The following is a 115343-nucleotide window of genomic DNA, read 5'->3' as shown; positions in this document are numbered from 1 at the left end:
GCGGATGTGGTCGTCATGGACATTCGTATGCCTGTGATGGACGGTATCGAGGCCACACGGCAGATCGTGCAAGGCGTGCCGTCCAGAGGTGCGGTTCGCGCATCCGCTCCGAAAGTCCTGGTGCTGACCACTTTCCGCGAAGAAAACCTGGTGCTCGACGCTTTAGAAGCTGGGGCGGCAGGCTTTTTGCTCAAAGACTCCAATCCCCGCGAGCTGCTTTCGGCCATTATGCGCATCCACCGTGGTGAAGGAGTCATCGATCCGAAGGTGACACCGATGGTGTTGCGGCATGTTTCACCGCGTGCATCTCACTCTGAACAGCCAGCGAGGGAGTCCTCGGCCAGTGGCTCTAGCTCAGATACCACCCACGCAGCGCCCCAGTTCACACCCCGCGAACAGGAGATTTTGAACCTCGTCTGCCAAGGGCTTTCCAATGACGAAATCGCTCGCAGGTTGGTTGTCGCTACAACGACAGTGAAAACCCATGTGAAAGCCCTGTTGACCAAAACGGGCTCACGCAGTCGTGTGGATCTTGTCATTTGGGCTGCGAAAAACGGGCTGCTGTAGCTTCTCCTCGCGGTGCCGTCACCCTCGCTATTGCCTCCTCCCTAGGGAGGATATTTCCGCCACCTCATCCTCAGGGAGGGCGCGAACCGTGCCAAACACTCCTATTACTTAAGGCATGAACGCACCAACCCCCACTTCAGGCCCTTCCGCAGATGCCGCCGCTTCCCTCCTTCAGCTGCGCGGCATCACTGTCTCCTACGGCAAGAACGAACCTGTCCTAAACGGCCTCGATATGAGCGTCCGTGCCGGCGAGGTCTACGGACTATTGGGACTCAACGGCGCAGGTAAATCCACGTTGATGAGCACGGTGCTTGGGCTAATTCCCTACTCCGGTGAAATCAGCATCGCGGGACACCCGTGGTCCGTTGTCGACCTGGACCGCATCGGCGCCTCCATCAATGGCCCGGCGTTCTACCCACAGCTCTCAGCCACCGACAACCTCAAGGTTCACGCGCACCTGACCGGCACGGACAAGAGCCGTATCGCCGAAGTCCTCGACATGGTGGGGCTGCACTCGGGCAACAAGCGTGCCCGCGCTTTCTCAACGGGCATGAAGGTTCGTCTCTCGCTGGCGATGGCGCTGCTCACCGACCCCGACATTGTGCTTCTCGACGAGCCCACCAACGGCCTCGACCCCGAAGCTATCGTGGGCCTGCGCACCTTGTTGCGAAATCTTGCCGCTAGTGGCAAGGCCGTCGTGGTGTCCTCCCATCAACTCGGAGAAGTCGAAAAGAGCGTTGACCACCTTGGTGTCCTCGCCGGTGGCCGACTGGTCTACGAAGGCCCGCTGACTGACTTTGCGGCCTCTGGTCAATCCCTCGAGCAAGCTTTCTTCACCGCAGTAGGTGTTGCCCGATGAGCACTCAACCGCACACGCGCACTCTTAACACACGCACCGTTCCTACTCGCCGCTACTTCCGCGCCGAGCTACTGCGGGCGAAGTGGTCACTCACCATGTTTCTTCCCATCATCATGGTGGCAATCGCTCTGGTCAGCATGGTCTTTTCTAGAGGCGTTGACGCCACCGCCATGGCGAGCGCCCACATCTACTCGCTTATCCTGCTTCCTCCCCTGGCTGCTATTACGTCCGTCATCGGCCAAAACCGTGAAGAAAAACTCCGCCAAGGCGGCCTAATCTGGCGCAATATCTCGGGCACTCGAGTGCTCCTTGCCCGCGCAGCCACTGTCATTGCCTCCGCGGCCCTCGGTCACGCATTGATGGCTGCACTCCTTGCCCGGAGCGTGAGCACCGCATCGCAATTCACGCTCTTTAGCACGTTGTCATTCTTCGTCTTCTGGGCATTCGGCCTTGCCCTATGGCGCCTTGTGCCACGCGCAGCTCTCTTCCTCGCTCCGCTCGCTTCCATCGCTTGGGCCATCGCAGGAACACTGGACGCCATGAGCCCAAACTGGAAAGTTCTCCCGTGGACCTGGGCAATCCGCCCAACGTTACCTATCCACGGAGTGCAGGCTAATTCCATCTCGGCTCCCGCCGACAGCGAGATCTGGAACATCGCCATCCTGCCGCCCGCGTTGCTGCATTTACTCCTCGGGCTAGGTTTATTTGCCATCGCATTGCTTGCGCACGGAAAATCTCTCAGCTTGCCGACGGGCCGGGAACGCAGCACTTCGTCGTTAAGCCATGGTATGAGCGCGACCCTTCCGTGGCGCGCCTGGTGGAGTCTCGCAGCGCTGATGCTTGCCGGACTTGCGGTCGTGCGTGTGGTGTGGAACCCGGAGTATGCGCTGGGGCTGCTGAGTTTCGTCTGCGTGCCGACGGCTGCAACCGTGGTCGCCATCATGACCTGGACCTCGCAAGCTGATGCCTGGCCAGCGCTGATGTATCGGCGTGCGCGACGGAGCATCACACTCCGACTGTTTGCTTTGGATATGGCGTTTCTCGTGCCGGTGCTCGTGGTTGCGGTGATTATCAGTGGCGCGGGCGGCCAGACCAATAGCCAGACGGGCATTAACCCCTGGCCGTACCAGGCGGTCATCGCGTCTCTTGTGGCCGCGATGATAGTGGCCGTGACCGGCTTAATTGCGCGTCGAAGTGTGGCGGCCGCAATCTTTGTCTCGGTCGCGCTCGGCGGTTGGGCGGTGATGGTTGGCGGTGATGTCCTCAGCGCCTCACCGCTGTGGTGGACCTCGGAATGGGGATGGACCTGGGTAGTACGTGATTACCCCCAGCGGTGGCCGTCGATGGTTCTCGTATCCGCCATTGTGATCGTGGCTTTCGTGGCTTGGGCTCGGGCGACATCGCTAAAGGCCATCCGATCCCAAGATTGACAGCGGTGCCGCGAGCACCCCACCTACTCCTCGATAGCCTCGCGAACCTCTTCGACACTGAGGTTGGAGTCTTCAATCTCCTCGCGGGCCTCCTTGTTCCGGCCACGGCGGACCAGGCGGAAGATGCGCTTGCGGCGGGAAGTCTCTTCACTGATGCGCTCGCGGCCGCGCAACCAGGCAACAAGCATGACAGTAATGAGCAGCAGACCGATGTAGCCCAGGATTGGGTAGACCCAACCGATTAGGTTCTGGAAGCCCATGAAGCTCAAGGCGAAACCGAGCAAGACCAGCGCGACGTAGACAATCTTGAATTTTTCCGGGTGATTTGCGGTGACGCGACGCCCCAGTGCGTAGAACATGCCAAGTGCCGTGTTGAAGATCATGCCAAGGATTACCACGGCCATGGCCTGGCCTAGCCACGGGTGCAGTCGATTAATGACGGTGAGCATTGGCACGGCATCGGTGGCGACGGTACCAACAGTGTGGAACAACGTGATGGTGGTGATCAGCAGCATCGCGGAGTAGATCAAACCACCGGTAAACCCACCGGCTCCAGCGGCGCGGGGATTGAACAGGCTACCGCCAATAACAATCGCCATGGAAACCGCAACCATCAGGTTAAAACCGACATAGTTCACTGCGGCGACAACCCAGTTCGGCAGAGTGGTCGGGACTTCCGCAACGGCAGCTGCCTGCTCCGCGGCTGGGGTGGCATCGGTGAACGCCAGCGTATAAACACTGGCCAGCAGAATAAAGCCGACGATAAACGGCGTGATGGAACCGATCACTGTGGTCACTCGGTCAACATCGAGGAAACCGGCTGCAATGGTAACCAGCACCATGATTACGGCACCGATCCACACGGGGATGCCCCACTGCTGCTCCATGTTGGCACCGGCACCGGCGAACATGACGAACCCTGTGGCGAAGAGCGTGATAATCACGCCAATGTCCAGTACTCGCGAGAAGATGGGGTGCGATACGCGTCGGAAAACTTCGCCGTGCTCGCTGGCCTGAAAGTAGCTTCCCAGCTGCAAAATGATCATCGCCATCAGGCTCATGATCACCGCTGAGAGAACGGCACCCCAGACACCATTGATACCAAAGGCGACGAAGTATTGCATGATTTCCTGACCCGTCGCAAAGCCCGCGCCGACGACCACGCCGACGAAGGCAAATGCAACGCGCAGTACTTGCTTCACCACAAGGGTTCACTCCTATTCGACTATCTGATTGATATAACCACCTTACTTTTCTCAGTGAGTTTTACTAATCGCGACTGACCGTTCTAAAAAGCTTCGCCTTTAAATTCCGCAGGCCACGCCGGTCGAATGCACTGGGCAGTAGCCGTTCGGATTCTTAAACAAGTACTGCTGATGCTCATCCTCGGCTCGGTAGTACTCCCCTGCCGGAGTCTCCGCGAGTGGCTTAATCTCCGTGGTGATGGCCCCCAGGCCAGCGTCGGCAAGCTTCGGCGCGTAGGCATCGGCGATCTCCTGTGCCCGGCGCGCTTGCTCGGGCGTCGTCGTGTAGATCGCGGAACGGTACTGCGTGCCGACATCATTACCCTGGCGGTAGCCCTGCGTGGGATCGTGGGCTTCGAAGGCCTTGGCGATCAGCTGGTCGAAGCTAATCTGCTCCGGGTCGTAGACGACCTCCACAATCTCGGTGTGGTTGGTGCGTCCGGTGCAGGACTCGCGGTAGGTGGGATTTGGCGTCACGCCACCGGCGAACCCGACCGATGTGCTGAGCACGCCCGGTGTTTCCCAAAACAGCTTCTCAGCGCCCCAGTAACAGCCAATCCCGATGTAGACGACCTCCTGGCCTTCCTCCCATGGGCCGGTGATCGGCGTGCCGAGCACCGCATGCGGCTTCGGATTTTCCAACACCGGGTGCGAGCCGCCCTTGAGCGCCTCATCTTCCGGCACCAGCTCTGCGGACCTGCCAAAAATCCAACCCATCTTCTACGCCTTTCTATCTATGACTGTCTTTGGTCTGCGCAACGCGCCCGAGGCCACGATTGTTCCGACCTCGCCACCAGAAACTACGGCACAACACGGGCTATGGTTTGGGTTGTGCGTACGCTCAGCCTGCTTTCCGTCAATCCCCACGACCCGACCGCCATCCTGCCCGACCTCCGCGCCGCGCTGGACGGTGAGGTCTCTCTTCTTCCCGTTCCGCTTCACGACGGCACGCGCGCCTCAATCTTGCGGAACTCGCAACGCGCAGGTGAGCCGATTGATGAGTCCATCGCGCTTGTTGTCGGCACTTCCGGTTCCACCGGCACACCGAAGGGTGCACAGCTGACGGTGGATAACTTGGTCTCCTCTGCTACCGCTACACATCAGTGGCTCGGCGGTGAAGGACAGTGGATGCTGGCGATGCCGGCCTACCATATCGCTGGCCTGCAGGTTCTCATTCGTTCGCTGCTCGCTGGCACGGATCCGGTGTGTGTGGATGTGACCGACGGTTTTGATGTTGCCGCATTCGCCGACGGCGCCGAGGCCCTCACCAGCGACCGTGCCTACACCTCGCTGGCTCCGATGCAGCTGGCCAAGGCCATGGAAGAACCCTTTGGCGCGGCAGCCCTGCGCCTGTTTGATGCTGTCCTTGTCGGCGGCGCAGCCTTGAACCCGCAGGTGGCAGCGCGCGCCGAAGAACTCGGCATCAACGTCGTGACCACCTATGGTTCCTCCGAGACAGCCGGCGGCTGCGTCTATGACGGACAGCCCATCGAAGGTGCACAGGTCGCCATCGAAAATGGTCGCGTTTGGCTGGGCGGACCGATGATTGCACACGGTTACCGCAACGCGCCCAGTCACGAGGCTTTCCATAAACCAGGTTGGTTCGCCACCTCCGATGCGGGCGAGATCCACGATGGCCGACTAGTCATTACGGGACGCCTGGACACCATCATCGACTCCGGCGGGTTGAAGCTGCACCCCGAAGTCCTCGAACGTGAACTGCTCGCCATCGATGGAGTTACGGGAGCCTGCGTGGTCGGTGTGCCACACCCAAGGCTCGGCCACGCTATCGTCGCAGCGTATGAAGGCATCGCTGAGCTCGGCGATGTCATGGACGGGCTCGGCGATGCTGAAGACGCCGGGCGAATCAATCACTGGATGATTCCCAAGGACCTGCGTCGCGTGGAGGTCCTGCCACTGATTGGTCCGGGCAAGGTCGACCGGAAGAAAGTCGCGGCGCTCTTTTAGCTCATTCAGACACGCATTAGTTCAAGGCATTTGGTGTCACGTCCTATTATTAATTCATGTCTGAAGCACCAAAGAGTCCTGCAACGGCGTCGTTAAGCGATTGGCTGGAAGGCGCGCGCCCCCATACCTGGGCGAATGCGTTTGCGCCGGTCATCGTCGGTGTCGGAGCGGCATCGACGCACGCGCCGATTATCTGGGGACGTGCGGTGCTCGCGCTGGTTGTCGCGTGGGCGTTGATTGTGGGCGTGAACTTCGCCAACGACTACTCCGATGGCATCCGCGGCACTGACGATGACCGCTCGGGCCCGCTGCGCCTGACGGGTTCTGGTCTGGTCGAGCCGAAGGTTGTGAAGTACGCGGCGTTCGGTTCCTTTGGTGTCGCCGGTCTTGCCGGTGTGGCGCTGTCCCTGATGAGCGCGTGGTGGCTCATTCTGGTCGGTGCACTGTGCATCGCGGCTGCGTGGTTCTACACCGGCGGTAAAAATCCCTACGGTTATCGCGGACTTGGCGAGGTCTCGGTCTTCGTCTTTTTCGGTCTCGTCGCGGTGCTCGGCACGGAATTCACCCAGACGGGCTCGCTGTCTTGGGTCGGCCTGGCCTGCGCAATTGGTATTGGTTCGGTGTCTTCTGCCGTGAACCTGGCGAACAACTTGCGCGACATCCCCACCGACGCCGCTACCGGCAAGATCACCTTGGCAGTTCGCCTGGGCGACTTCCGCACCCGCATCGTCTGGCAGATTCTCTCCCTCATGCCCGCGCTGGCCAGCAGCTTTATCGCTTTCTGGCGCCCATGGGCGCTGGTGGGTCTGCTCATCGTGCCGCTGTGGGTGAAGGCCTCCGAGCCAATTCGCATGCATAAGAAGGGCAAGGAGCTCATCCCGGTACTGGGGCTTACCGGCAAGATGATGCTTGCCTGGTCCGTCATTACGGCACTCGCACTCGCGCTCAGCTAGGGGGTACCGATGGACTTCCGCACACTGACGCACAAGGCGCTTGACGACGTCCAGGAGGCCGCAACCCGAGTTGGCGACACAGCAGCCAAGGCTCCAGCTTTCGCCCGCAGCGCTGCTCTGCGTTTGACCAAATCGGGACGCCGCCGACTGGCGCTGGAGCACGGTGCGCTGCATTCGCAGACCCGTGAACCGGGACTCACCGATCTCACGTCAACCGGCGTGGTGCATATCAAGACCGCACCGGTCACGGCCGAGATTGCGGCCAAGGACGACGAGCGGAAGGCCAGCGACAAGCCGGATGCTGTCACCACCGATATTCCGGTGCACTGGTACGAGGTTGAACCTAGCGAACCCGCCAAAGAACCCGTGACCATCGTCTTCGTCCACGGCTTCACCCTGGCTGGTGAGTCCTGGTACCGGCAGTTCAACGCGCTGCGCAAGTCGCACCCGGAAGCACGCCTGTTGACTATGGATCTGCGCGGCCACGGCCTGACCGGAGCGGTTCCGGCTTCACTCTGCACGGTCGAAGGGGCTGCGGCCGATGCGCTGGCCGTGATCGCCGAGCGTGCCGCGACCGGAAAACTCATCGTGGTTGGGCATTCGCTAGGCGGTTTGATTGCACTGCACATGGTGCGGGCTGCCGAGGAAAGCATTCGCCGTCGGATAGCAGGCGTAGTGTTGATTTCCACGTCTATCGACAAGCTGGCCGCCCAGGGTGTGCCGCAGATTCTGGCGTCCCCGGTGGCGGATGCGGCGCGCAATGCAATTGAGTCCTCGCCGAAGGAGATTCGCAAGTTCCGCGAGGCAATCGCGTCACTGATGGCGCCGTCGTTGGCGGTGGCGGTGTTCGCCCGGCGCACGGACTACGAGATCATCGAGTTCCACGCGGCCATGATTAATGAAACACCGCTGGAAACTTTCGTGGGATATCTCGACGACCTGCAGGATCACGACGAGTTCGCATCCGGGCCTTACTTGGAGGGCTTGCCAGGAGCGGTACTGGTGGGCACGAAGGACGATGTCACTCCGCGCAAGCAAGCAGACCTAATTATGGAAAAGTGGCCGGACGCCGAACTGGTTGAAGTCGACGGGGCCGGCCACATGTTGCCGCTCGAGGCTCCGGAAGCGGTGAACCGGGCTATCGAGCGGGCCCTGGAGAAGGTGCGCTAGTTTTCCTCGCGGTCCTTAATCTGCTGCGCAATGTATTCCTTGTGCGCGCGGCGGTTCTCCGACCACACTGCAACAGACTCATTGGCCTGGACGCGCAGCTTCGGGAACACAAAAACCGACAGCGGCATCGCAATAATCAGTGCGAACACAGCCGTAATTGCAGCCGGAATCTGCACATTAACGAGGTAGATAATCACGAGCAGAATGAAGAACAGCACTAGGAATAGCAGCAGACGAGCAAGGCCGTACCAGAACAGCCCCTTCATGGCATTGCCGCGACCAGCATTCTTGGTCACCGGAGCTGCTGGCATCTGAGCCTCAGAAGCCAACTTGTCCTGCTCTGCTGGATTGGTCATTAAACCCTCACCTCTACGTGTTACGCCTGTGCTGTGCCCGGGCGTTGCTAGCGTCCATGGCTGTTCGTGTCCAACGTTCCTTTGTACCCTAACGAACTCTGTACGCCGTACCGCATGCAGTGCGATACCCCTCGTGGGCACTACGGGACTCGTTGCGTATTCTAGTCGGTAAATCCAGGAGGTTAGCTATTACATGGGTCGGCTCATTCTGCTGCTGTTCATCATCCTTGTCGTAGTCATGCTGTGGAAGGCATTTGGCCCCGGCAGTCGCGGCAACGGCATGCGACGTATTTCCGCTCCGCAACCGGAACCCCGTCCGCTCGCTCCCGACGATGATCCGGAGTTTCTCTGGAAGCTCAAGAAGGCCGAATTCGATCGCCGTAAACGTGAGCAGGAGCTGCAGGAGCGGCGCGAACGGGAGCAGGACGACAACCCCGATAATCCCGGCGAAACTGACTAAACGTCCTTGCCACGCAGCAACAACTGCTGTAGATATTCCCCGTAGCCACTGGCGCTGAGGGCGTCGGCACGCGCGCTAAGCGCAGCATCGTCAATGAATCCCATGCGCCACGCCACCTCTTCCGGCGAGCCAATCTTTAGCCCCTGCCGCTGCTCAATCGTGCGCACGAAATCACCCGCGGCCATCAGATTGTCCACCGTGCCCGTGTCCAGCCATGCCGTGCCGCGCGGCAGCACCTCTACCTGCAGTTTCCCGCGCTCCAAGTAGGCGCGGTTAACATCCGTGATTTCCAATTCGCCGCGTGACGACGGTTGCAGCGAGCGAGCTATCTCAACAACCTCGGCATCATAGAAGTACAAACCAGGCACCGCGAAATGGCTGCGTGGTTTCTTCGGTTTCTCCTGGATCGCCACGGCTTTGCCGCTTTGGTCGAAGTCCACGACTCCATAGGCTGTGGGATCTGCGACCCAGTAGGCGAAGATCGCTCCGCCATCGACGTTATGGAAGCGGCGCAGCTGCGTGCCCAAGCCAGCACCGTAAAAGATGTTGTCGCCGAGGATGAGGGCAACGGAGTCATCGCCGATGTGGTCCGCACCGATGATGAACGCTTCAGCGAGACCACGGGGCTCGTCTTGGGTGGCAAAGGTGAGGGTGAGGCCCCACTGCGAGCCGTCGCCAAGCAAGCGTTCAAACTGCGGGGCATCATGTGGCGTGGTGATGACGAGGATGTCCCTGATTCCCGCTAGCATCAGCGTGCTCAGCGGGTAGTAGATCATCGGCTTGTCATAGACGGGAACCAGCTGCTTGCTTACGCCAAGTGTGATGGGAAACAGCCGAGAGCCCGTACCACCTGCGAGGATGATGCCCTTCATAGTGCTCGCGCCTTTCTGCCTTACTGCCCGGCCGCTTCGTTGGCGATTGCCCACTCGTCGCGAGCCATGTTCTCAAGATCCTTGCAGTCAAACTCACTGGGGAGCTTATTGCCCTCGGCCTCGAACTGCTCGATAGTCGGAGCCTTCTGATCGCGCTCGGAGAGAATCATGTCCGCGTCGGTGAGACCACCCTTGGCCAGCAGCGCAGCCAGGTCAATTCCGAGAGTCGGGTCCTGGATGCTAACAGCACGCTCTGCCTCCGGGTTGTAACCGGTGGAAGTGAGGTAAGTGAGCACAGAGTCGTCGGCAAGCGAGACGAAGCCATGTCCGATGCCGTTGGGCAGATAGACCACTCGGCGGGTCTTGCTGTCGAGCTCGAAAACCTCGACCTTGCCGAAGGTATCGGAGCCGCGACGCAGGTCAACCGCAATGTCGAGGATGTGGCCCGCGGGACAAGTAACCAGCTTCGCCTGGCCGGGGTGGCCATCTGGCGCGGTGCTGACGTCAGCGAAGTGCAGGCCACGGACAACGCCTGCGGCGGAGACACTCATGTTGGCCTGCTCCGGGAAGAACGGGTAGCCCGTGGCCTCGGCGAATGCGTCGAGGCGATACCACTCGTGGAAACTACCGCGGCTGTCGCCGTGGATGACCGGTTCGAAGGTGAAAACGCCGTCGATAGAAGTGGGCTGGAATGTGCTCTTAGGGCTCATGGGTAACAAGTGTAGACGGGGCGCCCGGGCTGAGGCTGTGGCACGCGTTGAGTGTGCACTGAGTGTGCGTTGAGGGTTCGCTAGGCATGCCCCAGCAGCGAACTACAACTCCTGCTCGCGCTCCGCGTAGCCAGCCTCAGCGGCATCGTAGGCCGCCGCCCACCAGGACTCGTTGGCGCGATACCAGTCGATGGTCTCGGCGAGCCCCGCGGAAAAGTCTTGGTAGCGCGGCTGCCAGCCAAGGCTGCGGATGGATGCGGGGTCAATCGCATAACGACGGTCATGCCCCGGGCGGTCAGTGACATGGACAAAGTCGGACCGCTCACGACCGAAGCCCTCCAGGATGTCTCCGACCACGTCGAGGTTGGAACGCTCGCCATCGGCACCAATCAGGTAGGTCTCCCCCACCTCGCCAGAATCCAAGATTGCCCAGACCGCGTCGTTGTGGTCATCGACGTGAATCCAGTCCCGAACATTCTCGCCAGTGCCGTACACGCGAGGGCTACGACCGCGCAACAGACCACAGATCTGGCGGGGAATCAGCTTCTCCGGATGCTGCCTCGGCCCGTAGTTGTTCGAGCAGTTACTAATCGTCGCAACCAACCCGAAGCTGCGCACCCACGCCCGGACAAAGTGATCCGCTGAAGCCTTGGAGGCCGAGTAGGGGCTGGAGGGTTTGTACGCGGTGGCCGTCGTAAAGCGTGCTGGATCGTCGAGAGCGAGATCGCCGAAGACCTCGTCGGTGGAGATGTGGTGAAGGCGGACGTCGTGGGTGGCGCAAGCCTTGGCCAGATTCACGGTGCCCATGACATTAGTGGTGACGAAGGGATCGGCATCCACCAGCGAATTGTCGTTATGGCTCTCTGCGGCGAAGTGGACGACCACGTCGAAGCGGGGCACGAGGCGATCGATCAGCTCCGCGTCACGAACATCGCCGCGGATGATTTCACAGTCCGCGCCATCCAAGCTCGCAGGGTTCGCGGCATAGGTGAAAGCGTCCAGCACCGTGACATTCACATCGGGCCGTGTAGCCAGAGTGCGGAGAACGAAGTTGGAACCAATAAAGCCGGCACCACCGGTGACGAGAACGCGCATGGAAGCGATTCTAGTTCACCCGGCGATGCCGGCTTTGTACAAGTGTGAAGACTTAGTTCAGACCAGCGTAGGAGTGCAGGCCCGAAACCACCTGGTTGATGAAGAAGAGGTTGAACACCATGGTGGCAAAACCGAAGATGTTGATCCACGCGGCCTTGGTATTACGCCAACCCGAAGTCGCGCGAGCGTGCAGGTACAGGGCGTAGATAATCCAGGTAATCAGCGCCGTGGTCTCCTTCGGGTCCCAGCCCCAGTAACGACCCCATGCGGACTCGGCCCAGATAGCGCCCAGCACAATGCCCAGACCGAACAGTGGGAAGGACCAAATAGCGGTGCGGTAAGCAATCGCATCCAGCTTTTGAGCATCCGGCAGCGGCGCGACCAGTTTGCCCAGGAAGCCCTTTTCCTTGCCCTCGCGGTTGTACATCCGCAGCATGTAGAGAATCGAGGCAACACCGGAAATCAGTGCGATACTGCACCCGATAGAAATAATCGAGACGTGAACCGGAATCCAAATCGACTGCAGTGCCGGCACCACCGGAGCAGCCTCAACATATAGGTTCTTACCACCGTAAAACATCAGCGCCAGAATCGGAGCCAACAGCCACGGCCAGAACACACGCATGGTTTCACGATGCAGTACGCCAGCTGCAATTGCCATAGCAAAGAGGATTGAAACTGATACGTACTCGTAGAGGTTGCCCCACGGGAAACGCTGCACGGCCAGGCCACGCAGCAGCACCGATGCAAAGTGCACGGCCACCCCGACGTAAATCAGCATTTCCGTCACAACGCCGAGTCGGTTCGTCAGCACCTGGTTCTTAGGCTCGCTTGCCGACGACTTCGTCGCCGACTCCCCAGAGTCAGCAACACTAGCGGTGGTAGCTCCCTCACCCGCACCGGCGGCTACCAGCTCGCGTTCCGCAACCTGGCTTTTCGCTTCAGCGGCCGCGATACGACGACTGTAGTAGGCAATGGAAATAACAAAGGCCACAAGATAAAAGGCGAAGGCCGTGAAGTACGACCAGTCCGAAAACTGCGCCAGTGTCTTATTGACGAGCATGTACTTGGCTCCAAAGTGTGGAATTAGCGGAATACTTCTTCAAACCCTAGTACTAAAGCAGGACTAAGCAAAAGGGGACCGGGGACACGGGGGACGCAAAAATGCGCGGAGGCGCAATTCTCGCCCCCGCGCATTCACCCTGCAGTAAAGATGGACCAGACTTAGTGGTCAGTTAGCTTTTGTCCTTGTCGTCCGCGCTCTCGTCGGTCGCAGCATTGTTGTCAGCAGCATCCTCGTCATCACTGTCACGTTCCAGGATGTCATCTACGATGTACTGGAACTCCTCGCCCCAACCTGCCTTGTCGGTGCGGGCAAGGCCACCGAACTCAACGCGAGTGCGGCCATCTTCCAGCGGGAACATGCGCACCCAAACACGTCGGCGCTTAATGCCCAACGAAAGAACCATGCCCGCCAGTGCGGCCACAGTTGCCACCAGCACCCAGAACTGCGTGGGATCGTGCGAAACCTGCAAGTTGACGAATTCCTTCGCACCGAGGAATTCAATCTTGGTGCCGTCGGCAAGCTCGGTGGATTCGCCCTGCTTGAGGTTGACGCGGGCTTCCTTAGCCAGCTGACCCGAGTGCATCAGATCGCGGTCGAGGGAAAACAGCCCCTGCGAACGACCGGTGTCCAAGCCCGCGTCGCCGCGGTAGATGTCGACAGCCACGGCCGGGTCTTGCATCGCCGGGTAAGAGGACTGCAGCAGAGCACCCTTTTCACCAGTAAACTCCGCGGTCGGAGCGAACAGTCCCTCGATTGCAATCTGGTTCTGGCGGCGCTCGAACAAGTCCGGGTACATGCCTGCTGGTGGGTCGAAGCGCAGCGCACCAGAGGACAGGAAGAAGGTCGGATCATCCGGACGGAACTGGACAATCGACGTACGCGACTCGCCATTCGGCCAGGTCACCTTAAAGGCCGGGGCAAAGCCGTGCCCCTGCAGGTACACACGGTCACCGGCGACGCGCAGCGGATGGTTGACCTGCAGCGTGGTCTTTTCCCACTCATCGACCGGCTTGCGCATATCCTCTTCTTCTGCGAATCGGATATGAGAGGTAAACATCTTGGCCTGACCGTTCGGCAGGTAATCGGCGAAGAAGTCATCGACCTGAATACAGAACGGGTTCAGAGTTGTACCGTCGAAGGTGTTGCCAGCACGCAGCGAGTCATAGTTCGCAGCAGCGGTGTTACAGAACGGAACGCCCACCGCGCTATTGACGTTGTCGTCAGAAATCTCGGTGCCGGTGTTGGTCAGCAAAATGACCTGACCCTCGTAATAGATCATGCGGCCCAAGCCGACGATGATAATCAGCAGCGCAATGCCCAGGTGGAACACCAGGTTGCCAAACTCACGCAGGTATCCCTTCTCCGCGGAAAAGGATCGTGCCCCAGCGCGATCTTCATCTGCTGGAGTCTCGGTCAACGCCCACTTGTTCAGGCGCTCACGCACCCGCTTAGAAACTTCATCCGCAGAGGCATCGACCACGGCTTCGTCGTGAAGCGGAAGACGCGCCAACCGTTTCGGCGCCTTGGCCGGTGGCGTCTTCATGGCCTTGTAGTGGTCGATGGTGCGCGGAATAATGCAGCCAACCAGGGAAATCAGCAGCAATGCCACGATGGCGACGAACCAGACGGACGAGAAGACATCGAAAAGCTGCAGCTTATCCATGATCTCGGCGGTCTTGCCGTTGGCGGCTAGATACTGGTCGACCTTGTCCTTATTCAGCGAGCGCTGTGGCAACAGGGCGCCCGGAACCGCTGCGAAAGCGAGGATGAACAGCAGAATCAGCGCTGTGCGCATGCTGGTCAACCAGTTCCAGACCTGCTGGAAGGGCTGTCGTACCTTATTCCAATTCACCGACATCGAAAAATCTTTCACTAAATTGGCGTTACCGTATCAGTAATAAAAGCGGCCTGAACCCAGGCAACAAAAACATCCCACAGTCCCGTGACCAGGGCAATTCCGACCAGCACCAGCGCCACACCACCGATGAGCTGAATAGTTCGCGAGTGCTTACGCAGGAAGTCCACTCCACGCATCGCGCGTGCCGACCCCAGCGCCACCAAAATGAACGGCAGCCCCAGCCCCAGGCAGTAAGCGATAATCAGCGCCACTCCCCTGGCCGCGGTCATACCCTGCGTGCCCGCGGACACCGAAATAATTGCAGTCAGCGTCGGGCCCAGACACGGCGTCCACCCCAGCGCGAACACCGCGCCAAGCAGTGGCGCTCCCAGCCACGTGGTCCAGCGCTTCGGCGCCATGCGGGTGTCCTTCTGCAGCGCCGGCACCATGCCCATGAAGGCGAGTCCCATCACGATGGTCACCACGCCACCGACAATCGTCAGCGTGCGCGCCTGCAGACGCAGCGTGGACACGAGCCCGAAAATTGAGGCCGACCCCAGCACGAAAATGACAGTGAAGCCCAGCACGAACAGCAACGCAGCCAGGCCGACGCGGGCAGTTGCGGAACGCTTGCCACGCCCTCCATCGCCGTCACGCTTATCGACGGCGGTTGCGTCCGCAGTGCCCGTCGTCAAGCCCTGGCCCTGCGCCCCCGATGCTCCGGAAATACCGGTGAGATACGAGACGTAACCGGGCACGAGCGGAATGACGCACGGGCTGGCAAACGAGACGAGACCAGCCAGCGCAGCAGCGAGCAGGCCTAATAGGATGGGACCGCCGGTGGCGGCGTCGGCGAACTGCTGGCCGATGCCATCGGCAAGATAAATCGTGTCCATGGCAAGAGTTCCCATGCTGGGGCCTAGCCCTCCGCCTTCACTTCATTAACAGCCTTCATCAGCATGGTGTGATCGACCTCGCGGAGGAAGACCTTGGCCGGGCGGTGCTGCTTGTCCAGAATGATGGTTGTCGGAATCACCGAAGCCGGGATGCCGCCGAGTGCGCTGGCGTTGACGAAGGCCGGGTCATAGATGGACGGGTAGGTGATGCCGTTGTCCTTCACAAAGTCGATGGGAGCCTGGCGGACATTGTCGCGGACGTTGATGCCGAGAACGGTGCCGATACCTTGCTCTTCCATCTGTTCCTGGACATACTGCAGGTCATCCGATTCGGATCGGCACGGTGCGCACCACTGCCCCCAGGCGTTTAGGACCACAATCTGGTCCTTGAAGTCATCGAGGGAGATTTTCTTGTCGTCGTCCTCTAGAGAAGGACCGAACACCTTGCCGACCGGTTTGCGCTCCTCGGGTGCGTAGTCAATGATCTGCTGACCCCCTGGAGAAACAAACTCGAACTGACCGCCGACGGCAACGGCATCGTGTCCCACTGAATCTCCGGGGTTACATGCTGCGAGCGACAGAGACAGAGTTGCTGCCGCTAGCGTTGCTGCAATTCGGGACGATGAGACCTTGGCCACTTGGGGTGCCACCTTCCGGGGGTCAGTGAAACTTCAACAAAACTATTTATTCACCTTACAGGTGACCGGCCGGTTCACTGTAGCGCACGTCGACAATGGTGTCGCCGACGAAGACCAAGGAGGTCACGCTGGCCAGATCGCACTGCCTAGTTGCCGGGTTGTGGGCGAGCTTCAAGTACCGCGCACGACGCTGAGCTGCAATGATGCACAGCTGGTGTGTCACCAGCACCGCTTCCGCTCCCTCGGCGGCCTCGCGGGCTCGCTCGATGGCGTGGAACATACGGTCCGCGATCTCCTCGTAGGGCTCGCCCCAGCTGGGCACGCTCGGACGACGCAGTCGTGGCCAGTACTTCGGATTCCACAGTGCGGAGTCAATGCCCTTGATGTGCAAACCCTCAAAGGAGTTGCCAGCCTCCAGCAAATCTTCATCCAGGGTCGGCTTCATGCCGATTACCTCGGTGAAGGGCCGTGAGGTTTCCTGCGTGCGCTGCAGCGGAGAGCAGGCGAAGTAGCGGATGTCGTGGCCTTCGAAGGACGCGGCCGTGGCCGCTGCCTGACGCTGACCGCGCTCAGACAGGTGCCAGCCGGGCAGGCGACCGTAGAGAATCTTATCCGGGTTATAAACCTCGCCGTGGCGGACGAGATGTACGACCGTGGTCTTGGCGTGCTTTGTTGCACGCTTAGACGCCTGGTTTTCCGGCGGTGTCGGCTGCGATTCCTGCTGTGCTGCCTGCTGCTCGGCCTGCGAATTGGTCTTGTTCGACACGTGTCACCTACTCCGGCTTGGCGGCTGCCGCCGCCTCGGCCGCGCGGGCTGCTGCACGCTCGATGATTTCGAAGTCGGCGTCGGTCAGCGCAGCGGAGACGAACCAGGTCTCGTAGCAAGAAGCCGGCGGGTAGACACCATTGGCCAGTAGGGCGTGGAAGAAAGCCGGGTAGCGGAAAGTATCCGCTGCCTGCATCTGCTCAAAGTTATGGCCCTCGCCCTCAGCGAAGCGTGGCGAGAGCATCGTGCCCGCACGCTGAATGTGGTGGGCCACGCCCTGCTTGGTCAGGGCGTCGGACAGAATCGTGGCCAGGCGATCTGCGTTGGCTGCGACGGTGTCATAGACATCCTTCGTGGCATTTTCCAGGTTGGCCAGTCCAGCTGCCATAGCGACCGGGTTACCGGAGAGTGTGCCTGCCTGGTACACCGGACCGTTCGGAGCCAAGTACTCCATGACGTCGCGGCGACCACCGAAGGCAGCTGCCGGCAGACCACCGGAGACGACCTTGCCGAAGGTGGTCAGGTCACCGGCCACACCATCAATGCCGTACCAGCCGTTGTAGGAAGCGCGGAAGCCAGTCATGACCTCATCGAGAATCAGCAGTGCGCCGTCTGCGTGGCAGACTTCCTTCAACTTCGCGTTGAAGTTGTCCTGCGGTGCGACGGTACCCATGTTGCCCGCTGCCGCCTCAGTGATGACACAGGCAATCTCGCCCGGGTTCTCAGCGAATGCGGCCTTGACGGCCTCAATGTCGTTATAAGGAACAACAATGGTGTCGGCAGCCGATGCACCGGTGACACCCGGCGAATCCGGCAGACCAAAAGTAGCGACACCGGAACCGGCCGATGCCAGCAGCGCGTCCACGTGACCGTGGTAGCAGCCGGCGAACTTGATGATCTTGGAACGGCCAGTGAAACCGCGAGCCAGGCGTACTGCGGACATAGTGGCCTCAGTGCCGGAGTTGACCAGACGCACCTCATCTACCGACGTGCGCTCAACGATGTGACGAGCCAGGTCGGTCTCAGCCGTCGTCGGAGCGCCGAAAGACAAACCGCGAGTGGCGGCGCTCTGAACGGCCTCCACCACTGCCGGGTGCGCGTGGCCCAGAATCATTGGACCCCACGAGCAGACCAAGTCCACATATTCGTTGCCATCAACATCCACGAGACGAGAGCCCGCGGCGTGGTCAATGAAACGTGGGGTGCCACCGACGGAACCGAAGGCGCGGACCGGCGAGTTCACGCCACCCGGCGTCACTGCCTGAGCCTGCGTAAAGAACTCTGCCGAACGATCGGTGAGCTCAACGTTTTCTGGGACATGAGGAGCATTAATGTCTTGAGTCACGGTGACCATCGTAGACGGCCACTCGGATGAAGGGCTACCCTGCCCTACCAACGTCCCAGCTTCACCCTGAATAGATGCTTGCGGCGAGAGGACACTCGACGGGATCGCCAGTCGATCCACAAGCTGGAGAAAATCATCAAAAGCGATGCCAGCAGCGGGTGAATCATACCGGTCATACCCAGCAGGATGACCGCAACGTTGTAGAACCACGCAAAGTAGATGTTGGAGTCCATCATCCGCACCACAGCACGTGCGATTTCAATGGCCTCCGGAATCGACAACACGTTGTTACGCAGTGCCACGACATCGGCGTAATCAACATCAAGATTCTGATTGCCTTCGGTGTTGTCCATCAAAACACCCACGTCAGCGGCACGCAGAGAGTCCCGGATGTCCTTGTCGCCAACCATCACGACAGTCTCGCCGTCACTGTGGACCGAACGCACCGCAATGGCCTTGCGGGAGGCAATGATGCCCGCGAATACTCGTGAGATATTCAGCCGGTCAGCAAAACGACGGGCTACTGGATACGGATCTCGCGTGATCATCATGGTGTCCACGCCCATATCCTCAAGCTGGTCAATGCTCTCGACCGCATCGGGCTTAATGTCCTCACCAATGGTGATGACACCACGGACCTTGCCACGCCACGACACCACCATCGGAGTACCGCCACTGAGCGCAGCCACGGCCATTTTCTCGCTGAGTGCAGTGAGATCACGCGGACGCCAAACACGCCCCTCAACAAAGCGCATCTCCAACTTGTCGTCCGAGTCCTTCACCGGGATCTCTACCTGGCCAACGAACGCACCGTCTTCCGCAATTGCGACGTGTACAGTCTCAATCCAGTGCGGCACCTCGCCACCGCCGGAACCGGCGTCGCGGGATACACGGCACGCGCGCACGATTGCCGCTGATGCCGGGTGGTTGCTCTCCATCATGAGAGCGCCCGCCACACGCAGAACCAGATCCGGATTTTCATTGCGCTCAGCGGCGACACCGAGCACGTGGGTGTCACCCTCGGTCAGCGTTCCAACTCGGTTAAAAATCACCACATCGGCAGCGGCCAGCTTTCGGAAAGTCTCATTGCCACGAATCAAGATTCCGTTACTAGCACCGGCCAGAATCCCGATGCGCTGCACGGTCGACGTAGACATTGCCAATGCCACCGGCGCGATGCCCGAGAGCATAGCCAGCGCCACCGCGAGGGCACCGCTCATCGTGCCAGTCGCCAGCCACCAGCCGCAAAAAGCCACGCCCGCCAACGACAGCGTCCATGGCACCAGCTCTGATGCCGAGTGCACTGCGGTCTGGTGCATCACCGTTTCTTCTCGAACCGCTTGACGAAGCCAGCGCGCTATCGATGACGCCCGGGTCTTGAAACCGGTGCGTTCCACGCGCACCTTGAGCTCCGAATCCAGGTTGATTGCACCGGCCCAAACCTTGGAATTGACCTTGACCTTCTGCGGTTCAACGCCGATACCGAGTAGCTGCGCATCCATCGTGGACGCACCACCGATGACTGAGCCATCAACCGGAATCACCGAGTGCGGTGGAACCACGATGTCATCACCGATATTGAGCTCCGCGACCGTCACCTCCACCCGTTTCGGCTCCGCGGATTTAGCGCTCTTGCGCACGACTGTCACGTTTCGCTCAGCTGGAATGCGCAGGTTGCGCAAGATTTGTCCAGTACGCACCTTGTTGTAGCGCGTAAACATGCGACCTGTTAGCAACAGCACAGTCAGGCCGCACGCAACGTCGAAAAACACCTCTGCCGAGGCGCTTTCCCGGTAGTTGAAAGCAAACCAAGTGGGCGCAGTGGTATATCCAATCTGTCCCGCGGGACCAAAGATAAGCTGCGCTAGCGACCACAGCCACGCCAGCAGGATGGCAATGGAGCTCGCCCCATCCAGCGCCGACATCCGCCGACGCAGGGACGCCGCCATTGCCCGGTGGAACGGCCAACCACCCCACCACACCACAATCGTGGTCAGCACAAGACACATCCACTGCCAACCCGGGAACTGCCAGTTGACGTTCAACGACGTCACCAGCACCGGAATCGATAGGAACAGGCTTCCCCAAAAGCGTTGCTTGGTCACCAGTTCACGCGCCGTGAACAGTACTTCCGCGCCACCGCCGCTTCGGCGCAAGGCCGCTTCACGACGGCGAATGCGCTCCTCCTCATTCTGTTGAGCGGCAGCCGGAACAGCGGGACGGCGATGTTGTGACACATCCAGCCGAGTTGCACGACGCCGAAGCGTGCTGCGCGTGAGGTACGACTCGACCCCAATTTCGCGGAGAGCTTCGATGAACTGATTCGGATCGATGGTATCGGGCGCGGTAATCCACGCGCGTCCGGGCTTGTAGACCACAGAGGCGGTCACATCTGGAAAGGATTCCAAAACATGCTCAGCACGCTCAGCGCTCTCGGCGTTTTCCAAGTTTTCCAGGATGAGTGCGAAAGCTGTGTTGGACTGGCCTCTGCGGTGTGCAAGCCGCTGATGGGCACTTTCTTCGTCGATGTCCTGACGGCTTCGTGGCAATGCCTTACGAGCAGCGACCTTGGCATCCACAATCGCTTGTTCAACGCGATTGTCCAGAGAGAAATCAAACTCACCGGTGTCACTCATGGCCTTTGAAACTTTCCGTCTAATCCTGTGGCTGGTTGGCGCGCGTGAGCGCTAATTCACGATAGAGCAACAGTAGTCCACACGCCATCGCCAGGCTGGGCGCGATAACCCATACAGTCAGCGCTCCAGCCATAATGGCAAAGAACATGGCGAGAGCCGTGATAATCACCATGATGAGCAGGCAGTTCCGGGAGAGTTTGAACTCAGTGGCCGTCGGCAAGCAGCCGCTACCAATAAGCGAGCAGACCAGCGTCACACCGGCGACGATGTAGATATCGCGGCCAACGGCGGCGGGAGCCTGCGAATAGTCGCCGGTGACCAGTATCAAGCTCAGGACAATCTGGGCGATGAGCGCGACGAAGAGCACCCACTGCCAGGGCCGACTCGGCAGGGACATCATCGCTTGGACTCCTCAGGCTGCTTGGATTGCTTGGGCTGTGACTGGCCCAGCTGCTGTTGCCGCTTTGGATCAGCGCCATGCTTCGACGCTCTCGGCAGATGCGATTCCGGAGCGGACGGGGTCCACGGTTTCGACGGGCGCTGATGATCGAAGTAGTCCTTGGATTCCTTCGAAGCGGCGAGCACTAGACCCGCTACCGCGGCAGTGGCCGAGGCGATTCGCACAATTCCGCTGATAAGAACGAGGGATGCCGGCACTCCCGATTCTGAAGCCGTAGAAGAGAAGAAGGACATCAGCGCCGACAGTGCCAGGTAAAGCGAGCCGATAACCAGCACGGTGCGAGCACCTTCGCTCCCCTTGCGCATTCGCTCGATAATGGCGAAGAACGCGATGCAAAGCCCCACTGCGAAAAAGAACGCGATAACGATAGTCGCCTTCATGGCAGCATCAATCTGGCCCTCGCTGAAACCCGGGAAATTCTCCTTAGCGGTTGAGGGGCTCATCAGCATTTCCGGATGCAGCCAGTAGGTCACCGTAGCTACCGCAGCGACGAGCAGCTGCAACACGGCCGTAACCCGCCACGCCTGCCTAGCTCCCTCGACCTGCTCGGGAATTGCGGGCTTCTTCTCTTCTTTAGTCATCCGTCCACTTCTCGATATTTATTACTGCACGTTCACCCGAGCGAATTAGAACTGGGCGCGCAGCTTCTTCGCCAAGTCCACCGCTGCGTACGTCAAAATCTGCTCCGCACCGGCACGGCGAATGCTCAGCACTGCTTCCATCATCGCAGCATCCAGGTCAATCCACCCGTTGGCGGCAGCGGCGTGAATCATCGCGTACTCACCAGAGACCTGGTAGGCGGCAACCGGCACCGGCGACATATCCGCGACCTCGCGCAGAATATCCAGGTAGCTCATGGCCGGCTTGACCATCACCATGTCCGCACCTTCGTCAACGTCGAGCTGCACTTCAAGCAGGGACTCACGACGGTTTGCAGGATCCTGCTGGTAGGTACGGCGATCACCCTGTAGCGAGCTGCCCACAGCTTCACGGAATGGACCGTAGAAGGCGGAGGCGTACTTTGCCGAGTACGCCATGATGGAGACATCCTCATGGCCAGCGGCATCCAGGCCCTCGCGAATTGCGGCAATCTGGCCGTCCATCATGCCCGAAGGGGACACGATATGGGCACCGGCGTCGGCCTGCGCAACGGCCATCTTGATGTAGTTAATCAGCGTGCGGTCATTCTCAACGACCGTGTTGCCGAAGCGATCCGTGCCCAGCACACCACAGTGGCCGTGGTCAGTGAACTCATCCAGGCAGGTGTCGGCCATGATCAAAATGTCATTCCCGAACTCGTCGCGGAGACGACGCAGGGCACGGTTGAGTACGCCCTCCGGATTCCAGGACTCAGAGCCCTCGCCGTCCTTGTCCGCATCCAGCGGGACACCGAAGAGGTCAACTGCCGAGATACCTGCCTCAACAGCCTCGCGCACAGCTTCTACCAGGGAGTCCTCGGTATGCTGCACTACCCCGGGCAGGGAGCTGATGGGCTTCGGCTCATCAATACCATCTGCAACAAACATGGGCAGGATGAGATTTTTCGGAGTCAGTGTCGTCTCCGCCGTCATCGCACGCATCACCGGGTTGGTGCGCAGCCTGCGTGGGCGACGAATCGGGAGAGGAAATCCAAACTGTTCGAGATCGATTTCGCGGGATGATTCAGAAGCTCCAGATGTAGTCATAAAGACAACCTTAATCAAAACGCGAACTCGCTCCGGTACGCCCCTGCTCAGTCCTTGGTTTTACGCGAACGACGACGCTTCTTGCGCGGTGGTGGCAGCTGCCCTGCCGCCCGCAGTTGCGCAACATGCTCTGCCAGCGCATCCACCAGCTCCGGGATGCTTGCGCGCTCCGGCACGACATCTACCCGCAGGCCGTACTCGCGAGCCGTGGCTGCGGCCATCGGCCCGATGCAGGCAATGATGGTGCGAGCATGCGGCTTACCCGCGATACCGACCAGGTTCTTCACCGTCGACCCCGAGGTAAAGCACACTGCGTCGAAGCCACCGGACTTAATCATGTCGCGGATATCCGCACTCGGTGGCGCTGCCCGCACGGTACGGTAAGCGACCACATCATCAACTTCCCAGCCCAGATCAATCAGACCGTCGACAAGCACGTCAGTGCCGATATCGGCGCGCGGCAGCAGCACGCGGTTGACCGGATCGAGATCCTCGATGTACTCCGGGAACACGTCGACAATGCCCGCGGCATTTTGACGAGTGTCATCCGGAAGCAGCTCCGGAGTGATGCCGAGATCGCGGATGGCAGCGGCAGTGCGATGGCCGACGGCTGCGATGCGGACCCCAGCGAAGGAGCGCGCGTCCAAGCCGAATTCCTGGAACTTCTCCCACACTGCGGTGACGGCGTTGACGGAAGTGAAGACAACCCACTGGTAACGGCCGTCGACAAGCCCCTTGATGGCGCGTTCCATCTGCGCCGGGCTGCGCGGTGGCTCGATTGAGATGGTCGGGACCTCAATCGGGATGGCGCCGTGCGCAACGAGACGGGCACTCATCGGGCCTGCCTGCGCCTTGGCACGTGGGACCAGCACCTTCCATCCGTAGAGAGCGCGGTTTTCCCACCATGAGTACTTCGAACGATTGTCCACACCCTTGCCAAGCGTGACCACCAGCGGACCGGTCAGGTCACCCGAGAGCTGCGCCAAGGTGCCCAGCGTGACGTCGTAGGTGCGCTGCAGACGAGTCGTACCGTTGACAGTCACCGACACCGGCAACGACGACGGCAGGCCGCGTTCGCCGAGCTCAGTTGCAATGGCGGACAGGTCGTCCTGCACGGCCTGCAGTACCAGCGGCTGCGGTGCCTGGGCCAGCTCGTCCCAGTCCACATCGGCGCGACCGAGATCGGTCTCCGTGTACGTCGAGCCCAACGCGATACCGGCAAATGCCGGGACGGTGGAGGGCACGGACATGCCAGGGACAATCTGGAACTCAACATCGGCGTGCGAGACGTCGTTGATTTCGGCCAGCAGCGAATCGTTGGTCAGCGGATTGCCTGCCACCAAACGCACCACGTCATTGCCTTTAGCGGCTTCTTCGACGAGCAGGTTGGCCATCTTCTTGGGATCGTCGATAGGCGTGCGCAAATCTGCGGCGGTCGGTGGTGCCGGACGCGGCGGCTTACGACGAGACCCCTTGGCCTTGGCTGCGGCGCACATGCGCTCATACTCTTCCTCGGCTTCCTTCAGCAGCTCGGGAGGAACAGGCACATCGGTTGCGACGAGCTCTCGAACCCCCGGCATGACATCGGCGTCGACGTAGGCGATAGCGGTGTCTGCGAGAATCTCACGGGCGCGAAGCGTCAGCAGGTCGGGATTTCCAGGACCAGCGCCGACGAACAGGATGCGTCCCGTTGCTGAGGGGAGGGAGGTGTTCATCGTTGCGGAGTGATTTCTTTTCTATTGGTTGTTCACTTTTCGTGCCGATGAGTCTCTAAGGAAGAAAGCGGACATGCGCCAACGCATGTGAGGGGCAGGTGGACACCTGAATCTCACATGCGAGCACACGAAGGAAACCCTTATCCCAACGGCATGCATACAGGCCTATTAGCATAAAGGGTTTGAGCCAAATTAACTAACCGGCTACTTTTGAGATTCCCGCAGGGTATCGCCCATTACCTCATGAGCACCCCGTTCGAGCAGGGCCGCCGCAACCTTCCGGCCAAGCTCATCGGCCTTATCCACGTTTGCGGTAGCGGTCTCGAGCAACTGACGCGAACCGTCGAGTGCGAACACCCCCGCCTGCAGGGTGAGTTCACCACTGTCGCTCACGGTTGAGTAGGCCGCGACCGGAGCGGTACAGCCCGCTTCCAGCTCATTGAGTACCGCGCGCTCAGCGACAGCGCGGGCATGGGACACCGGGTGGTCAATCTTGCGCAGAATATCCACAATTTCGCGGTCAGCAGTGCGGCACTCCAGCGCCAGGGCGCCCTGAGCCGGGGCCGGTATGAGGACGTCCACGTCCAGGGATTCCGCAATCTCTCCGAGGCGACCCGTGCGCTCCAGCCCAGCGCGAGCCAGAATGACAGCGTCCAAGTCCTCAGAGACGCGCCCCATGCGGGTTTCGATGTTTCCACGCAGTGGTACAAGTTCCAGGTCGGAGCGCAGCGCACGCAACTGAGAGACACGACGCGGCGCGGAGGTACCCACACGAGCCCCCTCAGGCAGGTCCATCAGCGGCGTGGCATCGCGGGAAATCAGCGCTTCTCGCGGATCGACGCGCTCCGGCACGGCTGCGACCATCATGTCGTCTTCCGGCAGGGTCGGCAGGTCCTTAAACGAGTGCACGATAATGTCGCACACCCCCTCGCGGAGTGCATGACGCAGCGCCTGGGTGAAGACACCGATGCCAATCTTTTCCACCGGGTCGTGGCGGTTATGGTCACCGGCGGTCTTTACAATCACCAGCTCTGCAGGCTGTCCCAGCTCAATCAGTGCATCACGGACGTGACCGGCCTGTGTCGTGGCCAGTTCCGAGCCCCTGGTACCGATACGAATAGTCGCTGGGTCAGGCATGTTTCCCTCCGGGTGTTAATTTTTGGTGGTTTCAGCAACGCCTTCAATGATGGCACTACTGTCAAGACCATACTGCTCAAATCCCTGCATCCGCCCAATTCGGCCCTCTACCATGAGATCTGCGGGGATATCGGTGTCAGCATACAGGCCAGAGGGGGTGGATAGGGGCAGGTCGAAGAGCTTCTGCAGGGCAAGCGCGTAGTTGCCACCACCCTGCTGGCTAGAAAGCTTCTTGACCTGAACCGTTGGCGCGTGCAAGAGCTTATCGACGACGCGGCGAACCGTGGACTCGACCTCGCGACGTTCCTTTTGAGTAAGACCCGGTGTCTTCGCCTCCAGGCGAGCGAGCTCAGCCGCCGCCACATCCGCCGCGCGCTCACGCAGAGCGCGAACAGTCGGTGCTACCTCGCTTGCGCGCTGCGCCGTGAGGTAGGACTCCAACTCTTCGGCCACAATGTCGCGCGCTGCAGCCTCATCATCACGACCCGGAACCTCCGTGCGAGTCATCTGCAGCAATTCGATGTTGAAGAGTGCGATCCCCTCAAGCCCGGAGACATCCTCCGCGACGTCGCGAGGCATAGACAAATCGACGATGGCGAGCGGGCCGTGGTCGACAACATCTGCAGCTGAGACCACTGGAGTCATGGCTCCGGTGGCACTGACGAGAATGTCCACATCATCGAGGACATCAGCGAAATCATGCAACGCAATAGCAGTAGCGGGGATGCCCGCTTCGATCGAGTGGTTAGCCAGGTTCTGCGCCCGGTCAACGGTGCGGTTGGCAATAATCAGACGATCAATGCCGCAGCGCCCCAGGTAACTGGCGGCCAGCGAACTCATCGCACCGGCGCCGAGGATAAGGGCCGAACGTCCGGCCAGAATATCGGTACCCTCAGCGACGTCAACACCAGAGTTGAACCCAGGATGCAGCGCAGCAATCGCCTCGTCGATGGCCACGGAGACCATCGATGCGCCCGCATTATCAATCAGTGTTTCGCTGTGGACTCGCTTGCCTGTGTGCAGCGCCTTCTGCGCCAAGTCATGCAGCATGCGACCGACGGTGCCGGCTTCGTCCGCTTCCTGGTAAGCATTGCGAAGCTGACCGATAATCTGCTGTTCCCCCAGCACCATCGAGTCAAGACCAGCACACACCGAGAAGGCATGCTCCGCTGCGGCCTGTGCGTACCGCACATAGAGGTGCGGTGTCAGTTCATCGAGTTCGAGCCCAGTACGACCGACAATTTCACGGACCACGGCCGATAGGCCAGAGTGGAAGCCGTTGGCCACCACGTAGTACTCAACGCGGTTACAGGTCGACAACAGCATCGCTTCGCTGATCGCTTCATCCGCGACCAGCCGAGCCAAAATGGCCTCTCGCTCAGTTTCACCGACGGAGACCTTTTCAAGAAGGGTCACCGGTGCAGACCGGTACGACATTCCGACGAGAAGCACACTCACCGCTCAATCACCGCTCTATTGCTCCTTCACAGGCCCCGCTACGGGCTTTTTCACACAGCTATGACTGTTAACGCTAGACAACTCTGCCATCTCGTCACAACAAAGGCATACTTTACTTAGTCTCTACCTCGATGTTCGCAGCACTCCCCTACTTCTTTGCCGCTACTCCACATTCTGCCATGTCTCCGCAGCTCCTAGCAGTTCGGCAGAGTTGTCTCCCGAACTTATTCGGCCTCCGCTATCGCTTCCAGGAGTTCATCATCATCGATTTCCCAGCAAGCGATTTCCTCATCATTGACCAAAATCACCGGCACGCGATCGCCAAATTCCATGGCCAAGTTCGGATCGGTATCGACGTCTTCCACCTGGAACTGCGCATTTTGGTCCCGAACTAGCGGCTCAATCTGCGCAATCACTCGGGCGCACGAACCGCACGTCTTCCTACTCATCACCGTCACAGTCACCATAACGGCCAGTCTAAAGGTCGACTGTTTCGCTTTACGACGTCCCCCTCCCCACACTTCCCCTGCAAAAGTGACTCTTCTTATCCTTGCCCCATCCGCTCCTTGAATCTCAGCGCGCAGCTTTGCCTAAAGACCGGATACTATTCAACAAGAGCTTCCGATAACGGATGTCGGTTGCATACACCGTGGAAAGAGATTTTCGTGCCGTGAGTGAGTTCAGTGCCGACAACCGCTCCCCCTTCCCCATCGACATGCTGGGTGACCTTGCGTCCTCGCAGGGTAACGTCCGCAACTTCCTCGAGCAGGTAGTTCTCGCTCCGCTCAATGACGAAGCACAGGAGGAAGCTGGTGCTGCAGCGGCTGCCAATGCACTGGAAGCTCTCGGCGAAGTCTACGACGTCGGCGGCGAAGAACTGGCTACGGGATTTCGCAGTGTAGCTGGTGCCGAAGATGCCGCTGGCGGTGCCCGTGTGCTCTCGCAGCCCATTCCAGGTGTCGAACGCGATCAGGGCGCAGCCGCTTTCTTCGATGTGGACAACACGCTTGTCCAAGGCGCATCAATCTTCCTCTTTGCCATGGGTTTGGTCGAGCGCGGCTTCATCAAGAAGCGTGATTTGGCCGGCATGATTTGGAAGCAGCTGAAATTCCGAATCTCAGGCGCGGAAAACGCTGCCGACGTAGCTAAGGCCCGTGAACAGGCATTGGAGTTTTTCGCCGGCCACGATGTGAATGAAATGGTCAAACTCGGCGAAGAAATCTTTGAAGAAAAGATCAGCGACCGCGTTTACCAGGGCACCCGCGATCTGGCGGAACTACATATCCAGGCTGGCCAAGAGGTCTGGCTGGTCACCGCCACCCCGGTGCAGCTGGCCCAGGTTATCGCTAAGCACATCGGACTGACCGGCGCCCTTGGCACGGTCGCCGAGGTCAAAGATGGCAAGTTCACTGGCCGCCTGGTAGGCGATATTCTCCACGGCCCGGGTAAGAAGCACGCGGTGGCAGCTCTGGCAGCCTCTTCCGGGTTGGACATGTCTCGCTGCACGGCATACTCAGATTCCGCCAACGACATTCCCATGCTGTCCATGGTGGGCACCGCCGTGGCCATCAACCCGGACCGCAAGTTGCGGAATTACGCCCAGAAGATGGGGTGGACTATCTACGACTATCGCCACTTTCGCTCCGCAACCTTCGCCACGATGCGGTGGCTCTCGATCGGAGCACTGCTGGCAGGAGCTGTCGGGGGCGCGGGACTCGTCGGCAAGCGACTGTGGGACGCGAACAAGGAAAGTTAAACGCTGCTAGGCGCACTCGAGAGTTAGTGACTGCGTTTATGACAAAAATGGCTCGAAAAATGGCATGAAAGTGTCATAAACTCCTACAGTTTCACATTTGCAGCCCGTAATCGGCAGCCCGTGATTAGCCCCCAACGACAAAACCCGCCCTATCTCAACGAGACCGGGCGGGTTCTGCTTTTAAAACGTGTACGCGACGCAGCACGCGCGCTCCTGCGATAACGGCAGGAATGCTGGCTTACTTGCCGAGCTTACGACGCTGCACGCGGGTACGGCGAAGCATCTTGCGGTGCTTCTTCTTCGACATGCGCTTGCGACGCTTCTTAATGACGGAACCCATCGGCTCGACCTCGCTATTCGTTGACGGAAATTTCTTTTCTTGCACAATGGCGGCGTACTCAATGCGGCCTTACAACCGCCGAGATGTCACGCCCTTTTTCCTTCCGCCTTCACAGCTAGATACTTCATGACTTGAAGACGATAGGAAACAGGGGCGCAGCACAGCACCATGTACTAATCGGATTAATCATAGCGGGGACATATGCGTTCAGGTCAAACAGCCCCGCTTAAAGGCAGAAAAAATTAACCCGCGTTGTAGAAGGAGGAGTCCAGGTATTCCTTGACTGCGGACTCATGGACGCGGAAAGAACGGCCAACGCGCACTGCCGGCAGCTCGCCAGCGTGAACCAGGCGGTAGACGGTCATCTTGGATACGCGCATGATGTCAGCAACTTCTGCAACGGTCAGAAAGGTGCCTTTATCTGCATTCTGCATTAGTAAATATTCCCTTCAGCGCACGCGACGCGCTGCAGGCTTCCCCTCCTGCAGAAAATCGTGACACGCACGTGCTTTTCATATCCTACCGGTAGGCAAGGTGCCGGTGCGATTTTTGATAAAAAATAGGGGCATTGGCGAATGGTGTGACAGTTGTGACTAACCCATCGTCCCTGCGTATCGGATTAGCTACTGCCGCTGACCATTTCCAATGCCCCAAATATTGGGGTTACTTGTACACCCGCCTCTACTCGGCGAAATGCTTATTTACCCATCTCGTTGGCCTTGTCATAGCAAGCCTGCAGCGCACGATGCACCGCGCGACGAATGCCTTCTTCCTCGAAAACTCGGGTGGCCGCAGCGGTTGTACCGCCCGGAGAGGTGACATCGGCACGCAACGCAGTCGGGTCCGCGCCTTCCTGCATCATCATCTCGGCTGCACCAGCAGCCGTAGCCGACGCCAGACGCTTAGCCTGATCACGCTTGAGGCCCAGATTCACACCCGCGTCGGTCATCGCCTCGACGAACTGGAAGAAGTAAGCCGGACCGGAGCCCGAGACTGCAGTGACTGCAGACATCAGCGACTCATCGACAACCTCAACGCTGCCGACCTTCTTCAACAGTTCGACAACCTCGTCGGTCTGGCTCTCCGTGACAAAGCGGCCCGGCGCGACTGCACAGACCCCCTTGCCCACCAGCATCGGGGTATTCGGCATGACGCGGATCACCGGAGTACCGACAGCACAGACGCTTTCCATCTTGTCCAGCGTGATGCCAGCCGCCATCGACACCACAATGGTGTCGACCTCAGAGTCATCGAGCACGTCGGCAATCTGCTCGAGCATGTCGATAATCAAGTACGGTTTTACGCACAAGAACACCACGTCGGCACCGTCGACGGCCCCTACTGGGTCGTCGGCATCGACAATGCCGTAGGTCTCCTTCAGACCGGCCAGGCTCTCCTTGGTGCGCCCCACCACATAAATCGAGGAGGGCGAGACACCACCGTCGATGAGACCACCGACGAGTGCGCTACCAATCTTTCCGCCACCAATTACAGCAATTCTTGTCATGGACGCTAAGTGTGCCAAAACTGGCCCACACATGCGAATGCAGGGACCGGAAAACTACGCTTCCGACCCCTGCATCAGGTGATGATTATTCTGTTGACCCCACTACAACTGGAAGAGAATCCAGGGGCCAAATGTCAGCGCCAAACCGACAAGTCCTGCGAGAATCGGTGTCAGTTTGTCCTTCTCACGGCGCAGGTAGTTCGCCATTCCCGCGAAGCCACCAGCGACCACGAGAGCCATGATGACAACCACAATCTTTGGCAGCGACGACCAGGCCATGGTGAAGCCCAGGAACACCAATGCACCAGCAATCAGACCCACGAAGACCTGGATTAGCAGCAACGGCACCGAGAGGGAATTGTCCTCGGCGTAGCCATCGCGCGCGACGGCCTTGCCCTTGGAGCTCTTGGATTCTTCACGCTTAACGACGTCCCGGGGCTCCGCCTGCTTCTCGTCAGCTGCGGCCTGGGTCGGTGTGGTCTCGACCTGTGCAGCCTCAGTGGGGGCGTCCTCGGCCTGCTCGATATCGGCCTGTGCGTCTTCTGCCTGTGCAACTTCAGGAGCGACAGCGGCTGCCACTGCCGCCTTGGAAGCGGCACCGGTATCGGCGTCAGCGTCGGCAGCCTCGAAGGTAGCGGTTTCCTGAGCAGCTTCAGCCTCAGCAAATTGTTCACCGTCGACGTCATCCGATTCAGCGGATGCCTCGGACTCTTCGTCGACATTGTCCTGGACAACCGGAATGGAGGCAGTCGGACGGTCGTCGTAAGCGTTGGAACCGGTGAGTACCGCACGAGCGACTGGCCCCGGCTCCCCAAGCTGCTGCGACTCGTCTGCCATGTCACGCAGTTCGGTGAAGGTGTAGGTAATCTCCGAACGCTCGGAGTTGACCATGACCGGACGGGGTTCCATCGGAATTGCCAATGGCACCGCAGGGGCTGCTGGCTGCGCAGTTGGTGTGCTCTGCGCGGCTTGCTCCTGCTGCGGAGCTGCCGGTGCAACCGGTGCAACCGGTTCTTCAGCAACTTCGGCAACCTCGTCAGCTTCGGCCTCAGCGACCTCGGCGTCAGCTACTTCGGCGTCAGCCTCAGCTAATTCCGACTCCTCTTCTTCCTGATCAGCAGCTTCAGCCTCGGCCTCAGCTTGAACCTCATGCTCCGACGAATCCGCCCCTTCAGCAACTACCACTGGCTCAGCGACAGCCTCCGAGTGCTCCGGAGCTTCTACCTCCGGTTCGGTTGCCTGCGCTTCTTCGGCGGCGTTGGCCGCAGCTTCGTCGGCAAGCAAATCACTCGTAGTCGTCTGATCGTCGTCTGCGTTGGAAAGAGCGTGAGCACCACGTCGCGGTTCGTCGGCCTTTACACGAGGGATTGAGCCGGTGAGCTCCTGAACAGACACACCGCCTTCTTCAAGGCTGCGTCGACGGCGGCGCCGCGGTGGTTCAGAGGGGGCTCCCTCCTTCTGCCGCCGCGCCAGCAGTTCGGCAACGGTGAGCTTTTCCTCGCTCATCTCAACCCTTTCCGTATAGGTCACTGTCCAGTCGTCGGAAGATAATGCCCTCACGCAGCGCCCAAGGACAAATCTCGACCTTCTCTAATCCCAATGCTCGCATACTAGCCTCTGCAACGAGAGCACCTGCGACAATTTGGTGAGAACGATTCGCACTAACACCCTCAAGTTCAGCACGGTCAGCCGCCGTCATGCGGGAAATAAACGCAATCAACTGGCGCAAACCAGCGGCAGTCAGAGTGCGCTTAACCCGGGGACCAGCAGCGGAAGGCGCCGCACCGGTCAGGCGAGCGAGAGTGCGGAAAGTCTTCGAGGTGGCGACAGCCAAGTCCGGCTCACCAAGCGTACGCAGATGACGAGCTGGCTCAGCGAGCTCAGCATCAATGTAATCGCGCAGCAGGTCAATCTTCTTGCGCTCCGGCGGATCGGTCTCGAACCACTCGTGGGTCAACCGTCCCGCACCGAGCAGCAGCGAGTACGCGGCCTCCGGATCTTCATCAGTACCCGACGTCAGCTCAAGAGAACCGCCACCGATATCCAGGTTGATTAGACGACCAGCAGACCAGCCGTACCAGCGCCGTACTGCCAAAAAGGTCAGACGAGCCTCATCCTCACCGGAGAGAATCTGCAGCTTAATGCCAGTTTCTTTCTCAACGTGGGCGAGAACCTCGTCCGCATTCGTGGCATCGCGAACAGCTGAAGTGGCGAAGCTAATCATCTCTTCGCACTTCATCTGCTCAACCAATTCCTTGGATTCAGCGACGTAGCCCGTCAGCTTGTCAATGCCCTTCTTGGACAGGTTGTTGTCCTTATCCAGGTACTCGACCAGCTTCATCGTCGACTTGGAATCGCTCATCGGAGTCGGATGTCCGCCCCGGCGGGCGTCCACCATCACCAAGTGGACGGTATTACTACCTACATCTAATACACCTAATCTCACTCTTAGTAGGTTAGACGGTCTACGGTGTATTGGTGTGAATCAACCCCACCCCCGCCCCGGTCGTGGACCGCAACCGTCTCCCGCTGAAGTCGCCTATGACTTTCCCCGCGAGTGGTTCGAGTTCGCCCACCCGGAGGACCCAGAACATATCATCACCTGCGACCTAACCTGGTTGATGAGCTCCTATCAATGCGCTTTCGGCACCTCCGCTTGCCAGGGCATCGACTCCGCGAACGCGGATGTCGGATGCTGTGGCCATGGCGCCTTTATCACCGACGAAGAAGACCGCGAGAGGGTTATTGACGTCGTAAAGCGAATGGAAGGCGACTCCGCAGAGCCCCAGTGGTGGCAGAACCGCCCCGAACAAACTCTGAAGTGGCTTGAAACCTACGAAACCGACCCCTCCGAACCGTTGGAACCGTGGTTAGTGTGGGACGAGCTTGACGACGAAAACGGAGAGCCTGAGCCTGCTCTGAAAACGAAGGTCGTGAAGAATGCCTGCATTTTTGCCAACCGTGACGGATGGCGCAATGGTGCGGGCTGTGCCATCCACCAATGGGCGATGGCCAACGACATTGACCCCGTAAAGGTCAAGCCGGATGTGTGTTGGCAGGTGCCGCTGCGCCGACTGGAGGACTGGGAGGAACGCCCGGACGGCCAGGAGATTCTGCGCACGACCATTACCGAATACGATCGTCGTGCCTGGGGCGATGGCGGCGAGGACTTTGAATGGTTCTGCACGGGCGCGCCGGCCACACATACCGGTGGCGAGCCGGTGTGGCGCACGCACAAGTCCGAGCTAATAGAGCTCATCGGCGAAGAGTGCTACGAAATTCTGGCGGAGCACTGCCGTGCCCGAGAAATAGCGGGCGCGGCCAAGGCTTTCGGGCCGAGTGGCTACCCACTGCTGGCGATTCACCCGGCCACACGCGCAGCGGCCGAGGGGCTGGCGCCGGACGAGGTTTAAGTCGGGGTTTCTCAGACCGACGGCGGAGATTGTCGGCAGCAGTCTGCTGAGCTAGTCCTCGAACTTGTAACCCAAGCCGCGAACGGTGACCAGGAACTCCGGCGAGGAAGGATTGCGCTCGATCTTGGAGCGCAGGCGCTTGATGTGTACGTCCAGCGTCTTGGTGTCGCCGACGTAGTCGGAGCCCCAGACGCGGTCGATGAGCTGGCCACGGGTTAGCACACGACCACGGTTGCGCAGCAAGTACTCCAGCAGGTCGAATTCCTTGAGCGGCATTGCGACATCATCGCCGTCAACGGTGACTACATGGCGCTCGACGTCCAGCACGACCGGGCCGCCGCGCAAGACCTCCTCGTAGATATCCTCGACATCGTCGGAGTCGTCGTGGCGACCGCGGCGCAGCACAGCCCGGATACGGGCAATAAGTTCCCGAGAGGAATACGGCTTGGTCACATAGTCATCCGCACCAATTTCGAGGCCGACGACCTTGTCAATCTCAGTGTCACGGGCGGTCACCATAATCACTGGGACAGAGGACTTTAAGCGGATGTTTTTGCAGACCTCGGTGCCACTCATACCTGGCAGCATGAGGTCCAGCAGCACAATGTCCGGTTCTGCCTTGGAGAATTCTGCAAGTGCTTCCTGGCCGTCAGCGGCCATCCGCACCTCGAATCCTTCGCGCTGCAGCAGAAACGCAAGCGGCTCCGCCAAAGCCGTCTCGTCTTCGACAATAAGTACCTCAGTCACGGATTACTTCATTCCTTCCTTGGAATCCTTGTTCTGGGAATCCTTATCCTTGCCACGGGTTTTGCCCGTACCGCGCTGCGCGTTTTTCTTAGCCGCAATTTTACCCGCAGGCTGGGTGTGGCCGATTGGCAAACGTGCAGATACATCGCCATCATTCGACGCGGAACCGTTCTTTTCCATCAGCGGGAGCTCAATGGTGAAGGTCGATCCTGTGCCCAGCCGACTCCACAGCTTCACGGTTCCCTTGTGATTCGCTGCGACGTGCTTAACAATTGCCAAGCCCAGACCGGTACCGCCTGTCGCCCGCGAGCGTGCCTTATCCGCACGGAAGAAGCGCTCGAAGATACGCTTCTGATTCGCCTGGGAAATGCCGATACCGCGGTCAGTGACGCGGATAGCGACGGTGTCGTTATCCTCCTTGACCGCAGTCACAGATACAGGCGTGGCCTCTGGCGAGTAGTTGATCGCATTTGAAATCAGGTTGGACACCGCGGTGATCAGCAGGCTGCGTTCACCTTCAACCACCAAATCCGGCTCACAGTCAACGGTGATTTCAATACCCGCCTGCTCCGAGAGCATCTGGTTACGACGCACAGCTCCTTGGACAATCTCTTCAACCTTCACGGGAGACATGTCCGGCAGCGGCTCTGCCCCCTGCAGCTTCGACAGCGAGATGAGTTCCGTAATCATGGTCGACATCCGCTTGGACTCCTGCGTCAGGCTCTCACTAAAGTGACGCACGGCAACCGGGTCGTCGGTAGCTTCATTCAGCGCCTCGACCAAGAGGCTGATGGCCCCCACCGGAGTCTTGAGCTCGTGGGAAACGTTAGCCACAAAGTCACGTCGCGCGGCCTCCATACGGGCCTGTTCGGAGACATCCGCCGCATAAATCACCACAAAACGGTCGTCCACCAGTGACAACGGAGTTAGCTGACAGCGGACAATTGTGTCCGGCGCCCCCGCCCGGCGCGACGGCAGCACCAGCGTTAGCTCCTGGTCCTCCTGCGAGTCAAAGACCTTGAGCGCAGCTTCCCAGCCCACGTCATTGAGGCGGCGCTCATAGACCAGCCCTAACTTGTGCGCCATGGAGTTCGACAAAATCAAATCACGTGAGATGTCAACGACCACCACACCCGTCGGAGACTTCTGAATGGCCAGGTGCATGACCTGCGCCATGGTGGTTATTGAACTTTCCTCGTCGCTCTTCTGACGCCGAGCGGCGTTATAGGCACCCGAGACAACTCCACCAAGAATCAGCACAGCTGCCATAACCGCAGCACCTAATAGAGCGGCGATAATGATTTTTGACACGGGTCTTACCCTAAGCTCTTTTCACAATCCGCGCGCGCTGAAAATCAGTGCGCTAGCTAGCTCTAAATAGACCAAGGAGCACAGCCCCACTTGGCTGCGCCCCTTATCGGCCTATCAAACACCTACATTTTTACTTGTTGCCCTGAGCAGCAACAGCAGCAGCACCTGCAGCTGCAGCTTCCGGATCCAGGTAGGTGCCACCCGGGTTCAAAACCTTGCCCTCAGCATCAAAGTCGTAAACCAGCGGGATACCGGTCGGGATGTTCAGAGCGGCAATGTCCTCGTCCGAGATGTTGTCCAGGTGCTTGACCAGTGCACGCAGGGAGTTACCGTGAGCTGCCACCATGACAGTCTCACCGGCCTTCAGACGCGGCAGGATTTCCTCTTCAAAGTAAGGAATGAAACGCTTCACGACGTCCAGGAGGCACTCCGTGCGCGGAACCTCATCCAGGTTGGCGTAACGCGGGTCATTAGCCTGCGAGAACTCGCTGTCATCCGACAGCTCCGGCGGCGGAGTGTCGTAGGAGCGACGCCAGGACATGAACTGGTCCTCGCCGTACTTCTCCTTGGTCTCTGCCTTGTTCAGACCCTGCAGAGCACCATAGTGGCGCTCGTTCAGACGCCAGTCACGGATAACCGGAATCCACAACAGGTCAGCGGTATCCAGGGCAATGTGTGCGGTGTTAATTGCGCGACGCAGCAGCGACGTGTAGAGAACCTGCGGCTTCAGGCCTGCCTCTACGAGCATCTCACCGGCACGTACTGCCTCAGCGCGGCCCTTGTCGGTCAGTGCAACGTCGACCCAGCCCGTGAACTGGTTGGATGCGTTCCACTCACTCTGGCCATGACGGACAAGAATCAGTTTTCCATTGCTCATACCCCTAATTGTGCCCCAAAACGGGAAAGCCCGCCGTTCGTTGCCCCGCTATGTGGGTTGCTACCCCCCGGCTACTCAACCATGTGGCGGAACTGCTCCAGATTGGCCAGGTTTTCCCCACGGTCAACCCGCCACTCCCACTCACGCTTAATTGCCGATGCAAAGCCGCGTTCGAGGATCTGGTTGAAGTCCCCATCGGCCGTCTCCAGCAGCTGACCGAGGAGACGGTCGAAGTCATCGTCGGAAAGCTCAGCGGGCAGTTGACCGACCAGGTAGATGTCGCCGGCGGCATCGATGGTGTAACCGATGCCGAACAGACGACGGTTGCGCTGTAGCAACCACTTGTAAACGGCCTCGTGGTTTTCTTCGACCGCGCGACAGACGAAGGCTTCAACACGCAGGGAGTCCGGCGCCGGGATGAGGCCGACGATAGTCTTGAGCTTCTTCTTACCAGGCAGGACCACCACGGCGGCATTGTCTGCAATACCATGCTCGACACCGAGGCGTTCCAGCTGCTCACCGAGGGATTTCAGCTGTACTTGGATGTCCGTGCTCATCGTGAATCATCTCCCTGTTTTTGTGGTTACGGCCCTGGCGATACTGAAGCTAACGAAACTTACCGGGAGCCGCCCGCATCCCGGATAGAGCCGGGACAATTTTCCTTTTGGAGTTCGGTTCGATGATAGACATCGGCCAACCGATCCACGGTCTTTTGCCAGGAAAACTCCAAGGAGTGCTCACGCGCCTGGGTGGCCAACTTAATGCGCAGCTCGTCGTCCTCCACCAGGCGACCGAGGGCATCGGCCCAGGCTGCGGGCTCGTGACCGTCGACAAGCAAACCGCTGACCCCATCGTCGACAGCGATGGAGAGCCCGCCGACATTCGCCGCGACAACGGGAGTGCCAGTGGCCTGAGCCTCCATCGCCACCAACCCGAAAGTTTCGTTGTAACTGGGCACGGCGACAATATCTGCGGCCTGGTAGAGCTTCGCCAGGTCCTGCGGCGGGCGCGGGGGCATGAAACGGACCAGGTGGTCGATCCCCTCTTCCGCGGCGAGATTGGTGAATTCGTCGGGCGCATGCAGCCCAGAACCGGAAAGTCCACCGCAGATAATCACTCGGACATTAGTGGCGGGATGGCGACGCATGAGCTCACCGACACCCCGCAGCAATACCTGCGGGCCTTTCAGCCGCTGCAGCCTACCGACGAACAAAATGACCTTAGTGTGCAACGGGATGCCCAGCTCACGACGGGACCGCTCGGTGGCACGATCACTGCCCGGCGAAAAGAGCTCCACGTCCACCCCGGGCGGCACGACATTGATGCGCCACGGGTCGGCATCGTGGAGATCCGCGAGCTGCTTAGCCTCGGCATCTGTGTTGACGATGAGCCGGCACGCATTGTCCACAATCTGCTGCTCACAGATACGCCGAGACTCCGGCTCCGGCGTATCTCCCTCCGCCAGATGGAGATTCTTCACTGCCGCCAGCGTGTGCGCCGTGTGCACAAACGGAATGTCAAGCAAATCCGACAGCAGCCACCCCACCTGGCCAGAGAGCCAGTAGTGCGAATGGATCAGGTCGTATTCAATCCCCTGTTTGCGGGCGAATTCAATGACCCCACCGGCAAAGGCCGGCATCTGCGTAGCCAGGTCTGACTTCTCTAACCCCTCATAGGGACCAGCCACAATGTTGATGACGCGGAAGTTCTCACTGACCTGAATCACCGGCCCATCGCTGGAACGCGTGGCGCGGGTGAAAACATCCACCTTCACACCGCGTCGCGCCAGCTCCTCGCAGGTGCGCAGCACGTAGACATTCATGCCACCAGCGTCACCGATGCCCGGTTGCTCCAGCGGAGAGGTATGCATGGAGATCATCGCGATGCGGTTCGGCCACGCCGGGGTGTTAGAGGTGGCCGCGTCTGCGCCCGCCGTTGCCGCCGGAAATGTTTCGCTCATACTGCCCAGAGTGCCTATGCCAGGGGCAACCCCGCAAATGAGTACCTCAAATACGTGTATTGGAATTCCGGCATCGCAGTGCGACGTACGGCACAATAGAGGTCGATACCTACTACGTCGTAGGTTATTATCACCTCACGACATAGTCAGGCGATAAACAAAACTTTAGGAGGACCCCATGGCCGATACATCCAGCTCACACGCTGCAAATGACTCTGCCCCAGCTCACGGTTCCACACCCAACGCTGCGGTTTCCAAAGCCTGGCTGAACCTGTATCCGGAGTGGACCCCACCCCACATCGACTACAACTTCGACACCCTCCTAGACGTCTACCGCCACACTCTGAGCAACCACCCGCGCCGCAAGGCACTGACCTTCTTCGGTCGCTCCACCTCCTATGCCGAGCTGGATGCCAAGGTTCGCAGCGTTGCCGCCGGCCTGCGCGCACTCGGTGTACGCAAAGGCGATCGCGTGGCACTGCTCATGCCGAACTGCCCGCAGCATGTCATCGCCTACTGGGCAGTTCTGCACCTCGGCGCTGTTGCCGTAGAGCACAACCCCCTCTACACCGCCCACGAACTGCGCCACCCGTTCAACGACCACGGCGCCCGCTTTGCCATCTGCTGGGACAAGATCGTCCCCGTACTTGAAGACCTTCGCAACAACACCCCGCTCGAGACCATCATCGCGGTCAATATGCTGCAGGACCTGCCGTTTGTCATGCGCACCGCCCTGTCAATCCCGCTGCCGAAGCTCCGCGCCGCCCGCGCTAAGCTGCACTCCTCCGCACCGCAGGTCATGGGTTTTGACGCTTTGCTTCACGACGCCGTCGGCGGAGACGGCCACGACCTCCAGGCCGATGAATCCATCACTGCCGATGACACTGCAGTGATGATGTACACCTCTGGCACCACGGGATCGCCAAAGGGCGCACAGTTGAGTCACCAGGGGTTGGTAGCCAACATTCTGCAGGGCAAGGCCTGGGTGCCGGGCCTTGGCAAGGAGCGGGAAATCTCCCTCGGCATCCTGCCAATGTTCCATGCCTACGGCCTGACCATTGTCACCAACTTGTCCATGCTGATTGGCGCTGAACTGGTGCTGGTGCCGGCACCGGAGATTCCGCTGATTATGAAGGTGATGAAGAACAATCGCCCGACATGGGTGCCTGGTGTGCCGACTCTCTACGAGAAGATTGTCGAAGCCGCCGAGCGCGATAATGTCGACCTCTCCGGCGTGAAGTTCGCCTTCTGCGGTGCTGCTACCCTGCCGGTTTCCCTCGTGCAGAAGTGGGAGAAGCTCACTGGTGGTCGCCTTGTCGAAGGCTACGGCCTCACCGAAACGTCACCGATTATCGTCGGCAACCCGATGGACGGCAACCGCCGCCCGGGCTACGTTGGCCTGCCATTCCCTGACACCGAGGTCGCCATCGTTGACCCCGAAGATCCCACCAAGCTCCGCGCTGACGGCGAGGAGGGCGAGGTCATCGTCCGAGGCCCACAGGTTTTCGCCGGTTATCTCAACCTCCCGGAGGCAACGGAGAAGTCCTTCACCGATGGGCCTGCTGAGCTTCCCGCTGGCGATCGTTGGTACCGCACCGGCGATGTCGGAGTCATGGAGTCGGACGGCTTCATCAAGCTGGTTGCCCGCATCAAGGAGGTCATCATCACCGGTGGCTTCAATGTCTACCCGGCCGAGGTCGAGGAAGTACTGCTCTCCCACCCAGACATCACCGATGCCACGGTCGTCGGCCTGCCGAAGAGTGACGGCTCCGAGATGGTCGTGGCCGCGATCACCCTTGCTGACTACGCCCGACTGGATTCCGACGCCTACCGCGACCACTGCTACGACAACCTGACCCGGTACAAGGTGCCGCGCGCATTCTTCCACCTGGAGGAACTTCCTCGCGACCAGATGGGCAAGGTCCGCCGCCGCGATGTCCGCGACGTGCTGCTCACACAGCTGGAGCAGAAGGGCCAGAGCGTCGATTCGCTTTCCCACCGCAAGTCCCATTAGTTCAGGGTGGTTTTGTAGTTGGGATAGGGGCCTGAGTAGAGCGGGCTCCTATCCCTTTAAGGCGGACCCCGGCTCCCCCCCGGACTTAGTGACTAGGTTTATGACAAAAAACTGAGGGTGAATAATATTCACATGTCATAAACCTAGTCACTTTCTTTATCTCACCATTGGGAGAAAGCCCGGGAGCGCAAACTGAGGACTACCCGGCGGTTCTATCAGCCCCAGCGGCCCCGCCAGTCCCATCAGGCACGCTAGCCTCTCCAGTCCGCCCCCCACTGGCCATCAGCCACCCGCCGCGGGCCTAGTCGATGCTCACGCCGACCCACACCGGCTCGGGCACCAGGGTCACGCCGAAGGCCTTTTCCACGCCAGCGCGCACATCGCGCGCCAAAGCCACCAAGTCGGCGGCGGTCGTAGGCGTACCGTCGCCGGACTCCCCGCGGTTGGTCAGGGCAAGAGTGTGCTTAGTCGACAGTCGTGCGGGCGCACCGTCACCGGGGTAGCCCTTCGGGAACCCGGCGCGCTCGATAAGCCACGCCGCCGAGAGCTTCACGGCTCCCTCGTGGCCGGGGCCAGCGGGGAATGCGGGCATATTCGCGGCCTCATCGGCCCCACGCAGCGCGGCAACCTTTGCACGCACGGCCTCCACCGAGTTCTCCGGAATGATCGGGTTGGTAAAGAAAGAACCCGCCGACCAGGTATCGCGGTCAGCATCTTCGAGCACCATGCCCTTGCCCCGGCGCAGCTCAAGCACCTTTTCGCGCACCAACTCAGCCGGCCTGCGAATCTCGCCAGCCGCAGCCTCGGCCTCGTCGACGCCCAGGCGCCGCGCCAGTTCGCCATAGCGAAGTGGCGCGGACATGCCATCCACACTGAGCTCGAACCGCACGGCCAGCACCACTGCCCGTGCGGTGAACTTCAGGTTCGAGTAGCGGTAGGAAAGGTCGAGAGACTCCGGTTCCACCCACTCGACCGAGCCGGTTGCGCGGTCGTAAAGCTGCACCGCGTCCAGGACCTGCGACACCTCAGCACCGTAGGCGCCAACGTTTTGCACCGGTGTGGCTCCGGCCGATCCCGGAATACCCGACAGGCATTCAAGGCCACCAAAACCTGCGTCGACACTCATCGCCACGACCTCGTCCCAAACCGCACCGGCCTCGGCCTCCACGATTGCCGACACGGACTCCAACCCGTGTCCGCGAGTGCTCATGGTCACGTTGTCGGCCTCGATCACCACAGCCACCAGCGGCTCGAGGTCATCGGCTACCACCAGGTTGGATCCGCCTCCCACGATGAGGAGTGGCACGTTAGCGTCGTCAAGCGTGCGTACAACATCGACCACAGCGTCCGTCGTGCTACACCGGACGACGGCACGCGGTACCCCGCCGAGGCGGAGCGTCGTCAAATCCGCGAAAGCGGTATGCGTGCTGAGCTCCACCCCCTCTAGCCCCGCAAGCCCATCGATGGCTTCTTCCATGTCGGAGGTCAGGTGAATTGGGTTCGGCGATTGGTCGAGATTTTCCACGCCCCTAGCGTAGTGCAAATTACGTATCATCAAGCGCATGACTACGACTAACACGCACACCGTCAACTTCGACCAGCCGATTGAGAAGGTTTACGAGGCCCTCACCGACGCCGGTTTCTGGGAGAAAGTCGCAAACCGTTTCTCGGCAGCTGACGGCAAGGTGGAAAAGTTCGAGACCACCGACGCTGGCACCACCGTCGTGATTCGCCAGACCGTCTCTGCTGACAAGATTCCGGCGCAGGCGCAGAAGTTCGTTAAGTCCGGGGTCGGCATGACGCGCACGTTCGTCATCAGCCCGCTTAACGACGACGGCGCGACCTCCACCGTGACCACAGAAGCTTCGGGCGTACCGACGTCCTTCAGTGCGTCCCAGAAGCTCACCGCCCAGGGTGAAGGTTCAGTGCTGACCACCAACTCCGAGTTCGCCATCAACGTGCCGCTGCTCGGTGGCAAGCTCGAGGAGAAGGCAGCTCCGTACCTGGAACGCGTCCTCAACGCTGAGACCGCTGTGCTGGCGGACTACGTCACTAAGTAGGTTGCGCACTGGAGGGGGCACTCCGGGGCGACACCGAGGGGACGGATACCGGGCGAAGATAAGTGGTAGCGACGGAGCCGTCGTTAAGCAAGACTGGGAACCATGAGTTCTGCTAAACGCTCGTCGAGCGTCAAAGTCCTGCCCACCGTCCTCGGTGTCATCATCGTGGTGGCGCTCATTGCGATTGCCGGCGAAATCGGCGTCCGGATGTTCGTGAGCAAGGAGATTTCCGACGGCTACCGCACCTCCGCCGAAGAGCGTGGTGCGACGGTCACTGAGGACCCCAAGGTTTCTTTCGGCACCCGCCCGATGCTGCTCGCCTTGGCCACGAAGTCCGTGCCCTCGATGGATCTGTCCACTCCGAACACACTGGAGGTCAAGAACCCGGAGGCGCTGGGTGGCGCACCGGAGATCAACGGTGACCCGGCAGCGGAAGTGCACCTGGAAAACGTGGATCTGAGCAATCGTGCGGATCCGACCGCAGAGTCGCTGCGAGTAGACGTCACAATCCCACCTCAACTGCTGCAGGCGCTAATTAACCGGGAAAGCGGTGTACGCGCTTCCACAATCACGCCGTTGCCGGACGAAGGCCTGTTCAACATTGAATTCGCCTCCGGATTTGCGACCTCCAAATTCCGCCCGATTGCCAACGGCGGCCATATCGAAATCAACTTGGAGGGCGGCTCAATCCTCGGCTTAAACCTCGATGGCCTGGCCGGCTGGCTGGGAGAAGCGAGCGGTACGCTGTTGAGCTACGACATCGGCCACGGTATGCAGGTGGAGGAAGCCCACGTCACCGGGGAGGGCCTGGCGTTGACGCTGACGGGCGCAAATCTGCCTTTGTCGACCGTGAGCGAACTTACCTTTAGCTAGCAGGTAAGATACCGAGAATGACTCGCTCTCTCATCACCGCAAACAGCGGTACTCCCACCGAGCGCCAGTACATCTTCTCGCTCGGCTGTCCAGACCGTACCGGTATCGTTTCCACCCTGTCGACCTTCCTGTCCGACATTGGTGCGTGGATTACCGAGGCGGACTTCTTCTCCGACCCGGAGACCGGATGGTTTTTCACTCGCCAGGCGGTCCGCGCCGACGCTCTCGACCTGACGGTAGAAGAGCTGCGCGAGAAGTTCGCTGAGCTCGTCGGTGATTGGGGCCCTGAGGTCCGCTGGAAGGTCACCGACAACGCTGTCCCGAAGCGCGCTGTCATCCTGGTGACCAAGGAAGGCCACTGCCTGCAGGATCTGCTCGGCCGCGTCGCACAGTCCGACTATCCGATGGAAATCGCTGCAGTAATTGGTAACCACCGCGATCTGGAGCCACTGGTCGCAGCGTATGACATTCCCTTCCACCACGTGCCCTTCCCCAAGGATGCCGTCGGAAAGCGTAAGGCATTCGATGAGGTCGCCGAGATTGTCGATGCCGAAAACCCGGATGCCATTGTGCTCGCACGTTTCATGCAGATTCTGCCGCCGGATCTGTGCGAAAAGTGGGAAGGCCGCGCGATCAATATCCACCACAGCTTCCTGCCGTCGTTCATGGGCGCGCGCCCGTACCTGCAGGCTTATCGACGTGGTGTGAAGCTCATCGGTGCCACCTGCCACTACGCCACTGAGGACCTCGACGACGGCCCGATTATTGAGCAGGACGTCATGCGTGTCTCCCACAAGTACACCGCTGCGGACATGCAGCGTGAGGGCCGCGATGCGGAGAAGCAGGTCCTCGCCCGCGGTTTGCGCTGGCACCTGGAGGACCGTGTGCAGGTCTACGGCAACCGCACCGTGGTGTTCCAGTAGGTTTTCGGGGAGCCAGACCTATCCCTATCCCCTCCCCCAGAAAGAAAGTGTCTGGGTTTATGACAAAATCACCGGGTTTTTCACCCAGAAACTGTCATAAACCCAGACACTTTCTCAGTTGTGCGGGCTAACACCCGCCCTGGACTAACACCCGCCCGGGACTAATAACCGCCCTGTGCGTTCGACAAAATGTCCTTGATCTGTGGGCGAACATCCAACCAGTAAATCCCCGTGATGACTAGTCCGGCAATCAGCGGGATGCCCAGCATTGCCCAGCCCAGCCACGGCAGGAGTAGGAAGATAGCCGAACCGACCAGCATGCCGGCCCAGACGTTGCGGCTCTTGCGGTCTGCAGCGTCAAAGGCATCCGCGCGGGTGGTGATGACAAGCACCGCACCGATTAGCGCCAAGATGCCGATGACAAACGGAATGGCGAACTGAAACAGGACGTCCACATAGACGGAAATTGCCATCAGCGGCGAATCCGCAAGACTGGGCAAAGATGGTAACAGGCGCACCGGGGGAACAACTCCTTTAACAGGGATGCATTGCTTTTTACATGCTAACGCACACGGTCTGATGTGCTGGGTTGTGCTGCTAAATAGCCCCAAACACCAAGGTCGACAGGGTGTAAATAGCCAAACCGGCCAGTGATCCGACAACAGTGCCGTTAACGCGAATGAACTGCAGATCGCGACCGACCATCAGTTCAATCTTGTCGGAAGCCTCATCGGCGTCCCAACGCTCGACGGTCTCGGAAATGATCGAGGTAATCTCGCCCGCGTAGTTCTCAGCGATGAAGACGACAGCCGCTTCCAGACGGCGGTCCATTCGTTTGCGCAACTCAGGATCGGACTGGATTCGCTCGCCGTAGCGGGCGGCCGTTTCCGAGACCTTCCGACGGAGCAGGGAGTCCGGGTCGCGGGCAGCGTCGACAAGCTTTGCGGATGTTGATGCCCAAATCTTCGCCGGTGCCTGTGTGACAGCGGCGGACGAAAGAATGTCAGTCTTAATTTCTTCGACCTTGGCGATGGTCTTCTCGTCGTTCTGCAAATCAACGGCGAGCTGCGTGAGGAAGCGGTGGAGCGCCAGGCGCGCGTCGTGCTTAGGGTCATGCTGCACCTGCCAGGTCCAATCAACCAGCTCGCGATAGACCTTGTCGCCGATGAGATCGTTGACAAAGCTCGGTGCCCAGGAGGGGGCGCGCTCTCCGACGAGTCGGTCGATAAGATTCTGCGAGCCCAGCGACTTCCGGTGCAGCCACTCAGCCATCTGCTGGACAATAGGCTCGGTGCGCCCTTCTTCGATCAGCTGCTCGAGAACCTTACCCGCTGGTGGCCCCCACTCCGGGGCTGCAACTTCGTCGATGACTGCTGACTTCAGCACTGCGGCGGCATCGTCAGGATTAATCGCCTCCAGCACATTTCCGGTGAACTTACCGACCTCTGCGGACACTTTGTCGGCGTTTCCCGGCGCTACCAGCCATTCGCCGATACGCTCAGGAATCTCGGCCTTACGCACCTTGTCCACAATCAAAGCGGGGTTCAGGAAGTTATCACCGACGAACTGCGCCAGGGACTCACCGACCTGGTCCTTCTTGCGACGGACGATAGCGGTGTGTGGGATAGGAATGCCGAGCGGGTGGCGGAACAGAGCTACGACTGCGAACCAGTCGGCGAGGGCACCGACCATGCCAGCCTCAGAAGCAGCGCGAACGTAGCCCACCCACGCGGGCACAACTTCGCCTGCGGATAAGTGTGAAGACTCAATACCGCGGCATGTGAAATACACAGCGGTTGCGATGACCAGCAGCATCGTAGCGAAGGCCTTAGCCTTACGCAGTTGCGCACGTTTTTCCGCCTCAACCTCTGGTGATGGCCCGGGAACTTCGAGACGGTCCGAGACCGTATCTACAGCTGCCGGGAGCTTAGCGGGGTTGTTATTCATGTGTATAGATTAGGCGCCGAAAACGCGAAAATGCCACCGCGCCGCAGTCCGCTGTTGGTGAGAGAGGTACTTCTCAATACTTCCCTACCCCAGCGCACTGTGCACAGTGGCATCAACTGTGGAGGTGCTAGTTCAAAAGGCTAGCGTTGCATCCGCCTAGAGGCGAGCCCCTTTAAACTGGGGCAAGCCTTTAGTGGTGAGTGCCGAATTCCTTTCGGTAAGCCTTGTAGTCACGACGACCGATGGAGATGCAGGCCAGACCCGCAATAACCATAACCAGTCCGACTACCAGGCCAGCCCACATGAACACGCTGCCGTCGAAGTTCCAACCACCGGTGTAGTCGGTGTAGTTGGCGGCATCCTTAGCCAGGAAACCGTTGCTGTGAGAGGCAGCAGTCTGGTCGGCAAAAACGGTCGTTGCGAGACCGAAAATGAAGGTGCCCCAAGCCGCCAGAGAGGCGAGCATGAGTCCCATGCCAATCCAGGTAATGCTCTTGTGAAGCGAGGAGTATTCGGCATTCATGCTCTGAGGCACGTAACCGTCGACGAAGTGCTCTTCGCCCTGGTAACGCTTGACTGCATTCGCCATAATCTATGTCCCTTCTGGAAAACTCTAATCGAGAAAGAGTTTAGTCGTCCTTACCGCGGAAGAACGAACGAGCTCGTTCCTTGGTAACGGCGGCAACCGCAGTCAGCGGGATACCGGCCGGGCAGACATCAGCACATTCACCATAGAGGGAGCACGGACCGAAGGTGCCTTCGACCTCGTCAACCATCTTGCGAGCACGCTTGCCACGCTCTTCCTTACCCAGCGGGACCAGGGAGAGGTGAACCAGCTTTGCGCCGGTGAACAGGTGTGCAGCACCGTTCGGGCAAGCTGCCACACAAGCACCACAGCCGATGCAGGCTGCGTGGTCAAGTGCGAACTCAGCGGTCTCGTGGTTCAGGTGCAGAGTATCTGCATCCGGAGCGGTACCAGCGTTGATGGAGACGTAGCCACCCTGCTCGAGGACACGGTCCAGAGCGGAGCGGTCAACGACCATGTCCTTGATGACCGGGTATGCGGCGGAGCGCATCGGCTCGATCTTCAGGGTGTCACCATCGCTGAACTGGTGCAGACGCTGCTGACAGGTCGGGGTGTTCTGGCCCGGGCCGTGCGGACGACCGTTGACGTTCAGACCACAGGTACCACAGATACCCTCACGGCAGTCAGATGCGAACGCGAACGGCTCCTTGCCGGACTCGACGTACTTGGAGTTGACGTGGTCAAGCAGCTCCAGGATCGACATCTCTGCGACGGCGTCGTCAACGTCAACGGATTCAAAGTGTCCCTCGACGTTCGGACCTGCTTGGCGCCAGATTTCAAGGTGCAGTTTCATTACTTGTAGTTCCTTGTCATGAGCGGGACGGCTTCGAAGGTGAGCGGCTCGGCGTGGCGAATGAATTCGTGACCGGACTGATCCCATGCAGGACCATTGTTGCCTCGCTCCCATGCGGAAACGAAGCACCAGTTAGCGTCATCGCGCTCTGCCTCGCCATCTTCGGAGATGTGGTCATCGCGGTAGTGAGCACCGCAGGACTCATCGCGGTCGAGGGCGTCGACACACATGAGCTCACCGAGGTCGATGTAGTCAGCAACGCGGTTAGCGTACTCGAGCTGCTGGTTCATCTCGTTCGGCTCACCCGGGATGAAAAGGTCAGACCAGAATGCCTTACGCAGTTCGCGGATCTCCTCGATACCGCGAGCCAGGTCTTCCTTGTTACGAGCCACACCACAGTCGCGGTAGAGAATCTCACCGAGCTGACGGTGGAAGTACTCAGCGCCGTGCTTACCCTGGATGCTCATCAGCTTGTCCAGGCGAGCCTGAGCGCGGTCCAGTGCTTCCTTGGCCTCCGGGGCATCCTCAGCCAGGCGGTCGGTACCGAGCAGCGGGCCAAGGTAGTTCGGAATGGTGAACGGCAGGGTGAACCAACCGTCGACCGAACCGGACAGCAGGGAGTTTGCACCAAGACGGTTTGCACCGTGGTAGGTCCAGGATGCCTCGCCACCGGTGAACAGACCCGGGATGGAGGTCATCTGGTTGAAGTCAGACCACAGACCACCCATGGTGAAGTGGCAGGTCGGAGCAATACGCATCGGAACCTTGTACGGGTCCTCACCGATTGCCTCTTCGTACATCTGAATCAGGTTCGAGTAGCGTTCCTTGATGACCGGCTGGCCCAGGCGCTCAATTGCGTCACGCAGATCCAGGTAGACGGAGTTCTTCAGCGGACCAACACCGTAGCCGGCGTTAATCTGCTGAGAGTTGGCACGGGAAGCGACGTCACGCGGGACGAGGTTACCGAATGCCGGGTAGCGACGCTCCAGGAAGTAGTCGCGCTCGTCCTCCGGGATGTCGTTGGCCGGGCGCTCGTCGCCCTTCTTCTTCGGGGTCCAAATACGTGCGTCGTTACGCAGGGACTCGGACATCAGAATGGTCTTCGACTGCCAGTGCGCGTTAACCGGAAGACCGGTCGGGTGGAACTGGATGAAGGACGGGGATGCGAAGTAAGCACCCTGGTCGTATGCACGCATGATGGCCGAAGCGTTGGAGTTCTTGGCCAGCGTGGACATGTGGTAGACGTTGCCGTAACCGCCGGTAGCCAGAATAACTGCGTGAGCAGTGTGAACGGTCAGCTCACCATTGATGAGGTTACGCATGATGGCACCCTGGCAACGGCCGTCGGCGACGATGATGTCAACCAGCTCGTTGTGGGTGAAGATCTCGACGTTGCCGAGACCAATCTGACGCTGCAGAGCCGAGGTAGTCGACAGCTGCAGCTGCTGACCCGTCTGACCACGGGTGTAGTACGTACGGGAGACCTGCACACCACCGAAGGAACGGGTTGCCAGGGTACCGCCGTACTCGCGAGCGAACGGAGCACCGATTGCATTCAGGTGGTCGATGACGCGGACGGACTCGACAGCCAGACGCCAGCAGTCGTTCTCGCGGCAGCGGTAGTCGCCGCCCTTAACGGTGTCCTTGACGTGGCGGTAAGCGCCGTCGTTGTCGACCTTCTTACCGCGAGCGGAGTTCACACCACCCTGTGCAGCAATGGAGTGCGCACGGCGCGGAGCGTCGTGGTAGGTGAAAACCTGCACGTCGTAGCCGAGCTCACCGAGGGCAGCAGCGGCAGCGCCGCCAGCCAGGCCGGTACCGACGACCATGACGCGGAACTTACGACGGTTCAGCGGCGAAACCAGGTTGGCGTGATCCTTCTGGTACTGCCAGTGGTCCTTCATGGAGACCTTGTCACCCGGGGAGTTATCGGACAGAACCTTGCCGATCTTGACCCCGTCGACAGCGCTTTCCGGCGCGCGGAAGTCCGCAGCGACGGTTGCTTCAGTGTTAGTCATAGTAAATTTCCTCCTCGACCTACGAGACCAGACCGGTCAGGACGGCGACTGGGATGAAGATGTTGCCGACAACAACCAGCAGCGGCAGCAGGCCGGACAGGAACAGCAGAACCTTGCGCCAGCGCTTACCGGTGATACCGAGGTCGGAAGTAGCGGTCCACAGACCGTGGGACAGGTGCAGCAGCAGAGCGAGCTGAGCAATGATGTACCAAACAACAACACCCGGACGCGAGAAGGACGCAACCACGTTCTGGTATGCCTCACCGTGCTCGAAAGAAGACGGAGAAACGCCAGCACCGATGGTCAGGTCCAGCAGGTGGAAGATGATGAAGGCCAGCAGCACGATGCCGGTGATCACCATCGAACGTGCAGTAAAGGTGTTCCAGCTGGACACCATGCCCTGACGGCGGAACTTGCCGCGGGACTGCTTTGCACGTGCAGCCAGGGTGAGGCCACCGAAAATGTGCAGGACAATAGCTACCAGCAGGACAATGCGGAAAATCCACAGAATGCCCTCGTTCGGAACTGCCGGAGCACCGACAGTGCGTAGGAAGGTCGCGTATGCGTTGAAGTCTTCCTCGCCAGCGAAAATCTTCAGGTTACCCAGCATGTGGACAATAACGAAGAGGCCAAACAGCACGCCAGTGACGGCCATGGTCAGCTTCAGAGCCCATGAAGGGTATTTAGGCTGCTCGCGCAGCGGTTCTACATTAATTTTGCCGTGCGCGATTGCGTCACGGTTTGAACTTTTAACAGTCATGGCACCTCCAGTGTCATATTCACTCTAAAGTCACACAGCGCCTGGTAAACATTTTTCCCCCTTTTGGGTGGGGATTTTCACAGGTTACCTAGGTCTTTTCTCCGCCTTTTCTCAGGTTATCGCATTTTAGCCACTTCTGACGTCGTCGCTGCATAAACCCTCTCCCCCACCATAAAAACGCCCCTACCCCGACTTTTGCCGATTTTTCCCCCGCCCAAACTAGCTAATAACGCAACATAAATAGCACGAAAATAAAAAACCGCCCACTTTTCTCAGGTGGACGGATTTAATACTCAATAATTATGTTGCGAAATTCTTTATTTTTACCCCTGCCGAATTCCCCAAAGGCCCAAACAGCCACCCCCAACAGGCAATCCCCCCCCTATTGGCACCGTGTACGGCCGAAGCCGTCCGACTAATCCTCGCTCTGATCCGAGTTCGCCATCACCACGGTCAACGGCTCCGGACCAATGATCACCTCATGTCCTGCGACCATAATCGGCCCAACCTGGTGGTCTCCCTCCTCCAGGACGACTTCCACCGTGCGGCCGCGCACCGTCACTCGGATACGACAACCACGAATAGTGACTCGGTACGTCAGACCACTCCAGTCCTCCGGCAGACGCGGGTCAATACTGTAGCGGCCGTCATGATCGCGGAAACCACCGAAACCATAGACCAGGGACTGCCACACACCACCGGCAGATGCGACGTGGACACCATCGGCAGCGTTGCCATGCAAGTTCGCCAGGTCCACATAGAGTCCGCGTAGGAAGAAGTCCATTGCCTGCTCCTGCAAGCCCAACTCGGCCGCAACAATGGACTGCACAACGGCGGACAGCGAGGAATCACCGGTGGTGAGCGGATCGTAATACATGTAGTCTGCGCGCTTTTGTTCCGTCGTAAAGCGATTGCCCATGAGGAACAGTGCGAGGACGACGTCCGCCTGCTTAATGACCTGGTGACGGTAAATCGTCAGCGGGTGGTAATGCAGCAGCAGCGGGCGCAGCGGGCCAACTTCGGGATCGTCGAGATTCCAGCGCTTACGCAGCAGGAACTGGTCATCCTGAGGGTGAATGCCGAGCTTCTCATCGAACGGGATGTACATCGCCTCAGCGGCCTGCTCCCACTCTTCAACCTCGCGCTCAGTGAGGTCGAAGCGGTTGGTCAGTTCGCGATAGGCAGCAGGGCGATCACGCTTCATCTGCTTGACGACGTCCGCAGCAACCCGCAGGTTATACTGCGCCATCACGTTGGTGTACAGGTTGTTGTTCACCACCGTGTTGTACTCATCTGGACCGGTGACGCTGTGAATTTGGAACTCTCGCTGCTCGGCATCAAAGAATCCCAACGACATCCAAAACCTGGCCGTGCCGAGCAACAGATCCGTGCCCTCCTTGAGCAGGAACTCCTCATCGCCGGAGGCATAGACGTACTTCATCATCGCGTACACGATGTCCGCATCGATGTGGTACTGCGCCGTGCCGGCCTCAAAGTAGGCCGAGGACTCCTGACCATTGATAGTGCGCCACGGGAAGAGGGCACCGTCGTGCGCCAGTTCGTCGGCACGCGCCCACGCGGCTTCGAGCATGTCCCAGCGGAAACGCATGGCATTGCGCGAGAATTGCGGCGACGTATAGGTAAGGAATGGGGTCACGTAGATTTCCGTGTCCCAGAAGTAGTGGCCGCCGTAGCCGGTGCCGGTCATTCCCTTGGCCGGGACGCCTTGGAATTCGGCGCGGGCGGCGGCCTGGATAATCTGCCAAATGTTCCAGCGCACTGCCTGCTGAATCTCCGGCTGATTGTAAATGACCACGTCAGAGCGCTCCCAGAAGCGTTCGAGCCACTCCTCCTGGTTCTCCATCAGCCCCAGCATGCCGATGCGGCCGACGCGGTTCAGGGTGCGCTCACAGCGGAATGCCAGCTCTTCGGCACGCACCTTACGGGAGGAGTGGTACGCGACCAGCTTCTCCAGGCGTATGACAGTGCCGACCGGCGCATCCAGGTTGAACAGGGAGCTGGCCACATCCGGCTCGGTCGACTGCGAAATCTCTACGAACGGCTCCGTGCCGTCGGGAGTGCGGACAGTAAAGGTGTGGTCCATGGAGGTAGCCACGGTCATACCGGAGTTCGCGCAGCGGTAGCCCAGCGTCGAGCGCTGCCCGTGCGCCGATTCCGACTGAAATGCCGGAATGAGAACGCGGTCTTCCAGCGCCTCGGCGCGACGGGGATCCAGTTCGGTGCCCTGCGCCTTAGCGGCATCGTGGTATTCGTCCTCGCCGTCCTGGCGGTTGAGGATCTGCGAGTTAATCATCACCGCAGCATCCGCATCCAGCAGCTCGACTTCCAGACTCATCGCGGCGACATGCTTTTCCTGGAAAGACACCATGCGCTCAGAGGTGACGCGAACGCGCTTGCCACCCGGGGTGCGCCAAATGAACCGACGACGCAGCACGCCCTCGCGGAAATCCAGGCTACGTTCGTAGTCGCTGACCTCAGCATTGCCGAGACGCAGGGGCTCATCGTCAATGTAGAGACGCATTGCCTTAGCGTCCGGAGCATTGACAATCGTCTGCCCCTGGCGGGCTAGGCCGTAGGCGTCCTCGGCGTGCCTAATCGGCCAGGTCTCATGCAGACCGTTGATATAAGTGCCGTGCTCACTGGAGTCACGGCCCTCCGGCGGGTTGCCACGCATGCCGATGTACCCGTTCGACAGCGCAAACAGCGTCTCGCCCAAACCGAGCGGGAGGCCGTTCGGCTTCGTCTCAATCAGACGCCACTCATCGACCGGAGTGATGTCTCGGTCCATGAGTCCCTCGGCATTTACAAGGTGGTGGTGCTTATCCGCACGATCCGCCGGGAAGTTACGACGCTGCTTACGACGAACTGGGGACACCGTCTCCTCCTGTTTTTCAGCCTCTGCGGTCTCCGCGTCGTGACCCTGCCCCTGCGGAATCACACGCTCAGTCTCGTCGACTGCTGCCGTGGTCGAATCGTTGGCCATGATGCCTTCCGGTTTTGTCTCAGCCATTTGTCACGAGCCAGCCTAGACGAGTGCCGCCAAGTCACTGACCACAACGTCGGCGCCCGCTCGGCGCAGCGCTTCCGCACCAGCACCGCGGTCAACACCAATGACCAGACCAAATGCGCCGGCTGCACCCGCTTGCACACCACTGATGGCATCCTCGACCACCACAGCATCGCGCGGCGCCACCCCCAGATTCTTCGCCGCGTACACGAAAGTATCGGCGGCTGGCTTACCCGGCAGGTTGTTCTCATGCGCCACCACGCCGTCAACAATCTCCACGAACCGCTCACGCAGCCCAGCGGCCGTCAGCACCGGCACCGCGTTCTTCGACGAGCTAACCACCGCCAACTGCGGTTTTTCGCTTGCCGACGAGTCCCTCGCGCCCTGTAACTCGTCGAGCAGCGCAACCGACCCCGGGTAGGCCTCAATTCCCCTCTCGACTCGCGCCAAGAAGTCATCATTTTTGCGCTTCCCGAGCCCGACAATCGTCTCGTCTTTCGCTGTGTCCTCATCGCTACCGTGTGGCAGCGAAATGCCGCGAGATTCCAGGATTGCTGCGATGCCCTCATCGCGGCGGCGGCCATCGAGGTAGGTGAAGTAGTCCTCCTCTGTGTAGGCCGAGACACCCTTGTGCTCGAAGTAGTCGCTAAACATGTCCGCCCACGCCTGCTCGTGAACATCGGCAGTAGGGGTAATTACCCCGTCGAGGTCAAAGAGGATTGCGCCCGCGCTATGGAGGAATTCTTTGGCCTTGGCGAGGTTGGTAGCACTGTCGGTCGTGGAATTAGTCATGGGGGGTCGCAGCTCCTTGGACGTTGCAGACTGCATATTCTCAATTAACTTCCCAATCAACGCTAGCAACGTTGCCCCTACCCCGCTTGCGAACCCGGGTATCTCGAATCCGAGAATCATGGTGCGCTTCCCCCAAAAACAAAACTGCCGGCGCGCATGCGGAATTGGCATCAGAGGTTAGCCAATACCACCTACACACCGGCAGTTTGGATATCTATTTTGTTATTGCAGGCTCGGCAGCCGCAGCCCGACCAAGAATTAGTCCTGGTCGATGCCCTCGCGCTTCTTGAACTCCAGGCGACGGCGGTGCAGGATCGGCTCGGTGTAACCGGACGGCTGGTTCACACCATCGAGGATGAGCTCCTTGGCAGCCTGGAAACCAATGGACTTGTCGAAGTCCGGGGCCATCGGCAGGTATGCCTCATCGCCCTCGTTCTGGCGGTCAACGACCTCGGCCATGCGCTCCAGCGAATCGATGATCTGCTCCTCGGTGACAACACCGTGCAGCAGCCAGTTAGCCAGAGTCTGGGAGGAAATACGCAGGGTAGCGCGGTCCTCCATCAGGTCAACATCGTTGATGTCCGGCACCTTGGAGCAGCCAACACCCTGCTCAACCCAGCGGATAACGTAGCCCAGGATGGACTGGCAGTTGTTGTCCAGCTCGTTAGCCTTGTCCTCATCGGACCAGTCAGCGCCCGGCTCGCCAGCCTTAGCTGCCGCTACCGGGATGGTGAGCAGGTCACCCATGGAGTCGCGGCGACCGTCGGTAAGCAGCTTGTCCTGAACGCCGAAGACGTCAACCTCGTGGTAGTGGGTAGCGTGCAGCACACCACCGGTCGGGGACGGAACCCATGCGGTGGAAGCACCCTGCTTCGGCTGACCGATCTTCTGCTCCAGCAGCTCAGCCATCTGCTCGGTCATGGCCCACATGCCCTTGCCAATCTGAGCCTTGCCCTGCAGGCCGTGTGCCAGACCGGAGTCGACGTTGTTGTCCTCGTAAGCCAGCATCCACGGAGCGGTCTTCTGAACAGCCTTGCGGAACATCGGACCAGCCTGGATGGAGGTGTGGATCTCATCACCAGTGCGGTCCATGAAGCCGGTGTTAATGAAGACGACACGCTCGGAAACAGCCTTGATGGCGGCGTCCAGGTTGACGGAGGTACGACGCTCCTCGTCCATCAGGCCGACCTTCAGGGTGTTGTGCGGAAGACCCAGCAGCTTCTCAACGTCTGCGAACAGCTCGTTGGTGAATGCAGCCTCATCCGGGCCGTGCTGCTTCGGCTTCACGATGTAGATGGAGCCGGTACGGGAGTTCTTACGTGCGTTGTCCTGGTCCAGGCCCGGGATTGCACACACAGCGGTGACGACGGCATCCATGATGCCCTCGAAAATCTCCTCGCCGTCGCGGTCGAGGATGGCCGGGTTCTGCATCAGGTGGCCGACGTTACGGACCAGGTTCAGGGAACGACCGTGCAGGGTGACCTCGGAACCGTCAAGAGCGGTGTAGGTGCGGTCGTCGTTGATGGTACGGGACAGCTTCTTGCCGCCACGGGTGAACTCGACTGCGAGGTCACCGACGTTCAGGCCCAGCCAGTTGGTGTAACCCAGGGTCTTGTCAGCAGCATCAACTGCGGCGACAGAGTCCTCGAGGTCCATGATGTTGGTGACAGCGGCTTCCAGGATGATGTCCTTGACGCCAGCCTTGTCGGTCTTGCCAACCGGGGACTCCGGGTCAATCAGCAGCTGGATGTGCAGACCGTTGTGCTTGAAGTAAATGGACTCCGGCGCGTCCTTATCACCGGTGTAGCCGACCAGGGTCTCCGGCTCGCGCAGACCGGAGGTAGCGCCACCTTCCAGGGTTGCCTGCAGGTGACCGTCGACGATGTCGTAAGAGGTGACGTCCGCGTGGGAACCGTCGACCAGCGGCAGAGCCTTGTCCAGGAAGTTACGACCCCATGCGATAACGCGGTCACCGCGGACCTTGTTGTAGCCCGGGGTGTCCTTCTCCGCACCGCCATCTTCAGGAATAGCGTTGGTGCCGTACAGCGCGTCGTAAAGCGAGCCCCAGCGTGCGTTCGCAGCGTTGATGGCGAAACGGGCGTTGAGAACCGGCACAACCAGCTGCGGGCCAGCGGTGGAAGTGATCTCGGTGTCGACGTTAGCGGTAGTGACCTGGAAGTCACCCGGGTTGTCAACGAGGTAGCCAATTTCCTTCAGGAATGCGACGTACTCATCCTGATTCTGCTCGCCCGGGTGTTCCTTGTACCAAGCGTCGAGCTTTTCCTGCAGCTCATCGCGCTTGGCCAGCAGCTCGCGGTTGCGCGGAGTGTACTTAGCGACAATGTCACCGAAGCCGTTCCAGAACGCGTCCTTGTCCTCAATGCCAGCGGCGGGGAGTGCGGTGTCATTAACGAAGTCGTAAAGAACCTTCGCGACCTGCATTCCACCTGCCGAAATACGCTGTGCCATTGCTCTCCTCAAAACTATTGATTGCAATTTGCCCATCCAGTCACGGCCACGTCAGCGGCTCACACTGGATGCGTTGTTCCCCTACTGTATGTGATTCGGCGCACTTATGAACCGTCTTTTTCCATAACCGCCAACCGCCAGCCCGGTATAACGCCGCTCACATTTGCCATTTCATTCGCTTTACGACGAGCACCCCGCGAACAGACCCCACCCCCTCCCCGATGACCATTCGGGCATTTAATCCTGACGCCACAACCAGCCCTCCCCCACCCACATTGACCGCAGTATCCCCGGCACTCTTTCCTCCAGCCACGGAACACCACATGCAATGGGAAAGTGTCGCGCCTCACAGACATTTACTATTGCGACCTGCGTATGAACGGCCAGCGACCAATCACGTCGCTACAGCCTCCGCCTTCAAACCAGACCATAAAAGCGAGATGACAACCGAGACCCTGGCCACTACCCAGGGATGCTCCGGCGGGGTACTGACGGTGTAACGGCAGTGTATTTAGAAGCCCGTTTCCACCTTTACGGCCGTAATTTCGGGGGTAGCGAAACACCCCCTAAACCCCAAACACTGTTAACGGCCAGCTTTGATAAATACCAAAATATAAATCACCCCAAAGCGGGGGGAACATTATTCGCGAGCCCGCCATAGGGAAATAACAGTACAAATGTACCGGCCGGTCACAGGCGAAAATTGTTAAAGCCAAGCTACACATCACAATGTTTGCAATCTTCACAAGTGTTATCCGTATTACATACTTGAATTCACATCGGAAGCTGCTTGACGAACGTAGCGCTATGCCCCAAAATGTGAGACATGGCACGCGGAAGCGGACATTGTTTTTGTTCGCGTGTTTGCGTGCAGGGGTACAGCACTCTGCTAGCGCCCCCTGCATTCACGTGACACCGCGGTCACTATCGGGTCAGCCTGTAGATCGGTTCTGTCGGAATTGTTCTTAAGTCAGCACCCGGAGTTCAAAAAGCAAGCAAAAGGAAGTGACTCCGTTTATGTCTAACGTTGGTAAGGCACGTACCGCCGCCGAAATCCAGAAGGATTGGGACGAGAACCCGCGCTGGGAAGGTATCACCCGCGACTACACCGCTGAGCAGGTTGCTGAGCTCCAGGGCTCCGTCGTCGAGGAGAACACCCTCGCTCGCCGCGGCGCTGAGATCCTGTGGGAAGGCGTCAACGTTAAGGACGACTCCTACATCAACGCTCTGGGCGCACTGACCGGTAACATGGCCGTTCAGCAGGCTCGCGCTGGCCTGAAGGCTGTCTACCTCTCCGGTTGGCAGGTTGCTGGTGACGCTAACCTCTCCGGCCACACCTACCCGGACCAGTCCCTGTACCCGGCCAACTCCGTGCCGAACGTCGTTCGCCGCATCAACAACGCTCTGCTCCGCGCAGACGAGATCGCTCGTATCGAGGGCGACGACTCCGTCGACAACTGGCTGCTGCCAATCGTCGCTGACGGTGAGGCTGGCTTCGGTGGCGCTCTGAACGTCTACGAGCTGCAGAAGGCTATGATCAACGCTGGTGCCGCTGGTACCCACTGGGAGGACCAGCTCGCTTCTGAGAAGAAGTGTGGCCACCTGGGCGGCAAGGTCCTGATCCCGACCCAGCAGCACATCCGCACCCTGACCTCTGCTCGCCTGGCTGCTGACGTCTCCAACACCCCGACCGTCATCATCGCCCGCACCGACGCTGAGGCCGCTACCCTCATCACCTCCGATGTTGATGAGCGCGACCAGAAGTTCATCACCGGTGACCGCACCTCCGAGGGCTTCTACCACGTCCAGAACGGCCTGGAGCCGTGCATCGAGCGTGCAAAGTCCTACGCTCCGTACGCTGACATGATCTGGATGGAGACCGGTACTCCGGACCTCGAGCTGGCTAAGAAGTTCGCTGAGGGCGTCAAGGCTGAGTACCCGGACCAGCTCCTGGCTTACAACTGCTCCCCGTCCTTCAACTGGTCCGCTCACCTCGAGAAGGACGAGATCGCCAAGTTCCAGAACGAGCTGGGCAAGATGGGCTTCAAGTTCCAGTTCATCACCCTGGCTGGCTTCCACGCCCTGAACTACGGCATGTTCGACCTGGCTTACGGCTACGCTCGCGAGCAGATGTCCGCATTCGTCGACCTGCAGAACCGCGAGTTCGAGGCTGCCGAGAAGCGCGGCTTCACCGCTGTCAAGCACCAGCGCGAGGTTGGCGCTGGCTACTTCGACCGCATCGCCACCACCGTCGACCCGAACTCCTCCACCACCGCCCTGAAGGGCTCCACCGAGGAGGGTCAGTTCTAAGTCACTCGACTTAGGGCTTAGGTCAAGGACCTAACTTCAACACCCAGCGAGGGTTGCACTTACAGCCCTCGCTGGGTGTTTTTGTGTGTTCATCGACGTGTCGACTCCGGGCCGTCGTGAAGCGTGCCTGAGAACCTCAGCACCTACACACGTAAGCAAAGGTTGCAACGGTTTTCTACACAAGTTCAGCAAAGCCCGCGATATGCTGGGCAGTATGTCGAAAACCTATGTCGGATCCCGCCTCCGCCAGCTACGCCGCGAGCGCGACCTCAGCCAGGCTGCGCTCGCACAGGCGTTGGGCCTCTCGGCTAGTTACGTCAACCAGATTGAGCACGACGTCCGCCCGCTGACTGTGCCCGTGCTGCTCCGCATCACGGACACATTCGGCGTTGACGCGACTTTCTTCTCCCGAGATGACGACTCCCGCCTCCTCGCTGAGGTCCAGGACGTGGTAATGGACAAGGAGATCGCTAAGTCTCCCATGGATCTGCAGGAGATCTCGGAAATGGTTCGCGACCACCCTGATATCGCCCGCATCATGGTGGACATTCACCGCCGCTACCGCAACGTCACGGACAAACTCTCTCTGGCCACCGAGGAGCGCAACTTCGGCAACAGCACCGACACCGCCTCCGGTTCACAGGCGCTGACCATGCCTCATGAGGAGGTCCGCGACTACTTCTACGCCCGCCAGAACTACATCGCTTCGGTCGACACCGCCGCTGAGGAGCTGGCCCGCGAGCTGCGCATCACCGACGAGACCACCGATGTGGTCTCTGTGCTGGCCGACAGGCTGTCCAACGACCATGGGATTCGGATTGCGCTGGAATCGTCGTTAGGCGATGTGCAGCACAGCCTTGATCGGCGGACGAAGACGCTCTACCTCGCGCGGCACCTCTCGCCGGGACAGCGGGCCTTCCGCATGGCCACGGAGCTGGGGTTTTTGGAGCAGGGCGAGACCATTTCCGAGGCCGTCGCGTCCGGGCATTTCATGTCGGAGGAGTCGCGGAAGCTGGCGCAGCGCGGAGTCGCGACGTATTACGCGGCGGCGCTGATTCTGCCGTATGAGTCGTTCCATGCGATGGCTGAGTCGAAGCGCTACGACATCGAGCTGTTGTCGCGCACTTACGGTGTCGGCTACGAGACCATCTGCCACCGATTGTCCACGATGCAACGCCCCAGCTTGCGCGGCATCCCGTGGACATTCGTGCGCGTCGACCGCGCGGGCAACATGTCCAAACGTCAATCCGCCACGGGCTTCCACTTCACGCATTCGGGCGGTACCTGCCCGCTGTGGAACGTCTACGAGACTTTCTCCTACCCCGGCAAAGTCATGCGGCAGGTCGCGCTCATGCCGGATGGTCGGCCGTACATGTGGATCTCGCGGACCGTGGAGCATCACGCGGCACGTTTCGGCAAGCCAGGTAAGGTTTTTGCCATCGGTTTGGGCTGCGAGGCCCGTCACGCTGAGCGCACCGTGTACGCCGATGGTCTCGATCTCGCGGACCTCGACGCCGCCACTCCAATCGGTGCCGGCTGCAGGGTCTGCTCCCGCGAGGCATGTCCGCAGCGCGCGTTCCCGCCGATCCATCGCGATATCGACATCAACATGCACCGCTCCACCGTCTCGCCGTACTAGTTCGCTTTACGACGGGCGCGGAGCCGGCCTGTTTGCGGGGGCTTGGTTCGCGCAGGATGCTCCCCCCCCAAAAAAAAGGAAGACCCAAAAAGAAAGTGCTTAAGTTTATGACACTTTCGCACCGATTTTCACGGTCAAACTGTCATAAACTTAAGCACTAACTCGTATTTGCCTGAACCGGGACCAGCCCAGTGAGAGCCAGGACCAGCGAAAACTGGCCCCAGGCCAAAGCCACAACCTCTTACAGGTTGATCATCTTGCCCATAACGCCCTCAGCTGCTTCCTTCATAGCCTCGGACATGGTCGGGTGAATGTGGACGGCGCGGCCGATTTCCTCAGTGGTCAGCTCGTACTTCTCAGCCAGAACCAGCTGCGGCATGAGCTCGGAAACGTTGGCACCCACCATATGGCCACCCAGCAGCTCGCCGTATTCGGCATCTGCAATGAGCTTCACGAAACCAGCCGGCTCCGCCAGCCCCTGGGCCTTACCGTTTGCAGAGAACGGGAAGGTGGAGACCTTAATCTCGCGACCGTTCTCCTCTGCCCACTTCTTGGCCTGCGCCTCGGTCTTACCGAAGGAACCAACCTGCGGGTTACAGAAGGTTGCGCGCGGCATCATGTTGTAGTCCGGGATGGTCTCGGTCTCGTGACCCGCCATGTGCTCAGCTGCGATAACGCCCTGTGCCTCAGCGACGTGTGCCAGCTGCAGCTTCATGGTGACGTCACCGATGGCGTAGATGTTGTCGACGTTGGTGCGCATGTACTCGTCGATGACAATCTCGCCGCGCTCGCCCAGCTCAACACCGGCCTTGTCCAGGCCGATGCCCTCGGTGCGCGGTGCGAAGCCGATGGAGACCATAACGCGGTCGACGGTCAGAGTCTGCTCGTCGCCGCCATCCTTGGCCTCGACCTTGACCTCAACCGAGTCACCATTGTCCACGATGGAGGTGGTCTTGTGCCCGGTCATGAGCTTGACGCCCAGCTTCTTGTATTCCTTGGCAATAACCTTGGAGACGTCTGCGTCCTCGTTCGGCAGAACGTTGTCCATGAACTCGACGATGGTGACATCCACGCCGTAGTTAGCCAAGACGTATGCGAACTCCATACCGATGGCGCCAGCACCGACGATAACCATGGAGTCCGGCAGCTCGTCGGAGAGAATCTGCTCTTCGTAGGAAACGATGTTGCCGCCGACCTCAACGCCCGGCAGGGAACGGACGACAGAGCCGGTCGCAATAATCGCCTTATCGAAGGTAATTTCCTTGCCTTCGTCATCGCCATCAGTGATGGCCATGGAGGTCGGGCCAGTGAATTCACCGAAACCGTTGATTTCGGTGATCTTGTTCTTCTTCATCAGGAAATGAACACCCTTGACGATGCCCGCGGACACCTTGCGCGAACGCGCGTGTGCGGCACCGAAGTCAAAGGAGACATCGCCGGAGATACCGAAGGTCTTAGCCTCATGGTTGAAAATGTGCGCCACCTCGGCGTTCTTCAACAGAGACTTGGATGGAATACAGCCAACGTTGAGGCAGACACCGCCCCAGTATTGCTTCTCCACCACAGCGGTCTTCAGACCCAGCTGGGATGCACGGATTGCTGCGACGTATCCGCCAGGACCGCCGCCGAGTACTACAAGATCAAAATGTTCAGCCACGTGCACAAGTCTACGCACGACTTGTCTTTACTTCACGCGCGAGTCCCGGTTTTACCTACTGCGGTCGGCTACGGTGGTGGGCATGGGCACCGACACGGACACCGACTTGGGCAACAATCTCTCCTTCCTCTCCACTGATCTTGTCCCCGATTGGCTGGACGATATCGACGGCTCCCAGGCGCTGGCGTGGGCCCGCGCGCAGTCGGAGGCCACCGTCGCAGGTGTCGATTCGCTTGCCGACGACACCAGCGACCGCACCAACCTGGAACAACGCATCCTGGCTGCGCTCAACACCGATGCCCGGATCGCATACCCGGTGCGGCGCGGCGAGTACCTCTATAACTTCTGGCGGGATGCCGAGCATCCGCGGGGCCTGTGGCGGCGCACCTCGTTGCAGAGCTATCTGGCTGGCCAGGACGATCCGCAGGCGACCGAGTGGGAAACTCTCATCGACCTCGATGCGCTGGCGAAAGCCGAGGGAGAAAACTGGGTCTGGAAGGGCACGGTGTGCCGTTATCCGGAGTATGACCGCGCGTTGATTCTGCTCTCTCGCGGCGGCGCCGATGCCACTGTGGTGCGGGAGTTTGACCTCGTCAACTGCACTTTTGTGGAGGATGAGCCGTTCTACCTCACGGAGGCGAAGTCCGATGTCTGTTGGTTGGGCCGTGACGAGATTCTCGTTGGCAGTGACTTTGGTCCGGGGTCACTGACGGATTCGGGCTACCCGCGGCAGGTGCGGAGGTGGCGGCGCGGCATGCCGTCGTCAAGCGCGGATGTGATTTTCTCAGGCCACAGTGATGATGTGGCCGTGGGCGGCTGGTTCGACGCGACGGAGGGTTTCGAGCGGCTGTTTGTCGAGCGTGCGCATGATTTTTATAATTCGCAGCGGTTCGTGGCAGCGGAGCGTCCGGGCAAGTTGGCGGCGCAGCAGAATGGGGACTTTTCCCTGCAGATCCTGGAGGTGCCGCAGGACTGTCGCACGAGTGTCCATCGGCAGTGGTTGGTGTTGATGCCCCGCACGGAGTTCAATGGCATTCCGGCTGGTGGCGTGGCCGTTGTGGAGCTCGATAAGTGGCTGGCGGGCTCGCGTGAGGTGGAGGTGATTTTCACCCCTGATGCGCACACCTCGTTCCAGCAGCTGGCGTGGACGAAGAACTTCCTGGTGTTGACGCTGTTGGAGGATGTGGCGACGAAGTTGGTCGTGTTGCGGGAGGGCTCGTGGGAGCCGGTGGAGGCTTTCGGCGAGTTACCGGCACAGGCCACTGTGAGCGTGATTGATACGGCCTCTGAACGCGACGATGAAATCTGGTTGGTGTCGACCTCGGCAACGCAGCCGGCAACTCTCTGGTACGGGCAAGTCGGCAACCCGCTCACGGAAGTGCGGCGTGCTCCGGCGCTCTTCGACAGTGAGGGGATGGAGACGCGGCAGCACTGGGCGACCTCGGCCGATGGCACGCGGATTCCGTATCGCATCACCGGCCGCTTCGACGCAGGCGCTAGTGCAGAGACAACCACAGCCACACCCACTCCGAACCCAGCCCCTACCCTCGTGCACGCCTACGGCGGTTTCGAGGTCTCGCTGGTCCCACAGTACTCGGCGATTCGTGGACTGACCTGGCTCGATCGGGGCGGCTACTTCGTGGAGGCCAACCTGCGTGGCGGTGGCGAATTTGGCCCGACCTGGCACTCCTCGGTGGTCAAGACTGAGCGGATGAGGGTCTATGAGGATCATCAGGCCGTACTGCGCGATTTGGTTGCACGTGGCTACTGCACGCGCGAACAGCTGGGCGTGCGCGGTGGTTCCAACGGCGGGCTGCTGACCGCAGTCTGCCTCACCTCCTACCCGGAGTTAGTGGGAGCGGTGGTGTCCCAGGTGCCACTGGCGGACATGATGCGCTACCACAAGCTGTCCGCAGGAGCCTCCTGGATGGCCGAATATGGAAACCCGGACGACCCCACCGAGCGGGCTGCGATTGCGCAGTATTCGCCGGTCCAGCGCGTCGTCAAGCGAGAGCAGCGCGCCTACCCACCAGCGTTGATTACGACGTCTACCAGGGATGACCGTGTCCACCCGGCACATGCGAGGAGCCTGGCGTGGCTGCTGGAGGAAGCGGGACAGCCGGTGGATTATCACGAAAATACCGAAGGAGGCCACGCCGGTGCGGCGGATAATTCGCAGGTCGCGTTCGTCGAGGCACTCATATCTACGTGGCTGTGGAACAAGCTCAAGTAAGGTAACAGCCGTGAGTAGCGCTGATTTCACTAATCCTTATACCGGTATTGCGTTCAACCTGGGTTTCCGGGTGAACAAATACGAGCTGGACCTCGATTATCGGGTCGGGCCGAATCGTCTGAAGGCGACGGCGACTCTGCATATCGAAATCAATGCTTGGACCTCACACATCACGCTCGACTTTGCGGATGCGCTGGGGGTCGATTCGGTGGATGCGATTTCCGATTCGCAGGCACACTCAATCGATGTAAAGCGCTGGCGCCATTCGGGACGCAAGCTGCGCGTCACCTTTGACCGCGAGTTGGCTCCCGACGAGACGCTGCGGCTGATTGTGACTTACTCGGGCACGCCACGTCCGGTGCGCTCGAAGTGGGGCGAAATTGGCTGGGAGGAACTCGAAAACGGTGCACTCGTGGCATCGCAGCCGGTGGGCGCGGCGTCGTGGTACCCCTGCGATGACGATCCCGAGGTCAAGGCATTTTACGAGTTCACGATGGTCACCGACGCTCCCTACGAGGTCGTCGCACCAGGGCTTGCCGACGCTCCGGTGAACGTGGGCGGATCGCGCCGCCGCTGGCGGTTTGTCACCGAGGAGCCCATGGCCTCCTACTTGGCCACCATCAATGTCGGCCAGTTTAAGAAGGTCGAGCTGCCGTGCCAGACCTCGACCGTAGTGGCCTGGGTGCCCTCTGAGTTGGTGGCAAATGCCCGCCACGACTTCCGCGACCAGGGACGCATGCTCGATGAATTCGCCAAGCTCTTTGGCCCTTACCCCTTCCGTGCCTACCAGGTGGTCATTTGTGAAGACGACCTGGAGATCCCCATCGAGGCACAGGGTCTGTCCATCTTCGGAGCCAACCACGCCGACGGCAAGGACACGTGGAATCGACTGATTGCCCACGAGTTGTCGCACCAGTGGTTCGGCAACAGTGTCGGCATTTCGCAGTGGCGCGATATCTGGCTCAACGAGGGTTTTGCCTGCTATTCCGAGTGGGTGTGGTCCGAGGTCAGCGGCGGTGCCAGCGCGGATGTGCACGCCCGCAAGCACTACCTGGACCTGCTTGAAGATGATCAGGACATCGTCATCGCCAACCCAGGGCCCAAGCTGATGTTCGACGACCGTCTGTACAAGCGCGGCGCGCTGACTGTGCACGCTCTGCGTCTGCTGCTGGGCGACGAGGTGTTCTTCGACCTGGTGCACAAGTGGACCACCACCAACCGCCACAGTGTGGTCGATGCAGTGGACTTCCGCGCACTGGCCAACCGCGTATGCCGTGAGCGTGGCATCACCACCTCGCACCTGGATGTCATCTTTGACTCCTGGCTGTCACGCAGCTCCTTGCCGGACTTCCCCACCGACCCAACGCGTTCCCCTGCTGACCAGGGCATCGACGATAATGGTGCTCCAATCGTGGACGAGGAACTGGCCGCTCAGTTTGAAAAGCTCGGCTACTCGAAGGCCAAGGACTAGAGAGCTAGAGGCACGTCAATGTCCGGTTTCAAATGGTTGTCGCTGGCCACGATTGTCGCGGCGATAGGCAGCTTCGCGGTGCTGATTATCTCGGCCCGCGCACTTCCCAATGCGGTAAACCTGCAGTTCGTGGCGTTTTGGGGACTGTTCTTCGCGCTCACGGGTGTTCTCGGCGGGTTGATGCAGGAGACCACGCGCGCGATTGGTGCTGCGGAAGCGCGGAACCGGAAGCGGGAGCGGCCCCGTGAACAGACCCCAGAGCAGAAGCCGGAGCAGGAACAGGAGCAGACAGCTACCGAAACGGGTCAAACTCTCGGCGCTCGTCCCATCACGGTTTCGCTGGGCGTCGCCGCAGTTACTTTCATCACCATGGCAGTGACGGGTCCGCTGTGGGCCCCACTGGTCGTGCAGGATGACGCCGGCACTGCAATTCTGCTCATGGCCTCTGGCCTTGCTCTGTACTCGATGCAGGCCACCACCTCGGGTCTGCTCAGCGGCCGCCAGCTGTGGGGCCCCTACGCCGCCCTAATCATGATCGACATTCTCGTGCGCGTAGCACTGGCACTCGTCGCCTGGTACTTCGGCTGGGGTCTGCTGGCCTGGCTGATTATTACGGTGTTCGGGACAGTCAGTTGGCTTATTCTCGCGCTGTTTTCCTCGGCAACCCGCTCGGTCATGTTCGCGCGTGCCGACGTCCCGGTGCGCCGCTTCATCACTCTCATGGTCACGGCCATGGGCGCATCTGGCGCATCTGCTGTGCTGGTCACAGGTTTTCCGACAATCGTCAAGATTGCCGGCGAAGCGGTCACCACTGGCGCCGGGATAGCCGAGTCACTTACCCCGCCGCATGCCAACAACTTCACCGCAGCAGTGACCATTGCGGGAATCGCCTACGCCGTAACGCTGACCCGCGCTCCGCTGCTCATGCCCTTGGAGAAGTTCCAAAACGCCATCATTGTGAGCTTTGTCCGGCATCGCTCCGAGGGCGTGCTGGCAGCGCTGGCCAAGCCGTTGGGGGCGCTGGCTGCTTTCGGCACCTTCGGGGCGGGCCTGGCATGGCTCATCGGCCCGTGGATCATGACTCTCATCCTGGACGATAGCTATCACGTGTCCGGGCCGGTGCTCGCGGCGCTGACGCTCGGTGCGACGTTGACCGCCATGTTGATGATTACCGGCTCGGTCACCTTGGCAGTGGAGAAGCACCATATGTATCTGATCGGTTGGTTGGCTGCGACCACGATCGCCGTTGCCATTCTTTTCCTCCCTGGGCACCTGTCGGTACGCACGGTCGCCGCTATCGCCGTAGGCTCTGCAGTAGGTGTTGCCATTCACCTGCTTGCGCTGCGCACACTTTCCCCACGTGCTGCCAGGTCAGCCGTATCGGAGGCTTTTGCGGTGGAATAACACCACCCGCATCCGATGCCGTCCCAAAAAGCACCGTCCATATCTCCCTGCAACTCCCAAGGTTCGAGACTCACATGTCCACCATCACTGACCTCACGGTTCTCATGACCGTCTACCACCGCGTCGTCCCCGACCAGCTCGATACTGCGCTGCAGTCGCTGTGGAACCAGACGCGTCCGGCCGCGCACGTCATTGTGGTCATCGATGGCCCGATTGGGCAGGAACTCGACCGGGTCGTCGTCAAGCATGAGCAGGCGCATTCGGAGATGACCGTGCTGCGTTGTGCGGAAAATGGCGGCTCGGGAGTGGCTTCGCAGGCGGGTCTTCAGCTGGTGGAGACCCCATGGGTGGCGCGGCTGGATGCGGACGATATTGCGCGTGCGGACCGATTTGAAAAGCAGTGGGACACGCTGACCGCTGACCCGGAGTTGGATGTATTGGGCAGTGCAATGGCGGAGTTCGAGGGCACGCCGAACAATGTGGTGCGCGTGCGGACTCTGCCGCAGACGCACGCCGAAATTGCGCGTTATATCAAGATCAATTCGCCTGTAAATAACCCCTCCTCGATGCTGCGCACGGCGAAGGTGCGTGAGGTCGGCGGGTATCGCGACATCCGTCTGATGGAGGACTACGACCTCTGGGTGCGCCTCATGGCCGCTGGCGCGAAGTTTAAGAATCTGCCCGAGCCGCTGGTGTACTTCCGCGCCGACGGCATGTTCGAGCGGCGAACCTCGCGCGGCATCATCCGCGGTGAACGTCAGCTCCAGCGCACGCTGGTAGCTGAGGGGCTGATTTCCAGGCCGCGGGCGGTGTTTAACTTGGCGGTGCGGACACTTTTCCGACTTTTGCCAACTCAGCTCATGTCACGCGCGTATCGACGATTGTTTGTGCGGTAGGCTTCGGAGCGATGACTGACAACATGGATTTCTCGGACACCTGGCTGATTGTGCCGTGCTACAACGAGGGCCAGGTTATTCGTGAGGTTCTCGAGCACGCTCGCGAGACCTTCCCCAACATTGTCGCGGTCAACGACGGCTCTTCGGATAACTCCAGCCTGGAGATCCACAGGGCTGGCGCTCACCTGGTCAACCACCCTGTCAATTTGGGTCAAGGGGCGGCTATCCAGACCGGCGTGGAATACGCTCGCGCGCAGGCTGGCTCGAAGTACTTTGTCACCTTCGACGCCGATGGCCAGCACCAGGTCAAGGACGTAGTCGCCATGGTGCAGCGACTGCGCAGCGAACCAATCGACATCATTGTGGGGACCCGTTTCGGCCGCCCTCGCGCCGAAGATGACCAGGTGCCGCTGATTAAGCGAATTGTCCTCAAGACGGTGGTCATGTTGTCACCACGCACGCGCCGGCTCGGTCTTACCGACGCCCACAACGGCCTGCGCGCCTTCAACCGCACGGTGGCAGAGCAACTGAACCTGCGCATGAACGGTATGAGCCATGCCTCCGAATTTGTCGAGGTCATGGACAACAGAGGTTGGCGTACCGCTGAGCAGCCGGTGGATATCCTCTACACGGAATACTCCATGTCCAAAGGGCAATCCTTGTTCAACGGTGTCAATATCCTTGCCGACTCCCTGATTTCGAAGAGGCTGCCATGACCGCATCCATCGTTCAAATTATTTTGCTGCTGGCGATGGTGGGCCTGGTCGCTTACTTCGTCGCTAACCGTCGTAAAGCGCGCGCCAAGGCGGGCGTGAAACTGGGATTCGTCGTTTTCGTCATCGCGTGTCTGTGGGCAATCGTGCGTCCCGACGATCTGACCGTGGTGGCCAACTGGATTGGTGTGACCCGGGGCACCGATTTGCTGCTCTACGTACTGGTGTTGGCGTTCGTGTTTACCACGGTGTCGTCCTACATTCGCTTCCGCGAACAGGAGCTACGCTACGCACGACTGGCTCGTGCAGTGGCCTTGAAGACCGCTGTGCGTCCGGAAGAAGAAATTGTGATTTCGGGCAGCCAGAGCAGCAGCCAAAAAGACAGCGCGACAAACGTCGAGAACAACGCTCCGTCCGACTAGTCGGCACGCTAAGCGCATGTGAATCTGAGGCTGTGGTTCCATAGAAGCCATGAGCGAAGAAAATAAGGACAACATCGCCGCTGACCATAGCGGCGATTCGCAGCAGCCATCGGCCGATGAAGCACGTCAGGAGACACTGCAGGAACCCCAGCAGGCTTCTCAGCCGGTACCCACTGAGCAGGACTTGGAGTCCTGGTCTGCCGACAGTGATGGAAAAACCAAGTCGTGGTACTCGATTCCGAACGCCGCATGGGCGCTAGCTGTCGTCGCATTGATCGTTGTCGGCGCAGCGGGCTTCTTCGCTGGCTCGCGTTCGGCTAACTTCAACGGCGTGAGCACCGTCAACATGGCGGGCGTTGCACCAGGCAAGGGGGAAATTGCGCCTGTACCTGGCCCGAATGGCTCTTTCGACGCCAGCATCTACGGCCCAAAGGCGGGAGCGCAGCTGAAGTCCCCGGAGGATATGGACAATGTCCACCGCCGCAATGAAAATGATCCTTTTGCTCTCGGTGCAGTGGATGCGCCGGTCGTAATCTCAATCTACTCGGACTTCGAATGCCCGTTCTGCGCGAAGTTCGCAAACGAAACCGAGTCTGCCCTCGTGGAAAAGTACGTCAATGAGGGACTGGTCCGCCTGGAGTGGAACGATATGGCCATCAATGGTGAGAAGGCCATCAAGGACGCTGAGGCCGGCCGTGCCGCGGCAGCTCAGGGCAAGTTCTGGGAGTTCTCCCGTGCGCTGTTTAAGAAGGCCGGCGAAAAGGGCCAGGGCCACCCGGAGTTCACTGAAAAGGAACTGATTGCCGTCGCTCGTGAGGCCGGTGTGCCGGACATGAAGCGCTTTGAAAAGGAGCTTAAGGACGGCAAGTGGACCGAGGCGGTCGAGAATGCCACCCAGTTCGGTTCCATGCTGGGCATTTCCGGTACTCCGGGCTTCCTCGTTGGTACTCAGTTCGTCTCGGGCGCACAGCCTCTCGACGTGTTCGAGGACAATATCGAGCTGGCTCTCATCCACGCCAAGCGCGCGGAGGAAGCTGGCAAGTAACCTGGCTGACTCACGGCTAACCTACGCGGACGACTGCGCGAAGCCGCCCGCGTAAGCTGCGCTAGCCCTGATTCCGGAAGTACTCCACAGTACGAGCAACACCTTCCTGAATACTCATAGCTGGCTCCCAGCCGAGTACCTCACGCGCCCGCGTGGGATCCAACGCCGACCGCGCCACATCACCAGTGCGCGGCGGTGCAAACTCTGGATTATCCTCGGCATCCGCAGCCTGCGCCACCAACGAGTGCAGCTGCCGATCCGAGGTTTCTACGCCGGTGCCAATATTAAAGCGCATTCCACCACCGACCTCGCCGGATGCGCGGTAGAAAGCATCCACCACATCGTCGACATAGACATAGTCGCGGGTATTTCCTCCGTCACCGAATACCTTGGTTGGCTCTCCCGCCAGCAGTCGCTGGGCGAAAATAGCAACCACACCGGCCTCGCCGTGCGGATCCTGCCGCGGGCCGTACACATTCGCCGGCGCGATGTGCGAGCATTCGAGCCCGTAAAGATTGCGGAACATATTCAAGTACAGTTCGCCCGTTGCCTTTGAGGCGGCATAGGGGCTCATCGGATTGACCGGCACGTTTTCCGTCACCGGAAGCTCCTCCGGCGTGCCGTAGATGGAACCGCCCGAAGATGTAAACACAACCTTGCGGACACCGTGCTTTCGGGCCGCATCGGCAAGTTTGATTGTGCCAATGATGTTCAGCGTCGCATCTCGCACCGGGTCGGCCACGGAAATCCGAACATCAATCTGCGCTGCGAGGTGGAAAATAACCTCCGGGCCGCTTTGCTCGAGCAGCTCGTCCCAGTCCACCTCCAGCACATCGGCGGTTATGAACTCAAAGTCGTCGTTAAGCGATGCCTGCTGGAGGTTTTCCAGCTTTCCGTGGGAGAGATCGTCCAGCGCCGTGACCGCGTACCCTTCAGCCAGTAGCCGGTCAACCAGCGTCGAACCGATAAATCCCGCACCACCCGTCACCAGCGCGCGCGGTTTCGCGCTTGCCGACGATTCTGTCATCGCGGTGGCCGGTGATTCGTTCTTGTGCTTCTCCATAGGAAGAACTATAGGCGCTTAGTAAGGAAAACCGCTTATACGTGTGCCAACCTCACATTGACGGGGTTGATTAGTCTTCCGAGGAATGCGAGATTACTCAGCGCGCTGTGGCAGGTTGACAGTGGAATTGAAGAAAATAACCAAGCCCATCAAGATGGCGATGACCATACCGCCACCGAGCATGACCGGGTAGGTCATCCAGGAGATGGACTCGGAGAGCTTGGTCAGAATTGCCGGGAATGCGAAGCCGATGTAGGTCAGACAGTAGAAGATACCGGTCAGACCAGCCATATCGCGCGGGCCAGCGATGCGCTGTACCTCGTTGAGGCCGGTAAACATGGACAGACCGTAGCCGGCACCCAACACCAGCGCTGCAATGAACGCCGTCACTGCGGTGGGGTTGGTGGACATCCAGGCCGCCAAGCCCATACCGATAACCACAATGCCAATTGCGATTAGCGAACCGCGGGCGTTGTGCTCGGTCACAAAGCGGGGACCAATCTGCTGAATACCAAAACCGCAGAGCAGCGCAAACAGTGTGACCATCGCGGAGTAGAACACTGGCTGGGAGACGTGGTCCTGAAGCAGAGACGGAATGATTGCGTAGGCAACACCGGCTGCACCGAAGACCCACGGCGCTCCCATCGCGGCGACGAGCAGGAAGCGACGGTTAGTTACCGATGGGGTACGTAGAGACTCCCAGAGGGTCTCGCGCGGAGCATTACTGCCGCCCAGGTGCGGCGACTGGCGGGTCTCCGGCACGGCCAACAGACCGAAGATTGTCGGGATAGAAATCAGGATGTGGATGATATAAGCCAGCTGCCCCGGCAGCGGTGCGAACTGCGCCAGCGTGCCGGCAATTCCCGCACCCAGACCAAAGCCCAAGGTCAGCGCCATGGACTGACGCTTCGCACCCGAGGTTGACTTGGCCTTGGGGTCAAAGCGCGGATCAGAGAGCTCTTTTACCCACGAGCCGCCCACGGCCATGACAATGCCGACTGCCAAGCCAGAGATAAAGCGACCAGTGAGAATAAGCGGGGCGGTAGTCTCGCCCAACGCAATAAGAGTCGACCCCAGAATCGAGAGAACCGGCGCGGCGAGCATCACCGGCTTACGGCCGATACGGTCCGAGATTGGGCCGGAAATCAGCAGTGCCGGCGCGATACCGAGGGCGTAGACCAGCAATAGAAGGTCAATAAACACCGGCGCCAGGTCGGCATTTTCGCGGTACATCACCATCAGCGGCGTGAATTCGTTGCCACCCCACGCGACGGCGAAAACTGCAATTGCGGCAAGCAACCACAGCGGCGTGCCCTTATTGGATTTGGCCCTGCCGTGAGGTACCTCATTTTCATTGCCGTTAGTTCCTGCGTGAGAAGACATGTCGTTTACTTTACGACGGTCCCCAGCGCCTTACGCGCAATGGTGGAAATTGAGTTACGGGGGCTAACCACAAAAGATGTGTCGGGGTGGTTTCGGCGCTTGGCGCTACCACCGCCCCAAAATGCCCCTGAAACCTGGGGCCCACACCCCCGTCTCGGGGTGACTTGTTGCCAACCTTGTTTCCCTGCCCCATCCGGGGGCAGTGCCCTTTTCGACACTACATCGTTATTATTCCGTTACTTCTTCTGTATCTTGAGCCACTTTTGCCACACCATTCACACAACTTCTGAATATATAATTACAAATTAGTTCAATGTGGGGGTAGTCGAACAGCCATAAAACGCAGATTTCCCCTATTTAAGACAATCTCGCACATAGACGGCCGCCAGGTCGCGCAAATCGATCCAGAAACAACCCGTCGTTAAGTAGTGCCCAACCCACCCCCTTTGCACACCCCCGAATCCGCCTTTTTCAGGCATGCGTATAAATAAATCGGTCACAAACAAAGGAAATCTACCGCCATTCACCGACCCCCATTACCCCCGTTGTTCACTTTTTGTCACCGCTCGCTGAAGTTCAAACGCTGGTCGCTACCGGTCTGGCTGTGTAAGAATTCGACACCGTCAAACAATCTGTCCATTCCCCAAACGCTGGCTGAGAAAAACCTGGGGCGATTTCTGCGCGACCGCTGAGATCACCAAGGTCCTCGATGGCCGTGCGGACGGGTATGTAAAGAAAGTCTTGTTTTTTTATGACTACTTCGATCATCGCGAATGATCCCAAGCAGCGCCGTCAGGTGCTCACGGGAACTCTCGTGGGTACGACCATCGAGTTTTATGACTTCCTGATTTACGCTCAGGCCGCAGCTATCGTGCTTGCTCCGCACTTCATCGAGCCTGCTGCACAGTCGAATCCACAGGTGGCCCAGGTCCTCGCTTGGGCAACCCTGGGTATTTCCTTCCTCTTCCGCCCGCTTGGCGCGATCGTCGCTGGCCATATCGGTGACCGTTACGGCCGCAAGATGATTCTGGTCTTCACCCTCATCGGCATGGGTGCGGCTACTTTCTGCATCGGCCTGCTACCGACCTATGAATCAATCGGCATCGCCGCACCTATCCTGCTGGTTCTCCTCCGTGTTTTCCAGGGTATTTCCGCTGGCGGTGAATGGGGCGGTGCAGCCCTGATGTCCGTGGAGTACGCACCGAAGGAAAAGCGCGGTCTCTACGGCGCATTCCCGCAGGCCGGTGTTCCGCTGGGTCTGACCCTCGCGACCGGCACCATGCTGATTGTTATGGCAATCGTCGGCGAGGAAGCCTACATGGACTGGGGCTGGCGTGTGCCGTTCCTGCTGTCCTTCATCTTGGTTCTGATCGGTTACATGATTCGCCGTTCCGTTGACGAGTCCCCGGTCTTCCAGGCTATGCAGACTGAGTCTGCCGAGCGTTCCGCTCCGCTGCCGGAGCTCTTCCGCAACCACTGGGGCAAGGTCATCCAGGGTGCTCTGATCTTCGCTGCTCAGCAGGCTACCGGTTACCTCGTGATCGCATTCTTCGGCGCTTACGCACAGAAGACACTGGGCTACCCCGCAACCGTCGCATGGACCGGTACTCTCGTCGCTGGTATTTGCTGGACCATCTTCATGTTCATCGCCGGTGCTTGGTCCGACCGCATCGGCCGCGCTAAGACCTTCATCATCGGCTACGTCGTGATTATGATTTGGGAGGCCGTCATGTGGAGCATCCTGGACCAGGGTCCGTTCCTGTACATCATGACCGTCGCAGTTCTCACCCTGCCACTGGCCCTGACCTTCGGCCCGCAGCCAGCCATGTACTCCGAGATGTTCCCGGCTGAGGTCCGCTACTCGGGCGCTTCCATCGCTTACGCCATCGGCGCCGTCCTCGGTGGCGCATTCGCTCCGATGATTGCCCAGATGATCATGGACGCCACCGGCAACCCGTTCTACATCTCCGTCTACCTGATGGCCATGGCTATCCCGGCACTGATTGCCCTGTTCCTGCTGCCGAAGGGTCTCGAAGACCGAGACCTGATCGAGCACCCGGAAACTAACCTCGACGAAGTTAAGTCGCGCGTCTAGTTCCCACAGCTAAGGGATCTGCCCCACCGAGGGTCTGATTACGCAAGCCGTCGTCAAGCATTGCACAACGCAGCATTTGCTTGACGACGGCTTTTGCGTTTCCACCTTCTTTTTCTCCCGATAACCCGCTTTCTCTTTCCTCGGTCCCGATTTCCTCATGAGTTTCTCAGTCGAAAGCGACTGACAAGCCCCAGATATCCCATTAACGTTGGGTTATGGCACAGAATTCTTCCAGCTCCACGCGAATCCCCCGCCGGCGCTCGACCGACGCTCCGAAGACACTCCCCTCCCGTCCGGAACCGGAAGTGGCACGCGCACTGCAAAAGGTCCTGGACGGCTATTTCCCCGAGGCGCGCGCTGATGTCCGCGCCCTTTTAGAAGACCCCACCCTGCGGCCCACCTCTGGGCTGACCGTGGAGGAGGCCAGGCAGCACACCACCGAGGCGTTGTCCAAGGTGCTTAAGACCGGCATGCCCTATGGTGCTTTCCGCACTGACCAGGGAGGCACAGGAGATACCGGCGGGACACTCTCCGGGATTGAAATGCTCGGCCACACCGACTTGTCGTTGATGGTGAAGTCCGGAGTGCAGTGGGGCCTTTTCGGCGGCGCTGTCAGCAATCTGGGGACTGAGCGTCACAGCGAGTTGGTGCGTGACCTCATTGAGCTGCGGGCTCTCGGCTGCTTTGCGATGACCGAACGCGGCCACGGCTCGGACGTGCAATCACTCGAAACCACGGCACATTACGACCCCGAGACGGAAGAATTCATCCTCAATTCGCCGACAGCTTCCTCTGAGAAATGGTTTTTGGGCAACGCCGCGCGCGATGGGCGCTGGGCTGCGGTTTTTTGCCAGCTCTACACACCAGGACAAGAAGAATCCCATGGTGTGCACTGCATTGTTGCCCGGATCCGCAATGATGACGGTTCGCCTGTCGACGGGGTTGCGATTGGCGACCACGGCACCAAAGGTGGCCTCTTGGGCGTGGACAACGGCACTCTCATGTTCGACCATTACCGCGTGCCGCGGGAGAACCTGCTTAACCGTTTCGCAGATGTCTCGGCCGCTGGCGAGTACAGCAGCGATATTGGCAGCCCCAATGCACGGTTTTTCACGATGCTCGGTGCCCTCGTGCGCGGCCGCGTGACAGTCGGTGCGGCCGCTGGTGCGGCAACCCGCACCGCACTGACCATCGGCACCAAGTACGCACACTTGCGGCGCCAATTTGCTCCCGACGATTCGCTGCCGGAAAAGAAACTCATTGAGCACCGCCAGCACCGAATCCGACTACTCCCCCGCATTGCGCGTTCGTACGGTCTGCAATTTGCCACCAACCTGCTGATCAAGCGGATTCACGACCTCGAAGCGGAAGGGCTGGACCGTGCGAATCTAACCCCGGAGCAGGCTCGCGATCTACGTGAAGCGGAGGCACATGCCGCCGCATTGAAGGTCGCCAACACCGCGCATGCCACCGATGCCATCCAGGAGATGCGTGAGGCCACCGGTGGAGCTGGCTACATGGCGGAGAACCTGTTGACCATTCTCAAAGAGGACTCTGACGTATTCACTACCTTTGAGGGCGACAACGTGGTGATGTTGCAGCTGGTCACCAAGGAACTTTTGGGTGGTTTTGCCCGGGAGGTACAGAGTTTTTCCAACCTGGAAATGGTGCGCTTCGGCCTCGACAATTTCAGTGGCATTTTGCGCCGTCGCACCGGTGCGGACGCCGTCGTTCAGAACCTCTTGGATGCGCTGACTGACGCTGATGAGTCCTCGCTCTTTGACCCCGCCAGCCAGATGCAATTGCTCATCGAGCGCGAGAATCGACTTCTCAAGTCCCTTGCTCGCAGGCTGCGCCCGGCGCGGAAACTGCCTGTGGAAAAGGCCGCGAAGCTGGTGGACAAGGTCCAGGACCACATGATTTCCTGCGCGTGGGCGCATATCGATCGCATGATTTTGGAAGCGTTCTTTGAAGCTGAATCCACACTCACAGATGAGCGCTCTCAAGAGGTGCTCGAGCAGGTTCGCGATGTGTTCTTCCTGTCGGTGGTCTGCGATAACGCCGGCTGGTTCTTGGAGCAGTCACTGCTCACCGGTACTCGCACCAAGGGCGCGCGGGCGGGCTTGGCCGATCTTGTTGATTCCCTTGGCCCCTGGTCTGAGGTGCTTGTCGACGCCTTCGGTGTCCCCAGCACCATGCTGGATATCCCCATGATGGAGCCTTACGACGCGATGACACCGAAAGCTAAGGCAAACCCGGCTAGTTAGCGTGTTGGCCGGTTGGCCGCTGTGGTGGCTGCTGTGGCGGTGACTGGTGTGAGGTAGCTACGGCCTGGATGCGCAGATTGGCTACTGCGCCAAGAAACCTTCCAACCCAGCCACAGTGGCCTCTGCCAAGCGCTGACGGCCTTCGTTGGAGGTCAAGAGGGCAATGTCGCTGCTATCACGCATGTTGCCGTATTCGACCAGTGCCTTTGGTTTCGTCGATAGGTTGAGTCCGGTGAGGTCAGCGCGCGGATTCAGCCCCTGGCTACCGAGGTAGTTGGATGGAGCAAAACCGGCTGCGACAAAAGCATCGCGCAGCGCGGTTGCCAGCGCGGTAGATCCCTGCTCGTCATTATTGGCGAGCGGCTGCGAAATCGCAGACACATGGAATCCGCGGTTGCCCTCTCCAGCACCATCTGCGTGAAGGCTCACCACGGCATCGGCGTTGGAGGCATTTTCCTTCTCTGCACGGGCATCGATGCAATCTGCACGACCGGTGTCATCGACGCGGCTGAGCAGCACCTGAGCACCGCGCTGTTCGAGCAGCTGCTTAATTTCCTGCGCCATCAGCCAATTGAACTCATGCTCCGGGAAGCCGTCATTGGAAGCGGTACCGGAGGTATTACATGGCTTCTGGCCACCGCGGCCGTCAGTGACCATCATGTCCGCTGGTGGTGGGGTGCCGGCGTGTCCCGGGTCGAGGTAGATGACCTTGCCGGCTACAGCGCTGGAGCCGTCGGCACGCGAAGTAGCGCGATTAGCTTGCTGTTGTTGTGCATCGCCAGAAGCGACTGCGTCGGGGTTAGCAGAATCAGACATTGCAGACTCCTCATTCGGCGGAGTGGGGTTCGGCATCTGCATAGCCTCTTCTTCAGCTGCCAACGACGTTTGCGTTTCTGTCGACGCAGCTTGCTGAGCGCTTCCTGCTTTGGAAGCCTCCGTGTCGATGGTGCAAGCTACAAGACCGGCTGGCAAAATTGCCGCAGCCACCAAAGCCACAGCTAGTCGTCTTGCTGATCGCTGCACTGCTAGTCCCTGGTGTCCGGGCTGCCGCATAGTGCGTTCTCCTAGTTTCCGCGTACCTGCTATGTGCTGAGTAACAGTAGCAAACACTCGATTGAGAGTCGCCGGCTCCGAGATTTCCTCCCCCTTCGTTTCGGGGAATCACCGCACGTCGGGACGTGTGCAGGATTTTTCAGGACTTATCACCGAGGGGTTTAGTGATTCCCCTTCGCCTGTGCTGCCAAACCCGTAAGCATTAAGTCCACAAGCTTTTCTTGCACACCGGGAAAGTACTGCTCGACCGCTGCAGAGTTAGGAAGGGGACGCGACACCACAGCGAGCCCAAGGTGGAAATCAAGCGGTGCAACGTCCTCCGGGCATAGCCCAGCTGCTTTTGCCTTATCCAGCAGTCGCGTATAGCTCTGACGCAACTCCGTCATTCGCTTTTCGATAATGCCATCAATCTTTTTCGCCTCGCTCCCCAAACTGGTATTGAGATCGCTGAATAATGCCTGGGCAAGTGCCGCAACACTTAATTTCGCGATCGCGTGGACTGCTTCGTGCCAAGCGCCGTCCGGATCGTCGTCAAACTGAGCTACGGCTGCCTCAGTAACCCTGTCGATATCAGCTGCAACACGAGCACTGACTGCGCCGAGAAGCTCAATCCTGCTGGGAAAGTGCCTGCTTGCCGTAGCTAAACCGACACCGGCCTCCCTGGCAATCGCACGCATGGATACACCGGCTCCTTGCTCTATCAAGAGTTTTCGCGCTGCTTCCACGATGGCATCACTGTTCATCACTGCATCTTGTCTCACACTTGCATCCTAACAAACGGAACACTATGCTCCACTTTGTAAGTGAAACACTCTGCTCCAGTTAGGAGATAGGCCATGTCAACAGCTACGACTGAGACGAAAAAAGCCTCACCCGCCCCCAAAGCAGTAGCCGTGATCTTCGGTATTCCGCTCGTCATCGGGCTCATGCTCTTCGCGTTCCTGGCACCGACATTTGCCTCCGGCCCGAACGATGTCCCCATTGCGCTGACTGCCCCCGCCCCAATATCCGAACAAATCACCCAAGCCATCGAACACAAAGCTGGCGACGATGCTCCTGATATCCAGGTGATGGACACCCCTGACGCCGTACGCGAGTCAATCCTCAATCGCGAAACTGTTGGCGGCATCGTCATCTCCCCGACGGGCGCTACCGCCTACACCGCTTCAGGCAACGGCGCACCTTACTCGCAGCTTATCGACGGCATTGCGACGACCCTCGAGTCTCAAAACATCCCTGTAGAGCGGGAGGATTTGGCTCCAACCACACAGGATGACCCACAAGCTTCCGGTGTCGCGCTCCTCGGCTTGCCGCTGGCTTTCGGCGGTATCATCTCGGCAGTTATAGCCACCTTCCTCTTCCGAGGTAAGAAGTGGACGAAATTGGGTGTCCTCGCTGGCATCGCAGTCTTCGGAGCCCTCGTGGCAACGTGGATGCTCCACTCTGTCTACGGCACGCTTTCGGGCAGCTTCGGCATGGAATGGCTGGCTATTTCTCTGGGAATCCTGGCTACCTCAATGCTTACCGCCGGGCTTGCGGCCATTATTGGCACTCCCGGTGTGGGCATCGGCGCCATTTTGACGATTTTCTTGGCGAACCCGCTCTCTGGACTGTCCACCGGCCCCTGGCTGCTTCCGGCCGGTTGGTCCACCCTTGGCCAGTGGATGCCCATTGGGGCGACTGGCTACCTAGTCAGGTCACTGTCATTTTTCGATGGCAACGGTGCTGGGGCAGCGTGGTGGGTTCTCATCGTCTGGGTTGCCGCTGGATTCGCTCTCCTCATGTTTGACCGATCCAAAAAATAAAAAACGGGACCCTTTTTAAAGGATCCCGTTTCAAACCGAGCCGCCTGCGAGAATCGAACTCGCGACCTTCTCATTACGAGTGAGACGCTCTACCGACTGAGCTAAGGCGGCACGCACATTGCGCCGAGCTTTCAAGCAAGCAGAAATAACCCTGCACAAAATGTACAAGCGGTAATACTACTGTACTGCCCCCATCGCTACCAAAATGGGGCCTGCAGTCCGCTGCATTAGGCGCGGCTACCGGCTTACCTACGACCAACCTGCCCCGCGATCTGCAATTTAGCCATCAATTCATCCATCAAGACCGTCAACTTCACTGCAGTCACGAGCATGCCGCGCACCTCGGTGACAGCATCGATGGAGGCCAATATCGCCTCCGGCGGAAGGCGTCGGGCTAGCTCCGTGGCTGTCCGACGACGGTCTGGATTTATGAGGTAGACCGCGCCATCGCCAAACTCAGAACCAGCACCAAAGCCCGAATCCCCCGAAGCAGTCTCACCACCACGTTCCGCCCCAAACGCCAGCACCAGGGCGTCACGGTAAAGCCCCATAATGTCGGTCAACGACAGGTCGATCAGATCTGACTCCGCGCGCCTGCGCCGCCGCTTCTGATTTTCCTCCAGCTCCTTGATAACCCCCTTAGAGCCGCGCAGTGCCGCCTGCGCACCCTTGCCGGACGCACCTACGCCCAGTGAGCGCTCGAGGTTCTCCAGCTCCTCAGCCTCTAGTGGCTCCATCCGCCGCTTGACCTCGCCTGCTACTTCGTTGGCCAGCTCACGCGCCGCCACGTATGACTTCGCCGGATCGAACACAGCCTCCACGAAATCCAGGGCCTTACCCCGCCAAGCACGCGAGCCCTCATCGGAGACAAAGCCACGCGCACGCCCAATGTGACCGTTGGACACCGTCGCGGCCCAGACCGCTTGCTCGTCGGTAAGCTCTGGCCGCTCGGCGCGCAGGAGGTTTGTGACATCGTCGATATGCGGCGTCGGCACATAGACATGGCGGCAGCGCGAACGGAGCGTAACGGAGAAATCCTCCGCGTTTGTCGTTGGTGCGCACATGATGATGACGGTGCGCAGAGGCGGCTCTTCCACCACCTTGAGCAGCGCATTTGAGGCGGATTCGTTGAGACGGTCGGCGTCTTCGATGATCAGCACGCGGCAATCCGCCGTCGTGGGCATCTTGTAAGCCCAGGGCCGCAGCTCGTCCCTCACCGTCGCCACCGAGATAATGGTGCCCTCCGGGCGCACGATTTTGATGTCGCCATGCGTTCCCGCCAGCGCCGTCCGGCAGCCCTCGCACTCACCGCATCCGGGGTTGTCATGCCTCGTGCACAGCAGCGCCGCCGCAAACGCCGTCGCCGTCACCGACCGCCCCGACCCCGCAGGACCAGTGAACAGCCAGGCGTGCGTCATGTCCGAGTCGCGTGGCACATCGCTTAACGACGACCCCGCGTCCCCACCTTCCGGCGAAACCTCCGCCCCATCGCCTGCCAGCGGTTGACCATTGGCAAAGCGATAATGCGCAGCGCGCACAGCAGCCTGCAGCCGCTGACGAACCCCACCGGTTTCGGGCATACGAGAAAACACGCTGCGCTCTGTCATGGGCTCTGTCATGGCCACAACTCTAGCGCGCCCCACAAGACTCTTGTGAGGTAACTACTCCCTGCAATCCGGGGTTGCCACTAAGGTAGTAGTCATGCAACGGCTCTGGCGAAATCTGAAATGGCTAAGCGGGACAATGTGGCCTGCTTATGCCTCATTTATCTTCGTCTGCAACCTTGTCGGAGCCATGATTGTCGGCTTGTTCCTCGGCATGCTGTTGCCGCTGAATCAGGAAGCCCACCTGCCGCGCTTGGCCAATGGGGTCATTTATGCCCTGGCTGGATACTTGATTCTGGCCATTATCGCGGGCATCGGCACCACGTGGATTCTGTTCAAACCGCTGTTGAAGTGGCAGCGCCATCCAGAAGTGCACGATCCACGGCGGGTGCGCTACCTGGTCATGCGTGTGCCGGTCTACCAGGCACTTTTGGGCACGGTCATCTGGTCTTTGGGCGTGATTGTTTTCAGCGCGGTCGCGTTCACCTATGACAGCAAGATTGGCATGATGGTGCTGATCACCTCGGTGCTCGGTGGCGCCATGGTGGCGCTGTTGACCTATCTGATTGCGGAGCGCATGGTGCGTCCGGTCGCGGTGGAGGCGCTGGCGCGTAGGGCACCGGATTCTTCACTGGAGCCGCCTATTGGCCACCGTCTTCGCCAGACATGGGTGTTGACCAGCGGTGTTCCAGTGGTAGCAATCCTGCTTGTGCTGATAGGTCAGCGCCGTGGTCTATTCACAGATGACGCGGCAGATTTGCTGCCCACCATCACCGCGCTGGCAATTCTGGCTCTGATTACCGGCTATTTCGGCACGATGTTGGCCACTATGTCCATCGTCGACCCGATTCGTGATCTCACGGGTGCGATTAACAAGGTCCGCCAGGGCCAGGTGGATACGCGCGTGCCTATTTACGACGGCTCCGAGATGGGCGTTCTCCAGGCGGGTTTCAATGAAATGATGCGTGGCCTGCAGGAGCGTCAGCGGGTCCGTGACCTCTTCGGCCGCTATGTCGGGTCTGAGGTCGCCCGTAAGGCTCTGGAAGAAAAGCCGACTTTGGGCGGCGAGAATCGCCTCGTCGCGGTGCTGTTTGTGGACGTGATTGGTTCGACCAACTTCGCGGAGAAGAACTCGCCAGAAGTCGTTGTCCGTGAGCTCAATGCCTTCTTCGACCACGTTGTTGACTGTGTGCACCGCAATAAGGGCATTATCAACAAGTTCCAGGGTGACGCGGCTCTGGCTGTCTTCGGCGCTCCCCTGCCCCTCGATGACACTGCTGGGCACGCCCTCACAGCCGCCCGTGAACTGCGCGAGGAACTGCTCGACCTCCAGCTCACCGCGGGTATCGGCGTCTCCGCCGGGCACGTCGTTGCCGGCCACATCGGTGCCCGCGACCGTTTTGAATACACGGTTATTGGTGACGCGGTTAACCAGGCTGCCCGTCTGACCGAGCTGGCCAAGGACACCCCGGGCCGCGTGCTCGCCACAGCTTCCACCATTCGCCTGGCCAACGAGGACGAGCAGGCTCGCTGGACCACCCTGAAGTCCGTGGAGCTGCGCGGCCGTACGCACATGACGCAGCTTGCGCGCCCGGTGCGCCCGACGCTTGCCGACGAAGCTTAGGGCTCGTTGGGCGCCCAGTACCCCTAGACTTCTCAGACGGCGAACACACTTACTCCACCGAGAATAAATCTCCTGGCTGGCAGTCCAAAGCTTCGCACAACATAGTGAGCGTCGTGAATCGCACGGCCTTCGCCCTGTTGTTTTTCAGCACTGAGAGGTTGACCGGAGTGACCCCGACCTGTTCGGAAAGGGCTGCCAACGTCATTCCGCGGCTTTCAAGCAGCTCATCTAAGTGGCACACAACCTTCGCCATTTAAATGAGTCCTTCCTGATCTTCCTGCATTCGCGCAGCTCGGAACAACATAACTCCGAGAGTGGAGATGACTATCATAAGCACAAACCATATTCCCAGGTGCTCATTGAAATCGGCATGATCACGCTGGTACCACGCGCTCAGATTCAGGCCACTTGCGACCCAGTTTTCACCCATATGCTGTAGGAAACTACTTGCCGGATACATCGCTACCAGCCAGGAGATAGCCATAACTCGTCGCGCAGTCTTAACTGTAAAAAACTCGCCCTTCAGGTACGAGAGTGAGAACAACACGCAGAGCACGGCAATCGCGGCGACGATAGCGCATCGAACAACAGTCGCAGCAATAAACAAGGAGAGGACTCCACCACTCATAACCTCGATAGGAACCCCTTTGCCACTTCCCAGCACTTCGGGCAAAAGCAGGGTCAGATCACTGGGGAACTGCTGATGAAGAACCGGATGGCGGAGCTGGAGCAAAATGTAAACCAGTGCAAACACTCCGGCAAAAAGGCTCACGATTACATCCCGGCGCTCCTTAGTTTGATTGACATACGGGTCATTTGGCTTCTTGGTCTGTGGAGATACCATAGCTAACTTCCTTACTGCACCGTAATTGGCGCGGTTAGTGAGATTATTCTGCGGGGCGCTTGGAGCTGCAGCCAAACCCCAACACATCGTTATTCGATGTATCGATTTTCGATACTATATCGCTTTTCGATATGTCGCAAGGCTCCTGCAACAATCGCCGTCCGCCGCCAACCTGCGCACCCACCCGCAGTTCCTTTACGTTGGAGGAATGACTGACAACCGACCCAGTTCTAACACCGACCCCAGACCCCGCATGCTCGTCCCCGATGCTGCGCGCGGATTCGCCCTCCTCGGCATCGCGATCGCGAACATTGCCACCGCCTGGCTGGTTGCAGATCCCGAACTGCCCGCAGCATTCTTCGGCGGCGTCATAAGCGACAGCATCGCCGACAAGGCCACCGTGCTGTTTACCGCAGTGACCGCGCATAACCGCGGGCTGCCGATGTTCGCAACGCTGCTCGGCTTCGGTGTGGGACTCATCGTCCGCAGTTTGGCCAGGAGGAACTTTCCACGGTCGCGGGCGCGGGTGGTCGTCGTAAAGCGTTATGCGTTCCTGGGGCTGTTCGGCGTTGCGCACATGCTGTTTCTGTTCTTTGGCGACATCATGTTTCTCTATGGCATCTGCGGCATCATCCTCGGGCTACTTATGGGCCTCAGCAACAAGGTGCTGACGATTCTCGCGTGGATTGCGCTGACGATCAACGCTGCACTGAGCCTGCTGTTTTTGGGATTCGTAATTGCGATGCCCGACGCCGAGTTCGTCGGCTCCGACATGAGCCAGTTCGTCAACGGCGGTGCGATTGAAACAAGTTACCTGGATATGCTCGCCGCGAATCTGCAGGTCCTGACAATGAGCATCACTACCCTGCCGCTGCAGCTGTTCCTCTACCTGCCGGTGATGATGATTGGCTTCGTGTGGGCTCGCAAGGGCGTGCTTGACGACGTTGACGCGCACCGCCCCCTGCTTATTCGGTGGCTCGTGGTGGCTGTGGTCGTGGCTTTCGGTATCGGCATCCCTATGGGGTTGGCAGCGATTGGTGTTCTTCCAGCCGGACAGCACATGGCCTTCTTGGTAATTAATAACTTTGCCGGAGTGTTCGCCGGTCCTGGCATCCTAGCCGGGCTGGCGTTAGCACTGCAGCCGCTCCAACGACGCCTGAACGAGGGCGCCGCTGTACCTGGTTGGCTGGTGCCGATTGTGGCACTCGGTAAGCGTTCGATGACGGGCTACCTGATGCAGTCGGTGATCTTCTTTGTGCTGGTGTACCCGTTTACTCTGAACATCCCGCGCGACATGGGTGCATTTGTGCAAACACTCATCGCTATTGGTGTCTGGCTGGTGACGTTGTTGGCCGCGTGGGCGATGGAGCGTCGCGGCATGCAGGGTCCGTTTGAGAAGGTGCATCGCCGGCTGTCGTACGGGCCGACGATGCGGGCAGAGTTGGCCGGGGTCGGCGGCCCCAAGCCTGCTCCGCAGGATGCGCCGGGTGCGCCGGGTACGCCGAGCGCGGCGGGCGCGGCGGCCCCTTAAGCCCTACTTGCCCCGGCGGGTCGCCTTCACCACTCGCTTGGTGGTGCGCTTGACCGCCTTCCTGGTGGTCTTCTTCGCAGCCTTCTTTGTGGTCTTGCGAGTCGACTTCTTCGCAGCCTTCTTAGTGCCACCATCGGCGGCTTCCTTCGCGCGGCGCTCAGACAGCAGCTCGCAGGCGCGGGCATCGGTCAGAGTCTCAGGCGTATCCCCCTTGCGCAGCGAAGCATTGGTGACGCCATCGGTGACGTACGGACCGAAGCGTCCATCCTTCACCGACATCGGGCGACCGGAGACATCGTTGTCGCCCAGCTGCTTCAGCGGCGGCTTCGCAGCAGCACGACCGCGGCGCTTCGGCTCAGCATAGATGCGACGAGCCTCATCCAAAGTCACGGTAAAGATCTGCTCTTCGTTGGCCAGTGAACGCGAGTCGGTGCCCTTCTTCAGGTACGGACCGTAACGGCCATTCTGAGCGGTAATAACCTCGTTATCGACCGGATCGACACCGACCTCGCGCGGCAGGCTCATCAGCTTCAGAGCCTCTTCCAGCGTGACAGTCGACGGCTCCATGGAGGAAAACAGCGAGGCCGTCTTCGGCTTCAGAGTTTCCTCGATGATTTCCGCGGTGCGCTTTTCCTTCTGCTTGGCGGCGGTCTTGGTTTCCCAGTTCTTCTTCCGCTTGCCCTCGGCAGCGCGCTGAGCGTCCTCTTCGGCGCGCTCAGCTGCGATAATCTCCTCAGCCTTGGCTACGACACCTTCGCGCTCTTCGTCTGTGACCAGCTCGGTGACGTAGGGGCCGTAGCGGCCATCACGAGCGACAATCATGCGACCATTGGCCGGGTTAATGCCCAGCTCACGTCCGCCCTGCGGCATCGCCAGCAGCTTCTCGGCAGCGGCCAGATCCAGCTCGTCCGGAGTCATGGCCTCCGGGATGTTGGCGCGCTGCACCTCGTCGGCACCGTTTTCACCGGCCCCCGGGCGCGTACGCTCCAGGTACGGCCCATAGCGGCCAACGCGAACGATGATCGGGTTGCCCTCGGCATCGTCGAAAAGGTGGAGCGAATTGACCTTCCGAGCATCAATCGATTCCAAGTTCACATCGATGATGCTCTTCAGACCACCGTGGGTCGCAATAGCGTCGGCTCCCTTGTGGCGGTGATCCTTGTCATCGCCGAAGTAGAAACCGGTCAGCCAGGTCGTGCGATCCTTATTGCCCGCAGCAATGCCGTCGAGCTCATCCTCCAGCTCGGAGGTGAAGTCGTAGTTGACCAGATCGGAGAACGCTTCCTCCATCAGCCCCACCACGGCAAAGGCCACCCACGAGGGCACCAGAGCGTTGCCGCGGGAGTAGACGTAGCCGCGATCCTGAATGGTCTTGATAATCGACGCGTAGGTCGACGGACGCCCAATTCCCAGGTCCTCCATCTTCTTCACCAAGCTGGCTTCAGTGAAGCGCGCAGGCGGGTTGGTGGAGTGACTGTCGGCACTGAAGTCCGTGGCCGTCAGGCCCTGGCCTTCTGTCAACTGTGGCAGACGCTTCTCGGCGTTGTCGGCGACCTTGCGACCGTCGGAAAGCGCGGAGACCTCGACGTATGCCTTGAGGAAGCCCGGGAAACGAATCGTGCGTCCGGTGGAGGCGAACTCGACGGCGTGCGTGTCGGTAGCACCGGCGATGGTGACCTTCATGGACGTGCCGCGTGCGTCGGCCATCTGCGAGGCGACGGTGCGCTGCCAGATTAGTTCGTAGAGTTTGAACTCCTCGGCATCCAGCGAGCCAGCCAGCTGACCTGGCGTTGCGAACGTCTCACCAGCCGGGCGAATTGCCTCGTGCGCTTCCTGCGAGTTCTTCACCTTGCGCGAGTACTGGCGCGGCGCATCGGCGACGTATTCCGAGCCGTAAAGCTCCAACGCCTGCTTACGCGCGGCGTCGATGCCGGCCTTGGACAGCGTCGTGGAGTCGGTACGCATGTAGGTAATGTGACCGTTTTCGTACAGACGCTGCGCCACACGCATCGTGCGCTCAGAGGTGTAATGCAGCTTGCGGCCCGCCTCCTGCTGCAGCGTAGACGTCATGAACGGCGGGTACGGGCGGCGCGTGTACGGCTTCTCCTCCACCGACGCGACCTTGAGCTCAGAGCCCACGAGGTCCGCCGCCAGAGTTTCGGCGAGCTGCTTATCGACGACCCGAATGCCCTCAGACTTCTTCAGCTGGCCACGGTCATCGAAGTCGCGGCCCTGCGCTACGCGCTGACCATCAACGCTGGTCAGGGTTGCGACGAATTCCTTCGGCTGGTTGGCATCGGAGGAAGCCGAACCGGTGTCCAGAGTTGCGGCGACGTCCCAGTACTCAGCGGAGATAAACGCCATGCGCTCGCGCTCACGCTCGACGATGACGCGCGTTGCCACCGACTGCACACGGCCTGCCGACAGGCGCGGCATGACCTTCTTCCACAGCACCGGGGAGACCTCGTAGCCGTAGAGGCGGTCGAGGATACGGCGACCTTCCTGGGCATCAACCAGGTTCTGATCCAGCTCACGAGTGTTGGCCGCGGCCTCCAAGATGGCCTGCTTGGTGATCTCATGGAACACCATGCGGCGCACCGGCACCTTGGGCTTGAGAACCTCCAGCAAGTGCCAGGCAATAGCCTCGCCCTCACGGTCGGGGTCCGTTGCGAGATAGAGTTCGTCGACTTCCTTGAGCTTGGCCTTCAGGTCAGCGACTTTCTTCTTCTTATCAGCGCTGACGACATACAACGGAGCGAATCCGTTGTCGACATTCACACCCAGACGAGCCCAGGGCTCCTTCTTGTAACGAGCCGGAACGTCGGCTGCGCCACGGGGCAAGTCGCGAATGTGGCCCACCGACGCCTCCACGATGTAATCATCGCCGAGATACGGCTGAATCTTGCGAGCTTTCGTCGCCGACTCGACAATTACAAGGCGCTTGAGGCCGTCTGAATTCGCCATAGAAGTTTTTCTATCCTGCAACGTTGAATGTTTTTGACTGTTTAGATTCTTGTTTTCGTTTAAATCTTGGGGTTCTTGGCCGGACTCTGGCTGGGCTTCAGCTGTGAGAGGCCCGCAATCGGTTCCAACCGGTTCCGATCAGTGCAAATCAGTTCCCGGCCGCGTTCTCCCCGGAAGATTATCTGGAAAGAATATGAAGAATATAAGGAATACCGTACACACAATCTAGTTTGTCGCGTGGATTCCTCAAGTATCGGGCGGATTTTGGGTGTGACTGAAGGGGCTGCTGTGGGGGATCCCCGGTGGCCGGCAGTTGCCGACCCGACGACTGCTGTGCGGCTGGCCATGATTATCCCAGTGGCTGTCAGTGGCTGGCCACGACAGGCCACAGCGGGCGCAGCCGCCGCAGCGGCCGCGTGATTGCGGGCTGCAAATGTGAAACTGTATGAGTTTATGACACTTTCAAGCCATTTTTCGGGCCATTTTTGTCATAAACGTAGTCAGTAACTCGGATTGACCCACTGCCCCCAGAAATACAAAAATCCCACGCAGAAATCACTTTCCACGTGGGAGAATCAAGGCTCACCCCATGAACACAACATGGACCTTGAAAAGCCAAAAACTCCGCGCGACAGACTAGGCAAACGCCCAGTTCACCCCGGAAACGGTTGACTTACAGAGGCTTCACGTCCAGAGCCTGCGGACCCTTCTGGCCCTCACCAATCTCAAACTCGACTGCCTGGTTCTCTTCCAGCGTCTTGAAACCAGTGCCCTGGATCTCGGAGTAGTGAACGAACACGTCGTTGCCACCGTCAGCTGGGGCGATAAACCCGAAACCCTTCTCCGAGTTGAACCACTTCACAGTACCCTGTGCCATTACAAAACTTCCCAACTTCAGGATTCGATAAAACAAGTATTCGCCACGCACATCCGGCCACACACGATGGGGTAAACACGGCCAAAGCACCCTTTCGCCTCGTGCGAGTTTTTGCTGGGTGCCCGTTGGCGGGCGATACACTCAAAAAGTCTGCCACGTTTGGGGCGCGAGCGCCGATTAGGAACAGCTTCTTGCCACCCCCGTAAACCCGTGTTCGGAGTCCGGAGAAACTGGGGTGTCGAATAGCGAGAATGTGGCTGATAGGAAGCGTCGTCAAACATATGAAGTGCGCGTTTACAGGAAAGGGTGGCGTCGGTGGAGTCGTTTGGGCGGGAGCTGCTGGGGCCGGTTATTCGTGCGCATCCGCGGGCGACGGTGACGCACATTGCGGATCTTCCTGCGCGTGCTGGCGTGACCGCGCCTTGGCCCGAATGGGTGCCGGGCTGGCTGAAAGAAGTGCTGGTAGATCGCAAAATTGAGAACCTGTGGACTCATCAGGCGACAACCGCGAACCTTGCCCGCGAGGGCGTGCACTGCGTCGTCGCGACGGGCACGGCGTCGGGTAAATCGCTCGGCTACCTGCTGCCCGTGCTCACAGAACTGTCCGCCACCCCCGCGGCCACCGCGCTGTACCTCTCCCCGACCAAGGCGCTGGGCGCCGATCAGCTGGACACTGCACGCGCGATGGCACCGGCGTCACTGAGTTCGCTGATTTCGCTTTACGACGGCGACACCCCACAAGACGCCCGGCGCGCCATCCGCGACCACGCCCGTTGGGTGTTTACCAACCCCGATATGCTGCATGTTTCGGTGCTCGGCAACCATGTTCGGTGGACGCGGATGCTGCGCAACCTGCGCTATATCGTCGTCGACGAATGCCATGCCTATCGAGGCGTGTTCGGCGCCAACGTCTCTCAGATTCTGCGTCGCCTCCTGCGGCTATCCCGCGAGTACGGCGCCTCGCCGACCGTGATTTTTGCCTCTGCGACGACCAACGACCCCGCTGACCAGGCTCGTCGCCTCATCGGCGAGCCTGTCGAGGCCATCACCGAAGACGGCGCCCCGGTCGGCGAGCGAACGATCGCCCTGTGGGAACCCGGCCTGCTCCCCGACCTCCAAGGCGAGAACGGCGCACCCGTGCGCCGCCCCGCCCCGACCGAGGCCGCGGATATCATGGCCGACCTGCTTGTCGAGGGCGCCCGCACCCTGACCTTCACCCGTTCGCGAAGCAGTGCTGAGAAGGTAGCGCTCGGCGTGCGTGAGCGCCTGGAGAAGCGCCACCGCAGCGATATCGCCGAGCGCATCGAGTCTTACCGCGCCGGCTACCTGGCCGAAGAGCGCCGCGACATCGAGCGCATGCTCGATGACGGCACCCTGCTAGGTGTGGCCACCACCAATGCATTGGAGCTGGGCATTGACGTCGGTGGCCTCGACGCGGTGGTGCAGGCCGGTTTCCCAGGCACGGTCGCTTCATTCTGGCAGCAGGCCGGCCGCGCGGGCCGTCGTGGTCAGGGCGCGCTGGTGGTGTTGGTGGCTCGCGATGATCCCATGGACACTTACTTAGTCCACAACCCTTCCGCGCTGTTGGGCCGGCCAGTGGAGAAGACCGTCTTCGATCCCCGTAACCCGCATGTGGTGTGGTCACACCTCTACTGCGCGGCTGTGGAGAAACCCGTCACCACCAGCCAGCTTCAGGCGTGGGGAACCCTGCCCGTAGCCGAAGATATGGTGTCAGCGGGCTGGTTGCGCAAGCGCACCTGGGAAGGACAAGAACCCGTCTACTACCCGACCGATCGCGATGAGGGACCACGCATTGCCACTGCGCACGATGCCGTGAACGTCCGTGGCGGCGATGGTCAGGAAGTGGCTATCGTCGACCAGACCGATGGCCGACTGCTTGGCACCATCGATCTTGGCCGTGCGATGCAGCAGGTTCACGACGGTGCCGTCTACTTGCACCGCGGCGAGTCCTACCTTGTCGACCAGCTGGACTTCGACAGCCTCGTCGCCCTGGTCCACCCCGAGCAGCCGCGCTATTCCACCAGCTCACGCATGGACACCACCATCCGCATCCTCGATGTTGACGATATGCGCCACTACCAGGGCCTACAGGTCGCTTCCTGCCAGGTCGAGGTCTTTCACCAGGTCACCTCCTATCTTCGTCGCCTGGATACCGGCGAGATTCTCGACAGTGTTGAACTTGACTACCCTCCGCAGCGTTTGGTCACGCGCGCCGTGGCCTACACAATGCCCGAGTCCACCCTGCGCTCCTGGGGCGTGGGCTCCGACATCGCGCCGGGGGCTCTTCACGCAGCCGAGCACGCGGCTATCGGCATGCTGCCACTGATTGCCACCTGCGACCGCTGGGACATCGGCGGTGTTTCCACGGTCATGCACGCCGATACCCAGCAGCCCACCGTTTTTGTGTACGACGGGCACCCTGGTGGTGCGGGGTTTGCCGACCGTGGCTACGAGGCCTTCGCTCAGTGGATTCGCGCAACCCGCGATGCCGTCGCCGCCTGCGAGTGCGAATCCGGCTGCCCATCGTGCATCCAGTCGCCCAAGTGCGGCAATGGCAACGATCCGCTGGACAAGGCCGGCGCAATCAAGGTGCTCAGTGGGGTGTCGCGCGCGCTTAACGACGGCCAGTAGCAGCATCCTCCACCGCTACCGGCCCTGCCCTGGACGTGGCTTTTCTCTCCTTTCGTTGGACGCTGACCTGCACGTCCTCCCCATCAATCTCGCAGGCCACAATGCGTGCATGATTAGCTTTTGCGATTGACCCCGCAGCTTTGCAGGCGTCGTCGCTCTCTTGCGCAGCCACGGCGCCGGCCACCGCGGCCAGATCCGCTGCTACCGCTGCCTGCCGCGCCTGCACCACCCTCACCCCGGCCGTAACTCCGACCAAAGTCAGAACGACGAAAGCGGCGATGAACAGTGCGGCTGCGACTGTGGTGGAACCTTCTTCTTCGCGGAGAAGGCGGGCTGTCACGTTTCTCATGACGATGCCGCTCTCTCCCGCAGTGCAACCGCGCGTGCTTCCAGCGAAAATGGCCCCGCTGAGCGCCGAATGGTCACGCGCACGGTACCGGAGGTTTCCGATATCGCGACCTGCCCATCTGCGTCGGCGCGGAGCTCGGCTACTGTCTCCGCATCGCCCCGTGCCTCAGCCCGTGCGATGGCTCCGGCTGCGTCGGTAAGCCCTAGGTACATTGCGATGGTGACCAGCCCGGACAGAGCCGTGGCCATGACCGTGACCAGTGCCGCGAGACCGAAAGCGGTTTCTACCGTGGTTTGGCCTTCGTCGCCGACGCACAGGCGATGAAGCGTAGAGCGGATGCGGCTAGACATCGGTGTTGAGCGCCCTTTCGATGATATCGGTGAGCGCCTGGGTGATATCGCCGCCGGTCACGACGGTGTAGAGCAGGGCTCCGAAAGCTGCGGCCGCAATAGTTCCGAGAGCATATTCCACGGTTGACATGCCGTTTTCCTCAGTTGCCAGAGCGTGCAGACGCTTGTGCAAATACGAGCGCAGCTGGGACTGCGCAGCGGTCAGCGGATTGGTTGAAGAGTTGGTTGGAAGGTTGGTCGGATGGTTGGAGTTTTGAGTGGTCATGAGTGTTTCCCCCTGTGTGGATGTCGAGTGACAGGTCAGTTGTGAGGTGTGATGTGCATTGACGCGCGTTGATGCGGGTTGATGCGTGTTGGAATGCGGCGCGGCAGGCGGACCACGCGCACAACCGAAGTCACAGCTGAGAGCGCAACCAGCACTGCATCCGGCGCGTGCCAGCGCGCGGGGCTTGGCGCAGAAGTGTCCACGCTTCATGACGGCATCAGTCCTGCAAACATTTCGTCGGCAAGCCCAGCGATGGTGGGCACCAAACCCAGCACCACAAACGCGGGTAGAAAGCACAACGCCAGCGGCCCGGCAATGAGGACACCAGCCTTTTCGGCGACGGCTTGCGCCGCATCGTGCGCTTGACTGCGGTACATGGCAGCGGTGTCCTCCAAGGCCTGCGCCAGAACGGTGCCGGATTCGCTTGCTCGGCGCCCAGCTGTCGCCAGGGGCACGAGCGCGGGTGTGGCAGCAAGGCTTTCCCAAGTGGAGTGCGCGCCCACGGACAACCTGGCGGAACACTGTCGAAGTGGCTCGGCCAGCTCAGGGTTTGCACCATCGGCAGCTGCTGCCATGGCCTGTGACAACGGCATACCGGAGCTCAAACAAGCGCCAATGATGTCGAGGGCCGCTGCGGCATCGAGCAGCACAGCCGAGCTGATGCGCTCACCTCCAATGAGAGTTCGCACACGTTCCCGCACCTGTGCGGCAATCTGCGACACCCGATTGGTCACCTGTCGACGTAGGCCTCCTCGCACACGAGCATCCGACTCGGCTACCAATTCGGGCAGTCGGCTGCGGACGGGATTGAACGTCGGCAAGCAGAGGTAGACGGCGATGAGAAGTGCGGCGGCAATCATTGTCCGGCCTCCGCACGATCGATGATGGCGACCGCCCATTCGATGCCCGCGCACACCAGCCCGACACCGATGACCAGCACAATTCCTCCGATACCGCGACTGAGGAACTCGAATGGGGACGCTCCGAAAGCTTGCCCCATGACCAAACCGAACACCGGCAGCGATGCCAAGATGGCGATCGTCATGCGCGGTCCCGCCAGCGCGGCAGACGTCTGTGAGCGATGCGCCTGACGAGCCTGCAGATCACCCCGCGCGCAGTCCAGCAACCCAGCCAAACTCAGACCGTGTTGCTGCGCCACCGTCCACATACGCCCAATCCGGCGCAGTTGCTCCGAAGATTCTTCGCCCTCCCACGGGTCGGCGAAGTTCGCGCGATGCGCCGCGTGCGCGAGATGATCAGCCAACACAGTCTCATCCCCTGACCTGCGCAATTCCGCTGCTGTCGCGTTGAGCGCTCGTGAAGCCGCCGCTCCTGCGCGCAGCCGCGCGGTCAAAGTTTCCAGCGCTACCGCAGCGCTGTCCGCTTCCCGACGTTCACAGCGCCTCTCCCCCACAGCGCGCACTACTGCCCCTGCGGTGCGACCCAGCAACAGCCCGGCTATGACACCTGGAATCCCGGCGAGCCACAGCAACACGAGTGCTGGGCCTGCAACGATGAGGATTGATAGTCCTGCAGTTCGATTCGCACTGCCAGTGCTTACTGCACTCGACCCCGTGGAACCAGCACCAAGTCCAACCATGCGCTGCAACCACTTCAGCCCGCCGGACACCTCGCGGCCACGGCCTGCCAGTGCTCGCGAGCGCACCGCCGCCGAGCTGTCCGGCCAGATAGCGACCGCCGCAGCCGCTCCCCCAATGAGCATCGCCACGCTAAACCCTTCCCCCATAGCTGTTAATCTCCCCGTCTAATCCCCTGACTTTTCCTCTAGTCATTCCATCGGGTATTCCACCGGTTATTCCCCGCCGACCAGCAACTTCTGCAACGCTTCCCAACCCGGCCCAGGCCCATCCCGAGCAGTCCAGACCTCCACCACCTCCGGTGGGTTACCGCGTAGCAGCCCGATCTGTGCCAGCCTGCGAACATCAGCGCGTTCGACCACCAACACCACCTGCACCGCCGAGACCAACTGCGCATGCAGCCCGGCGCGACCAAGGCCACCGATCAGCCCCAAGGTCTCAAAGCGCGCCACGACATCCCCAATGCGGTTGGCGTGAATTGTCCCCGCCCCACCGCGATGCCCCGTATTCAACGCTGCCAGCAGATCCACCACTTCGGCGCCTCGAATCTCCCCGACGACAATGCGGTCGGGACGCATGCGCAACGCCTGCTTCAGCAACTCCTGCTGCCCAATCGCACCGGCGCCCTCCAGGTTGGCGGCCCTGGTCACCAGCTTCACCACATGCGGATGCTGAGGCTGCAGCTCCGGAGTGTCCTCGATACACACAATGCGCTGGTCAGGATTAACTTCTGAGAGCATCGCCGCCAATAGCGTGGTCTTTCCCGCACCCGTGCCACCGGCGACAATAAACGACAGCTGTCTCGCCACGATTCCCCGCAACACCGGCAGAATTTTCGGTGGAAATAGCCCGACATCGCATAGCTCCGCAAGTCCGCGACGAGCCGGACGCAGCACCCGCAGGCTAATCTGAGTGCCGGTCGCCGACGGTGGGGAAAGCACCGCATGAACTCGCACACCACAGCCGCCGACACCACCAGGAATATGGCCGTCTGCCCAGGGTTGCGCGTCGTCAAGCCTTCGTCCACACCGCGACGCGAGCCGCACCGCATACGCGCGCACCTCGCCCTCGTCCGCGAAGGAAATCTCGGCGCGCTCCAGTCCGTTGCCGGCGTCGACCCAGACCTCGCCCGGCGCGGTGACCAGCACATCGCTGACACCCGGGCGTCGCAACAGCGCATCCAACACACCCGCGCCCACTGTTTCCTCGCGAATCGTGCGTAGAATCTCCAGCACCTTCACATCGGAGACAACCCCCGAGGTCTCTGCGCGAATGATGTCGGCGACCTCGCTATGCGATGCCACCCCAGGCCGCTCCGCAAGCGCCGTCCGCACCGCCGCCAACAGCCTGACGTCATCCATCGCCACCACCGCCGACAAGGGCAAACATCGCTTCCAATCCCCGCGTCAGCTTGCCGACGGTTCCAGCGAGCCCGCCCACATCTATCTCGTGAGCTACCTTCTTGCAGTACTCAATCTCACCAACAATGGGCAGGTCGAGAGCGTATTCCACCTCTTCGACACTGATATCGCGGTGCTGCTGGTACCGAACTACAAGATTTGGGGTGAACCCCGCCTGTGCACAGATGCTCGCCAAGTGCCCAGCGGCTGCGATGGCTCGAACGGAGGTGGGCAGGACTATGACGGTGTCATCGGCAAGTGCGCCGAGAGTGGTGACGTACTCCACCTGCTTCGGGCAGTCCACGATGACCGTAATTCCGGCATGAATAAGGCAACTAATGGTGCTGGCAATGTGCCGGACATCGTCGGGCCTGTCGGTTCTGTCGGCGCTGTCGAATTTGTTGTTCGCAGAGGCGTGGTTGTAAGTCGTCTCGGGCGTGCGACTGCGAGTCCACGTCAACACTTTCAGAGCGGGTGATCGCGGGCAGGATGGCAGTGCTTCGTAGAGTGCCGCCCCGTCGAGACGACCATCAGCAGCCGAGAAGTCCTGCCACCTCAGTCCCGGTTCCGTTTCCATCCCGAGCACCAGATCAATGCCTCCTGCCAGTGCGTCCGCGTCCACCAAACAGACTGGCTTTTCACGGGATAGAACCAATGCACTCGCCGCCGCAACAATGGAAGCCCCGGCACCGCCGACCGCAGGAACCAACATCAGGCACGTTGCCGTGGAGTCGGTTGTAGTCGCCGGCGTGTTCGATACGGGCTCTGTACCCGGTGCCGTAATCACGTCGGTGCTTGCAGGTGACGCTGGGTTCTGATGGTGGTTCAGGAGGCTCGAGCCGTTTTGGTGATTGGTGGGATTCGGAGCATCCGGGCGTACGTCGCCACGGCCGAGCAGCTCGACAATATCGACGTTATCCGCGGGCAAACTAGCACTGTAAACAGGAGCTAAAACCTTCGCTACCTGCGCATCTTCCGCCTCAGTATCACTGCGGACCAGAAAGATTGCTCCCTCACAATGAGGCCGCCCGGCTAATCTTCGGGCTGCCGGTGCATCGACGAACACCGCTGGTGCCCGACGCCACAGGGCCGATGAAACTCCCGCTCCTGTCGATACTGACGATGGGGAAGGCTCTGGGGCTGATGATGATAGTGATGCTGGCGGCGAAGCAAATGTTTGTGCGGCCACTGACGCTGCAGCCACAGGTGGCACGGTCTCCTGCACACAGTCACGACCGGTAGCAGCGACTATGAGCGCAACCTCTTCACGCAGCGCTTCATCATCGACGGCGTTGACTACTGGATTTGTTGGAGCCTCGGTTCGCTGAGCCATGGACAGTTTCTTGATCGCCATGGCCATAGCGTGCACTACAGGGCGGATTCAATGATGCCCACAAGGGGCCAAAACCTCGCTGTCTGTGGATAATTTTCAGACTGTGGATAACTGCAGAACGCCACGTCGCCTTTGCCTTATGCTACTGCGCGACCTGGCTACTGCGCGGCCTGACCAATGCAAGTTAGTGACTACGTTTATGTCAGGTGGCGTTGGGTCGATGCGAGTTAGTGACTGTGTTTATGACAAAAATGGCACGAAAAATGACTTGAAAGTGTCATAAACTCATACAGTTTCACATTTGCAGCCCGCAATTTTTACTACATACCCCTCAACATTGGGCCAAAAAGGGGCGACGCCCCGCGCCGGGGGGGGATTGGCGCGAGGCGTCTTTAACCGGCTCGGGGGGGGATTGAGCCGGGGCGGCCTCGCAGTCTGTTTCTAAAAAGAACAAGAAGGGGCCAGCCACGTCCAAGTATTACATATCCCGAGGAATCTGCAAATACCTTACAAAGGATTTAATGCCCATTATGTTCGATGTCACGTTTCCTCGATTAATCGCGCCGACCCAAACCCCACCGACCCGAACGCCACCAGACCCACGACCGCCACCGGCCCAATCGCCCCAATCCCCCACCCAGCAGTTAAACACTCATAATGCTCTCCCCGTGCCCGACATCCATGGGTAAGCTCGGAGTCTATGAACACCGGCGAGAACAAGGCTTCAACAACGCCGCAGCCGCGCGCTTCTACGGACACGAGCAGCTCTAAAGATGCCCAAATCGCTGCAGGCCTCCACGCCACCGCTGACTCTCGCGTCGCTGCGTTCTTTGACCTGGATAAAACCATTATTGCCAAGAGCTCGGCATATGCGTTCAACAAGCAATTCCTCGAGCGCGGCATCATTTCGCCGACAGACATGCTGCAAATGGCGCTCAGCCATGCCCTGTACATGTCGCAGGGGCACGATGAGGCTCAAATGGAGGCCACCCGCGAGCAGTTTTCCGCCCTTATCGCTGGTCACAGCGCAAGGGAGCTGCGCCAGGTCGCCATCGAAACCCTAGAGCAGAACATCACTCCGTACATCTACGCCGAGGCCTTGGAGCTCATTCGTGAACACCGCGCACAGGGGCATCAGGTGTTCATTATCTCGGCATCGGCTCGGCAGATTGTTGAGCCCATTGCGCAGGCGCTCGGTGTCTACAACGTGGTGGCCACCGAGCTGGAGGTCCGCGATGGGCTCTTCACGGGTGAAACGGAGTTCTTCTGCCGAGGCGAAAACAAGGCCGTGCAGATGCGTCGGATAGCGGAAAAGCGCCAGTTCGACCTGGCCGAATGCTTTGCGTACTCGGATTCCATCACTGATGAGCCCATGCTGTCTGCAGTCGGCCATCCCGTTGTGGTCAATCCCGATCGCGCTCTGCGCAAGATTACGACGGAACGTGAGTGGCCTGTGCGCCAATTTCGGAATCCCGTCCCGCTGTTTCGCGCGCCGTCGAAACGCAATGCTGCAATTCTTGCCGGCGTCACACTGGCGCTTGGCGCGGGTGCGACGCTGTTGGCACTGCGCAACAACGACGACGAGTCAAAGGCCGACTAACCCACCATCCGGCAGCCGGCCCGCCTACACCGCTTCGGCGATACCGCGCGCTTCCACGGCACCGGCCTTCAGCCCCTCCAGGTGCAGGAGAATCCACGCACGCAGGCCATCGGCGCTTCCCGACGCGAACCCCTCTGCGGCCTCGAAATACTCCTGGCGGTGGCGAGTCCAGTAGACCTCAGGCACGGCCAAGCCACGCGGATCCAGGCCGGTTGCGACAGTCGTCAGTCGCGAGGCGGCGCGGGCGATGATGCCGTTGTGGTACTCGAAGGGGCGCAGAGTCAGCAGCTCACCGTGCACAATCGCCGAGAGCACACCAGCGTGAATCTGGCTGCGGCCAGTGATGAAGTCACCGAGCACGTGCAGACGCTGCTCCTTCATCGCAGACGAGAGCTTGTCGTCACCGACCGGACGGCCGGCCTTCATCCGCGCCTCGGAACCGTCTTCAGTCTCACCTGCGGGCGATGCGTTCAACGCAAACTTGGCCAGCACTTGCTGCGGAGCGCGCTGCCACACGCGGGTGGTCTCACCAATTGACTCCGGGGAAATGGTGTCGGCAACCCGCAGGGCTGCTGCGAGTACGGGATCGGTGATGTTGCCGTCGTCGGGAAGCGATGGCTCGCCGCCTTCTAGCCACGCCGATGCCCGCGCGCCACGCAGGACCGACTCGGAGCCGGTGACGTTGTGCTTGCGCAGGTTGGCCTTGTGCCTATGGACGGCCTGGATAGCCTTGGCCGCGACATCAGCCGCGTGCGCAACGCCGTCGAGCTGCCACAGGGGCGCGAGGGGGTCCTTGGGGTCAAGCTGCGGAATAGCAGCGGCGGGAGCACTGTCAGCGCCACCGGCACCCGATTCAGATGCCTTCGCCTGCGCTGCCTCACGCTCTGCGCGCTTCTTCGCCGACACGGAGGATACACCCAGGCTCATGCCAGCTAGGCCACCCTTTCCGACACCGGCACCAACTCCATCGGCTCCACGCACGTTCTCAGGCTGATCGTTCATATCCCACACCCTAATTCTTCACCGCTAAGTAAGTGACAAACTTATATAGAAATGGTCAAAGATGAGAAAAACTTCAACGAGTTCTTGGCTTTTTCGCCCTTATGGCGCGCCCTACCCACAATCAGAGGTAGTATGGCAGTTTGTAACTGCAGTTTTAAAGTTTCAAACCATCTTTTCCAACCATCTGCGTAGGAGGAAGTACACGTGAGCAACGACGATACGAAGGGTCTCTTTACCGACGGCACCGAACCGCGTGTTACCGCTATCCCGCTGAGTGATGTGGATAGCAACGCATCGGGTGATGCTAGCGTCGGCCAGCTCGTGTCTAATGCTTCTTCGCAGATTTCCGCTCTGGTTCGCTCTGAGATTGAGCTGGCCAAGGCCGAAATTGCTGGCGAGGCTAAGAAGGGCGCAGTTGGCGGTGGCTTCTTCGCGGTTGCCGGCGTCGTCGCACTGTACTCCTCGTTCTTCTTTTTCTTCTTCCTCGGCTGGCTGCTGGATGTTTGGCTGCCAACCTGGGCTGCGTTCCTCATCGTTTTCGTTCTGATGCTGGTCATCGCCGGTGTTGCAGCACTGCTGGGTCTGAAGAAGGTCAAGTCGATCCGCAAGCCGGAGAAGACCATCGAGTCGATGCAGGAGCTGAAGGGGGTCGTGCCGTCGGGGTCGGCGAAGAAGTCTTCGCAGTCGAACGGTATGTACACCTAAAGGCTTAAAAGAAATTGGGCGGGACTTGTTGGTCTCGCCCTTTTGTCTTATTCAGTCCCGGTTTAAGCCCTTCGGATAAGGTATTTTCCCCTCATGACCTCCCTCAGCGATTCTCTCACTGGCCCCTGGCGTCATCGTCTCATTCACGTCCGCGGCCAGCGCCTACACATCGCCGAGTGCGGCCGCCCCTCCGATCCGCTCGTGTTGTTTATTCACGGCTCGACTGGCGGTTGGTTTGAATGGCGCGAGGTTCTGCCACTGCTTAACGACGACTCTGGCGACCCCCTCCCCGTGCACGCTGTGGCTATCTCTATGCGTGGCTACGGTCAGTCCGACCGAACACCGCAAGGCTACGATCCGTTTGAGGCGGCCCAGGACATCGCCTCATCGATTCGCTCGTTGGGGCACTCGACCGCGCTGCTGGTCTGTCAGGGGTTCGGCACCTGGGTGGCGTGGACGTTGGCTTCGCGGCAGCCCAATCTTGTCTCCGGAATTATTGGTTGTGGTGCTGCACATCCGAAAGTGTGGCTGAACCAGTTGAAGAGCCCGTGGTCGGAGGACTTCCGCAGTAGCCTGGCTCCTCTGCTGCGCCGTTCGTGGTGGGACTCGCGGCCACGGGTACCGCAGTTGCGTCGCAATAAGTTCAGCACGCAGGCGGCTGAGGCTCGCCAGCAGCGGCTCATTGAGCGCATCGTGCGCGAGTCCATGTCCACCGCCGGGGAGGGGTTCGCCGAGACCCCCGCGGGGAAACAGACCGCGGAACTCATGACCGATAGCCTGGCCAGTGGTGCACTCCGTCCTGCACTGGCTCACATGAATTGGTGGACGCGGCCGGCTCCGGCCGCTTTCCGCAAGTGGTTGAGTGCGATGGAGGGCCCGTCGAAAAGCGATGAGCACACGGTGCTGCTCGTCGGCGAGCAGGACACTCGTACCCCACGTGCGCTAGTGGAGCTCAGCTCGAGTCACGTGCGCGTTGTGCCGGATTGTGGGCACTTCCTGCCGGCAGAGAAACCTCAGGCTGTGGTGCAGGCAATCAGGGATCACTTGGACTGGTTGCCGGAGGGGTCTTAGGCTTCGGCTCGGCTGAAGCTAGCCGGAACTCTCCTGCGGTTGCGGCTGGGGCTGACCTGTCCACAGACACACAACTTTCCGCTTACCCCGCCACGCACTGCTGCGTGCCGATGGCCCCGTAGTTATTCATCGCCTCATCAATGTGTGGCTGGACCTCGGCGTGCGTCAGCGCGTAACCAGTCTGGTCATTATTCACACCGGCACCGAAGACCAAGCCCAGGATCTGGCCCTGCGGCGTAATCAGTGGGCCGCCCGAGTTACCGTGGCGCACATCTGCCTTCAGAACATAGGACTGACGCTCGTGCCTGGTCGACGAATAAATATCCGGGCCTCGAATAATGATGTTCTCCGTCACGCGCGCAGGTGTGGCCTTAAAGGGGCCGGACTCGGGAAAGCCCAGCACTACCGCGTCATCGCCCGGACGAGCTTCCTGATCCGCCCACTGCATGGGCTCCAGGGGTAGGTCGGTGGTTCGGAGCAGTGCGACGTCGTCAAGCGGATCGTAGTGCACGACGTTCGCGTCAGCCATGCCGACCACGGTTTCCAGCCGAACAGTGGTGGCGCCAGCGACCACGTGCGCGTTTGTCAGAATCAAATCCGGCGCGATGACAAAGCCAGTACCCTGCAGCAAACGTTCGCACTGCGGGGCTTCGCCCAAGACGCGGACGATGGACGGTCGAATACTGTCGACGACACCTTGCGAAATCACATTGGGGTCGACGGGTTCATCGGGGACGTTCTGCTTGTAGCCGAATGGCGGAGCGATGGCGGGCATTCCATCATCGCGAAGCTGACGGAGGATGCCACTGAAGCCGTCGCTCCATTCGTCGGGCGCGACCTGGTCAATGAGGTTCATGCCCTTGGACTCACGCACCCAGTCGGCGAACTGCCCGGGCACGGCGGTGGCCAGCGGCACGGCAATCATCCATGTCACTACCAGCGCAGTCACGGACTGCACGATGGCACCGAGGCTAGAATCCAGGCCGACTGCCAGCGGCGAGCGAATGGTATTCCGCAGCGACTGCCCCGCCACTGTTCCCACCGCATGACCAATCAACGCCAACAGAATCACCGTGCCGAGGCCCAGAAGAACCTTTCCCGACTGGTTCTCGACCTGCGCCATAGCTAGCGGCGCCAAGGGCACACCAATGACCAAGCCCAGGACAACGCCCAAAATGGCCATAATCGACGAGACGGCGCCCTGCTGCCAGCCGACGATAAGCGCGAAAATGAAGACCGCCAGCAGCGCAACGTCAAACACAGCGATTGCAGGCATCATCGTCGGCCTCCCTTCAGTACGGACAGTTTTTCACCATTAGCGGAACGCGCGAGCACCGGCAAAAGTTTCTGCACGTTGGTGTCGTCCCACGGTTCCGACCAGCCGGCCACGTCTAGCAAGTAGGACAGCACGCCGCCGGTAAAGCCCCAAACGACGAAGTCACCAACCTTAAATGCCGGTCCTGTCCAGCCGTGATAGCCCAGCATCATGCGGTTGTCCGGATTCGTCAGGTGGCTAATTGGCACATTGAGCACCGATTCCGTCTCTGCAGGGTCGACCACACGCAGCGGATGCGGTGCATGCCAATACGCCAACACCGGATTCACCGCGAAGCCAGTCCGCGAAATGTCAATCGAGTCCAGCACCCGCACCGGTGTCACCGTCTCTCGGTTCAGGCCGGTTTCTTCCTCGGCTTCACGCAGCGCGGTATCGATTTCATCCACGTCCTCGGGATCGACACGACCGCCCGGAAAAGCCATCTGGCCTGCATGCTTACGCAGGGTTGTCGCCCTGTGTGTAAGCACCACGCTGGCATCCTCCGGCCGTTGGTGCGCCTCCGCATCACCGCTGATCAGCACCAACACCGCCGACCGCGCCGGATTCCGCAACGGTTTCTCCTGCGTCGAGGAGTCTCGCCGCAACTTCGCAAACGCACGCTTCACGCTTGACGACGAAGCGGAGCGACCGGCCACCTGCTGCTCCGAGTGGCCTGTTGTGGCGTGGCTGGCGCTGCTGGCGTGACCTGCCGCGTCGTGATCAGCACTGACCAGGTGCGGCGGCAAACTATTGGTCAACCACTTCGGCAGATACAGCCCCGAGCTTGCGTCACGATTCCACGACTGTCCCTGAGTCACTTCAATGCACCTCGCACGAGATCAGTAATCTGCTGCGCATCGGTGAATTCACCAGGATGAATGGCCGCCACCGTGCCATCTGCCTTAAACACCACGGTGATGGGCACAACTCGCGGTAGATTCAACGCTGGTCCGACCACGTCGACCGTGTCCGAGTAGGTCGGTAGCTTCACTCCGATTTCCTGCAGGAAGGCTTGGCCACGCCCCGCCTCGCGAGCCGCATGCACCGTCGCCACCTGCACGTCCGGATTGTCCTTGGCCCATTGCTCAATAAGCGGTAGCTCTTGGCGACACGGCGCACAGTTCCACGCCCAGACATTAAGCACTGTCGGCTTGCCCTCGACGATCTGCCCCATGTCCACCAGTTCCACTTGCCCAGCCTCGTTGTCCTGGCTTGCCGAGTCTCCCGACTCCGCCAACAGCGGCAAGCGCACACCGGTCAGCGAGCCACTACCCGCTACCGCCGCGATCTCATCCTTTGACATCGCTGGCGCTGCCGGTGCACCATCCACTTCACCATCACTGCCAGCGCCATCACCATTGCCAGCGCCATCCGCATCGACACTCACACCAGATCCGGTCCCACCACCGTCGGCCTCGTCATTGCCACCAGTGGTATTCACAATCGCGAAAATCACCAGACCCACAATGCTAATTCCCGCGATGAGCAGCGTAATCAGCGATGCCGAACGGTTAACGTCCGCCTGCCGATCCTCATAGTGGCCACCATTGTGACTATGACCGCCCTGCTCATTCACGAAAAGTGCTCCTCGACTAGTCCTGTGTCGCTGTGGTGTTGCGCGCGCTATCCCCGTCGTCAAGCGCGGAAAGTTCCTCCCCACTGTAGCCGTCATTAAGACCGGCCAGGTAGAGAAGCCATTCCCTATCGTCTGACTTAATCAACTTCTCCGCAGTCTCCGGCTCCGCCGGACCCGCGACACCATACGACGGGCAATCCGCCGCCAAGAAGCACGCCCCGCACGCCGCCCGGCGCGAATGGCACACCCGGCGACCGTGGAAAATCAGGCGATGCGAAAACCACGTCCACTCCGCGCGCGGTAGCACCTCCATCATCTCGTGCTCAACGCGCACCGGATCTTCCTGCTCTGTGAGCCCCATGCGCCGCACCAGACGCCCAAAATGCGTATCGACCGTCAAACCCGGCACCCCAAAAGCATTCCCCAGCACCACGTTTGCCGTCTTTCGCCCCACGCCCGGCAGCTTCACCAGCTCCTCCAACGTGCCCGGGACCTCGCCGCCGTGCTGCTCCATCACCCCCTGCGCAAAGCCGATAATGTTCGCAGCCTTATTCCTATAGAAACCCGTCGGCCGAACGAGCTCCTCGACCTCCTCCTGATTCGCAACCGCCAAATCGGCAGGGCTGGGGTACCTAGCGAACAGCGCCGGCGTGGTCATATTCACCCGCACGTCCGTACACTGCGCCGACAGAATCGTCGCCACCGCGAGCTCATACGGATTACGAAAGTCCAGCTCACAGTGAGCATTCGGGTATGCCACCGCCAGCGTGCGGTTAATCCGCCGCGCGCGCCGCACCATACCCAGGCGCGTCTCCTTCCCTCGCGCCGCCGGATGCGCCCCCACCGCCCGACGCTTCTTCGACGTCAGGGATCCCTGCGGGTGCGTGGGCTGGGGTTTGCTCGTCGCCTGGTGCTTGCTTATCTGGTGCTTGCTTATCGACGATGCCTTGCCGGTCGTATCCATGGTCGTAGTGTATCGGCTACCCCGGATTGCAATTCGCGTGCGCACCTTTCGCGGGCCGAATCCTTCGATTCGTCCGGGATGCGGATGGAACCGGTAGCAGCTCGGGCATATTCGGTCAAAAACCAAAGAAGTCATGCCCCACCACATCTTGGAACACCGTTAGCGAATTATTAGTTATAAATACACAGTTCAGCGGCTTTTCACCAGAATTCCCCACAGGCGCAGTGGCTCTTTTGCTACAGTGGTGCTTATCACATCTTGGTGACGGCGTAGTTTTGGGATGCATCTGTAGAGGCGATTTGTCGTGAAATTCGCCCAGGGATGAACCTGCCTTGAAAGCTGGCAGCGGCGTTACCGGGAAAGACCGAAAGTAGTGGGACTAGTGGGACGGGGTAGTTTCTCTTCCTGTTTGGCCACTGCAATCTGTAGTCGAGTGCTAATTTGGCGGCTGCTGGCCTGTATTTACGGTGGTTAGTGGCCAAAGACAGGAGAATTTTACCGTGGATGACGTCAAGGAGATTCTCTCCCGGGCCGGTGTATTTCAGGGAGTCGACCAGGAGGCTGTGCAGGCCTTGCTCGGCGAGCTCGAGACGGTTCGCTTCCCGCGTGGAACCACCATCTTCAATGAGGGTGAGCCGGGCGATCGGCTCTACATCATTATTGATGGCAAGGTGAAGCTGGCTCGTCGCTCAGCCGACGGTCGTGAAAACCTGTTGACCATCATGGGCCCGTCCGACATGTTCGGCGAGCTCTCCATCTTCGACCCGGGCCCGCGCACCTCCTCGGCGGTCTGCGTCACCGAAGTTTCCGCCGCGTCCATGAGTGCCGATCAGCTGCAGGAATGGGTTGGTTCGCACCCTGATGTTCCAGCTCAGCTGCTGCGCATGCTGGCCCGCCGTCTGCGCCGCACCAACAATTCACTGGCTGACCTCATTTTCACCGACGTCCCAGGTCGCGTTGCTAAGTCCCTGCTTCAGCTGGCCAATCGCTTCGGTGTTCAGGAAGGTTCTGCTCTCCGCGTGAACCACGACCTGACTCAGGAGGAAATCGCACAGCTCGTCGGTGCCTCCCGAGAGACCGTTAACAAGGCTCTGGCAGAGTTCGCCCACCGCGGCTGGATTCGCCTTGAGGGCAAGTCCGTGCTCATCTCCGATACGGAGCGTTTGGCCCGCCGCGCACGTTAGCTTGTTGCGCACGTTAGCTTGTGGCGCACGTTAGCTTGTGGCGCTTGCGGCGCTGCCCAAACGACTCACATCCCGCAGCCTCTGCTTTTGGATCCTCGGTTCCCGTAGGAGCACATGAAACGCATGAGGCTCGCGGGATTTTTGTTGTCTTCCCCCGCTGGCCTGGCATGCTGACCTGGTATGCCGGCCTGCCATGCTGACCTGGCATGCCGGCCAAGTTTGGCGCACTTATCGATGCTTTTCTGCCACTTATCGATGCTTTTCCACCACTTATCGATGCTTTCCCGGCACCTATCGATGCACCATTCACCGATTTCTCCCCGCATCAATCACTTATCGATGCGCTGTTCACTTATGCGCGCGCTATAGCTCATCGACAAGTGGATACCTCATCGATAAGTGATTGAGCTGGCCCCGACGAGGCCAACCCACCCAACCGGCACTAGCCCACCCCAACCAGCACTACCCCAAACAAAAAGCGCGCAACCCGCAAAACTGCAGGTCAAACGCTCTTTTCATGCGGTGAGTCGAGCTCAGCTTCACTCAAGCTCGGCTTCAGCCAAGCCTCAATTTCGCCCAGCCCAGACCAGCCCAGCAACCAGCCGAAGCCAAAGCCCAGCCAAAGCCCAGCAATTACTCCCCGTGATCGCGCAGGTAGCGCAGGGTCACACGAGTCGACTGCTCAGCAGCATGACGCAGCACCGGATCGACATCGGTGTAAATCTCATCCACAATCTGGTCGACCGTAGCTTCGTCGCCCAGCTTGGCAACGGCATCCTTCACCTGCTGAAGGCGCAGCTTACGACGCTCAATGTACTTCTGCGTCATTACAGTGATGTCCGGCAGGTCAGCACCATGCCCAGGCAGCAGACGAACACCCTTGCCGCGCGAATCCAGCATTTTCAGGGTTTCCATGTACTTACCCAGGTCGCCGTCGGTCTCCGAGATCATAGTGGTGTGGCGGCCAGCGATCGTGTCACCGGTAACGATGCCTTCAACATCGTCCTCGCCATCACCAGTGTGGATGAAGAAGCAGACGGAATCAGCGGTGTGACCAGGGGTTGCCACGACCTCAATCTGCGGAGTCACTCCGTCGAGGACGATACGTTCGCCGTCGACAAGCGGATCCTGACCTCCCGCGCAGTACTGAGACTCCAGCTCACGAATCGGCGCGCCGGTGAGCTGGCGGAAACGTGCGGCGCCATCAGCATGGTCGCCATGACGGTGCGTCAGCAGAATCAACGCAACGTCGCCGGCATAACGCTGCAGGACGTTCAGGTGTCCCTCGTCCTCCGGGCCCGGATCGATGACAATGCTGCGGCTATCCCCCTCAGCCTTAATAACGTAGGAGTTCGTACCCTCCAGCGAAGAGTAGCTGGGGTTCGGGCACAGAACGACGCCCACAGACTGAGAAATCTGACGCAGTTGGCTATACGCAGGATGCTCCATGTCCTCTATCCTACGTGGTTGCGCAATCCGGGGAGCGCGCCACGTCGTCCAATTCGGCTCATTTGGGTGTAAGCACGCTTTACGACGACCCGGAGAACGCAACATTCCCACTGGTCACGGCAGCAAACACAGCAGCTACTGGGCTACTTCAACGATGATCTCGACTTCCACGGGAGCGTCCAGCGGAAGCTGATTCACACCCACTGCTGAACGAGCGTGCTGGCCGCGTTCACCGAAGACCTCGCCGAAGAGTTCCGAGGCTCCATTGATAACGCCCGGCTGACCAGTGAATCCGGCGGCGGAATTGACGAAGCCGACGACCTTCACGATGCGGGCGACATTGTCTAGGCCAACCTCAGCATCGACTGCGGCCAAAGCGTTAAGAGCGCAGGTGCGGGCGGCCTCCTTGGCCTCCTCAGCAGTGACTTCTGCGCCGACGTGGCCGACGTGGGTGAGCTCGCCGTTAACGAATGGGAGCTGACCGGAGGTGAAAACAAGGTTGCCCGTGCGCGTTGCGGGTACGTAGGCCGCAACTGGCGCGGCAACTGCAGGCAGGGTAAGCCCCAGGCCCTCGAGGGCCTGGGAAGGAGTGCGAGATTCAGAGTTGCTCATTTAAGTTAAGCCTTTCCACGGCGACTGGGGGCCGGGCGAATAAAGCCGGCCAAAGAAAGATGGCAGCCAACCGTGAGTCAGCTGCCAATCGAAAGCACAACCGCCGTTGTTAGTTAGGTGCTAGACACCGAGGTAATTAGTCAGCCTTCGGGCGCTTGAAGTAACCGACGTGGTTTTCGCCGGTCGGGCCGGGGAGAACAGTGACGAGTTCCCAGCCGTCCTCACCAAAGTTGTCCAGGATGGCCTTGGTGTTGTGAATGAGCAGCGGTGCGGTGAAGTATTCCCATTTAGTAGTCATGGAAGCTACTTTATCTGTCCCCCAGCCTCGCGCGCTGGGGGTTTAGTTTTACTTCGGTCTAAGTTCGGTTTTTACTTAGCCAGCTTTGCCTTGCGCTGAGCTGCGTACTGCTCAGCGTAGAAGTCGGCCCACGAAGTAATTTCCGGGTGCTCGCGCAGCATTGCGCGGCGCTGACGCTCGGTCAGGCCACCCCAGACGCCGAACTCGACGCGGTTATCCAGAGCGTCGGCACGGCACTGCAGAACCACTGGACAGTGGCGGCAGATAACTGCGGCTTCGCGCTGTGCGGCGCCGCGAACGAACAACTTATCCGGGTCAATATCGCGGCACTTAGCGCGCGGGACCCACTCCTGACGATCGCGGAAGCTCTCTACACCGAGCTCGTAGTCTGGCGTAGTAGCAGTGCGGTTGCGATCGGGAATCGTGGCGGTCATTGTAGCCTCCTCGTGCCTGCGATTTTCGTTATTTCGAAATAGTTTCAACTAAATAGTGCTGAAATTTTGTTGTAAGTCTATTCACACCAACCAAATAATGTCGATTGGGTCACACTGGGAGGGTGGGCGTGGCGCAGCTCTAAATACAACGATGCAGGTGGGGCAACTTTTTCCAACAAAAGCACGGGGGTGATTTACGTCACTATGAAAATCTTTTTCCAGAAACCACCACACGATGAGTTGCCCGGTATTGTAAGGGCGCTCGTAGCACTCCTCCCCCGCTCGCCAGGCGTTTTACTGGACTCCCCGGGCATGTCACTAGGTGGATTTTCGAAAACCCACTTCGGCTCAATCCGCCCTACCTTGTAGTGTGATTGCTGTGAATAAAGGTTCGACGCTGTTCAAGCTCTCCGTTGCCACTGTGTTGGCAGCGTTGATTATGGCCAGCGCCCTCTTTCCTCTTGTGGGCGGCTCGGCCTACCTCGTCGCGCGCACGGCTGATGAATTCGCGTCGGCGTCGCGGTCGGTGATTTCTAAGGACGCACCAGGGGTCACCACTATTACGGATCGTAATGATCAGCCAATTGCGTGGCTCTATGATCAGAGGCGGTTTAATGTGCCGTCGGAACGCATCTCGCCAGCTATGAAGGACGCGCTGGTCAGCGTGGAGGATAGGCGCTTTTATGAGCACTCTGGTGTGGACTGGAAGGGTACTGCTCGTGCGGCGGTAAAGAACTTCATGTCTCAGTCGGTGCAGGAAGGCGCCTCCACGATTGAGCAGCAGTTGATTAAGAACCACACGCTGCTCGTGGACGCGCAGTCGGAGTCGGAGCGCCGCGCTGCTACTGCCACGGATTATGGCCGCAAGATCCGCGAGATTCGCATCGCGTTGGATCTGGAAGATGAGCTGACGAAAGACGAAATTCTGACTAAGTACCTGAACTTGGTCCCCTTCGGCAATGGCGCTTTCGGTGTGGAAGCTGCAGCTCAGACCTACTTCGGCATTCCCGCGTCCGATCTGAATGTCCCGCAGGCCGCTCTGCTCGCGGGCATGGTTCAGCAGTCCTCCGGGCTCGATCCGTATACAAATCCGGAAGGTGCGCATGCACGGCGTAACGACGTGCTTGCGGCCATGGAATCCACGGGGGCAATTGGCCCGCAGGAGGCTCAGGACGCCAAGGCAGCTGATCTCGGCATCCTTCCGGAGCCTCAGCGCCTGCCGCAGGGCTGTATCGCGGCGGGCGATCGGGGTTTCTTCTGTGATTATGTGGTCTCCTACTTGGAGAACCACGGTATTGAGACCGAGAAGCTCAAGCGCGGTGGCTTCCATGTGAAGACCACACTGGACCCGCGTGTGCAGGACAGCGTGCAGGAGTCTCTGCGTCAGCAGGCGTCACCGACTGCGGATGGCGCAGCCGAGGTTATGAGTTTGCTTGAGCCTGGGGATGACTCCAGGAAGTTGCTCGCGATGGCGTCGTCACGCGTATACGGCCTCGATGCGGAACAAATGCAGACCGTGCAGCCGCAGCCATTTACGCCGGTGGGCAATGGCGCGGGCTCGATTTTTAAGATTTTCGCGGCGACGTCGGCGGTGGAAAAGGGGCTGGGTATTGACACCAACTTCCCGGTGCCGCGTCGCTATGAGGCCTCCGGGCTGGGCACCGGTGGCGCAGAGGGCTGCCCGCCGGGCCTGTACTGCGTGGAGAACGTAGGTAGTTTCCCGCCGTCGATGTCGCTGCGTGAGACGCTCGCACGGTCGCCGAATACTCCTTTTATTCAGATTTCGGAGCTGGTCGGCGTCGATGGCGTGATGGACATGGCGGTACGCCTGGGCATGCGCTCATACACGGAGCCGGGCAGTTTTGATGGTGAGTCCTCGGTGGCGGACTATGTCTCGGAGCATAAACTCGGCTCGTTCGTGCTGGGTCCGACGTCGGTGAATAACCTTGAGCTGTCCAATGTCGCTGCCACCCTGGCCAGCAATGGCCGCTGGTGCGAGCCCTCTCCGATTGAGTCAATCACGGACTCCAAGGGCAATGCGGTCAAGCTAAATGTGCCACCGTGCGAGCAGGCAGTGGAGCCGGGTGTCGCGCACGCGATTGCTAATGCGCTCAGCAATGACGCCACCGATGGCACCGCGAAGGATGCCGCGAAAGAGCTGAATTGGGAAGGCCCAGTCGCGGCTAAGACCGGTACCACCGAGTCGAACCAGTCTGCGGCATTCCTGGGCTTCACCGGCGGCCTGGCCGGATCGGTGTACGCCTACAACGACACCCCGACTGTCACGGAGCTGTGTACGTCGCCGCTACGCCAGTGCCCGAACGGCAACCTCTTTGGTGGTCGCGAGCCCGCGCGGACATGGTTCGGCGCAGTCGGCCCGGTTATCGAGGATTATGGCGGAAAGAACCTCCCACCACTGGATTCGGACTACGGACTGGGTACCTCTATCACCCAAATGCCGAATGTGGTGGGCATGCAGAAGGCCGAGGCCCGGGAGACCCTTAAGAAGGCCGGCTACAAGGTAGAGGAACGCACAGTCTCCCTCACCGGCGAGTCGCGCGGAATCGTGGTCGGGTTGGATCAGCCGCCGCTACTACTCAAGGGTGGCACCGTCACAATCCGCGTGGCCGATGGCACCCGCCGTCCGACCCCGCCACCAGCGCCGTCGCCACGACCGGACTCGACGACGACCCGGCCGGATCCGCTACCGCAGTTCCCTCGCCCGAACACTCCGCCAGCGCCGAGCTTGCGGGATCTGATTCCGCTGCTGCCGTTCTAGTTCACCCTAGAAGGCAGCTCCAACGCTTATCGCCGAAAAAGGAAACGGCGAAAGGTCGCGCTAGCCCTGCAGGGCAGCCTTAACGGCCTCGGAAAGCCGCTTGCCATCGACCTGGCCAGCGGCCTTTTCCTTAGCCACCTTCATAACCTGGCCCATGATCTTCATGCTCGGCGCGTCATCGCCAGCAACCTCGGCCACAGATTCCGCGACGAGGTTCTTCACGGCGTCGTCGTCAAGCTGTTCCGGCTGGTAGCGGGCGAAAACCTCTGCTTCGGCGAGTTCGGCGTCGGCAAGTTCCTGACGGCCGTTCTGGGCGTACATCTCAGCGGACTCGCGACGCTTCTTGACCTCCCGCTCAATCACACGCAGCACCTCGTCATCGGTGAGCTCGTGCTTGGAGCCGGAAACCTCCTCGGTCTGGATGGCGGCCTTCAGCATGCGCAGCGCCGCAACGGTTTCCTTGTCGCGGGCCTTCATCGCGGCGGTCATATCGGAGACAATTGTGTTCTTCAGTTCACTCATACGCCCTAGATTACCGCTGTAGTTGATAGTGTCTCTGTCATGACATCGCGCGCTTTTTCCAACCAAATTCTGCGGTCTGCCGCAGCTCTCGCCACGCTTGGCTTGACGACGTTCCTCTACGCGAACCAAATCGAATTGCGTGCATTTAAACTCCACCGTGTGCAAGTTCCCGTGCTGGCACCCGGCACGCTCGCCCGGGTGGGAAAGCGCGAGGGTGAGCCTTTCCGGATTCTGCATGTCTCCGACTTCCACATGCTCCCCGACCAGAAGTTGAAGCAGAAGTGGGTTGCCAGCCTCGATGCTCTGAACCCTGACCTGGTGATTAATACCGGCGACAACCTGGGCAGCGACAAGGCCGTCCCCAGTGTCCTCGCAGCGCTCGGCCCCCTACTGAACCGTCCGGGTGCCTTCGTGTTCGGTACGAATGACTACTTCGCGCCACGGCCTGTCAATCCGCTGAAGTACCTGACAGGCAAGAAGCGCAAGCCCTCACGCGTCGAACTGCCGTGGCGCGGCATGCGCGCTGCGTTTATCGAGCACGGCTGGCAGGATGCCACCCATGCCCGGCTGGAGTTTGTGGCGGGTGGCGTGAAGGTGGCGCTGTCCGGTGTAGATGACCCTCATCACGAGTTGGAGGATTATTCGCAGATCGCCGGTGCTCCGAATGCGGATGCCGACATCGCTATCGGCCTGTCGCACTCGCCAGAGCCCCACGTGTTGGATGCTTTTGCGGAAGACGGCTACGACCTGGTGCTTTCTGGTCACACACACGGTGGCCAGGTGTGCCTGCCCGGCGGGAAGGCCATTGTGACCAACTGCGGTATCGACCGCTCGCGGGCCTCGGGGTTGTCGCGCTGGACCGAGAAGACATGGCTGCATGTCTCCAATGGCCTTGGCACTTCCCCTTACGCTCCGGTGCGCTTGTTCTGCCGCCCATCCGCGACCTTGATTGAGGTTGTGGAGCGGGATTCGTAGTTCGTAGTCCGTCGGGGTGCAGTTCGTAGTTTGTAAGGGCGCGGCGGAGACCGCGGCTTGTTCCCACAGCCCGTTAAGCAGGCGTTTTGCATTCTGACTCAGCGTCGGGCTAAAGTAAGTCCTCGCAAGCACAGCACTGAGACGTATGTTCCCAGTTCGTGTCTGCGGCCTCGGGGTATGGCGCAGCTTGGTAGCGCGCTTCGTTCGGGACGAAGAGGCCGTGGGTTCAAATCCCGCTACCCCGACCAAGTAGAAACCCTCTCTCACCTGGAGTTATCCGGGCGAGGGAGGGTTTCGTCGTTGGCTGCTGAACCCTACTATTTGCCGCGGTTCAGGGTTGATAGCCAAAGAGTGCGTCCAGTTCTCAAGGTAGCGACTAGTCAGGCCCCAACTGCGGCAGCACCACAGCCCGGAGTTACGGGGTTACGTGGCAAAACTGTCAACCCGAAAACTCAGGGGCTGCAAATGTGAAACTGTCTGAGTTTATGACACTTTCAAGCCATTTTTCGGGCG

Annotated in this window: 104 protein-coding genes and 2 tRNA genes (1 of these 106 only partly in view); 37 read left to right on the top strand and 69 right to left on the bottom strand. The window is 60.0% G+C overall.

Annotation, left to right across the window (positions count from 1 at the left end):
- From HMPREF1206_RS03515 to HMPREF1206_RS03505, 3 genes are all read left to right on the top strand, one after another.
- Window positions 1-567 carry the 3' portion of a response regulator transcription factor gene (locus tag HMPREF1206_RS03515; RefSeq protein WP_231367171.1) on the top strand. The gene continues 120 nt to the left of window position 1, outside the view, so the window shows 567 of its 687 coding nt (coding positions 121-687); its start codon lies beyond the left edge, outside the window; its stop codon occupies window positions 565-567.
- A gap of 115 nt (window positions 568-682) precedes the next feature.
- Entirely contained in the window at window positions 683-1426 is a 744-nt protein-coding gene (locus tag HMPREF1206_RS03510) for an ABC transporter ATP-binding protein (protein WP_016422010.1), read from the top strand.
- The gene (locus HMPREF1206_RS03505; RefSeq protein WP_016422009.1) at window positions 1423-2856 is read left to right on the top strand and encodes a hypothetical protein; all 1434 of its coding nucleotides are present in this window, start codon (window positions 1423-1425) and stop codon (window positions 2854-2856) included. The genes HMPREF1206_RS03510 and HMPREF1206_RS03505 overlap by 4 nt, the downstream gene beginning before the upstream one ends.
- A 23-nt stretch (window positions 2857-2879) precedes the next feature.
- Here HMPREF1206_RS03505 and HMPREF1206_RS03500 read toward each other — a convergent pair whose 3' ends face one another.
- Window positions 2880-4061 carry a hypothetical protein gene (locus HMPREF1206_RS03500; protein WP_016422008.1) on the bottom strand — a complete coding sequence of 394 codons (1182 nt, stop codon included), beginning with the start codon at window positions 4059-4061 and terminating at the stop codon, window positions 2880-2882.
- Between the two features lie 99 nt (window positions 4062-4160).
- Entirely contained in the window at window positions 4161-4817 is a 657-nt protein-coding gene (gene msrA / locus HMPREF1206_RS03495; protein ID WP_016422007.1) for a peptide-methionine (S)-S-oxide reductase MsrA, read from the bottom strand.
- Window positions 4818-4919: 102 nt separating this feature from the next.
- Here msrA and menE point away from each other — a divergent pair, with 102 nt between their 5' ends.
- Genes menE through HMPREF1206_RS03480 form a run of 3 tightly spaced genes read left to right on the top strand, consistent with a single transcriptional unit; the run spans window position 4920 to window position 8191 of the window.
- Window positions 4920-6068: an o-succinylbenzoate--CoA ligase gene (menE, locus tag HMPREF1206_RS03490; RefSeq protein ID WP_016422006.1), complete on the top strand. Its 1149-nt coding sequence runs from the start codon at window positions 4920-4922 to the stop codon at window positions 6066-6068.
- 56 nt (window positions 6069-6124) lie between these two features.
- The gene (locus HMPREF1206_RS03485; RefSeq protein ID WP_016422005.1) at window positions 6125-7021 is read left to right on the top strand and encodes a 1,4-dihydroxy-2-naphthoate polyprenyltransferase; all 897 of its coding nucleotides are present in this window, start codon (window positions 6125-6127) and stop codon (window positions 7019-7021) included.
- Window positions 7022-7030: 9 nt separating this feature from the next.
- A complete protein-coding gene (locus HMPREF1206_RS03480) occupies window positions 7031-8191 on the top strand; it encodes an alpha/beta fold hydrolase (protein ID WP_016422004.1) in 1161 nt (386 codons plus the stop codon).
- On the opposite strand, the gene HMPREF1206_RS03475 is transcribed toward HMPREF1206_RS03480, so the two are convergent.
- Window positions 8188-8547 carry a DUF4229 domain-containing protein gene (locus HMPREF1206_RS03475; protein WP_016422003.1) on the bottom strand — a complete coding sequence of 120 codons (360 nt, stop codon included), beginning with the start codon at window positions 8545-8547 and terminating at the stop codon, window positions 8188-8190. The genes HMPREF1206_RS03480 and HMPREF1206_RS03475 overlap by 4 nt on opposite strands.
- Window positions 8548-8740: 193 nt before the next feature.
- On the opposite strand from HMPREF1206_RS03475, the gene HMPREF1206_RS03470 reads away from it, so the two are divergent.
- Window positions 8741-9007 (top strand): hypothetical protein, encoded by a 267-nt coding sequence (locus HMPREF1206_RS03470; RefSeq protein ID WP_016422002.1) that lies wholly within the window; start codon window positions 8741-8743, stop codon window positions 9005-9007.
- Here the strand turns inward: HMPREF1206_RS03470 and rfbA are convergent.
- The 17 genes from rfbA to HMPREF1206_RS03385 form a co-directional block, all read right to left on the bottom strand.
- On the bottom strand, window positions 9004-9879 hold the full coding sequence (gene rfbA / locus HMPREF1206_RS03465) for a glucose-1-phosphate thymidylyltransferase RfbA (protein ID WP_016422001.1): 876 nt from the start codon (window positions 9877-9879) through the stop codon (window positions 9004-9006). The genes HMPREF1206_RS03470 and rfbA overlap by 4 nt on opposite strands.
- Before the next feature lie 20 nt (window positions 9880-9899).
- Window positions 9900-10589, bottom strand: coding sequence for a dTDP-4-dehydrorhamnose 3,5-epimerase family protein (locus HMPREF1206_RS03460; protein WP_016422000.1), 690 nt, complete (start codon window positions 10587-10589; stop codon window positions 9900-9902).
- A 102-nt stretch (window positions 10590-10691) separates the two neighbouring features.
- Window positions 10692-11684, bottom strand: coding sequence for a dTDP-glucose 4,6-dehydratase (gene rfbB, locus HMPREF1206_RS03455; protein ID WP_016421999.1), 993 nt, complete (start codon window positions 11682-11684; stop codon window positions 10692-10694).
- A gap of 52 nt (window positions 11685-11736) precedes the next feature.
- Window positions 11737-12747, bottom strand: coding sequence for a c-type cytochrome biogenesis protein CcsB (gene ccsB / locus HMPREF1206_RS03450; RefSeq protein WP_016421998.1), 1011 nt, complete (start codon window positions 12745-12747; stop codon window positions 11737-11739).
- Window positions 12748-12919: 172 nt separating this feature from the next.
- A complete protein-coding gene (locus HMPREF1206_RS03445; protein ID WP_016421997.1) occupies window positions 12920-14608 on the bottom strand; it encodes a cytochrome c biogenesis protein ResB in 1689 nt (562 codons plus the stop codon).
- A gap of 14 nt (window positions 14609-14622) precedes the next feature.
- Window positions 14623-15483, bottom strand: a complete 861-nt coding sequence (locus tag HMPREF1206_RS03440; RefSeq protein WP_042389096.1) for a cytochrome c biogenesis CcdA family protein — start codon at window positions 15481-15483, stop codon at window positions 14623-14625.
- A gap of 23 nt (window positions 15484-15506) precedes the next feature.
- A complete protein-coding gene (locus HMPREF1206_RS03435; RefSeq protein WP_016421995.1) occupies window positions 15507-16121 on the bottom strand; it encodes a TlpA disulfide reductase family protein in 615 nt (204 codons plus the stop codon).
- 55 nt (window positions 16122-16176) lie between these two features.
- The gene (locus tag HMPREF1206_RS03430) at window positions 16177-16887 is read right to left on the bottom strand and encodes a histidine phosphatase family protein (protein ID WP_016421994.1); all 711 of its coding nucleotides are present in this window, start codon (window positions 16885-16887) and stop codon (window positions 16177-16179) included.
- Window positions 16888-16894: 7 nt separating this feature from the next.
- The gene (hemL, locus tag HMPREF1206_RS03425; protein WP_016421993.1) at window positions 16895-18241 is read right to left on the bottom strand and encodes a glutamate-1-semialdehyde 2,1-aminomutase; all 1347 of its coding nucleotides are present in this window, start codon (window positions 18239-18241) and stop codon (window positions 16895-16897) included.
- A gap of 35 nt (window positions 18242-18276) precedes the next feature.
- The gene (locus HMPREF1206_RS03420) at window positions 18277-20868 is read right to left on the bottom strand and encodes a cation-translocating P-type ATPase (RefSeq protein ID WP_016421992.1); all 2592 of its coding nucleotides are present in this window, start codon (window positions 20866-20868) and stop codon (window positions 18277-18279) included.
- A 19-nt stretch (window positions 20869-20887) separates the two neighbouring features.
- Window positions 20888-21268 carry a hypothetical protein gene (locus HMPREF1206_RS03415; protein WP_016421991.1) on the bottom strand — a complete coding sequence of 127 codons (381 nt, stop codon included), beginning with the start codon at window positions 21266-21268 and terminating at the stop codon, window positions 20888-20890.
- The gene (locus HMPREF1206_RS03410) at window positions 21265-21909 is read right to left on the bottom strand and encodes a hypothetical protein (RefSeq protein ID WP_016421990.1); all 645 of its coding nucleotides are present in this window, start codon (window positions 21907-21909) and stop codon (window positions 21265-21267) included. The genes HMPREF1206_RS03415 and HMPREF1206_RS03410 overlap by 4 nt, the downstream gene beginning before the upstream one ends.
- Before the next feature lie 45 nt (window positions 21910-21954).
- Complete coding sequence (gene hemB, locus HMPREF1206_RS03405; RefSeq protein ID WP_016421989.1) at window positions 21955-23013, bottom strand: porphobilinogen synthase; 1059 nt, start codon at window positions 23011-23013, stop codon at window positions 21955-21957.
- Window positions 23014-23060: 47 nt separating this feature from the next.
- Window positions 23061-24728, bottom strand: a complete 1668-nt coding sequence (locus HMPREF1206_RS03400; RefSeq protein ID WP_016421988.1) for a bifunctional uroporphyrinogen-III C-methyltransferase/uroporphyrinogen-III synthase — start codon at window positions 24726-24728, stop codon at window positions 23061-23063.
- 204 nt (window positions 24729-24932) lie between these two features.
- A complete protein-coding gene (gene hemC / locus HMPREF1206_RS03395; protein ID WP_016421987.1) occupies window positions 24933-25865 on the bottom strand; it encodes a hydroxymethylbilane synthase in 933 nt (310 codons plus the stop codon).
- Window positions 25866-25880: 15 nt separating this feature from the next.
- Window positions 25881-27323: a glutamyl-tRNA reductase gene (locus HMPREF1206_RS03390; RefSeq protein WP_042388369.1), complete on the bottom strand. Its 1443-nt coding sequence runs from the start codon at window positions 27321-27323 to the stop codon at window positions 25881-25883.
- A 224-nt stretch (window positions 27324-27547) separates the two neighbouring features.
- Window positions 27548-27790 (bottom strand): glutaredoxin family protein, encoded by a 243-nt coding sequence (locus HMPREF1206_RS03385; protein ID WP_016421985.1) that lies wholly within the window; start codon window positions 27788-27790, stop codon window positions 27548-27550.
- Between the two features lie 164 nt (window positions 27791-27954).
- Between HMPREF1206_RS03385 and HMPREF1206_RS03380 the strand changes: the two genes are divergently transcribed.
- On the top strand, window positions 27955-29079 hold the full coding sequence (locus HMPREF1206_RS03380; RefSeq protein WP_016421984.1) for an HAD family phosphatase: 1125 nt from the start codon (window positions 27955-27957) through the stop codon (window positions 29077-29079).
- Window positions 29080-29317: 238 nt separating this feature from the next.
- Here HMPREF1206_RS03380 and HMPREF1206_RS10925 read toward each other — a convergent pair whose 3' ends face one another.
- From HMPREF1206_RS10925 to HMPREF1206_RS03360, 5 genes are all read right to left on the bottom strand, one after another.
- Window positions 29318-29419: a 30S ribosomal protein bS22 gene (locus tag HMPREF1206_RS10925; protein ID WP_003855542.1), complete on the bottom strand. Its 102-nt coding sequence runs from the start codon at window positions 29417-29419 to the stop codon at window positions 29318-29320.
- Window positions 29420-29661: 242 nt separating this feature from the next.
- Window positions 29662-29853, bottom strand: coding sequence for a helix-turn-helix domain-containing protein (locus HMPREF1206_RS03375; RefSeq protein WP_005509751.1), 192 nt, complete (start codon window positions 29851-29853; stop codon window positions 29662-29664).
- Window positions 29854-30116: 263 nt separating this feature from the next.
- Window positions 30117-30926, bottom strand: coding sequence for a pyrroline-5-carboxylate reductase (gene proC, locus HMPREF1206_RS03370; RefSeq protein ID WP_016421983.1), 810 nt, complete (start codon window positions 30924-30926; stop codon window positions 30117-30119).
- Window positions 30927-31028: 102 nt separating this feature from the next.
- Window positions 31029-32432 (bottom strand): hypothetical protein, encoded by a 1404-nt coding sequence (locus tag HMPREF1206_RS03365; protein ID WP_016421982.1) that lies wholly within the window; start codon window positions 32430-32432, stop codon window positions 31029-31031.
- 1 nt (window position 32433) lies between these two features.
- Window positions 32434-33372: a Ppx/GppA phosphatase family protein gene (locus HMPREF1206_RS03360; protein WP_161798518.1), complete on the bottom strand. Its 939-nt coding sequence runs from the start codon at window positions 33370-33372 to the stop codon at window positions 32434-32436.
- A 34-nt stretch (window positions 33373-33406) separates the two neighbouring features.
- On the opposite strand from HMPREF1206_RS03360, the gene HMPREF1206_RS03355 reads away from it, so the two are divergent.
- Window positions 33407-34339 carry a hypothetical protein gene (locus tag HMPREF1206_RS03355; RefSeq protein ID WP_016421980.1) on the top strand — a complete coding sequence of 311 codons (933 nt, stop codon included), beginning with the start codon at window positions 33407-33409 and terminating at the stop codon, window positions 34337-34339.
- 51 nt (window positions 34340-34390) lie between these two features.
- Here HMPREF1206_RS03355 and HMPREF1206_RS03350 read toward each other — a convergent pair whose 3' ends face one another.
- From HMPREF1206_RS03350 to mshA, 5 genes are all read right to left on the bottom strand, one after another.
- A complete protein-coding gene (locus HMPREF1206_RS03350) occupies window positions 34391-35086 on the bottom strand; it encodes a response regulator transcription factor (protein ID WP_016421979.1) in 696 nt (231 codons plus the stop codon).
- Between the two features lie 3 nt (window positions 35087-35089).
- Window positions 35090-36397 carry a cell wall metabolism sensor histidine kinase WalK gene (locus HMPREF1206_RS03345; protein ID WP_016421978.1) on the bottom strand — a complete coding sequence of 436 codons (1308 nt, stop codon included), beginning with the start codon at window positions 36395-36397 and terminating at the stop codon, window positions 35090-35092.
- Between the two features lie 130 nt (window positions 36398-36527).
- Window positions 36528-37274, bottom strand: coding sequence for a phosphoglyceromutase (locus HMPREF1206_RS03340; RefSeq protein ID WP_016421977.1), 747 nt, complete (start codon window positions 37272-37274; stop codon window positions 36528-36530).
- 71 nt (window positions 37275-37345) lie between these two features.
- Window positions 37346-37831 carry a YbjN domain-containing protein gene (locus HMPREF1206_RS03335; protein ID WP_016421976.1) on the bottom strand — a complete coding sequence of 162 codons (486 nt, stop codon included), beginning with the start codon at window positions 37829-37831 and terminating at the stop codon, window positions 37346-37348.
- A 59-nt stretch (window positions 37832-37890) separates the two neighbouring features.
- The gene (mshA, locus tag HMPREF1206_RS03330; protein WP_172620248.1) at window positions 37891-39153 is read right to left on the bottom strand and encodes a D-inositol-3-phosphate glycosyltransferase; all 1263 of its coding nucleotides are present in this window, start codon (window positions 39151-39153) and stop codon (window positions 37891-37893) included.
- A gap of 259 nt (window positions 39154-39412) precedes the next feature.
- On the opposite strand from mshA, the gene HMPREF1206_RS03325 reads away from it, so the two are divergent.
- Window positions 39413-41248 carry a long-chain-fatty-acid--CoA ligase gene (locus HMPREF1206_RS03325; protein ID WP_016421974.1) on the top strand — a complete coding sequence of 612 codons (1836 nt, stop codon included), beginning with the start codon at window positions 39413-39415 and terminating at the stop codon, window positions 41246-41248.
- A 301-nt stretch (window positions 41249-41549) separates the two neighbouring features.
- Here the strand turns inward: HMPREF1206_RS03325 and HMPREF1206_RS03320 are convergent, their stop codons facing one another.
- Window positions 41550-42725, bottom strand: coding sequence for a UDP-N-acetylmuramate dehydrogenase (locus HMPREF1206_RS03320; protein WP_042389087.1), 1176 nt, complete (start codon window positions 42723-42725; stop codon window positions 41550-41552).
- Window positions 42726-42810: 85 nt separating this feature from the next.
- On the opposite strand from HMPREF1206_RS03320, the gene HMPREF1206_RS03315 reads away from it, so the two are divergent.
- The 3 genes from HMPREF1206_RS03315 to purU all read left to right on the top strand — a co-directional run bounded on the left by HMPREF1206_RS03315 (window position 42811) and on the right by purU (window position 45104).
- A complete protein-coding gene (locus HMPREF1206_RS03315; RefSeq protein ID WP_016421972.1) occupies window positions 42811-43308 on the top strand; it encodes a DUF2505 domain-containing protein in 498 nt (165 codons plus the stop codon).
- Window positions 43309-43410: 102 nt separating this feature from the next.
- Window positions 43411-44181, top strand: a complete 771-nt coding sequence (locus HMPREF1206_RS03310) for an LmeA family phospholipid-binding protein (protein WP_016421971.1) — start codon at window positions 43411-43413, stop codon at window positions 44179-44181.
- Window positions 44182-44198: 17 nt separating this feature from the next.
- On the top strand, window positions 44199-45104 hold the full coding sequence (purU, locus tag HMPREF1206_RS03305; protein WP_016421970.1) for a formyltetrahydrofolate deformylase: 906 nt from the start codon (window positions 44199-44201) through the stop codon (window positions 45102-45104).
- Between the two features lie 161 nt (window positions 45105-45265).
- Here the strand turns inward: purU and HMPREF1206_RS03300 are convergent, their stop codons facing one another.
- The 9 genes from HMPREF1206_RS03300 to HMPREF1206_RS03260 form a co-directional block, all read right to left on the bottom strand.
- Window positions 45266-45622 (bottom strand): DUF2516 family protein, encoded by a 357-nt coding sequence (locus HMPREF1206_RS03300; RefSeq protein ID WP_016421969.1) that lies wholly within the window; start codon window positions 45620-45622, stop codon window positions 45266-45268.
- Between the two features lie 79 nt (window positions 45623-45701).
- Entirely contained in the window at window positions 45702-47051 is a 1350-nt protein-coding gene (locus HMPREF1206_RS03295) for a DUF445 domain-containing protein (RefSeq protein WP_016421968.1), read from the bottom strand.
- A 190-nt stretch (window positions 47052-47241) separates the two neighbouring features.
- The gene (locus HMPREF1206_RS03290) at window positions 47242-47640 is read right to left on the bottom strand and encodes a hypothetical protein (RefSeq protein WP_016421967.1); all 399 of its coding nucleotides are present in this window, start codon (window positions 47638-47640) and stop codon (window positions 47242-47244) included.
- Between the two features lie 40 nt (window positions 47641-47680).
- Window positions 47681-48430: a succinate dehydrogenase/fumarate reductase iron-sulfur subunit gene (locus tag HMPREF1206_RS03285; RefSeq protein WP_016421966.1), complete on the bottom strand. Its 750-nt coding sequence runs from the start codon at window positions 48428-48430 to the stop codon at window positions 47681-47683.
- Window positions 48430-50448: a fumarate reductase/succinate dehydrogenase flavoprotein subunit gene (locus HMPREF1206_RS03280; protein ID WP_016421965.1), complete on the bottom strand. Its 2019-nt coding sequence runs from the start codon at window positions 50446-50448 to the stop codon at window positions 48430-48432. Before HMPREF1206_RS03280 ends, HMPREF1206_RS03285 begins: the two co-directional genes overlap by 1 nt.
- Window positions 50449-50467: 19 nt before the next feature.
- Complete coding sequence (locus HMPREF1206_RS03275; protein ID WP_016421964.1) at window positions 50468-51208, bottom strand: succinate dehydrogenase cytochrome b subunit; 741 nt, start codon at window positions 51206-51208, stop codon at window positions 50468-50470.
- Between the two features lie 415 nt (window positions 51209-51623).
- Window positions 51624-54239, bottom strand: coding sequence for a glycoside hydrolase family 65 protein (locus HMPREF1206_RS03270; protein ID WP_016421963.1), 2616 nt, complete (start codon window positions 54237-54239; stop codon window positions 51624-51626).
- 15 nt (window positions 54240-54254) lie between these two features.
- A complete protein-coding gene (locus HMPREF1206_RS03265) occupies window positions 54255-55028 on the bottom strand; it encodes an HAD family phosphatase (RefSeq protein ID WP_172620228.1) in 774 nt (257 codons plus the stop codon).
- A gap of 258 nt (window positions 55029-55286) precedes the next feature.
- Entirely contained in the window at window positions 55287-57497 is a 2211-nt protein-coding gene (locus HMPREF1206_RS03260) for a malate synthase G (RefSeq protein WP_016421961.1), read from the bottom strand.
- Between the two features lie 1017 nt (window positions 57498-58514).
- Between HMPREF1206_RS03260 and aceA the strand changes: the two genes are divergently transcribed.
- Both aceA and ramB read left to right on the top strand, forming a co-directional pair.
- Entirely contained in the window at window positions 58515-59807 is a 1293-nt protein-coding gene (aceA, locus tag HMPREF1206_RS03255; protein WP_016421960.1) for an isocitrate lyase, read from the top strand.
- A 214-nt stretch (window positions 59808-60021) separates the two neighbouring features.
- A complete protein-coding gene (gene ramB / locus HMPREF1206_RS03250; RefSeq protein ID WP_038629316.1) occupies window positions 60022-61446 on the top strand; it encodes an acetate metabolism transcriptional regulator RamB in 1425 nt (474 codons plus the stop codon).
- 241 nt (window positions 61447-61687) lie between these two features.
- Here the strand turns inward: ramB and lpdA are convergent, their stop codons facing one another.
- Window positions 61688-63103, bottom strand: coding sequence for a dihydrolipoyl dehydrogenase (gene lpdA / locus HMPREF1206_RS03245; RefSeq protein WP_042389081.1), 1416 nt, complete (start codon window positions 63101-63103; stop codon window positions 61688-61690).
- An 82-nt stretch (window positions 63104-63185) separates the two neighbouring features.
- Between lpdA and HMPREF1206_RS03240 the strand changes: the two genes are divergently transcribed.
- The 7 genes from HMPREF1206_RS03240 to HMPREF1206_RS03210 all read left to right on the top strand — a co-directional run bounded on the left by HMPREF1206_RS03240 (window position 63186) and on the right by HMPREF1206_RS03210 (window position 71287).
- Window positions 63186-65336: a prolyl oligopeptidase family protein gene (locus HMPREF1206_RS03240; RefSeq protein ID WP_016421957.1), complete on the top strand. Its 2151-nt coding sequence runs from the start codon at window positions 63186-63188 to the stop codon at window positions 65334-65336.
- A 10-nt stretch (window positions 65337-65346) separates the two neighbouring features.
- On the top strand, window positions 65347-66807 hold the full coding sequence (locus HMPREF1206_RS03235; RefSeq protein WP_016421956.1) for a M1 family metallopeptidase: 1461 nt from the start codon (window positions 65347-65349) through the stop codon (window positions 66805-66807).
- An 18-nt stretch (window positions 66808-66825) separates the two neighbouring features.
- Window positions 66826-68211: a hypothetical protein gene (locus tag HMPREF1206_RS03230; RefSeq protein WP_016421955.1), complete on the top strand. Its 1386-nt coding sequence runs from the start codon at window positions 66826-66828 to the stop codon at window positions 68209-68211.
- A 74-nt stretch (window positions 68212-68285) separates the two neighbouring features.
- Window positions 68286-69107, top strand: coding sequence for a glycosyltransferase (locus HMPREF1206_RS03225; protein ID WP_016421954.1), 822 nt, complete (start codon window positions 68286-68288; stop codon window positions 69105-69107).
- Window positions 69108-69130: 23 nt separating this feature from the next.
- Window positions 69131-69823, top strand: coding sequence for a glycosyltransferase family 2 protein (locus HMPREF1206_RS03220; protein ID WP_016421953.1), 693 nt, complete (start codon window positions 69131-69133; stop codon window positions 69821-69823).
- Window positions 69820-70242 (top strand): DUF2304 domain-containing protein, encoded by a 423-nt coding sequence (locus HMPREF1206_RS03215; RefSeq protein ID WP_016421952.1) that lies wholly within the window; start codon window positions 69820-69822, stop codon window positions 70240-70242. Before HMPREF1206_RS03220 ends, HMPREF1206_RS03215 begins: the two co-directional genes overlap by 4 nt.
- Before the next feature lie 49 nt (window positions 70243-70291).
- A complete protein-coding gene (locus HMPREF1206_RS03210; RefSeq protein ID WP_016421951.1) occupies window positions 70292-71287 on the top strand; it encodes a thioredoxin domain-containing protein in 996 nt (331 codons plus the stop codon).
- Between the two features lie 61 nt (window positions 71288-71348).
- Here the strand turns inward: HMPREF1206_RS03210 and HMPREF1206_RS03205 are convergent, their stop codons facing one another.
- Together HMPREF1206_RS03205 and HMPREF1206_RS03200 are read right to left on the bottom strand one after the other, a co-directional pair.
- A complete protein-coding gene (locus HMPREF1206_RS03205; RefSeq protein ID WP_038629306.1) occupies window positions 71349-72314 on the bottom strand; it encodes a GDP-mannose 4,6-dehydratase in 966 nt (321 codons plus the stop codon).
- A 129-nt stretch (window positions 72315-72443) separates the two neighbouring features.
- Window positions 72444-73733, bottom strand: a complete 1290-nt coding sequence (locus HMPREF1206_RS03200) for an MFS transporter (RefSeq protein ID WP_016421949.1) — start codon at window positions 73731-73733, stop codon at window positions 72444-72446.
- A gap of 751 nt (window positions 73734-74484) precedes the next feature.
- Between HMPREF1206_RS03200 and HMPREF1206_RS03195 the strand changes: the two genes are divergently transcribed.
- Window positions 74485-75828 (top strand): MFS transporter, encoded by a 1344-nt coding sequence (locus HMPREF1206_RS03195; protein WP_016421948.1) that lies wholly within the window; start codon window positions 74485-74487, stop codon window positions 75826-75828.
- A 215-nt stretch (window positions 75829-76043) separates the two neighbouring features.
- A complete protein-coding gene (locus HMPREF1206_RS03190) occupies window positions 76044-78095 on the top strand; it encodes an acyl-CoA dehydrogenase family protein (RefSeq protein WP_016421947.1) in 2052 nt (683 codons plus the stop codon).
- An 81-nt stretch (window positions 78096-78176) separates the two neighbouring features.
- On the opposite strand, the gene HMPREF1206_RS03185 is transcribed toward HMPREF1206_RS03190, so the two are convergent.
- Window positions 78177-79148 carry an N-acetylmuramoyl-L-alanine amidase gene (locus HMPREF1206_RS03185; protein WP_016421946.1) on the bottom strand — a complete coding sequence of 324 codons (972 nt, stop codon included), beginning with the start codon at window positions 79146-79148 and terminating at the stop codon, window positions 78177-78179.
- A gap of 161 nt (window positions 79149-79309) precedes the next feature.
- On the bottom strand, window positions 79310-79909 hold the full coding sequence (locus HMPREF1206_RS03180) for a TetR/AcrR family transcriptional regulator (protein WP_048732292.1): 600 nt from the start codon (window positions 79907-79909) through the stop codon (window positions 79310-79312).
- Window positions 79910-79984: 75 nt separating this feature from the next.
- Here HMPREF1206_RS03180 and HMPREF1206_RS03175 point away from each other — a divergent pair, with 75 nt between their 5' ends.
- Window positions 79985-80953, top strand: coding sequence for a hypothetical protein (locus HMPREF1206_RS03175; RefSeq protein WP_016421944.1), 969 nt, complete (start codon window positions 79985-79987; stop codon window positions 80951-80953).
- A gap of 38 nt (window positions 80954-80991) precedes the next feature.
- Here the strand turns inward: HMPREF1206_RS03175 and HMPREF1206_RS03170 are convergent.
- Together HMPREF1206_RS03170 and HMPREF1206_RS03165 are read right to left on the bottom strand one after the other, a co-directional pair.
- Window positions 80992-81064: transfer RNA gene (locus tag HMPREF1206_RS03170), tRNA-Thr, on the bottom strand.
- Window positions 81065-81198: 134 nt separating this feature from the next.
- The gene (locus HMPREF1206_RS03165) at window positions 81199-82572 is read right to left on the bottom strand and encodes a DNA polymerase III subunit delta' (RefSeq protein ID WP_016421943.1); all 1374 of its coding nucleotides are present in this window, start codon (window positions 82570-82572) and stop codon (window positions 81199-81201) included.
- Window positions 82573-82654: 82 nt separating this feature from the next.
- On the opposite strand from HMPREF1206_RS03165, the gene HMPREF1206_RS03160 reads away from it, so the two are divergent.
- The gene (locus HMPREF1206_RS03160) at window positions 82655-84181 is read left to right on the top strand and encodes an adenylate/guanylate cyclase domain-containing protein (protein ID WP_042388352.1); all 1527 of its coding nucleotides are present in this window, start codon (window positions 82655-82657) and stop codon (window positions 84179-84181) included.
- 49 nt (window positions 84182-84230) lie between these two features.
- Here the strand turns inward: HMPREF1206_RS03160 and HMPREF1206_RS03155 are convergent, their stop codons facing one another.
- A complete protein-coding gene (locus HMPREF1206_RS03155) occupies window positions 84231-84434 on the bottom strand; it encodes a helix-turn-helix transcriptional regulator (protein WP_005511351.1) in 204 nt (67 codons plus the stop codon).
- On the bottom strand, window positions 84435-85025 hold the full coding sequence (locus HMPREF1206_RS03150; protein ID WP_016421941.1) for a hypothetical protein: 591 nt from the start codon (window positions 85023-85025) through the stop codon (window positions 84435-84437). It abuts the gene before it with no gap.
- Between the two features lie 208 nt (window positions 85026-85233).
- Between HMPREF1206_RS03150 and HMPREF1206_RS03145 the strand changes: the two genes are divergently transcribed.
- A complete protein-coding gene (locus tag HMPREF1206_RS03145; RefSeq protein ID WP_231367170.1) occupies window positions 85234-86556 on the top strand; it encodes a DUF418 domain-containing protein in 1323 nt (440 codons plus the stop codon).
- Between the two features lie 3 nt (window positions 86557-86559).
- Here the strand turns inward: HMPREF1206_RS03145 and topA are convergent, their stop codons facing one another.
- Window positions 86560-89520, bottom strand: a complete 2961-nt coding sequence (topA, locus tag HMPREF1206_RS03140; protein ID WP_016421939.1) for a type I DNA topoisomerase — start codon at window positions 89518-89520, stop codon at window positions 86560-86562.
- A gap of 288 nt (window positions 89521-89808) precedes the next feature.
- On the opposite strand from topA, the gene HMPREF1206_RS11385 reads away from it, so the two are divergent.
- Window positions 89809-89940 carry a hypothetical protein gene (locus tag HMPREF1206_RS11385; RefSeq protein WP_255348480.1) on the top strand — a complete coding sequence of 44 codons (132 nt, stop codon included), beginning with the start codon at window positions 89809-89811 and terminating at the stop codon, window positions 89938-89940.
- A 253-nt stretch (window positions 89941-90193) separates the two neighbouring features.
- Here the strand turns inward: HMPREF1206_RS11385 and HMPREF1206_RS03135 are convergent, their stop codons facing one another.
- On the bottom strand, window positions 90194-90397 hold the full coding sequence (locus tag HMPREF1206_RS03135) for a cold-shock protein (protein ID WP_005511370.1): 204 nt from the start codon (window positions 90395-90397) through the stop codon (window positions 90194-90196).
- 315 nt (window positions 90398-90712) lie between these two features.
- Between HMPREF1206_RS03135 and HMPREF1206_RS03130 the strand changes: the two genes are divergently transcribed.
- On the top strand, window positions 90713-93049 hold the full coding sequence (locus tag HMPREF1206_RS03130) for a DEAD/DEAH box helicase (protein WP_016421938.1): 2337 nt from the start codon (window positions 90713-90715) through the stop codon (window positions 93047-93049).
- Here the strand turns inward: HMPREF1206_RS03130 and HMPREF1206_RS03125 are convergent.
- The 8 genes from HMPREF1206_RS03125 to HMPREF1206_RS03095 form a co-directional block, all read right to left on the bottom strand.
- The gene (locus HMPREF1206_RS03125; protein ID WP_016421937.1) at window positions 93033-93398 is read right to left on the bottom strand and encodes an Rv3654c family TadE-like protein; all 366 of its coding nucleotides are present in this window, start codon (window positions 93396-93398) and stop codon (window positions 93033-93035) included. The two genes, HMPREF1206_RS03130 and HMPREF1206_RS03125, sit on opposite strands and share 17 nt — an antisense overlap.
- Window positions 93395-93748: a TadE family type IV pilus minor pilin gene (locus HMPREF1206_RS10780; RefSeq protein ID WP_016421936.1), complete on the bottom strand. Its 354-nt coding sequence runs from the start codon at window positions 93746-93748 to the stop codon at window positions 93395-93397. Before HMPREF1206_RS10780 ends, HMPREF1206_RS03125 begins: the two co-directional genes overlap by 4 nt.
- On the bottom strand, window positions 93741-94013 hold the full coding sequence (locus tag HMPREF1206_RS03115; RefSeq protein WP_016421935.1) for a DUF4244 domain-containing protein: 273 nt from the start codon (window positions 94011-94013) through the stop codon (window positions 93741-93743). Before HMPREF1206_RS03115 ends, HMPREF1206_RS10780 begins: the two co-directional genes overlap by 8 nt.
- 35 nt (window positions 94014-94048) lie before the next feature.
- A complete protein-coding gene (locus HMPREF1206_RS11110; protein WP_155877871.1) occupies window positions 94049-94216 on the bottom strand; it encodes a hypothetical protein in 168 nt (55 codons plus the stop codon).
- A gap of 3 nt (window positions 94217-94219) precedes the next feature.
- Entirely contained in the window at window positions 94220-94873 is a 654-nt protein-coding gene (locus HMPREF1206_RS03110) for a type II secretion system F family protein (protein WP_016421934.1), read from the bottom strand.
- Window positions 94870-95760: a type II secretion system F family protein gene (locus HMPREF1206_RS03105; RefSeq protein WP_016421933.1), complete on the bottom strand. Its 891-nt coding sequence runs from the start codon at window positions 95758-95760 to the stop codon at window positions 94870-94872. The genes HMPREF1206_RS03110 and HMPREF1206_RS03105 overlap by 4 nt, the downstream gene beginning before the upstream one ends.
- A 66-nt stretch (window positions 95761-95826) precedes the next feature.
- Window positions 95827-96972, bottom strand: a complete 1146-nt coding sequence (locus tag HMPREF1206_RS03100; RefSeq protein ID WP_016421932.1) for a TadA family conjugal transfer-associated ATPase — start codon at window positions 96970-96972, stop codon at window positions 95827-95829.
- Entirely contained in the window at window positions 96965-98365 is a 1401-nt protein-coding gene (locus tag HMPREF1206_RS03095) for a hypothetical protein (protein WP_231367169.1), read from the bottom strand. Before HMPREF1206_RS03095 ends, HMPREF1206_RS03100 begins: the two co-directional genes overlap by 8 nt.
- A gap of 679 nt (window positions 98366-99044) precedes the next feature.
- Between HMPREF1206_RS03095 and HMPREF1206_RS03090 the strand changes: the two genes are divergently transcribed.
- On the top strand, window positions 99045-99944 hold the full coding sequence (locus HMPREF1206_RS03090; RefSeq protein WP_016421930.1) for an HAD family phosphatase: 900 nt from the start codon (window positions 99045-99047) through the stop codon (window positions 99942-99944).
- A 24-nt stretch (window positions 99945-99968) separates the two neighbouring features.
- Here HMPREF1206_RS03090 and HMPREF1206_RS03085 read toward each other — a convergent pair whose 3' ends face one another.
- On the bottom strand, window positions 99969-100946 hold the full coding sequence (locus tag HMPREF1206_RS03085; protein WP_016421929.1) for a hypothetical protein: 978 nt from the start codon (window positions 100944-100946) through the stop codon (window positions 99969-99971).
- A gap of 204 nt (window positions 100947-101150) precedes the next feature.
- On the opposite strand from HMPREF1206_RS03085, the gene HMPREF1206_RS03080 reads away from it, so the two are divergent.
- A complete protein-coding gene (locus HMPREF1206_RS03080) occupies window positions 101151-101651 on the top strand; it encodes a phage holin family protein (protein ID WP_016421928.1) in 501 nt (166 codons plus the stop codon).
- Window positions 101652-101744: 93 nt separating this feature from the next.
- Entirely contained in the window at window positions 101745-102722 is a 978-nt protein-coding gene (locus HMPREF1206_RS03075) for an alpha/beta fold hydrolase (RefSeq protein WP_016421927.1), read from the top strand.
- A gap of 82 nt (window positions 102723-102804) precedes the next feature.
- On the opposite strand, the gene HMPREF1206_RS03070 is transcribed toward HMPREF1206_RS03075, so the two are convergent.
- The 4 genes from HMPREF1206_RS03070 to nth are packed head-to-tail and all read right to left on the bottom strand — an operon-like array spanning window position 102805 to window position 106457.
- Window positions 102805-104001: a MarP family serine protease gene (locus HMPREF1206_RS03070; protein ID WP_042388343.1), complete on the bottom strand. Its 1197-nt coding sequence runs from the start codon at window positions 103999-104001 to the stop codon at window positions 102805-102807.
- A complete protein-coding gene (locus tag HMPREF1206_RS03065) occupies window positions 103998-104855 on the bottom strand; it encodes a CoA pyrophosphatase (protein ID WP_016421925.1) in 858 nt (285 codons plus the stop codon). Before HMPREF1206_RS03065 ends, HMPREF1206_RS03070 begins: the two co-directional genes overlap by 4 nt.
- Window positions 104852-105613: a redoxin domain-containing protein gene (locus HMPREF1206_RS03060; RefSeq protein WP_016421924.1), complete on the bottom strand. Its 762-nt coding sequence runs from the start codon at window positions 105611-105613 to the stop codon at window positions 104852-104854. Before HMPREF1206_RS03060 ends, HMPREF1206_RS03065 begins: the two co-directional genes overlap by 4 nt.
- A gap of 16 nt (window positions 105614-105629) precedes the next feature.
- Window positions 105630-106457 carry an endonuclease III gene (gene nth / locus HMPREF1206_RS03055; protein WP_369707170.1) on the bottom strand — a complete coding sequence of 276 codons (828 nt, stop codon included), beginning with the start codon at window positions 106455-106457 and terminating at the stop codon, window positions 105630-105632.
- Between the two features lie 620 nt (window positions 106458-107077).
- On the opposite strand from nth, the gene glxR reads away from it, so the two are divergent.
- The gene (glxR, locus tag HMPREF1206_RS03050; RefSeq protein WP_005511668.1) at window positions 107078-107761 is read left to right on the top strand and encodes a CRP-like cAMP-activated global transcriptional regulator GlxR; all 684 of its coding nucleotides are present in this window, start codon (window positions 107078-107080) and stop codon (window positions 107759-107761) included.
- Window positions 107762-107967: 206 nt separating this feature from the next.
- On the top strand, window positions 107968-108168 hold the full coding sequence (locus HMPREF1206_RS11105) for a hypothetical protein (protein ID WP_147580929.1): 201 nt from the start codon (window positions 107968-107970) through the stop codon (window positions 108166-108168).
- 226 nt (window positions 108169-108394) lie between these two features.
- Here the strand turns inward: HMPREF1206_RS11105 and HMPREF1206_RS03045 are convergent, their stop codons facing one another.
- The 4 genes from HMPREF1206_RS03045 to HMPREF1206_RS03035 form a co-directional block, all read right to left on the bottom strand.
- On the bottom strand, window positions 108395-109210 hold the full coding sequence (locus tag HMPREF1206_RS03045) for an MBL fold metallo-hydrolase (RefSeq protein WP_005511689.1): 816 nt from the start codon (window positions 109208-109210) through the stop codon (window positions 108395-108397).
- A gap of 135 nt (window positions 109211-109345) precedes the next feature.
- Entirely contained in the window at window positions 109346-109822 is a 477-nt protein-coding gene (locus HMPREF1206_RS03040) for a RidA family protein (protein ID WP_016421922.1), read from the bottom strand.
- Window positions 109823-109958: 136 nt separating this feature from the next.
- Window positions 109959-110120 (bottom strand): hypothetical protein, encoded by a 162-nt coding sequence (locus HMPREF1206_RS11100; RefSeq protein WP_005511670.1) that lies wholly within the window; start codon window positions 110118-110120, stop codon window positions 109959-109961.
- A 71-nt stretch (window positions 110121-110191) separates the two neighbouring features.
- Window positions 110192-110554 carry a WhiB family transcriptional regulator gene (locus HMPREF1206_RS03035; protein WP_005511664.1) on the bottom strand — a complete coding sequence of 121 codons (363 nt, stop codon included), beginning with the start codon at window positions 110552-110554 and terminating at the stop codon, window positions 110192-110194.
- A 370-nt stretch (window positions 110555-110924) separates the two neighbouring features.
- Here HMPREF1206_RS03035 and HMPREF1206_RS03030 point away from each other — a divergent pair, with 370 nt between their 5' ends.
- Window positions 110925-113333: a transglycosylase domain-containing protein gene (locus HMPREF1206_RS03030; protein WP_016421921.1), complete on the top strand. Its 2409-nt coding sequence runs from the start codon at window positions 110925-110927 to the stop codon at window positions 113331-113333.
- Window positions 113334-113393: 60 nt separating this feature from the next.
- Here HMPREF1206_RS03030 and HMPREF1206_RS03025 read toward each other — a convergent pair whose 3' ends face one another.
- Window positions 113394-113855, bottom strand: a complete 462-nt coding sequence (locus HMPREF1206_RS03025) for a GatB/YqeY domain-containing protein (protein WP_016421920.1) — start codon at window positions 113853-113855, stop codon at window positions 113394-113396.
- A gap of 39 nt (window positions 113856-113894) precedes the next feature.
- Between HMPREF1206_RS03025 and HMPREF1206_RS03020 the strand changes: the two genes are divergently transcribed.
- Both HMPREF1206_RS03020 and HMPREF1206_RS03015 read left to right on the top strand, forming a co-directional pair.
- Entirely contained in the window at window positions 113895-114830 is a 936-nt protein-coding gene (locus tag HMPREF1206_RS03020; RefSeq protein ID WP_016421919.1) for a metallophosphoesterase, read from the top strand.
- A 171-nt stretch (window positions 114831-115001) separates the two neighbouring features.
- Window positions 115002-115078: transfer RNA gene (locus HMPREF1206_RS03015), tRNA-Pro, on the top strand.
- Window positions 115079-115343 lie beyond the last annotated feature (265 nt).

Source organism: Corynebacterium sp. HFH0082, from assembly GCF_000411235.1.
Lineage (GTDB): Bacteria > Actinomycetota > Actinomycetes > Mycobacteriales > Mycobacteriaceae > Corynebacterium > Corynebacterium jeikeium_D.
Note: the sequence above shows the minus strand (reverse complement) of the source record. Positions and strands in the feature narration are given on the sequence as shown.

Excerpts from the sequence above, each read along its gene's own strand:
- HMPREF1206_RS03510 (WP_016422010.1), top strand. The coding sequence starts at position 683 with ATGAACGCACCAACCCCCACTTCAGGCCCTTCCGCAGATGCCGCCGCT.
- HMPREF1206_RS03505 (WP_016422009.1), top strand. The coding sequence starts at position 1,423 with ATGAGCACTCAACCGCACACGCGCACTCTTAACACACGCACCGTTCCT.
- msrA (WP_016422007.1), bottom strand. The coding sequence starts at position 4,817 with ATGGGTTGGATTTTTGGCAGGTCCGCAGAGCTGGTGCCGGAAGATGAG.
- menE (WP_016422006.1), top strand. The coding sequence starts at position 4,920 with ATGGTTTGGGTTGTGCGTACGCTCAGCCTGCTTTCCGTCAATCCCCAC.
- HMPREF1206_RS03485 (WP_016422005.1), top strand. The coding sequence starts at position 6,125 with ATGTCTGAAGCACCAAAGAGTCCTGCAACGGCGTCGTTAAGCGATTGG.
- HMPREF1206_RS03480 (WP_016422004.1), top strand. The coding sequence starts at position 7,031 with ATGGACTTCCGCACACTGACGCACAAGGCGCTTGACGACGTCCAGGAG.
- HMPREF1206_RS03475 (WP_016422003.1), bottom strand. The coding sequence starts at position 8,547 with ATGACCAATCCAGCAGAGCAGGACAAGTTGGCTTCTGAGGCTCAGATG.
- HMPREF1206_RS03470 (WP_016422002.1), top strand. The coding sequence starts at position 8,741 with ATGGGTCGGCTCATTCTGCTGCTGTTCATCATCCTTGTCGTAGTCATG.
- rfbA (WP_016422001.1), bottom strand. The coding sequence starts at position 9,879 with ATGAAGGGCATCATCCTCGCAGGTGGTACGGGCTCTCGGCTGTTTCCC.
- HMPREF1206_RS03460 (WP_016422000.1), bottom strand. The coding sequence starts at position 10,589 with ATGAGCCCTAAGAGCACATTCCAGCCCACTTCTATCGACGGCGTTTTC.
- rfbB (WP_016421999.1), bottom strand. The coding sequence starts at position 11,684 with ATGCGCGTTCTCGTCACCGGTGGTGCCGGCTTTATTGGTTCCAACTTC.
- ccsB (WP_016421998.1), bottom strand. The coding sequence starts at position 12,747 with ATGCTCGTCAATAAGACACTGGCGCAGTTTTCGGACTGGTCGTACTTC.
- HMPREF1206_RS03445 (WP_016421997.1), bottom strand. The coding sequence starts at position 14,608 with ATGTCGGTGAATTGGAATAAGGTACGACAGCCCTTCCAGCAGGTCTGG.
- HMPREF1206_RS03440 (WP_042389096.1), bottom strand. The coding sequence starts at position 15,483 with ATGGACACGATTTATCTTGCCGATGGCATCGGCCAGCAGTTCGCCGAC.
- hemL (WP_016421993.1), bottom strand. The coding sequence starts at position 18,241 with ATGGTCACCGTGACTCAAGACATTAATGCTCCTCATGTCCCAGAAAAC.
- HMPREF1206_RS03420 (WP_016421992.1), bottom strand. The coding sequence starts at position 20,868 with ATGAGTGACACCGGTGAGTTTGATTTCTCTCTGGACAATCGCGTTGAA.
- HMPREF1206_RS03415 (WP_016421991.1), bottom strand. The coding sequence starts at position 21,268 with ATGATGTCCCTGCCGAGTCGGCCCTGGCAGTGGGTGCTCTTCGTCGCG.
- HMPREF1206_RS03410 (WP_016421990.1), bottom strand. The coding sequence starts at position 21,909 with ATGACTAAAGAAGAGAAGAAGCCCGCAATTCCCGAGCAGGTCGAGGGA.
- hemB (WP_016421989.1), bottom strand. The coding sequence starts at position 23,013 with ATGACTACATCTGGAGCTTCTGAATCATCCCGCGAAATCGATCTCGAA.
- HMPREF1206_RS03400 (WP_016421988.1), bottom strand. The coding sequence starts at position 24,728 with ATGAACACCTCCCTCCCCTCAGCAACGGGACGCATCCTGTTCGTCGGC.
- hemC (WP_016421987.1), bottom strand. The coding sequence starts at position 25,865 with ATGCCTGACCCAGCGACTATTCGTATCGGTACCAGGGGCTCGGAACTG.
- HMPREF1206_RS03385 (WP_016421985.1), bottom strand. The coding sequence starts at position 27,790 with ATGGTGACTGTGACGGTGATGAGTAGGAAGACGTGCGGTTCGTGCGCC.
- HMPREF1206_RS03380 (WP_016421984.1), top strand. The coding sequence starts at position 27,955 with ATGTCGGTTGCATACACCGTGGAAAGAGATTTTCGTGCCGTGAGTGAG.
- HMPREF1206_RS10925 (WP_003855542.1), bottom strand. The coding sequence starts at position 29,419 with ATGGGTTCCGTCATTAAGAAGCGTCGCAAGCGCATGTCGAAGAAGAAG.
- HMPREF1206_RS03375 (WP_005509751.1), bottom strand. The coding sequence starts at position 29,853 with ATGCAGAATGCAGATAAAGGCACCTTTCTGACCGTTGCAGAAGTTGCT.
- proC (WP_016421983.1), bottom strand. The coding sequence starts at position 30,926 with ATGACAAGAATTGCTGTAATTGGTGGCGGAAAGATTGGTAGCGCACTC.
- HMPREF1206_RS03365 (WP_016421982.1), bottom strand. The coding sequence starts at position 32,432 with ATGAGCGAGGAAAAGCTCACCGTTGCCGAACTGCTGGCGCGGCGGCAG.
- HMPREF1206_RS03340 (WP_016421977.1), bottom strand. The coding sequence starts at position 37,274 with ATGAGCAATGGAAAACTGATTCTTGTCCGTCATGGCCAGAGTGAGTGG.
- HMPREF1206_RS03335 (WP_016421976.1), bottom strand. The coding sequence starts at position 37,831 with ATGAGCACGGACATCCAAGTACAGCTGAAATCCCTCGGTGAGCAGCTG.
- mshA (WP_172620248.1), bottom strand. The coding sequence starts at position 39,153 with ATGATCTCCATGCATACCTCTCCGCTGGAGCAACCGGGCATCGGTGAC.
- HMPREF1206_RS03325 (WP_016421974.1), top strand. The coding sequence starts at position 39,413 with ATGGCCGATACATCCAGCTCACACGCTGCAAATGACTCTGCCCCAGCT.
- HMPREF1206_RS03320 (WP_042389087.1), bottom strand. The coding sequence starts at position 42,725 with ATGGAAGAAGCCATCGATGGGCTTGCGGGGCTAGAGGGGGTGGAGCTC.
- HMPREF1206_RS03315 (WP_016421972.1), top strand. The coding sequence starts at position 42,811 with ATGACTACGACTAACACGCACACCGTCAACTTCGACCAGCCGATTGAG.
- HMPREF1206_RS03310 (WP_016421971.1), top strand. The coding sequence starts at position 43,411 with ATGAGTTCTGCTAAACGCTCGTCGAGCGTCAAAGTCCTGCCCACCGTC.
- purU (WP_016421970.1), top strand. The coding sequence starts at position 44,199 with ATGACTCGCTCTCTCATCACCGCAAACAGCGGTACTCCCACCGAGCGC.
- HMPREF1206_RS03295 (WP_016421968.1), bottom strand. The coding sequence starts at position 47,051 with ATGAATAACAACCCCGCTAAGCTCCCGGCAGCTGTAGATACGGTCTCG.
- HMPREF1206_RS03290 (WP_016421967.1), bottom strand. The coding sequence starts at position 47,640 with ATGGCGAATGCAGTCAAGCGTTACCAGGGCGAAGAGCACTTCGTCGAC.
- HMPREF1206_RS03285 (WP_016421966.1), bottom strand. The coding sequence starts at position 48,430 with ATGAAACTGCACCTTGAAATCTGGCGCCAAGCAGGTCCGAACGTCGAG.
- HMPREF1206_RS03280 (WP_016421965.1), bottom strand. The coding sequence starts at position 50,448 with ATGACTAACACTGAAGCAACCGTCGCTGCGGACTTCCGCGCGCCGGAA.
- HMPREF1206_RS03275 (WP_016421964.1), bottom strand. The coding sequence starts at position 51,208 with ATGACTGTTAAAAGTTCAAACCGTGACGCAATCGCGCACGGCAAAATT.
- HMPREF1206_RS03270 (WP_016421963.1), bottom strand. The coding sequence starts at position 54,239 with ATGGCTGAGACAAAACCGGAAGGCATCATGGCCAACGATTCGACCACG.
- HMPREF1206_RS03265 (WP_172620228.1), bottom strand. The coding sequence starts at position 55,028 with ATGACTAATTCCACGACCGACAGTGCTACCAACCTCGCCAAGGCCAAA.
- HMPREF1206_RS03260 (WP_016421961.1), bottom strand. The coding sequence starts at position 57,497 with ATGGCACAGCGTATTTCGGCAGGTGGAATGCAGGTCGCGAAGGTTCTT.
- aceA (WP_016421960.1), top strand. The coding sequence starts at position 58,515 with ATGTCTAACGTTGGTAAGGCACGTACCGCCGCCGAAATCCAGAAGGAT.
- ramB (WP_038629316.1), top strand. The coding sequence starts at position 60,022 with ATGTCGAAAACCTATGTCGGATCCCGCCTCCGCCAGCTACGCCGCGAG.
- HMPREF1206_RS03240 (WP_016421957.1), top strand. The coding sequence starts at position 63,186 with ATGGGCACCGACACGGACACCGACTTGGGCAACAATCTCTCCTTCCTC.
- HMPREF1206_RS03230 (WP_016421955.1), top strand. The coding sequence starts at position 66,826 with ATGTCCGGTTTCAAATGGTTGTCGCTGGCCACGATTGTCGCGGCGATA.
- HMPREF1206_RS03225 (WP_016421954.1), top strand. The coding sequence starts at position 68,286 with ATGTCCACCATCACTGACCTCACGGTTCTCATGACCGTCTACCACCGC.
- HMPREF1206_RS03220 (WP_016421953.1), top strand. The coding sequence starts at position 69,131 with ATGGATTTCTCGGACACCTGGCTGATTGTGCCGTGCTACAACGAGGGC.
- HMPREF1206_RS03215 (WP_016421952.1), top strand. The coding sequence starts at position 69,820 with ATGACCGCATCCATCGTTCAAATTATTTTGCTGCTGGCGATGGTGGGC.
- HMPREF1206_RS03210 (WP_016421951.1), top strand. The coding sequence starts at position 70,292 with ATGAGCGAAGAAAATAAGGACAACATCGCCGCTGACCATAGCGGCGAT.
- HMPREF1206_RS03205 (WP_038629306.1), bottom strand. The coding sequence starts at position 72,314 with ATGACAGAATCGTCGGCAAGCGCGAAACCGCGCGCGCTGGTGACGGGT.
- HMPREF1206_RS03200 (WP_016421949.1), bottom strand. The coding sequence starts at position 73,733 with ATGTCTTCTCACGCAGGAACTAACGGCAATGAAAATGAGGTACCTCAC.
- HMPREF1206_RS03195 (WP_016421948.1), top strand. The coding sequence starts at position 74,485 with ATGACTACTTCGATCATCGCGAATGATCCCAAGCAGCGCCGTCAGGTG.
- HMPREF1206_RS03190 (WP_016421947.1), top strand. The coding sequence starts at position 76,044 with ATGGCACAGAATTCTTCCAGCTCCACGCGAATCCCCCGCCGGCGCTCG.
- HMPREF1206_RS03185 (WP_016421946.1), bottom strand. The coding sequence starts at position 79,148 with ATGCGGCAGCCCGGACACCAGGGACTAGCAGTGCAGCGATCAGCAAGA.
- HMPREF1206_RS03175 (WP_016421944.1), top strand. The coding sequence starts at position 79,985 with ATGTCAACAGCTACGACTGAGACGAAAAAAGCCTCACCCGCCCCCAAA.
- HMPREF1206_RS03165 (WP_016421943.1), bottom strand. The coding sequence starts at position 82,572 with ATGACAGAGCCCATGACAGAGCGCAGCGTGTTTTCTCGTATGCCCGAA.
- HMPREF1206_RS03160 (WP_042388352.1), top strand. The coding sequence starts at position 82,655 with ATGCAACGGCTCTGGCGAAATCTGAAATGGCTAAGCGGGACAATGTGG.
- HMPREF1206_RS03155 (WP_005511351.1), bottom strand. The coding sequence starts at position 84,434 with ATGGCGAAGGTTGTGTGCCACTTAGATGAGCTGCTTGAAAGCCGCGGA.
- HMPREF1206_RS03150 (WP_016421941.1), bottom strand. The coding sequence starts at position 85,025 with ATGGTATCTCCACAGACCAAGAAGCCAAATGACCCGTATGTCAATCAA.
- HMPREF1206_RS03145 (WP_231367170.1), top strand. The coding sequence starts at position 85,234 with ATGACTGACAACCGACCCAGTTCTAACACCGACCCCAGACCCCGCATG.
- topA (WP_016421939.1), bottom strand. The coding sequence starts at position 89,520 with ATGGCGAATTCAGACGGCCTCAAGCGCCTTGTAATTGTCGAGTCGGCG.
- HMPREF1206_RS03135 (WP_005511370.1), bottom strand. The coding sequence starts at position 90,397 with ATGGCACAGGGTACTGTGAAGTGGTTCAACTCGGAGAAGGGTTTCGGG.
- HMPREF1206_RS03125 (WP_016421937.1), bottom strand. The coding sequence starts at position 93,398 with ATGAGAAACGTGACAGCCCGCCTTCTCCGCGAAGAAGAAGGTTCCACC.
- HMPREF1206_RS10780 (WP_016421936.1), bottom strand. The coding sequence starts at position 93,748 with ATGTCTAGCCGCATCCGCTCTACGCTTCATCGCCTGTGCGTCGGCGAC.
- HMPREF1206_RS03115 (WP_016421935.1), bottom strand. The coding sequence starts at position 94,013 with ATGACCACTCAAAACTCCAACCATCCGACCAACCTTCCAACCAACTCT.
- HMPREF1206_RS03110 (WP_016421934.1), bottom strand. The coding sequence starts at position 94,873 with ATGATTGCCGCCGCACTTCTCATCGCCGTCTACCTCTGCTTGCCGACG.
- HMPREF1206_RS03105 (WP_016421933.1), bottom strand. The coding sequence starts at position 95,760 with ATGGGGGAAGGGTTTAGCGTGGCGATGCTCATTGGGGGAGCGGCTGCG.
- HMPREF1206_RS03100 (WP_016421932.1), bottom strand. The coding sequence starts at position 96,972 with ATGGATGACGTCAGGCTGTTGGCGGCGGTGCGGACGGCGCTTGCGGAG.
- HMPREF1206_RS03095 (WP_231367169.1), bottom strand. The coding sequence starts at position 98,365 with ATGGCGATCAAGAAACTGTCCATGGCTCAGCGAACCGAGGCTCCAACA.
- HMPREF1206_RS03090 (WP_016421930.1), top strand. The coding sequence starts at position 99,045 with ATGAACACCGGCGAGAACAAGGCTTCAACAACGCCGCAGCCGCGCGCT.
- HMPREF1206_RS03085 (WP_016421929.1), bottom strand. The coding sequence starts at position 100,946 with ATGAACGATCAGCCTGAGAACGTGCGTGGAGCCGATGGAGTTGGTGCC.
- HMPREF1206_RS03075 (WP_016421927.1), top strand. The coding sequence starts at position 101,745 with ATGACCTCCCTCAGCGATTCTCTCACTGGCCCCTGGCGTCATCGTCTC.
- HMPREF1206_RS03070 (WP_042388343.1), bottom strand. The coding sequence starts at position 104,001 with ATGATGCCTGCAATCGCTGTGTTTGACGTTGCGCTGCTGGCGGTCTTC.
- HMPREF1206_RS11105 (WP_147580929.1), top strand. The coding sequence starts at position 107,968 with ATGCCGGCCAAGTTTGGCGCACTTATCGATGCTTTTCTGCCACTTATC.
- HMPREF1206_RS03045 (WP_005511689.1), bottom strand. The coding sequence starts at position 109,210 with ATGGAGCATCCTGCGTATAGCCAACTGCGTCAGATTTCTCAGTCTGTG.
- HMPREF1206_RS03040 (WP_016421922.1), bottom strand. The coding sequence starts at position 109,822 with ATGAGCAACTCTGAATCTCGCACTCCTTCCCAGGCCCTCGAGGGCCTG.
- HMPREF1206_RS11100 (WP_005511670.1), bottom strand. The coding sequence starts at position 110,120 with ATGACTACTAAATGGGAATACTTCACCGCACCGCTGCTCATTCACAAC.
- HMPREF1206_RS03035 (WP_005511664.1), bottom strand. The coding sequence starts at position 110,554 with ATGACCGCCACGATTCCCGATCGCAACCGCACTGCTACTACGCCAGAC.
- HMPREF1206_RS03025 (WP_016421920.1), bottom strand. The coding sequence starts at position 113,855 with ATGAGTGAACTGAAGAACACAATTGTCTCCGATATGACCGCCGCGATG.
- HMPREF1206_RS03020 (WP_016421919.1), top strand. The coding sequence starts at position 113,895 with ATGACATCGCGCGCTTTTTCCAACCAAATTCTGCGGTCTGCCGCAGCT.